Origin of the sequence: Massilia sp. UBA6681, from assembly GCF_002454935.1 — a bacterium.
GTDB lineage: Bacteria > Pseudomonadota > Gammaproteobacteria > Burkholderiales > Burkholderiaceae_D > Telluria > Telluria varians.
In genome coordinates, this window is sequence record NZ_DKJX01000095.1 from 27906 (window position 1) to 139770 (window position 111865).

Below are 111865 nucleotides of genomic sequence, written 5' to 3' on the forward strand. Positions count from 1 at the left end.
CCGACCCCGAGACCAAGGCCATCCTGCGCACCTACGGCATGGCGGTGGTCGAGACGCGCCAGGCCGCCAGCGTGGAAGAGGCGGTGGCCGCCGCCCGGCGCATCGGCTACCCGGTGGCGGTCAAGATCCTGACGCCGGACGTGATGCACAAGTCGGATTTCGGCGGCGTCACCCTCGACCTCGACGGCGACGAAGGCGTGCGCGCGGCCGCCACGCGCATGCGCCGGCGCCTCGCGGAGCTGTTCCCGCAGGCGAAATTCGAGGGCTACTCGGTGCAGGCCATGGTGAGGCGCAGCAACGCGCACGAACTGATCGTCGGGGCGGCGCTGGACGCCGTGTTCGGGCCGGTGATCGTATTCGGGCAGGGCGGGGTGACGGTGGAAGTGGCCGACGACCATGCGGTCGGCCTGCCGCCCCTGAACCTGGTGCTGGCGCGCGACCTGGTCGACCGTACCCGCGTGGCCAGGCTGCTGGCCGGCTACCGCAACCGGCCGGCGGCCAACATGGACGCGGTGCTGGCCACGCTGGTGCAGGTCTCGCGCATGGTCGCGGACATTCCCGAGATCGTCGAGCTGGATCTGAACCCGCTGCTGGCCGACAGCCGCGGCGCAGTGGTGCTGGACGCGCGCATGCGCCTGGCCTTGGCCGACCGTTCCGGCAGCACCCTCGACCGGCTGGCGATCCGGCCCTATCCGCGCGAGCTGGAAGAGACCATAGACTGGCAGGGCGCGCCGCTGCTGCTGCGGCCGATCCGCCCGGAGGACGGTCCGGCCCACCTGGCCTTTTTCGATGCGCTCACGCCGGACGACGTGCGCTACCGGATGTTCGTGCGCGTGCGCGAACTGCAGCCCTCGCAGCTGGCGCGCTTCACCCAGATCGACTACGACCGCGAGATGGCGTTTATTGCCACCCGGCCCAATGCGCAAGGCGTGGCCGAGACCCTGGCGGTGGGGCGGGTGGTGGCCGATCCGGACAACATCACGGCGGAATTCGCGGTGACGGTGCGCTCGGACCTGAAGGGCATGGGGCTGGGCAAGCTCATGATGCAGAAGCTGATCGACTACTGCCGTGCGCGCGGCACGCGCGAGATCGTGGGGGAGGCGCTGCCGCAGAACTCGCGCATCACCGGGCTGGCCAAGCGGATGGGGTTTACGGTGAAGTCGACCGGGCTGGAAGGCATGCGCGAGATGCGGCTGGTGTTGCAGTAAAATTTCAACGCAGCCGCTCCGATGAAATAATATTTCACCTCCGGAAGCGCACGTCCTCCACCACCACCTTCGCATCGCCCTTCGGTTTCTTGGGCTTCTTCGGCTTCTTGACGATCTGCCCGCCCGCGACCGTCTCGGGCACGCGATGCTCCGGCTCGAAGCCGCTTTCTTCCACGCGCTTAATTAGCTGGCGCGTCAGCGCCTCGATCGCGGCCAGGAACTCCACCTCGTCGGCCGCCACCAGCGAGACCGCCTCGCCCGAGGCCCCGGCGCGTCCGGTGCGCCCGGTGCGGTGCACGTAGTCCTCGGCCACGATCGGCAGGTCGACGTTGACCACCACCGGCAGGTCGTCGATGTCGAGGCCGCGCGCGGCGACGTCGGTCGCCACCAGCACCTTCACCTCGCCCGCCTTGAAGCGCTCCAGCGCGCGCAGGCGCGCCGGCTGCGGCTTGTCGCCGTGGATCGCATCGGCCGGGATGCGCTTGGCGTCCAGCAGGCCGACCAGCTCGTCCACCCCCTTGCGGGTCTTGGCGAAGGCCAGCACCTGGGTCCAGTCGTGTTTTTTCAGCAGGTGCAGGAACAGCTCGGGTTTGCGCTTCTTGTCCACCGGCACCAGCCACTGGGTGACCTTGGCCACAGTGGTGTTGCGCGGGCTCGCCTCGATGCGCACCGGCTCGCGCAGCAGGCGGTTGGACATGGCGCGGATCTGGTCGGAGAAGGTGGCCGAGAACAGCAGGGTCTGGCGCTTTTTCGGCAGCGCCGCGAATACCTGGTCGAGTTCCTTCGAGAAGCCGAGATCGAGCATGCGGTCGGCCTCGTCCAGCACCAGCGTGATGACTTCCGTGAACTTCACCGCGTTCTGGCGGTGCAGGTCGAGCAGGCGGCCCGGCGTCGCCACCAGCACGTCCACCCCCTTGCGCAGGTTCATCATCTGCGGATTGATGCTGACCCCGCCATAAGCGACCATGGTGCGCAGGTTCAGCCCGGCGCCGTAGCTGCGGAAGCTCTCGTGCACCTGCTCGGCCAGTTCGCGCGTCGGCACCAGGACCAGGGCGCGCACGGCATTGCTGCCTACCGGCTTGTCGCGCTTGAACAGGCGCTGCAGGACCGGCAGGGCGAAGCCGGCGGTCTTGCCGGTGCCGGTCTGGGCCGCGGCCATGACGTCCTTGCCGGACAGGATGACGGGAATCGCCTGCTGCTGGACGGCGGTGGGGGTGCTGTAGTCGAGCGAAGCGAGGGTCTGGACGATCGGATCGATCAGTCCAAGCGAAGCAAAGGACATGGAAACCTTACGACGAGTAAATGTACAGGCCGTAGTTTAACTTGCCGGAGGCGGCAAGCGAAGGGCACGCCGGCTCAGGCGAGGTCAATCAGGACCGACAGGTCGACGATCGGCTTGACCGGCTCGCGCTGGTCCTTGCAGGCAGTCAGCAACAGGCAGGCAATCGCGAGCGCGGCGGCGGGGAAGAGGCGGCGCGGTGGCATGATGGCTCCTTGTCAAGAAGCCCCATCATACGCCAGTCCGCGCCGAAAATGCATACGCGTTGCGCAGTTAGAAGCTGTACGAGATGCCGGCGCGCAGTACCGGGTAGATCTTGTAGTCCGAGACTTCTTCCTGCAGGCGCAGTTCTTCGACGTTGACGTCGCTCGCCAGCTTGCTGCAGAAGGTGACGTTGGTGCTGCAGCCGTAGGCGATCAGGTTGACGCGAGCCTTGCCCTGGTGGAAGACGCCGATGTCGGCATTGAAGTTCCAGCGCTTGTTCGGGGTGAGGGCGTTGCCCCAGCCGATGCCGAGATACGGCGCGGCGCGGCGGAAGTTGACTTCGCCTTTCAGGGCACCGAAGTCGGCGGCCAGGTAGTTGATGCCGTTGAAGTTGAAGCTGCCGTTCGCGGCCGGGACGCCAAGGGCCTTGAAACGGGTGCCGTTGTACAGGATGCCGCCGGTCAGGCGGAAGCTGCTGTGGGGGATGACATACCAGTCGAACAGCACGTCGAAGGTTGCCAGTTTGCCGTCGAGCTTGTAGTCGACCAGGCCCGAGCGCTTCTCGAAGTCGTGCTTGAAGTAGTTGGCGCCGAAGCGGCCGTTGAGGTTGCTCTCCATCGGGACGACCAGGTGGAAACCGGCGCCGGTGGTGCCGAGGTCGGCGGTGACGGCGGCGCCGACCTGCGCCTGGGCCGACATGCTGGCGGCGAGGGCCGTCAGGGCAAGGAATGCGTGCTTGAGTGCCATGATGGGAAAGCCTTGTGATGTTGAATTAGGGCATCATTGTAGCGGCAGCGCCTGCCGGCGGCAAGAAAAGCCGGCCCGGGTGAGGGCGATGTACAACGCTTTATTTGTGCCTGCCAGGGCCGCTTTCGTCGCCACTATCCCGGCTCCGTCGCATAATGTCACCCGGCAATAGAGACCAGGACTAATCTGGCACAGCCCTGACTACTGAAAGAACATCATGATTTCAAGCACTTTCCACATTGGACGCCTGCTGGCCGCCTGGCTCGGCTGCTACCTGATCTTCGCGATCATCGTTGCCGAGGGGACCCGGGATATCGTCGAGCGCGACGTCGGCGGCTATTTCGCGCTGCTGGCGCTGTTCCTCGGGCTGTGGGTGCTCTCCGGCGTGTTCTCGCACATGCGCCGGGTGCGCCTGATCGCGGGTAGCCTCAACAGCAGCACCCTGTCCAACCGCCAGCGGCGCCAGATCGAGATTCCCTTCGAGGCCGGCGAGGCCTTCGACCTGATCGATGCCGCGATCCGCGAACTGCCCGGCGCCATCCTGGTCGAGAGCGCGCGCGACAGCCTGCAGGTGCGCGCCAAGGTCAAGCGCATCAATCCCTACGCCATGCACCACGACGGCCAACCGCCCGCCGCCAGCTGGGCCTTCATTCCTTTTGGCGAGCGGCGCAACCAGATCCTGGCCACGGTGACGCCGAACGGCGATTCCGCCGGCAGCGTCACCCTGATCTGCGAACCGGAAGACCCGGCCTGGACCGACACCTTCCTGGTCGACCACGGCACCAACCTGGAAAACGCCGAAGCGATCGTGCGGGCGATTACCCGCCGGGTAGCCGAGCGGCGCCGCGGCGAACAGGCGATGGTGGCCCAGACCGCCACCGAGAAGGAGCTCACGGTGGCCAAGCTGAACCTGCTGCACGCCCAGGTCGAGCCGCACTTCCTGTACAACACCCTGGCCAGCGCCCAGGTGCTGACCCGCACCGACCCGGCGCGCGCCGACGAGATGCTGGGCAACCTGATCCAGTACCTGCGCCACTCGCTGCCGCGCACCGAGGACGCGCCCTCGACCATCGGCGAGGAACTGGAACGCGCCCGCGCCTACCTCGACATCCTGAAGATCCGCATGGGGCCGCGCCTGCAGCTGCAGGTCGACGTGCCGGACGTGCTGCGCGCGGTACTGTTCCCGAGCATGATGCTGCAGACCCTGGTCGAGAACGCGATCAAGCACGGCCTCGAGCCCAAGCCGGGCGGCGGCACGGTGTGGATCCTTGCGCGCCAGGTCGACAGTGCGGTGGCGGTGACGGTAGCCGACGACGGCCGCGGCTTCACCGCCGAGGGCGGCGGCACCGGGGTCGGCCTGCGCAACGTGCGCGAGCGCCTGCGCCTGGCCTACGGCAGCGCGGCCGCGTTCTCGATCGTGGCCAACTTCCCGAGCGGCGTGGCCGCCACCATCACCGTTCCCCATACCGTAGGGGCAGGAGCCCATCATGCTTGATTCCCGCATCCGCTGCGTCGTGGCGGAAGACGAAGCCCTGCTGCGCGAATCGCTGGTCCAGCTGCTCGGCCAGGTGTGGCCGGAACTCGAGATCGTGGCCAGCTGCGAGGATGGCGGCAGCGCCCTCGATGCGATCGCCGAGCACCGTCCGGACGTGGTGTTCCTGGACATCCGCATGCCCGGCCTGAGCGGGCTGGAAGTGGCGTCGAACCTGCTGGCCGCCGGTATCAAGACCGAAGTGGTGTTCGTCACCGCCTACGACCAGTACGCGATCGACGCCTTCGAGCGCGGCGCCGTCGACTACCTGCTCAAGCCGGTGGCGCGCGAGCGCCTGGCCGGCGCGGTCGGGCGGGTGCAGGCGCGCCTGCAGCGCGGCGGCCAGGACAGCGGGCAACTGAGACAGCTGCAGGCTTTGCTGCAGCAGCTGCAGGCGGTGGCGCCGCCGCAGCCGAAGGCGCCGCCGCTGGTCTGGCTGACCGCCAGCCGCGGCCAGGAAACGCGCCTGATCCTGGTGGACGACGTGTGCTACTTCCAGGCCGACTCCAAGTACACGGTGGTCATGACCATCGAGGGCGAGACCCTGCTGAGGAAGCCCATCCGCGACCTGCTCGAGGTGCTCGACCCGACCCACTTCAAGCAGGTACACCGCTCGACCATCGTCAACCTGCGCGCAGTCAGCGGCGTCACCCGCGACGAGAGCGGGCGCGGCGTCCTGCGCCTGAAGAACCGGCCCGAGACACTGGCGGTGAGCCAGCCCTTCATGGGCCTGTTCCGCAACATGTAACCAGATGTGAAAGCCGGCACAGAGTGTATCGGGGCAATGGAATCGTGCTTGCCGATGGTAAAGTTATGCCATTAACAAGCCTGGAGGCATCCATGAAAGCCCTGATTCTCTCTGCAGCCCTGGCGGCAGCTTCGTTCCCGGCCCTGGCCCAGACCAATGTCAGCATCAGCATCGGCCAGCCCGGCTTCTACGGTCGCATCGACCTCGGCGACGGCTACCGCAGCTACGGCCCGCCGCCGGTGTACGTGGCCGAACCGATCATCATCGAGCGCCGCCACCGCGTGCGCGCCGAGCCGGTCTACCTGCGCGTCCCGCCGGGCCACCGCAAGAACTGGAGCAAGCATTGCCGCAAGTACGGCGCCTGCGGCCAGCCGGTGCTGTTCGTGCAGGACCGCTGGTACTCGGACGTGTACGCGCCGCGCTACCGCGAAGTGCATTACCGCGAGCGCTACGACGACCGTGGCGGCCGTGGGCATGACCGCCACCACGACCGTGGCCATGGCAGGGATCACGACCGCGGTCACGGTCACGGCAAGGGCCACGGCCGCGGCCACGACTGAGCCGGCGCCGGCTTCACGCCGGTAGCGGCACCCCGTCCGGCAGCAATCCCTCGGCGATCAAGGCCTGCCAGAACGCCGCCGGAATCTTGATGTCCATCAGGTCGGCATTGCGGCGCAGGTGGCGCGTGCTGCTGGCGCCGGGAATGGTGGCCACCACCACCGGATGGGCCGCGCCGAACTGCAGGGCCGCCGCCGGCAGGTCGACGCCATGGCGCGCCGCCACGTGGCGCAGCCGTTCGCGGTGTTCGAAGTGCTTCGGCTTGGCCGGCACGTAGTCGTAGTGGTCGCCGCCCGCCAGGAAACCCGAATTGAACGGGCCGCCCAGCACGATGCCGGCGCCGCGCTCCTCGCACAGCGGGAACAGGGCCTCCAGCGGCGTGGTTTCCATCAGCGTGTAGCGCCCGGCCAGCAGGAAGATGTCCGGGTCGGAGTCGCGCAGCGCGCGCAGGCAGGGTTCGACCGTGTTCACGCCCAGGCCCCAGGCCTTGATCAGCCCTTCCTCGCGCATCCGCACCAGTTCCTCGAAGGCGCCGCCGCGGCCGGCGGCGATCCGGTAATGGTGGTCGAACCCTTCGCCCAGGTGGTCGGGCGAGAGGTCGTGCACGTAGACGATGTCGATGCTGCCGAGGGCCAGGCGCTGCAGGCTGTCCTCGACCGAGCGGCGTGCACCAGTCGCCGTGTAGTCGGTCAGGCGCCGGAAGGGCAGCGACGAGACGAAGGGCGGGGCGATGTCGCCGCTTGGGTCGGGCACCAGCACGCGCCCGACCTTGGTCGACAGCGTGTAGTCCGTGCGCGGCCGGGTGCGCAGGGCCTGGCCGAAGCGGTGCTCGGACAGGCCGGTGCCGTAGTGCGGGGCGGTGTCGAAATAGCGGATGCCCGCTTCCCAGGCCGCGTCGACGGTGGTGCGGGCCGCCTCGTCGCTCGTGGTGTGGTACATGTCGCCCAGGCCGGTGCCGCCAAGGCCCAGGCGCGAGATCGGTCGGTAGCGCTGGTTCATGCTGTCCTTTCGTGTCGATGGTCGCGCCATGCTACACCGGCGCGCGGCGCGCACCGTTGAACCGGGCGGCCGGCGCCGCCGCGGACTCTTCCACAGGAGCCAGGGTGCCGCAGGCTTTGCGCCGACGTAGTAAGATTGCCACATCGCCCATGTACTGGCATTGCCGGACGGGCGCACCATGAAGGAGCTTACTTTGCGTAGCGAAATCGTGATCGTGGGTGGCGGGGCGGGCGGCCTGGAACTGGCCTGCAAACTGGGCCGCAAGCTGGGGCCATCGAAGGTGACGCTGGTGGACAGCCGGCTGTACCACATCTGGAAGCCGTCGCTGCACGAAGTCGCGGCCGGCACCCTGGACATCCACCAGGAAGGTCTGTCCTACCAGATGCTGGCGCATGACAACGGCTTCAGTTTCGTATTCGGGCCGATGACCGCCCTCGACGCCGCGTCGAAGACCATCACCGTGGGCGCAATCGTGGCGGCCACCGACAACGACGAGGTCCTGCCCGAGCGCCGCATCGCCTACGGTTCTCTGGTGCTCGCGGTCGGCAGCACCTCGAACTATTTCGGCGTGCCCGGCGCCATGGAGCACACCATTTCCCTGAACGCCACCGAGGACGCCGAGCGCTTCCGCCTGCGCATGCTGCGCCTGATGCTGGCCGCCGAGCAGGATCACGAAGAAGGCAAGGGAAGCGGCCTGGACGTGGTGATCATCGGCGGCGGCGCCACCGGCGTCGAACTGGCGGCCGAGCTACGCGAGGCCTCCGGCGCCTATGTCACCTACGGTTTCGACCAGCTGGACGTGAAGCGCGACGTGCGCATCACCATCCTGGAAGGCGCCTCGCGCGTGCTGGCGCCGCTGCCGGAAAAGGTGTCGAGCGCGGCAAACGATCTGCTCGCCAAGCGCGGCATCCGCGTGGTCACCGACTGCCGGGTCACGCAGATCGACCGCGACCGCGTCGTCGACAAGGACGGCAACGTGTATCCGTCCAACCTGTGCGTCTGGGCCGCCGGGATCAAGGCGCCCGACCTGCTGGCATCAACGGGCCTGCCGACCGCCAGGGGCGGCCAGGTCGAGGTCGACGCGCACCTGCGCGTGAAGGGCGCGGACGACATCTATGCGCTGGGCGATTGCGCCGCCTGCGTCGACGGCAAGGGCAATGCGGTGCCGCCGCGCGCCCAGGCCGCCCACCAGCAGGCCGACTACCTGGTCACGACTTTCCTGCGCAAGTCCAGGGGCCATGCGCCCCAGGACCGGCCGTATGAATACCGCGACTACGGTTCGCTGGTGTCGGTGGGCCGCTCCACGAGCGTGGGCAGCCTGATGGGCTCATTGCGCGGCGCCAGCTGGTTCGTGCAGGGCACGATGGCGCGCCTGATGTACACCAGCCTGCACCTGATGCACCACCGCGCGGTGCTCGGCACCATGCGCACCGGGGTGCTGGCGCTGGCGCGCTTCCTGGTGCGGCGCGCCACGCCGCTGGTGAAGCTCCATTAAGGTAGGGTGGGCGGCGCCTGCTTCGGCAAAGTCATGCGTAACACCGCGCCGCCGGTCTCGCCGGCGCCGAGCTCCAGCGTGCCGCCCAGGAAGCGCGCGCGCTCGCGCAGCAGGCGCAGGCCGTGGCAGCTGGTCGATTCTAAAACTTTGTCATTCTTCGGCAGGCCGCTGCCGTTGTCGCGGATGGTCAGCATCACCTGCTCGCCGTCGTCGTCCAGGATCACGTCGACCTCGGTCGCGCGCGCATGCGCGGCCACGTTGCGCAGGCCTTCCTCGACGCAGCGCAGCAGCACCACGCCCTGGGTGCGGGTATAGGATCCGTCTTCGTCGGGCAGGCTGGCGCGCGCCTTGATGCCGTGCGCGGCGGCGAAGCCGGGGACCAGCTCGGCCAGCGCGGCCTTCAGGCCGAGGAACTCGAGCTTGTCGTTCCACAGCTCGAGCTGCATCTTGCGGTTGGTCTCGATGATGTTGGCGAGCAGCCCCTTCATCTGGGCGCTGCGGTCGCGCATCGACTGGTTCTCGGCCGGGATGTGCTGGCTGAGCAGGGCAAGGTGCATGGTCAGCGCCGTCATCGACGAGCCCAGGCTGTCGTGGAGCTGGCGTGCCAGCAGGCGGCGTTCCTCGTCCCAGCAGGCGGCGAGGTAGCCCAGCATCTCGGTGAGTTCAGCGGTGCGGTCCGCGCCCGGCGCTGTCGATGCGACTGCGGCGGGCAGGGGCTGCGGATGTGCCGGTTCGGTCATCGTAGGCTCGGTTAAATGTTTCCCAAATCATACAACAGTTGGCCGAGCGACGGCGCGCAAGGCCGGTGCATTGTATCTGGCGGGGTGCCGAAAGCAGCGTGCGCTGCCGTACAGTCGCGTTACCCGTTTCGGGCGAAGCTTGGGGCGTGGCGATACCACTTTATTAATAACCGGGGGTAATACAATGACGACCGCAAGCAAATCGCAGGATGCCATCACTCTGCTCACCGCGCAGCACCGCGAAGTCCACGAGATGTTCGAGAAGTTCGAGAACATGACCGACCGCGCCAAGGTCAGCAAGAAAAAGCTCGCCGACGAGATCTGCCAGGCACTGATCATGCACACCACGATCGAGGAAGAGATCCTGTATCCGGCAGTGCGCGAAGCAACCGAGGAAACCGAGGACATGGTCGACGAGGCTGTCGTCGAACACGCGTCGGCCAAGGACCTGATCGCCCAGATCCAGGAAATGGACCCGGGCGACGACCTGTACGACGCCAAGGTGAAGGTGCTGGGCGAGCTGGTCGACCACCACGTCGAGGAAGAAGAGCAGGAAATGTTCCCGAAGATGAAGGAACTGAAGCTGGACCTGCAGGCGCTGGGCCAGGAAATGGCAGCCCGGGCCGCCGAACTGCAGTAAGCAATACCTGTCCCGGCGCCGCCGGGACTCCCGGCCTTCGCCGGGACAGCCTCAGGCCGCGTCGGCCTGCACCGTGGCCGGCGCGAGCGCCTCCAGCAACTGGTCCATGCCGACCGGCTTGACCAGGTGCTGGTCGAAGCCCGCTTCCATCACGCGCCGCTTGTCTTCGGCCAGTCCATAGCCGGTCAGGGCGATCAGGCGGATATGGGACGTGGCCGGGTCGCCCCGCAGACGGCGCGCGACTTCGTAGCCGTCGATGCCGGGCAGGCCGATGTCGACCAGCGCCGCGGCCGGGCGGCCGGCCAGCGCGGCCGCCACGCCCTGCAGCCCGTCGGCGGCGGTGTCCACCGGGAAGCCGTGGGCGGCCAGCATGGTCGCCATCATCTCGCGGCCGTCCTCATTGTCCTCGATCAGCAGCACCGCGGGCTTGCCGGAGTTGTCGCCGCTCGACTGCTGCGGGCTGACGAACGGCAGCACGGGTTCGGTGCGCGGCAGGCGGATCATGAAGGTACTGCCGCTGCCGCTGCCGTCGCTATGGGCGCTGGCGCTGCCGCCATGCAGTTCCACCAGGCGCCGCACCAGCGACAGGCCGATCCCCAGGCCGCCCTGCGAGCGGTCGATCGAGATCGCGCCCTGGACGAACACATCGAACACGTGCGGCAGCAGTTCCTCCGGGATGCCGACGCCGGTATCGCGTACCGTCAGCACCACGTCCTCGCCCGACTGCGCCACCCCGACGTCGATGCTGCCGCCCGCGGGCGTGTACTTGAGCGCGTTGTCCAGCAGGTTGGTGGTGATCTGTTCGAGGCGGGTCGGGTCGCCGTCGACCCAGTTCGGGGCCAGGTCGACGCTGATACGGTAGCCGGCGGAACGGCCGGTGGCGCGCAGGGTCTCCAGGCAGCCCGATACCAGGTTGGACAGATCGATCGGCTTGCGCGCCAACAGGATCTTGCCCGACATCGCACGCGACAGGTCGAGCAGGTCGTCGACGATGCGCGACAGGTGCTGGCTCTGGCGCTGGATGATCTGCTTGGCGCGGCTCACCGTCTCGGCGTTGGCGCCGGCCATGCCGATCAGCGAGGAAGCGCTGCTGATCGCCGACAGCGGGTTGCGCAGCTCGTGGCCGAGCATGGCGAGGAATTCGTCCTTGGCGTGGCTCTTGCGTTCGGCGTCGCGGCGCTCTTCCATCTCGCGCACCAGGCGGCGGTTGGTCGCGGTCAGCTCGGTGGTGCGCTGCGAGAGCTTTTCGGCCTGGCGCTTGAGCTGCTCGTTCTTCATTGCCAGCGCCACGAACACCGAGACCTTGGCGTGCAGGATCTGCGGGATGACCGGGGTGAACAGGAAGTCGGCGGCGCCGCGCTGGTAAGCCTTGAGGCGGTCGATCTCGTCGGCCAGGAAGGCGGTGACGAAGATGATCGGGATATCCGCCGAGCGCCCGCGCTGGTGGATCGCCTCGGCGGTCTCGAAGCCGTCCATCCCGGGCATGTTCACATCGAGCAGGATCACGGCGAAATCGTGGAGCAGCACCTGGCGCAGGGCTTCCTGGCCGGAACGCGCCGAATGCACCGAATAATTGCTTTCCTCCGCCCACTGGTCGAGCAGGCTCGTCAGCGCTAACAGACTGGCGGCGTCGTCGTTGACGACCAGGATCTTGGGTTTGTCAGTGTGTGCCACGATGGTTCGCTGTGCTTTCCCTCAAAGGGTTTTCCTTTAGGAAAGTTCTTACCAAATCAAAAGTGTAAGGTTTCAAAGAATCACTGTAATAACAAAGAATGATATCACGGGCAATTTAAGTGCAAATAGGCAAAACTCAATCGTGCGCATGGTGACGTGTACGGTGCCGCACATACGTGCCCGGGCGGCTGTGCGATAGTGGAAGCCTCCAGTTCAACCGACTCCATGGGAACGGGGCTGCCTACATGAAAGGACAGATAATGAATATCGACTCTATCGTAAATCAGGATTATCACGGCAAATCGTTCCGTGAGCTCGTCAATTCGCCGCTGACCGCCCTGTGTGGCGTCAGCGAACAACAAGCCAGTGCCTTTGCCGCCGCCGGCGTGCACACGATCGGTGATCTCGCAAACATGCAGATCGTTAACTACGCGCTTGCCATCAAGGCGCTGTCCAGCTGCGAAAACGCCTCGGGCAAGGAGCAGGCCGAGGAAGAACTGCTCGACGACGCCGTCGAGATGACCTTCCCGGCCAGCGACCCGGTATCGGTCCAGTCCAGCATCACCCGCATCGAGGTGGCGCCCGACAAGGTCGACGCTAGCCGCGACCACCAGGCCGCGCAGGCGATCGAGTCGCATAGCGAGGAGATGCTGCGTTCGGCGGAAATCAATACCAGGTATCTGCAGAAGGACGAGGGCGGGAATCGCTGATCGATCAGCGGTTTTGTAGTTCATGACGGGCCACGGGCGGCGGGAGCTACCGGTGGCCTGTCTGTTTTGGCGCGTGGTATCGGTCAAGACGAACCCTGCGCGAAGAAATAGGCCGGAACAATACCAGTGGCATTGTTCCGGCCTATTTTTGCAGTCAGCGATGCGCCGCCGTCTCTACCGAACCCGGATTCGTCGCCGCCGGCGTCTTGGTCGCCGTCTGGCGGTTGGCCGCCGGCGAGCAGAAGCGGTTCTTGCCGGCGCGCTTGGCTTCGTACAGCGCGTAGTCGGCGATGCTGATGAGGGCGTCGACCGATTCGGCGTCGTCCGGATAGATGCTGATGCCGATCGAGGTCGACAGGCGCAGGGTCAGGTCGTTGATGAAATAGGGCTCGGACACGGCTTCGACCAGCTTGGCCGCCGGACCCTGGGCGTCGGCCAGGCTGTGGATCTCGCCCAGCACCACCATGAATTCGTCGCCGCCGAGGCGCGCCACCGTGTCTTCCTTGCGCGAACTGGCCAGCAGGCGCCGACACCATCTTGAGGATGTCGTCGCCATAGGCGTGGCCATAGGTGTCGTTGATCGCCTTGAAGCCGTCCAGGTCGAGGTACATGATCGCGGCCTTGGTATGGCTGCGGTTGGCGTGCTGCAGGGCGGTCTCGATGCGGTCTTCCAGCAGGCGGCGGTTGGGCAGGCCGGTGAGGGCGTCGTGCAGCGCCAGCTCCTGCTGCGCGCGCGAATACTGGGCCAGCTCCTTGTAGAGCAGGCGTACTTCCAGCATGTTGTGGATGCGCTTGTGCACCTCGAGCAGGTCGAAGGGCTTGCTGATGAAGTCGCGGGCGCCGGCTTCCAGCGCGGCGATCTTGAAGCTCGGCTGGGCGGTCAGCGCCAGCACCGGCAGGTAGCCGCCCTGTTCGATCTCCTTCAGGCCCTTCATCACCTGGAAGCCGTTCAGGCCGGGCATCTGCAGGTCGAGCAGGATCAGGTCGTAGTTGTGCTCGCGATGCAGCGGGCATACCTGCTCGGGCAGCATCGTCGAACTGACGCAGGTGTAGCCTTCTTCGCGCAATATCTCTTCCATCAGCTCGATATTGTCGGGCGAATCGTCCACCACCAGGATCTTCGCGTTCAAAATGTCTTGTCTGCTCGGCATGCTCGTTCTCTTCTACTCTGTCGGAAACGTGTTCCATTTCCTTTTGGAATGGACGCCTCCCATATCTTCATAGTCTAGCAAAAGCCTAAAAATTTCTTGTAGGACAGCGCCGCGTATCCGGGTAGGATCATTATCGACCAGGCGCGCGTGCTGCGCCATTCACCATCTGTGCAGTCGGGAGCGCTACGGAAGCGACGGCGGCGATGAGTTCTCCCGGCTCCACCGGCTTCGAAATATGGGTCGAAAAACCGGCTTCCAGCGCCTTTAGCCGGTCTTCGGGCCGGGCAAAGGCGGTCAGGGCGATGGCCGGCAGCTGGCCGCCGGCCTCGCGCGGCAGGGCGCGCACCCAGCCGATCAGTTCGAACCCGTCGACCTCGGGCATGCCCAGGTCGCTCACCAGGACGTCGGGGCGGTCGGCGCGCAGCGCATCGAAGGCTTCGCGCGCGCTGGCGGCGACCCGCACCCGGGCATGGCAGTCGGTGAGGATGCGCGCGATCAGCTCGCGGCCGTCGCGCGCGTCGTCCACCACCAGCACCGTCAAGGCGCCGGCCTTCGCCGCCGGCGCGGGCGCTTGCGGCAGCGGCGCGGGAACGGCCTCGCGCAACAGCGGCAGCGTGATGACGAAGGTGCTGCCCTTGCCCGGTCCCGGGCTCGAACAGCCGACCATCCCGCCATGCAGCTCGACCAGGTTGCGCACCAGCGCCAGGCCGAGACCGAGGCCGCCCTGCGAACGGTCCGACGAGCGCTCGCCCTGCGCAAACAGGTCGAACACCCTGGCGCTCAGCTCGCGGTCCATGCCGATGCCTTCGTCGCGCACGCTGATCACCAGCGCGCTTTTGGCGCCATCCCCGCGCACCTCGGCGCGCAGGTCGATCTCGCGGCCTTCCGGCGTGTACTTGGTGGCGTTGCCGAGCACGTTGGCCACCACCTGCACCAGGCGCGCCTTGTCCCCTTCCACCAGCGCCCATGAGGGCGGCAGGTGCACCGACAAGCGCTGGCGCCTGGCATCGATGGCCGGCCTGACCTGCTCCACCGCTTCCTGCACCACGCCGCGCATGCCGACCTCGGCCCGCTCGAGCGTGATCAGGCCGCGCGTCACCCGCGAGACGTCCAGCAGGTCGTCCACCAGGCGCGTCATGTGGCGCACCTGGCGCCCGATGATGTTGCTGCTCTGGCGCACCCGCTCCTCGCCCAGCGTGCCGATGCGCAGCAGCTCGGCGGCGGCGCTGATCGGCGCCAGCGGGTTGCGCAGCTCGTGCGCCAGCATGGCCAGGAATTCGTCCTTGCGGCGGTCGGCCTCGACCAGCTTTTCCTCGGCCAGCTTGCGGTCGGTGATGTCGCGGAAGAAGGAGGCGATGCTGCCGTCCTGCATCGGGTAGGCGCGCACCTCGGTCCAGATGCGCTCGCCGTCGGGGAAGGTGTGCGAATAGATGGCGGCCGAGGCGACCCGGGTGCGCATCACCTCGCGGTACATGCGGCCAAGCTCCATGTCGACCGTGTGCGGGAACACTTCCCAGTGATTGCGCCCGATGACATCAAGCGCCGTGGCCCGCGACAGGCGCAGGCCCTCGGCGTTCATCTCGACGATGTTCCAGTCGGCGTCGAAGACCGCGAAGCCTTCGGCGATGGTGTCGAAGATGTTGCGGCTGCGGTCGCGTTCGGCGCGCAGCGCGGCCTGGGCGCGCGCGGTCTCGGCCGCCGCCCAGGTACGCTCGGCAACGTCGCGCGCCAGCTGCAGGTCGTCGTCGCTCCAGTGGCGCGCAAGCAGGCAATCGATGCCGAGGCAGGCCGTCAGCCGGCCGGATTTGACCAGCGGCACCACCAGCAGCGCACCGATGCGGTCGGCGATGTAGGCGCTGCGGTAGCCCATGGTGCGCACGTCGCGCGCGCTGTCGTGGATGCGCACCACGTCGCCCGCGCGCAGCGCCGCGCCCACCGCGGGACCGAATTCCTCGAGGCTGAAACTGGGCTGCGTCCATTTGCGGTCGTCGCGCGCCCACCAGCGCGGCACCGAGAAGCGTCCTGTCGCCTCGTTCATCTCGGCGTACACCACCCGGTCCGCATGCAGCTCGCCGCCCAGCAGCGCGCTGGCGGTGGCGATCACTTCCTCGCTCGAGGCGAGCGGGCGCAGCGCGTCCGACACGGTCAGCTCGAAGGCCGCGCGGCGCTCGCTGGCGACGCGGCGCGTGGTTTCCATCACGGTGCAGAACAGGCCCGCCACCTGGCCGTCGTCGCCGATCAGGGGCGCATGCGAGAAGGTGAAGGTGGCGCGCTCCGGATAGCCGCGCCGCATCACCGTCATCGGCATGTCTTCGAAGTAGACCGGCTTGCCCGACAGGGCGCGGTCGATCAGCGGCACCATGTCCTTCCAGACCTCGGCCCACAGGTCGCAGAAGCGTTCGCCGAGCGCGCGCCCGTGCTTCTGCCCGAGCAGCGGCACGTAGGCGTCGTTGTAGAGGAAGATCAGGTCCGGGCCCCAGGCCAGGAACATGGGGAAGGCCGAGTGCAACACCATGTCCACGGCCGTGCGCAGGGCCGGCGGCCATTCCTCGGGCGGACCGAGCGGGGTCTGGCGCCAGTCATGACGGCGGATGCGCATGCGCATGCCGTCGTCCATGGTGTGCGAGGGAGAGGACATGGGCCGATTGTCGCACAGCTTTTCTTGCCTGCGATACATTTCTGCAAAACAGGCAAGGCATGCATCACATGTTGCGCTTACAGCTTGATGAAGTGCTCGCGGTAGTAGCGCAACTCCTCGATCGACTCATTGATGTCGGCCAGCGCGGTATGCTTCTGGTGCTTCTTGAAGCCGGAGGCGAGTTCGGGCTTCCAGCGGCGGCACAGCTCCTTCAGGGTCGACACGTCCAGGTTACGGTAGTGGAAGAAGGCTTCCAGCTTGGGCATGCCGCGCGCCATGAAGCGGCGGTCCTGGCAGATCGAGTTGCCGCACATCGGCGACTTGTTGGCCGGGACGTACTGCTTCAGGAAGGCGATCAGCTCCAGCTCGGCCTGGGCTTCGGTCACGGTCGAGGCCTTGACGCGGTCGATCAGGCCCGAGCGGCCGTGGGTGCCTTTGTTCCAGTTGTCCATCTTGTCCAGGGTTTCGTCCGACTGGTGGATGGCGAACACCGGACCTTCGGCGATGATGTTCAGGTCGGCATCGGTGACGACCACCGCCACCTCGATGATGCGGTCGTTGTCCGGGTCCAGGCCGGTCATTTCCATGTCGAGCCAGACCAGGTTGAATTCGTTCGGGCGCACAGGCGCGGCAGCGCCTTCGGTTTGTGTAGCTTGTGACATAATTCTCTCTTCGATTAGCGATACTGCATTCGTTTTTCGCGCAATCCTGCATTTTCTCACAGGCACAGCATGTCTTCACTCGGGTTTTCGGTTTTGTTCGTCGTTTTCTTTGCGCTGACCTTGGGCGTGCGCTTCTGGCTGGCCAACCGGCACATCCGGCATGTGCTGCGCCACCGCGCCAGCGTACCGGCCGAGTTTGCGCCAAAGGTGCCGCTCGCGGCGCACCAGAAGGCGGCCGACTATACGGTGGCCAGGACCCGGCTCGGCATCGCCTCGATGCTGTGGGGCGGCGTGGTGCTGATCGGCTTCACCCTGCTGGGCGGATTGCAGGCCTTGTCGGTTTCGCTGCTGGGCCTCACCGGCCCCGGCATGACGCACCAGATGGCCCTGGTGGTCGCCTTCGCGATCGCCTCCGGCCTGCTCGACCTGCCCTTCGACTGGTACCGCCAGTTCGTGCTGGAACAGCGCTTCGGCTTCAACAAGATGACGCCCGGCCTGTGGGTCGCCGACATGTTCAAGGGCCTGCTCCTCGGCGCCGTGATCGGCCTGCCGCTGCTGTGGGTGATCCTGGCGCTGATGGAGCGTAGCGGCGACCTGTGGTGGCTGTGGGCCTGGTGCGTGTGGAGCGGCTTCCAGCTCCTGATGATGGTGCTTTATCCGACCGTGATCGCGCCGATGTTCAACAAGTTCACCCCGCTCGAGGACGTGAGCCTGAAGGAGCGCATCGAAGGCCTGATGGCGCGCGTCGGCTTCGCCTCGAAAGGCCTGTTCGTCATGGACGGCAGCAAGCGCAGCGCGCACGGCAACGCCTATTTTTCCGGCTTTGGCAGCAACAAGCGCATCGTCTTCTTCGACACCCTGCTGTCGCGCCTCGAGCCGCACGAGATCGAAGCCGTGCTGGCGCACGAACTGGGCCACTTCAAGCTGCGCCACATCGTCAAGCGCATCGTGGTGATGTTCGCGCTGTCGCTGGCATTCCTGGCGCTGCTGGGCTACCTGAAGAACCAGGCCTGGTTCTACACCGGCCTGGGCGTGCTGCCGATGATGAATGCGTCGAACGACGGCATGGCCCTGATCCTGTTCGCGCTGGTGCTGCCGGTGTTCACCTTCGTGCTCTCGCCGCTCAGCTCCATCACCTCGCGCAAGCACGAGTTCGAGGCGGACGCCTTCGCCGCCAAACATACCGATAGCAGCCACCTGGTGTCGGCCCTGGTCAAGATGTACGAGGACAACGCCTCGACCCTGACGCCGGACCCGCTGTATTCAAGCTTCTACGATTCGCACCCGCCGGCTTCGGTGCGGGTGAAACACCTGACCATGACGGCCGCATGAAGCTCATTGACCAACACTGCACTCACGGCGCGCCGGCGCTGGACCCGGCCACGATTCAGACGCGCCTGCGCGATGTGCCCGAATGGCAGGCCATCGACGGCACGATTGCGCGCACGTTCACGTTTGCGAACTACCGCGCTACCATCGATTTCGTGAACGCGATAGCAGCCATGGCCGAAGCCCAGAACCACCATCCCGAGATGACGGTCGGCTACCGCCGCTGCACGGTGGCGTACACCACCCACTCGGCCGGCGGCGCGCTGAGCGACAACGATTTCATTTGCGCCGCCCGGGCGGACGCGATCTACGTGCAAGGCCCGAGCGCATGAGCGAGTTGACCGGCACCATCATCGCGGCCCACGGCCGCCATTACCTGGCCGATGCGAACGGCGAGAAGCTGCAGTGCGTCACGCGCGGCAAGAAAACCAATGTGGCGGTGGGCGACGTCGTGATTCTCAAGCGCACGTCGAACGACCAGGCCGTGATCGAGAAGATCGCCGACCGCACTACCCTGCTCTACCGCTCGGACCAGTACAAGTCGAAACTGCTGGCGGCGAACATCTCGCGCCTGTTCATCGTCGTCGCCACCGAGCCGAGCTTCGCCGACGACCTGGTCTCGCGCTCGCTGGTGGCGGCCGAGGCGGCCGGGATCGAGGCCCACATCATCCTGAACAAGGTCGACGTGGAGCCGCCGCTGGCCCGCGCCCGCGAGCGCGCCGGCCTGTATGCCTCGCTCGGCTATCCGGTGCACGAATTGTCGGCCCGCGAACGGCCCGAGCACGCGGTCGAGACCCTGATGCCCCTGCTGGCCGGGCAGTCGTCGATCTTCATCGGCCAGTCGGGCATGGGCAAGTCGTCCCTGATCAACCTGCTGGTGCCGGACGCCGACATCGCCGTGCGCGAGATCTCGGAAGCCCTGGACACCGGCAAGCACACTACCACCTTCACGCGCCTGTACTGGCTGCCCGGCGGCGCGTCGATCATCGATTCGCCGGGCTTCCAGGAATTCGGGCTGTACCATCTGACCGAAGGCATGCTGGAACGCGCTTTTGTGGAGTTCAAGCCTTATCTCGGCGGTTGCAAGTACTACAATTGCCGCCACCTGGCCGAGCCGCAATGCGCGGTGCTGGGCGCGGTCGCGGAAGGCAGGATCGCGAAGATGCGCCACGAGCTGTATGCGCAGCTGCTGCACGAATCGTCGCAGACCCTCTATTGACTTTTTCATCCGCTTTCCCTAAGGGAAAGCAAAAACCCTTATAATTCAAGGGATAACACTCAAGCAAAGACGATATGCCAGTCGCAAAGCCCATCAAGCATTTCCTGCAGTTCTCCGACTTCAGCGCGGACGAATTCGAATACGTCATCGAGCGCGCGAAGGTCATCAAGCGCAAGTTCAAGGCCTACGAGGTTTACCACCCGCTGGTCGACCGCACCCTGGTGATGGTGTTCGAGAAGAGCTCGACCCGTACCCGGCTTTCCTTTGAAGCCGGCATGCACCAGCTGGGCGGCGCCGCGATCTACCTGAACACCCGCGACAGCCAGCTGGGCCGCGGCGAGCCGGTGGAAGACGCGGGCCAGGTCATGTCGCGCATGTGCGACATCATCATGGTGCGCACCTTCGGCCAGGAGATCATCGAACGCTTCGCCGCCAATTCGCGCGTCCCGGTCATCAACGGCCTGACCAACGAACACCATCCCTGCCAGGTGCTGGCCGACATCTTCACCTTCTACGAGCACCGCGGCCCGATCGCCGGCAAGACGGTGGCCTGGATCGGCGACGCCAACAACATGCTGTACTCGTGGCTGCAGGCGGCCGAGGTGTTCGGCTTCCACCTGAATGTCTCCACGCCGAAGGGCTACGACCTGGATCCGAAGCTGGTGTCCACCCAGCGCTACACGCTGTTCGACAACCCGTCGGACGCCTGCGAAGGCGCACACCTGGTCAACACCGACGTCTGGACCAGCATGGGCTACGAAAAGGAAAACGCCGAGCGCATGAAGGCCTTCGACGGCTTCATCGTCGACGAAGCCAAGATGGCGCGCGCTGCCTCCGACGCCCTGTTCATGCACTGCCTGCCGGCGCACCGCGGCGAAGAAGTATCGGCCGGCGTCATCGACGGCCCGCAGTCGGTCGTCTGGGACGAGGCGGAAAACCGCCTGCACGTGCAGAAAGCCCTGATCGAGTACCTGCTGCTCGGCCGTATCGAAGACAAGTAATTTCATCATCCACAACCTTTAGTTTGATCGTCGGCCCGCAAGGGCCGGCTGACCATCCCGACCCCACCTCCCCCTCCACACTGGAATCTTCCATGAGCGACATTAAAAAAGTAGTCCTCGCCTACTCCGGCGGCCTCGATACCTCGGTCATCCTGAAATGGCTGCAGGATCACTACAACTGCGAAATCGTCACCTTCACCGCCGACCTCGGCCAGGGCGAAGAACTGGAACCTGCGCGCGCCAAGGCGATCAAGTTCGGCATCAAGCCGGAGAACATCTACATCGACGACGTGCGCGAAGAATTCGTGCGCGACTTCGTGTTCCCGATGTTCCGCGCGAACACCGTGTACGAAGGCGAATACCTGCTGGGCACCTCGATCGCGCGTCCCTTGATCGCCAAGCGCCTGATCGAGATCGCCAACGAGACCGGCGCCGACGCCATCTCGCACGGCGCGACCGGCAAGGGCAACGACCAGGTGCGTTTCGAACTGGGCGCCTACGCGCTGAAACCCGACGTCAAGATCATCGCCCCGTGGCGCGAGTGGGACCTGCTGTCGCGCGAGAAGCTGCTGAAGTACGCGGAAGATGCCGGCATCGAGATCGACATGAAGCACAAGAACGGCGGCGCGCCCTACTCGATGGACGCCAACCTGCTGCACATCAGTTTTGAAGGCCGCCACCTGGAGAACCCGAGTGCGGAAGCCGAGGAATCGATGTGGCGCTGGTCGGTGTCGCCGGAACAGGCGCCGAACGAAGCCGAGTACCTCGACATCGAATACGAAAAGGGCGACATCGTGGCCCTGAACGGCAAGCGCATGAGCGCCGCCGAAGTCCTGACCGAGCTGAACCGCCTGGGCGGCAAGCACGGCATCGGCCGCCTCGACCTGGTGGAAAATCGCTACGTCGGCATGAAGTCGCGCGGCTGCTACGAGACCCCGGGCGGCACCATCATGCTCAAGGCCCACCGTGCGATCGAATCGATCACGCTGGACCGCGAAGTGGCGCACCTGAAGGACGACCTGATGCCGCGCTATGCGTCGCTGATCTATAACGGCTACTGGTGGGCACCGGAGCGCGTCGCGCTGCAGACCCTGATCGACCATACCCAGCAGACCGTGAACGGCTGGGTGCGCGTGAAGCTCTACAAGGGCAACGTGATCGTGGTCTCGCGCGATTCGAAGACCGATTCGCTGTTCGACATGAACATCGCTACGTTTGATGAAGACGGCGGCGCCTACAACCAGGCGGACGCGGGCGGCTTCATCAAGCTGAACGCGCTGCGCATGCGCATCGCCGCCAAGGCACGCGCGGCCCGCGGCAAGTAAGCGTTATTTCCCCCCTCGAAAGCCGCCTCATCAGGCGGCTTTTTTCATGGGTACCGGGCGATATGCACGGGCTGCCAGTGCTAACTTGCTTTACTTAAATGCTTCTGAATTGGGTTCCGGCCTGCGCCGGAACGACGGGCTATAGGTGCTAATTTCGGTGCGATATCTTTAGTGTCGCCCTTGAAACCGTCGTTCCGGCGAAGGCCGGAACCCAAGTTCCTTTGAGTACCCTCAGCATCCCGCCCAGACGCTGGACCGAGGATACGTCGATGGAAAAATCCTCGTACGTCTACATCCTTGCCAGCCGGCCATACGGCACACTTTACATTGGTGTCACCGCCAACCTGGTCCAGCGCGTCTGGCAACACAAGGAAGGGTTCATTGCCGGTTTCACAAAGAAATACAAGGTGAGACAGCTGGTCTGGTATGAAGCCCATTCCGAGATTATCTCGGCCATCACACGCGAAAAACAAATCAAAGAATGGCCGCGCGACTGGAAAATCAACCTCATCCAAACCACCAACCCCGCCTGGCACGATCTCTACCCCACTATTGCCGCCTGAACACCAGAACAGCCCGTTCCTCTCCTTCGCGCTAGAATATCCGGTCCTGCCCACCATCGAGCGCCCATGTCCCCCGACGACGACACCGACAGCTTCCAGGCGCATGTCAGCGGCGGCCCAAGGACAAGCCCGCCCGCCGCGCGGCCGGCCACGCCCCAGGCCGACGCGATCGCCATCATCTACCGCAACATCGAGGACGTCGTCTACCAGTACGCGGTCGAGGGAAGGGATACCTTTCGCTTTACCTACGTCAACCCGGCCTTCTACAAGGCCACCCAGCTCACGCCCGAACAGGTCATCGGCAAGACCGTCGACGAAGTCATCCCCGAACCTTCGCTGTCGATGGTGCTCGAACATTACCGCGCCGCGATCCGCACCGGCCAGACCCAGCGCTGGGAAGAGCACAGCGACTACCCGGCCGGCCGCAAGGTGGGACGGGTCTCGATCACGCCGGTGTTCGACGCGGCGGGCCGCTGCACCGACCTGGTCGGCACCGTGCACGACATTTCCGACGTCATCAATCGCGAGGAAAAGCTGCAGCAGGCCCACCGTGCGCTGGAGGAAGCCTTCGCCACCCAGGGGCGGCTGGCCGAGTCGCTGCGGCGCGAGGAAGAGCGACTGGTGCTGGCCCTGAACGGGACCGGCGAAGGCGTCTGGGACTGGCGGATGGACGAGAATTCGGTCACCTTTTCGGCCAAGTGGAAGGAGATCATGGGCGCCAGCGGCAACCCGGACGGCGCCACGCCGAAGATCTGGACCACCCGCATCCACCCCGACGACAACGCCCACGTACGGCGCTGCATCGAGCGCTACCTGGCCGGCAACGAAGCCCTCTACACCTGCGAATACCGGATCCGCCGCTTCACCGGCGACTGGATCCGGGTGCGCTCGCGCGGCAGCATCGTCGCGCGCGATGCGCAGGGGCAGCCGCTGCGCATGATCGGCACCATCACCGACATCACCGAGGCCTACCGCATGCGGCAGGCGCTGGAGAAGAGCCACGAGCGGCTCGCCCAGCTGGCGCAGCAGGTCCCGGGCGCCCTGTTCGAACTGGAGCACCGCGCCGACGGCAGCTTCGCCTGCCCCTTCATCAGCGACATGGCGCACACGCTGTTCGAACTGGCGCCGAGCGCCATCCAGGCCGACCTCGGCTGCCTGGCGGAGCGCATCGTGCCGCAGCACCGGGTCCGCCTGCGCCGCGCCCTGGAGCGCTCGGCTGCCGGCATGCAGCCGCTGCGGGCCGAGTTCCAGGTCGAGCTGCCCGACGGCGGGCACTGCTGGCGCGAAGTGATCGCGACGCCATCCCCGGGCCTTGACGGCGCCACCATCTGGTATGGCTTCATCGACGACATCAGCAGCCGCAAGCACAGCGAAGAAACCATCCGCCAGTTCACCGAAAAGCTCGAACGGCGCGCCCACTACGATACCTTGACCGGCCTGCCGAACCGGGCCCTGTTCCGCGACCGCCTCGAGCAGGCGATCCGGCGCGCCGAGGACGAGCGCGGCGAAGTCGCCCTGCTGTTCATCGACCTCGACCGCTTCAAGGAGGTCAATGACCTGCTCGGCCACGACGCCGGCGACCTGCTGCTGGTCGAGGCGGCGCAGCGCATCCAGGCCTGCGTGCGCAAGGGCGACACGGTGGCGCGCCTCGGCGGCGACGAATTCACGGTGATCCTGAGCGAAACGCGCGAGCTGGCCCACGTCGAGGCGGTCGCGCAGGCGATCCTGGATGCGCTCGCCCAGCCCTTTCCGATCCAGCAGGAGCTGCTGTACATCGCCGGCAGCATCGGCATCGCCCGCTATCCCGAGGACGCGCGCGACCCGGAAGAATTGATGCGCAATGCCGACCACGCCATGTACCGCTCCAAGTCCGCCGGGCGCAACCAGCTGACCTTCTTTGAAGCGAACATGCAGGCGGCCGCGATCCGGCGCCTCAAGCTGCTCGCCGAACTGCGCAATGCCGTCCCCGGCAAGCAGCTGGAACTGTATTTCCAGCCGATCGTCGACCTGTCGTCGAACCGGATCGTCAAGGCCGAAGCCCTGCTGCGCTGGCGCCATGCTTCCGGCGCCCTGCTGTCGCCGGATACCTTCATCGGCGTCGCCGAGGAATCCGGCCTGATCCACGAGATTGGCGACTGGGTGTTCCGCACCGCGGCCCACTATTCGAAGCGCTGGTCGGACATGCTGGCGCGCGACTTCCAGGTCAGCATCAACAAGTCGCCGGTGCAGTTCCAGTCCCAGCTTGATGCCGCCGACTGGGTGGCCCACCTGGACGAGATCAGCCTCGGTCCGCGCTGCATTAACGTCGAGATCACCGAAGGCCTGCTGCTGAACCTGTCGGACACGGTGCTGGCCAAGCTGGCGGCGCTGCAGTCGAGCGGCATGCAGGTGTCGATCGACGACTTCGGCACCGGCTACTCCTCGATGAGCTACCTGAAGCGGCTCGACATCGACTACCTGAAGATCGACCAGTCTTTTGTGAAGGAACTGGTGCACGACAACTTCAGCCGCACGATCACCGAGACCATCATCGTGATGGCCCACAAGCTGGGACTGAAGGTCATCGCCGAGGGCGTGGAGACGCCGGAGCAGTGCCTCGCCCTGAGCCGCGCCGGCTGCGACTATGCCCAGGGCTATCTGTTTTCGCGGCCGGTGCCGGCCGACCTGTTCGAAACGATGCTAGCCTGGCAGTAACTAAGCGCTGTTGCGCAGATCGTCGACCGGCTCGTGCCCGAAGCGCTTGGACAGCAGGCAATCCACCAGCTTCGCGGCGCAAGCGCCCGGCGAGACCAGTACCCCGCCCTCCTTCATGTCGACGAAGCGCTGCTTGAGCGGGAATTTTTCATCCGGCGTCGCCCGGATCTCGGCCTGCATGTCGGTATCGATCACCCCCGGCGCCAGGCTGACGCAGCGCACCCGCGGGTCGCCGTCGAGCGCCACCGCGCGCGCATGCTGGTCGAGCGCGGCCTTGGTGGCGCAGTAGACGCTCCAGCCTGGATAGGCGCTGCGCCCGGCCCCGCTCGAGATGTGCAGGATGCGCCGCTCGGCCTGCGGCGCGGCCTGCACGAAGGCTGCGGACAAGGCCAGCGGCGCGCCGACGTTCAGGATGGCCGCGCGCAGCGCCGCCGCCGGGTCCTGCTCGGCCAGCGGCCCCACCGGCGTCACCACGCCGGCATTGTTGACCAGCAGCGCCGTGTCGCAGCCGGCCAGGAAGGAGCGCAGCGTGTGCCCGCCCAGCCAGGCGGCCAGCGCCTGGGCGTCGCCCAGGTCGACCACGGCCTGTTCCATGCCCTCGCCGATTTCCGCATGTCCGCGCGCCAACCCCAGTACGGGGATGCCGCGCGCCACCAGTTCCGCCGCCACCGCGGCCCCCAGGCCACGGCTGTGGCCCGTCACGACTGCCTTGATCATGCTGCCTCCGTTCCTTTTGTCCACTATCCGAAAAACCGTCGCACCGGCGAAGGCCGGTGCCCAAGTTTGTTGAGCAGCTGGAACGCGTGCAAAATTGGGTTCCGGCCTCCGCCGGAACGACGGGCTGATGCTGCTGGACTAAGGTGTTGAACTAAAGTGTTGCGGTCACAAAGATCCTAGATAAACACCGGTTCCGGTTCGAGTTCCACGCCGTATTTCGCCTTGACGTCCTCCTGGATCGCGCGCGCCAGCCGCACCACGTCCTCGCCCTGGGCGCCGCCCAGGTTGACCAGCACCAGCGCCTGTTTCGGGTACACGCCCGCCGCGCCCAGCACCCGGCCCTTCCAGCCGCACTGGTCGATCAGCCAGCCGGCCGCCAGCTTTTCGCTGCCGTCCGCCTGCGCATGGTGCACCAGCTGCGGAAATTCGGCCAGCAAGCGCGCGCAATGCTCGCTGCTCACGACCGGGTTCTTGAAGAAGCTGCCCGCATTGCCGATCTCGGCTGGGTCAGGCAGCTTGCGCCGCCGGATCGCCTCGACCATGCGCCCGATGTCCTGCGGCGTCGGCTCGGTCAATCCGGCCTCTTCCACCGCCCTGGCCAACTCGGCATAGCGCAGGTTCGGCGTCCAGGCCGCCGGCAGGGCGAAGGTGACGTCCAGCACCACCAGTTCGCGCCCTTCCGGATGCTTGAAGATGCTGTCGCGGTAGGCGAAGCGGCAGGCGGCCGCGTCCAGCGTGCGCACTTCGCCGCTGGCCATGTCATAGGCGCTCAGGGAATGGAAGACGTCCTTGGTTTCCGTCCCGTACGCCCCCACGTTCTGGATCGGCGCCGCCCCGACCGTGCCGGGGATCAGGGACAGGTTTTCCAGCCCGCCCAGGCCCTGGGCAAGGGTCCACTGGACGAAGGCGTGCCAACCCTCGCCCGCCTGGGCCCGCACCAGGATGCGGCCGTCCTGCTCGCCCAGCAGCTCCTTGCCCTGGCCCGCCATGTGCAGGACGATACCGTCGAAGTCGCGGGTGAACAGCAGGTTGCTGCCGCCACCCAGCACCAGGCGCGGCAAGCCGGCAAGCAGCGGGTCGCGCCGTACGGCCTCGAGCTGCGCCGCGCCGTCAACCCGCAGGTAATGACGGGCGCGCGCCGGGATGCGGAAGGTGTTCAGGGAAGCGAGGGAAAAATCGTCGAGGATGGGCAGGTCGGCTTGCATGGCATCAGGGTGTTTTTTGGACATTATAGGGGCAAGCCTGCCCCGGACCCTTGCCATGCGGGCAAATCTGGTGGCCTGCGGGAGGCGTTGTCCGTTAAAATAGAGGGATTCATCTATTTAGCAATACCAAGAAAAAAGGAAACCGCCATGCCATCGTTTGATGTTGTCTGCGAAGCAGACATGGTCGAAGTGAAGAATGCCGTCGAACAATCGAACAAGGAAATCACCACCCGCTTCGACTTCAAGGGCAGCTCGGCCAATGTCGAGCAAAAGGAAAAGGAACTGACCCTGTTCGCCGATTCCGATTTCCAGCTCGGCCAGGTCAAGGACGTCCTGATCAACAAGATGGCCAAGCGCAAGGTCGACGTGCGCTTCCTCGACGAAGGCAAGGTCGAGAAGATCGGCGGCGACAAGGTCAAGCAGGTCATCAAGGTGCGCAACGGCATCGAGACCGAAGACGCGAAGAAGATTACCAAGCTCATCAAGGAAAGCAAGATGAAGGTGCAGGCCAGCATCCAGGGCGAATCGGTGCGCGTCACCGGCGCCAAGCGCGACGACCTGCAGGCCGCCATGGCGTTGCTGCGCAAGGACGTGCAGGACCTGCCGCTGGCCTTCAACAACTTCCGCGATTGACGCGAGCTTCTCCGCAGCTATATTGGCTGCGCAAACCCCGCCCCGCCTTGGGGTAGAATGACGGCCGCGCACGGGCGCGGCTTGTCGATGCATATGTACGCGTAGGGAACTACGGCGGTTTAAGGATTGCAATGAAACGTGTTGATGATTTCCGCCTGAAGCTGGGCAACAAGGAATATGTGCCCATCATGATCGGCGGGATGGGCGTGGACATCTCGACCTCCGAACTGGCCCTCGAGGCCGCCCGCCTCGGCGGTATCGGTCACATCTCGGATGCGATGGTGCAGGACGTGTCGGACCGCAAGTTCGACACCACCTTCGTCAAGGACAAGACCAAGCTCTACAAGTTCAACATCAACAACATGAACAAGGCGGTGGTCCAGTTCGACCTCGACCGCCTGGCCGAAGCGACCCGCCTGCACGTGGGCTCGACCATGGAAGCGAAAAAAGGCGATGGCCTGATCTTCGTGAACTGCATGGAAAAGCTGACCATGAACGCGCCCAAGGAAACCCTGCGCACCCGCCTGTCGGCTGCGATGGACGCCGGCATCGATGGCATCACCATGTCGGCCGGCCTGCACCTGGGTTCCTTCGAGCTGATCAAGGACCACCCGCGCTTTCGCTCTACCTTCCTGGGCATCATCGTGTCCTCGGTGCGCGCACTGCAGCTGTTCCTGAAAAAGGTGTCGCGCCTGAACCGCCTGCCCGACTACATCATCGTCGAAGGCCCGCTGGCCGGCGGCCACCTCGGCTTCGGCATCGACGACTGGAAGCAGTACGACCTGCACACCATCATGGACGAGATCCATGCCTACATGCGCGAGCAGCAGCTCGACATCCCGGTGATCGCCGCGGGCGGCATCTTCACCGGCTCGGACGCGGTCTCCTTCCTGGAAAAAGGCGCCGGTGGCGTGCAGGTGGCGACCCGCTTCACCGTCACCCACGAGTGCGGCATGCCGGATGCGGTCAAGCAGGAATACTTCCGCGCCAGCGAGGAAGACATCATCGTCAACGGCGTGTCGCCGACCGGCTACCCGATGCGTATGCTCAAGAGCACGCCGGCGATCGGCTCCGGCATCCGCCCCGGCTGCGAGTCCTACGGCTACCTGCTGGACGCCACCGGCAACTGCGCCTACATCAACTCGTACAACCGCGAAGTGCAGGCCAGCCCGGACGGCAAGAACATCACGGTGTTCGACAAGACCTGCCTGTGCACCCACATGCGCAACTTCAACTGCTGGACCTGTGGCCACTTCACCTACCGCCTGAAGGACACCACCCACCGCCTGGCGGACGGCAGCTACCAGATCCTGTCGGCCCAGCACGTCTTCGAGGATTACCAGTTCAGCGTGAACAACGAGATCGCGCTGCCGCCGAAGCAGGAAACCGTCGCGGCCTGATACAGCCTTCGCTTGCCGTTCCATATCTCCAAAGCCACGGTCCGCCGTGGCTTTGTGCTTTATGCGCCGCACATAAGCGAAGGCGTGTAATCTGATCACCCCAAGAGCGTTTTTCGCGAAGGGTCCCCGGCATGTCCACCATCGAAGCGTCCGCGCAGGTCTGTTTCCTGACCGATGACGAGGGCAAGGTCGTGACCTGGAACCCCGCCTGTGCGGCGCTGTTCGGCTGGACCTCGGCGCAGGCGCGGGGACGCGAGATCCTCGAGCTCATCGCCGGCGGCGACGGCAAACCCGGCTGGCCGGCCCTGGCTGCCGCCGGCGGGGCCAAGCTGCGGATGCGCTTCGCAGGCGGACGCGAGGGCCTGGCCACCCTGGGCCTGCTGCGCCAGTACGACGCGCGCGACGAGCCGCAGGGCTGGAGCGCCTCCGTCCTCATCGCCCCTGCCGATGCGCTCTCCGAATCCGAGCGGGTCGGCAATACCCCTCTCTCCGACGTGGTCGACCTGCTGCCCGGTACGTTTTACGCAATCAATCGTGACGGCCGCTTCATCCTCTGGAACGCAAACCTCGAACGCATGACCGAAATGACGCCGGACGAGCTCGCCGCCGCCCATGTGTTCGAGATGTTCGAGCCGCGCGAACGCAAGCAGGCCATGGAAAACTTCCGCCGCGTGTTCGACGAAGGCGCCGAGGTGGCGATGGAGATGAACTACGTGTCGCGCAGCGGGCGCGAGACGCCGGTCATCGTCGGCGGCGCGCGTGTCGGCTGCAACGGCGACCGCTACCTGTTCGGGATGGGCCTCAGCATCGCCAAGCGGCGCGAGAAGGAGCTCCAGCTGCTCCTGCGCGAGCGTGCGCTGCACGCGGCCAGCAACGGCATCGTCATCACCCGCTGCGCCGGGCGCGACAACATCATCGAATACGTCAACCCGGCCTTCGAGCACATCGCCGGCTATCCGGCCATTGAAGCGATCGGGCGCGATGCCCGCTTCATGCAGGCGCCCAAGCTCGATACCAACGAGCGCAGCCAGGTGCGCCTGGCCCTGGCCGAGCGACGCCCGGTCAACGTGGTCTTCCGCAACATGCGCAAGAACGGCGAACTCTTCTGGAACGACCTCTCCATCACCCCGGTGCGCGACGAGCACGGCGAGGTCACCCACTTCATCGGCATCCTGCAGGACGTCACCGCCACCAAGCAGCGCACCGAGCACCTCGAGCACGAGATCAACCACGACCACCTCACCGGACTGGCTAACCGCAACCTGTTGTGGGACCGCCTCGACCACGCGGTGCACCTGGCCCAGCGCCACGGAGCGATGGTGTCGGTGATCCTGGTCGACCTGGACAACTTCAAGATCGTCAACGACACCTTCAGCCACGAGGCCGGCGACATGGTGCTCAAGGTGGTCGGACGCCGCTTGCTGTCGGCGGTGCGCGACAGCGACACGGTGGCGCGCATGTCGGGCGACGAGTTCGTGCTGGTACTGGTCGACCAGCCCTCGGTACGCTTCACGCTGCGCATGGCCGAGCGCCTGCGGCGCGCGATGACGATGCCGGTGGCCTTCGGCGGCAACGAGATCCCGGTCGGCGCCAGCCTGGGCGTGGCGCTGTTCCCGCAGGACGGCGCCACCCCCGCCGAGCTGGTGCACGCGGCCGACATGGCGATGTACCATGCCAAGGGCAACGGCGGCGGCGTGCACTTCTACTCGCCCGAGATGCGTGTGGCAAGCCAGAAGCGCGCCGCGCTGGCCGACAGCATCCGCAGCGCCCTCGAGCACGACGAGCTGTTCCTGCTGTTCCAGCCCCGCATGGACGCGAAGAGCGGCAAGGTGCGCGGCTTCGAGGCGCTGCTGCGCTGGCGCCACCCGAAGCACGGCATCATGCTGCCGGCCGACTTCCTGGCCGAGGCCGAGGAATCGGGCAAGATGATCGAGATCGGCAACTGGGTGCTGGACCAGGCCTGCGCCTTCCTGCAGGAGCTGCGCCAGCTCGGCTATACCGGCCTGCCGGTGTCAGTGAACGTCTCGCACCGCGAGTACAGTCAGCACGGCTTCATCCCCGGCCTGGCCGAACGCATGGGACGCTACGCGCTGCCGCCCGGCAGCCTGGAGATCGAGATCCCCGAGGCCGACCTGATCCGCAATCCGGGCCTGGGGCGCGACCTGTCGGCCCAGCTGCGCGAGGTCGGCGTGGCGCTCTCGCTCGACGAGTTCGGCAAGGGGATTTCCGACCTGTCCTTCCTGCGCCAGCTGTCGGTACGCCAGGTCAAGCTTTCAAAGGCGGCGGTACACGAGATCGCCCGTGAGGGCGACAGCGGCGGCAGCGGCAGCCGGCTGGCCAAGACCCTGATCGACATCGGCCACAACCTCGACCTGGCGGTGGTGGGCGAAGCGGTCGAGACCGAGGCCCAGGTGGAATTCCTGCGCTCGCACGGCTGCGACCAGCTGCAAGGGCAATGGTTCAGCGAGCCATTGCTGCCCGAGGCGGTGCGCGAGATGCTCGGCCAGCGCCACCAGGCCTGAGGCCTACCCTCCCCGCATTTTTGCAACGCAGCCGCATCAAACTTCTTGCAATAGTTCGATATTTAGCTAACAATCGATCATGACTTCCGTTTTCAAAGCCCTGTCCGATCCGACCCGCCGCGCTGTCCTCGAGCACCTCCAGAAGGGGCCGATGGGCGCCGGCGAACTGGCCGACCTGTTCGACGTGTCGAAACCGACGATGTCGGCCCACTTTGCCGTGCTGGTCGCGGCCGGGCTGATCGCGCCGGAAAAACACGGCCGCACCATCACCTACCGCCTCAGGCTGTCGGTGCTGGAAGACGCCCTGCTGGGATTTGCGCAAGCCTTCGGGCTGAACCTCACCCGGCCGGAGCCCCCCGCTGTTCCACCAACGAAGGAGTAAGCATGAAGCCGTCGTCCCGTCTTTCCCACCTGTGCCGCGCCGTGCTGGCGGCTGCCTGCATCCTCGGTGCATCCGCCCTTCTGGCCTGGGCCGCGCCGGCCTACCTCGATCCGGAATGGGCGCGGCGCCTTGCCGGCGTCCTGCTGGGCGCAATCGTGGTGGTGTATGCGAATGCCATTCCGAAAGCGCTGGCGGCGCGCATGCGCTGCGCCTCCCCGGGCGCCGACCAGGCCGCGCGCCGCTTCGCCGGCTGGGCGCTGGTGCTGGGCGGACTCGGCTACATGCTGGCCTGGCTCGCCGCCCCGATCGGCGTAGCCGGGATGGTCGGCGGCCTGGCGCTCGGCGCCGCGGTGACCTGCGCCGCCCTCGGTTGTATCCGAATCGGCGCACGCCGCGCCGGCCATTAAGGGCGCCTGAGCTTTCCGCTCAACCGTCCTTGTTGATGCGGTTGACGAGGGCGCCGAGCACGTCCTCGGCCAGCTCGTTGTCCACCTGGCAGGTACCGGCGTTCTCGTGCCCGCCCCCGCCGTATTCCAGCATCAGGGCGCCGATGTTGGTGTTCGAGGTCCGGTTCAGGATCGACTTGCCGGTGGCAAATACCGTGTTCTGCTGCCTGACGCCCCACAGCACGTGGATCGAGATATTCGTCTCGGGGAACAGGGCGTAGATGATGAAGCGGTTCCCGGCATAGATCACCTCTTCGCTGCGCAAGTCGAGCACCACCAGGTTCTTGTGGACGCGGGCGCAGCGCCGGATCTGCTCCTTGCAACGCTCGCTGTGCTCGAAGTACAGCGTGGTGCGCTCGCGTACGTCGGGCAGTTCCATGATTTTCTCGATCGGATGCTCCGCGCAGTAATCGATCAGGGCCATCATCAGCTGGTAATTGGAGATGCGGAAGTCGTGGAAGCGGCCCAAGCCGGTGCGCGCGTCCATCAGGAAGTTCAGCAGGTTCCAGCCCTGCGGGAACAGCACCTCCTCGCGCGAGAAGCGGGCCGAGTCGCCCTTGTCGACCGCCGCCATCATCTCGTTCCAGGCGGCCGGGAAGGTACGGGCGCCGCCGTAGTGGTCGTAGACCACCCGCGCCGCCGAGGGCGCCTCGGGATGAATGACGTGGTTGTCGCGCCTGCCCGTGTTGCGGATGGTCTCGGACAGGTGGTGGTCGAACACCAGGTGGGCCGCCGGCACATAAGGCAGGTTGGTCGTGATGTCGCGTCCGCTGATCGCGATCTTGCCGTCCTGCATGTCTTTCGGATGCACGAACAGGATGTCGTCGATCAGGTCGAGGTGCTTGAGCAGCACCGCGCACACCAGGCCGTCGAAGTCGCTGCGGGTTACGAGTCGGAATTTTTGCTGGTCGGCTGACATCGGCACTTCCTTTCTGGAGTCGGAAAGCGAAACTGCGGTCCAAAGAATCATACCTTGCAACGTTTCCGCCTGTCAGCATTTGCGATGGCGCATCCTGGCAAAGCTGGACGCAATCCATTCCCCGGATCGTGCAGACTGTCGCACGGCGCTGGCCGCCAGTGGCGGCAAGGCGTAAAGTTGCATCATCCCAACAGTCGTAGATGCCGGCAATATTGTATTTCCGGCACGCGCAGGTGGCGACGAGGTACACTCGCCGCTTGCACCAATAGCGAAGATCGATATGCAAGCCAGGAACACCAATCCGCATTATTTCTCGAGCGTCCTGTCGTGGCTCTACCGCGGCTTCGATGCCGTGGCGACCTGGGTTACCCAGCTGTCGTGGTGGAAGTTTTTCCTGTTTGCGATCCTGACCCTGACCGCCGGCGCCATCCTGCAGGAGGAACTGTTCTCCGGGCCCGCCGAAGAATACGTGTCGCGCGCCGAACGCGAGCGGCGCGGCGGCGACGCCGCCATCCTGATCGACGAGAGCGGCATCCGTTTCCATCCGCGTAACCGGCCGCGCAACGCGACGCCGCCGGAGCCGCCCGCGCCGCCGGATCCCGAAGGCGCACCCGACGCGCCCGATGCGCCATCCGTCCCGTCGGCGCCGCCGGCGCCGAGCGCGCCGCCCGCCGCGGCCGCGGGCAGCAGCGGCGAATCGGTCCACATCGAACTGCCGCCGCAGATCAGCGAAGAACTGTCGAACGCGATCGACGCCGCCGTGGAAGACGCCGCCGAGCAGAAGGTGTCGCGCTACCACAAGCAGGCGTCGACCTGGTTCATGAACTTCGTGCTGCTGTTCGTGCTGGCCCTGTTCGGCACCAAGGCCCTGGTCGGCGGCAAGAAGCGCGCCGAAGCGCAATCCCAGCTGGCCAACGCGGCGGCCGAGCGCGAAGCCATGCAGCGCCAGCTGTCGGAAACCAGGATGCAGATGATGCAGGCCCAGGTCGAGCCGCACTTCCTGTTCAACACCCTGGCCTCGGTCGAGCACCTGATCCAGGTCGACCCGCCGCGCGCCTCGGCCATGCAGCGCAGCCTGATCCAGTACCTGCGCGCGGTGCTGCCGCAGATGCGCGACAACGCCGTCGTCACCGGCCTCGGGCGCGAGGTGGACATGGTCACGGCCTACCTGGCCCTGCTCAAGATGCGCATGGAAGAGCGCCTGACGGTGGTGATGCAGGTGCCGGAGGGCCTGCGCAGCGCGGCCTTCCCGCCGATGATGCTGCAGTCGATGGTCGAGAACGCGATCAAGCACGGCCTCGAATGCAAGCCGGAAGGCGGCACCCTCAAGATCCAGGCCGAAGTGGTCGACAGCAAGCTGCTCGTCACCGTCACCGACGACGGCGTCGGCTTCGGGGTGGTGCCGAGCGACGGCACCGGCCTCGGGCTGCAGACCATCCGCGACCGCCTCAAGCTGCTGCACGGCGACGCCGGCCAGCTGCACATCGCGGCCAACAGCCCGAGCGGCGTGATCGCCATGATCGAGGTGCCTTACCAGCTCGCCAGGGCGGGCTGACCCGCCGTGCATGGCTGCGGGCCGGCGCCTCCCCAGGAGCTTGCCTGCCGCGCTGTTTCATTGAATAATCAATCAATAATCACATAGCTACAGGGACAAGCATGCCTACCGCACCTACCGCGATCATCGCCGATGACGAACGACTCATGCGCGACCAGCTGCGCCTGCGCCTGTCCGAGGCCTGGCCGGAGCTCGACATCATTGGCGAAGCCAAGAACGGCGAGGAAGCGGTGGAACTGGTCGAGCAGCTCAAGCCGGACCTGACCTTCCTCGACATCCGCATGCCGGGCAAGACCGGGATGGAAGCGGCGCGCGACATCGGCGACCGCAGCCAGATCGTGTTCGTCACCGCCTACGACCAGTACGCGGTGGAAGCCTTCGAGCGCGGCGCCATCGACTACGTGCTCAAGCCCACCGAGCCGGAGCGCCTGAAGGTCACCGTCGACCGCCTGAAGCAGCGCCTGGAGCGTCCGAACGAAAAAGCCAGCGTCAACGACAGCGTGCAGGCCATGCTGTCGCAACTGGCCGAGAAGATCGCCGCCCCGAAGCCCAAGCACTTGCAGTGGATCCAGGCCAGCATCGGCCAGGACCTGCGCATGATTCCGGTGGAGGATATCCTGTTCTTCCGCTCGGACGAAAAATACACCTGCGTGCAGACCGCCGGCTTCGAAGCCCTGATCCGCAAGCCGGTGCGCGACCTGGCCGAAGAGCTCGACCCCTCGCTGTTCTGGCAGATCCACCGCGCCACCCTGGTCAACGTCAATGCGATCGAAGGCGTGACGCGCGACATCCGCGGACGGCACCTGGTGCTGGTCAAGGGCCGGCCGGAGAAGCTGGAAGTGAGCCGCAGCTTCCTGCACCTGTTCAAGCAGATGTAATTCCGGCGGCGCCCGTGCGCGCCCGTCCTGTCGAATGTCGTACAGTCAAGTTTTACGAACTCGACAGGATGAACCATGAGGAATTCGCGCAAGGACACCCTGCTGCTGGCCGCCGGCGTGCTCGGCGCCTTCGGCGCCGGACTGGCCGCCGGCCGGCGCATCGCCCGGACCGCTCCCGCTACCCACGCCGATCGCGATGAGGGCTTGCCGCGCGCCAGCCTGCTCGACACGCTCGCCCTTGGGCTCGAGGTCTTTGCCCCAGTGGTGGCGCAGGGCGTGATCATCCGCCGTCCGCCGATGATGGCCCTGGCCGAGCGCTTCGACACCCACCGCCGCGCCATCCGGCGCATGCAGAAGCTGCGCGACAAGTACGGCCCCGGCCCCCTGATGCTGCCGCTGCTGATCCGCAAGCAGGCGGTGGTGCTGGATCCGGCCCACGCCCAGCGCGTGCTGGACGAGTCGCCGGTTCCGTTCTCCGCCGTCAGCACCGAAAAGCGCGCCGCGCTCTCGCACTTCGAACCGAAGGGCGTGCTGCTGTCGACCGGTCCCGAGCGCGCCGACCGGCGCCGCTTCAACGAGGCCGCGCTCGACACCGCGCATCCGATGCATCGGATGGCCGCCAGCTTCCTGCCGATCGTCGAGGAAGAGGCGGCGCGCATGCTGGCGCAGGCTGGCGGCACGCTCGACTGGAAAACCTGGTCCGAAGGCTGGTACCGCCTGATCCGGCGCGTGGTGCTGGGCAACAGCGCCGCCGATGACCAGGAACTGCAGGCCCTGATCGTGCGCCTGCGCGGGGCCGCCAACTGGGCCGGCTTCCACCCGAAGATGCCTGCCAGGCGCGCGCGTTTCCTGGCGCGCATCCAGATGTACCTCGAGCGCGCCGAGCCGGGCAGCCTGGCCGGCTACATGGCCGGGATCGCGCGCAGCGCCACGACCGCGCCGCGCCAGCAGGTGCCGCAATGGCTGTTTGCCTTCGACGCCGCCGTGATGGCGAGTTTCCGCGCCCTTGCCCTGCTGGCCAGCCATCCCGGACAGCTGGCGCGCGCCCGCGAGGAGATCGCGGCGCGCCAGGCCGGGCAGCCCCTGCCCTTCCTGCGCGCCTGCATGCTGGAAGCGCTGCGCCTGTGGCCGACCACGCCCATGGTGCTGCGCCAGAGCACGTCCGAGACGCGCTGGGAGCACGGCAGCATGCCGGCCGACACCGGCGTCCTGATCCACGCGCCCTTCTTCCACCGCGACGATACCCGCCTGGAGCATGCCGACCGCTTCACGCCGGAGCTGTGGCTGGACGGCCGGACCGCCGGCCAGGGCTGGCCGCTGGTCCCCTTCAGCGACGGCCCGGTGATGTGCCCGGGGCGCCACCTGGTGCTGATGCTGAGCAGCGCCATGCTGGCCACCCTGCTCGGCGCTCGCCCGCTGGCGCAGACCGGAGGGCTCGCGCTAGACCCGGACCGGTTGCCGGGGACGCTGGACAATTTTGCGCTGCGCTTCCAGCTAGGCTAGAACGGTCTTGTGTGGCCTCAATCCGCTGTGCGCCGCCGCACCGTAATGTAGAGCTCCCGGCCTCCAGGCCTTTCCTTTCAGCTTCTGCATGAGCATTCAGGGGCCACCACAGCGGCGCCTGCGCCGGCGCGGTCCGGGCACGGCGGTTCTCGTGTTCTTCTTCCTGGGCGGGTACTGCGCCGGCCGGGCGGTCGCGGCGCTGCGCCGTGCGCGCGAGGTGCATCGCCCCATGCGCGCCTTTGACGGCCGCCGCATCGTGCACAGCGCCAGCGACGCCATCCTCTCGATCGACGAAGAGGCCATGATCCTGTTCGCCAACCCGGCCGCGGCCCAGATGTTCGCCAGCAGCGTCGGCGCCATGCAGGGCAGCTCGCTGGCACGCTTCATCCAGGCGCCGGTGCGCAATGCCAGGACCCCCTGCGACTACTTTCCCGCCGGCGGCGGGCGCGCGGGGCGGCGCGCCACCGACTACGCCGTCACCGGCATCCGCGCCAATGGCCAGCTGTTCCCGATCGAGGGCTCGATCTCCACCGTCGAGCACGACGGGCACGAAGTCTGCACCGTGATCCTGCGCGACGTCTCCGAGCGCCACCTGGTGCAGCAGAAGCTGGCGCGCTCGCACGACCAGCTGCGCCAGCTCTCCTCGGCGCTGCAGACCATCCGCGAAGAAGAGCGCACCCACATCGCGCGCGAACTGCACGACGACCTCGGACAACTGCTGGCCTCGCTGCGCATGGACCTGACCCTGCTGCAGGGGAACGCCAGGCTGCCCGAGCCGAGCCAGCGCCTGATCGAGGGCATGGAAACCAACCTGATGATGGCGATCGCCTCGCTGCGCCGCATCGCCACCAACCTGCGCCCGCGCGCGCTCGACGAAGGCGGCCTGTATTTCGCGCTGCAGGGCTTGCGCGACGACTTCGTCGAACGCCACGGGATCGCCTGCGCCCTGCTGGCCGACGAAGCCGAACTGCGCCTGGACGATACCGCCAGCACCGCCGTGTTCCGCATCGTGCAAGAGGCGCTCACCAACATCGCGCGCCACGCGGGGGCAACCCAGGTAGTGCTCAAGCTCGACCGCCTTGATGGCGAGCTGCTGCTGACCATCCGCGACGACGGCCGCGGCATCCGCTCCGAAGACATGGAAAAGAAGGAATCGCTGGGCCTGGTGGGCATGCGCGAACGGGTCTGGGCCATGCACGGCGAGATCACCATCAGCAGCGAAGGCATGTCCGGCACCACCATCGAGATCGCACTGCCGCTGGCCGGCCGCATCATCGGGGAGAACGCCGCCAGCTAGCGCCAGCCGCCTTGCCCCTTTGGCATAACAAGATGTCACATAGCAACATGTCATTAAGTCGACATATTCGTTAGGTAAGATCCGCGTCGATCTGAGTTTATTGAGAACTCGACATCCTGTCCAAACCAAAGGAGCTCTTCATGAAGTTCAAGTACCTGGCAGCTGCGCTGCTGTCTTCCCTGCCGCTGTTCGCCAACGCCCAGACCAACGTCCAGATCTACGGCGTGATGGATGCGGCAATCGGCGTGGAAGACACCGACGCACCGGGTGAAGACAGCCGCACCGTGATCAACTCGGGCAACCAGTCGAGCAGCCGGATCGGCTTCCGTGGCACCGAAGATCTGGGCAATGGCCTGAAAGCACTGTTCAACATCGAAGCGGGCGTTGCCCTGGATACCGGCGCCGCCGATTCGACCATGTTCGGCCGCCGCGCCGTGGTCGGCCTGCAGGGCAGCTTCGGCACCCTGACCGTGGGCCGCGAATACAGTCCGATCGCCGCCGTGGCAGCCGCCACCGACGCCCTGGGCCAGGGCCTGTACGGCAGCAACCTGTCGGCCTTCACCAGCGGCCGCCTGACCCGCCGCCTGGCCAATTCGGTCAACTACAAGAGCAACGCAGCGGGCGGCTTCACCGTCAACGCCGCCTACTCGACCGGCGAAAAAAGCGTCGACCCGTCGGGCGACCTGATGGGCGTGTCGCTGGAATACAAGAACGGCGGCCTGTACCTGGGCGCCGGCTACCACCAGCTCGAGCGCCTGGCGACCGGCGACGACAAGGAATACGCCTTCGGCGCGGGCTACAGCTTCGGCGCTTTCGAAGTGAAGGGCAACTACCTGGTCGCGAACCCGACCGGCGCCAACAACGAGTACAAGAACGCCAACCTGGGCGGCACCTACACCGCCGGCCCGGGCAAGTTCCTCGTCAATTTCCAGCAGCAAAAGCTTGAAAACGGCGCCAAGGGCAATACCGTGTCGGTGGGTTACACCTACGCGCTGTCGAAGCGCACCAACATCTACACGACCTATGCCCAGCTGCGCAACAACGGCCGCGCCGCCTTCGGCATCACCTCGTCGTCGGTGACCGTGGCGCCGCCGGCGACCGCGCTGGGTGCCGACCCGCGCGTGTTCAACGTGGGCATCCGCCACTCGTTCTAAGAAAGGCTTGCGGCGCAGCGCCGCATGCCTCGGGAAGGCCGGCCTTGCCGGCCTTTTTTCATGATTGTCCCGGCCACTGGCCGGAGCGCAGCGCCCTCGTCCCGTGCTTGACCCGCTGACCATACGTGGCGCAAGCGAATCTGGCCTAATTTTCAAGTTTAATACGTTTGCTACATCGATGCGGTGGTTCGCAGGTTGCAGCACGCATATACCTCAAGACCCGTGCGCACAATTGAAAAATTATCGAATTCCCAATATTTCTTCCGGTATGATCGTCGGCAAATTTAGCAATTATTGTTCTGGCTCTCGACGACAAGGGGAAAGCACATGACACGAAAGTCACAGCGGTTCAACGGAGCCATGAACGCCTCCATCAATGGCTTCGCCCTGCCCCCAGGCGCGGAAGCGGATCCGCACGGCCTGCTCGCGCTGCGCGAGCGCGTCGAAAAGCGCATGGCCTTCCTGCTGGCTGACTCGGGCGACCAGGCCGACCTGCTGGGCGCGGCCATGCGCGCTGGCGCCCTGGGCGCGGGCAAGCGCATGCGTCCGCTGCTGGTGATGCTGGTGGCGCGCGACCTTGGCTGCAATTCGCCGGCCCTGACGGACGTCGCCTGCGCCGTCGAAATGGTGCATGCGGCATCGCTGGTGCTCGACGACCTGCCCTGCATGGACAATGCCCAGCTGCGGCGCGGCAAGCCGGCCGTCCATGTGCAGTACGGTGAAGATGTCGCCATCCTGGCGTCGGTCGCCTTGCTGAGCCGTGCCTTCGGCGTGCTGGCGGGCGCCGCCGACATCCCGCCGGTCACGCGTGCCCGCCTGGTCGCCAAGCTGGCCGAGACCGTCGGCACCCAGGGACTGGTGCGCGGCCAGTTCCAGGACCTGCACGGCGGCGCGCGCACCCTCGACGCGATCGCCACCACCAATGAACTCAAGACCGGGGTGCTGCTCGGCGTCGCCGTCGACATGGCGTCCATCATCTGCCAGGCCGACGAGCGCGTGGTGGCCTCGCTGCGCGCCTTCGCGCTGGCGGCGGGCCACGCCTTCCAGATCCGCGACGACCTGATCGACCTGCCGGGCCAGGACCTGGCCCTCACCGGCAAGGAAAGCGGCAAGGACACCGGCAAGGACCTCGGCAAGGCCACCGTGCTGGCCTCGCTCGGCGTCGAGGAAACGCAGCGGCGCCTGGCCAGGCACCTGCACGAGGCGCAGCAGCACCTGGTGGCCGCCCTCGGTCCCAAGGCAACAACCTGCCTGTTCGTCGACAGCCTGTTCGCACCTGGCCGTTCCCGCATGCATTTTGCCGCCGAGACTCCCGCGGCCGGCGTCGATGCCGCACGCAGCCGCGAAGCCGTGGTGAACTGAAAGACGGAAGACATCACATGGCGCACTTCGGGGTCGTCGCACCCGCGTTCTACAGCCATTTCAGCGCCCTGGGCGCTCTCGCCGGCGAGCTGGTGCAACGTGGCCACCGCGTCAGCTTCGTGCACCGCCCGGATGCGCGCGCCTATGTCGCCGATCCGCGCATCGGCTTCCATGCGGTAGGCGCCGCCACCCATCCGCCCGGCTCGCTGGACGCCGTGCTGCGCCGCGCCGCCAACCCCGGCAGTCCCCTCGGCCTGCGCCGCGTCATCCTCGACATGGCGGGCAGCACCGACATGCTGTGCCGCGAACTGCCGCGCGCCATCGACGCGCTCGGGATCGACGCCCTCATCGCCGACCAGATGGAAGCGGCCGGCGCTCTGGTGGCCGAGGGACTCGGCCTGCCCTTCGTCTCGGTGGCCTGCGCGCTGCCGGTCAACCGCGAGCCCGGCATCCCGCTGCCCGTCATGCCCTTCGACTATGCCGAGGACGAGCGCGCCCGCGCCATCTACGAGGGCAGCACCCGCGTCTACGACTGGATGATGACGCCGCACCGCCGCAGCATCGAAGCCAATGCGCGCCGCCTCGGCCTGCCGGCCCGTGATGCCCTGCACGACTGCCTGTCGCCCCTGGCCCAGGTCAGCCAGACGGTGGCCGCCTTCGACTTCCCGCGCCGCGCCTTGCCGCCGCACTTCCACCATGTCGGGCCGCTGCGCCCCACCGGCGCGCATCCCGGCAGCGCGAACCGGCACTTCATGCCCGCGATCGCGGCCGGCAAGCCCTTCGTATTCGCCTCGCTCGGCACCATGCAGGGCGGACGCCTGGCGCTGTTCAAGCGGATTGCGCGGGCCTGCCGCGCGCTCGACGCGCAGCTGCTGGTCGCCCACTGCGGCGGCCTGGATGCGCATCAGGAGCGCGCCCTGGAGGCGGCCGGCGCGACCTGGGTCTGCGGCTTCGCCGACCAGCAGGCGGCCCTCGAGCGCGCCGACGCCGTGGTCTCGCATGCCGGTTCGAACACCATCATGGACGCGATCGCCGCGCGCACCCCGATCCTGGCCCTGCCGATCGCCTTCGACCAGCCCGGCACCGCGGCGCGCGTGGTCCACACGGGCATCGGCCTGAAAGCCTCGGCGCGCCTGACCGGCAGCGCCCGGCTGGCGCGCCTGCTGCGCCGCCTGCTCGACGAGGACGGCTTCCGCACCCGCCTGGACGCCATGGCCGAGAGCGTGGCCAGTGCCGGCGGTACCGTGCGCGCGGCCGACATCATCGAGGCGGCGCTGCAGCGCGGGCGCCGGCCGCTTGCCATGGATGCGGCTACCCTTGGATAAGCCCATGCCCGACTACGACCTGGTGCTGGCCGGCGGCGGACTCGCCAACGGCCTGCTGGCCTGGCGCCTGCGCAGCCTGCGCCCGGAGCTGCGCATCCTGCTGCTGGAAAGCGGCGCGCACATCGGCGGCAACCATACCTGGTCCTTCCACGACAGCGACCTTCAGCCCGCCCAGCGCGCCTGGATCGCCCCGCTCGTCACGCAACGCTGGCCGCGCTACGACGTCGCCTTCCCCGAGCTGGCGCGCACGCTCGAAGGCGGCTACGCCAGCATCGCTTCCAGCGATTTCGCGCGCGTCATCGAGCCGGCGCTCGGCGCCGCCCTGCTCACCCGCGTGCGCATCGCGTCGCTCACGCCCACCAGCGTGCGCCTGGCGGACGGCCAGACCATCCGCGCGCGCGCCGTCATCGACGGGCGCGGCATGCGGCCCAGCGGCCATCTGTCGCTGGGCTACCAGACCTTCCTGGGCCAGGAGCTGCGCCTGGCCGCGCCGCACGGCCTGGCCCATCCGGTCATCATGGATGCGGGGGTCGAGCAGCAAGGCGGCTACCGCTTCGTCTACCTGCTGCCCTTCGGCCCGGACCGGCTGCTGGTCGAGGACACCCACTACGTCGACAGCGCCGCCTGGCAGCCCGAGCGGCTGCGCGCCAACATCGCGGCCTACGTGGCCGCGCGCGGCTGGCAGGTGCTTGACGTGCTGCGCGAGGAACAGGGCTCGCTGCCGATCGTGCTGGCCGGCGACTTCGACGCCTTCTGGGACGAGCTGGCCGGGCAGCCCAGCAGTGGCCTGCGCGCCGGCCTGTTCCATCCGACCACCGGCTATTCGCTGCCGCACGCGGTGCGCCTGGCCGAACACATCGCCGCCCTGCCCGTGCTCGAAGCGCCGCAACTGTTCGCGGCGATCCGCATGGAAGCGCGGCGCGAATGGCAGGGCCAGCGCTTCTTCCGCCTGCTCAACCGCATGCTCTTCCTCGCCGGCCGCCCGGAGCAGCGCTGGCGCGTGATGCAGCGCTTCTACCGGCTGCCGGCGCCGCTGATCGCGCGCTTCTATGCCGGCCGGCCGCGCCTGGCCGACAAGGCGCGGGTCCTCAGCGGCAAACCGCCGGTGCCGGTGGCGCAAGCCCTGGCAGCGGCATGCAAGATTCACCCAGACCAGATCAGGAAACCCGCATGAACCAACGTATTGAACAAGGCAAACAGGCCGTGGTGATCGGCGCCGGCTTCGGCGGCCTCGCCCTCGCCATCCGGCTGCAGGCCAGCGGCATGCAGGTCACGCTGCTGGAAAAGCGCGACAAGCCGGGCGGCCGCGCCTATGTCTACGAGGACGAAGGCTTCGTGTTCGACGCCGGGCCGACCGTGATCACCGACCCTTCCTGCATCGAGGAGCTGTTCACGCTGGCCGGCAAGCGCCTGTCCGACTACGTCGAGCTGTTGCCGGTCGCGCCCTTCTACCGCCTGTGCTGGGAAGACGGCAGCCACTTCGACTACGCCAACGACCAGGAGGCGCTCGACCGCCAGATCCACGCGCGCAACCCGCAGGACGTGGAAGGCTACCGCCGCTTCCTGGCCTATTCGAAGGCCGTGTTCGACGAGGGCTACCTGAAGCTCGGCGCCGTGCCCTTCCTCTCCTTCCGCGACATGATCGCGGCCGGCCCGCAGCTGGCGCGCCTGCAGGCCTGGCGCAGCGTGTACAGCCTGGTGGCGAAATTCATCCAGGACGAGCAGCTGCGCCAGGCCTTCTCCTTCCACTCGCTGCTGGTGGGGGGCAACCCGTTCGCCACGAGTTCGATCTACACGCTGATCCACGCCCTGGAGCGGCAATGGGGCGTGTGGTTCCCGCGCGGCGGCACCGGCGCCCTGGTGCGCGGCATGGTCAGGCTGTTCCAGGACATCGGCGGGCGCATCGAGCTGAACGCGCCGGTGGCGCAGATCGAAGCGTCCGGCAACCGGGTCACCGGGGTGCGGGTCGAAGACGGCCGCCTGTTCGGCGCCGACGCGGTGGCCTCGAACGCCGACGTGGTGCACACCTATGCCAAGCTGCTCGGCCAGCACCCGCGCGGCAAGGCCGAAGGCGCGGCGCTGCAGAAGAAACGCTTCAGCAATTCGCTGTTCGTGCTCTACTTCGGCCTGGACAAGCACCACGAGCAGCTGCAGCACCACACGGTCTGCTTCGGTCCGCGCTACCGCGAGCTGATCAAGGACATTTTCCGGGGACAGGAACTGGCCGAGGATTTCTCGCTCTACCTGCACGCGCCCTGCGTCACCGACCCGTCGCTGGCCCCGCCCGGTTGCGGCAGCCACTACGTGCTGGCGCCGGTGCCGCACCTGGGCAACGCCCCGATCGACTGGTCCGTGGAAGGCCCGCGCTACCGCGACCGCATCTTCGACTACCTCGAACAGCGCTACATGCCGGGCCTGCGCAGCCAGCTCGTCACCAGCCGCTTCTTCACCCCGCTTGACTTCCGCGACCAGCTCAATGCCCATCTGGGCTCGGCCTTCTCGCTCGAGCCGATCCTGACCCAGAGCGCCTGGTTCCGCCCGCACAACCGCGACAGCGAGCTGTCCAATCTCTACCTGGTGGGCGCCGGCACCCATCCGGGCGCCGGCGTGCCGGGCGTGATCGGCTCGGCCAAGGCGACGGCCGGCCTGATGCTCGGCGAAGCCGCGCAATCTCCAGTCGCTGCGCCGCGCGCGCAGGAGCTGCGGGCATGAGCGAAGCGCTGATGGACCACGCCACCCGCAGCATCGAAGTCGGGTCCAAGAGTTTTGCGGCGGCTGCGCGCCTGTTCGATCCGGCGACGCGGCGCAGCGTGCTGATGCTGTATGCCTGGTGCCGCCACTGCGACGACGTCGTCGACGGCCAGGAACTCGGTTTCAACCTGCCGGGCGGCGCGCCGCGCGATGCCGCCGCCAAGCTGGCCGTGCTCGAAGACCAGACCCGGCGCGCTTACCTTGGCGAACCGATGCGCGACCCGGCCTTTGCCGCCTTCCAGGAAGTGGCGCTGCGCCACCGTATCGATCCGCGCTTCGCGCTCGACCACCTGGCCGGCTTCGCGATGGACGTCCAGGAGACGCACTACGAAACCATAGAAGACACCCTGCGCTACTGCTACCACGTGGCAGGCGTGGTCGGCCTGATGATGGCCTCGATCATGGGCGCGCAGGAGCCGCGCGTGCTGGACCGCGCCTGCGACCTGGGCCTCGCCTTCCAGCTGACGAATATTGCGCGCGACATCGTCGAGGACGCCCGCATGGGGCGCTGCTACCTGCCGGCGCAGTGGCTGCGCGAAGCCGGCATTCCGCCCCGCGAGCTGGCCGATCCGCGCTACCGCGCGCAGCTGGCCAAGGTAGCGGCGCGCCTGGTGGACCACGCCGAACCCTACTACCACTCGGCCGGCGCGGGCATCGCCGCCCTGCCCCTGCGCTCGGCCTGGGCCATCGCCAGCGCACGCAATGTCTACCGGCAGATCGGCATCGAGGTCAAGCGGCGCGGCGCGCATGCCTGGGACGAGCGCGCCGGCACGGGCAAGGCGACCAAGCTGTGGCTGCTGGCCAAGGGCGCGGGGAGCGCCCTCGGTTCGCGCTTCAGTGGTCCTGCGGCGCTCCCGCGCGATCCGGCGCTGTGGCAGCGTCCTGGCGCCGCGGTGGACGCCCCCCGTGCTGCGCATGCAAGGCCTGCTTGAGCTTGTGGACCGGGGGCGCGTACAGGAAGCCGAAGGAGACGGCGCCGTCCTTGCCCTCGACCGCATGGTGCATGCGGTGGGCCTGGTACAGGCGCTTGAGGTAGCCGCTTCGCGGCGTGTAGCGGAACGGCCAGCGCTGGTGCACCAGGCCGTCGTGGGCGACGAAGTACAGGGCGCCGTAGGCGGTCATGCCGGCGCCGATCCACTGCAGCGGCCAGGCGCCTTCGGTGCCGAACCAGATCAGGGCGATCGCCACGCCTGCGAACACCACGGCGTACAGGTCGTTCTTCTCGAACCAGCCGTGGCGGGGTTCATGGTGCGAGCGGTGCCAACCCCAGCCGAAGCCATGCATCACATACTTGTGCGCGACGATGGAAAACACTTCCATCGACACGACGGTGAGCACGACGATGAGGGCATTGAGCAACATGGCGAATGAACACGATAAACGGAATACATCGAGCCTACCACAGGCGCCGCGCCGCACAAGTGCCGCACGCACGCCGCTGCGGTTCAGCGACGGTACAAGCATACTTCATCACTGAAAGGACATCCATGCGTCACCTACTGCTTTCCTGCGCCCTGCTGCTGGCGGCGCTCCCCGTTTCCGCCGCCACGGTCGAGGTGCGGGTATCGAACGTTGCGGCCGGCAAGGGCAAGATCAACGTCGCCGTATGCGACCGCGAGCGCTTCCTCAAGCAGTGCGCCCACCACGCCTCGGTGCCGGCCCAGGCCGGCGAGACCGTGGTCGCTTTCCGCGACATCCCACCCGGCACCTGGGCCGTGCTGGCCTACCAGGACGAGAACGAGAACAAGCAGCTCGACCGCAACTTCCTCGGCATTCCCACGGAGAACTACGGCTTCAGCCGCGACGCCGCCGGCCGCTTCGGCCCGCCGGATTTCGACGCCGCCGCCATCGAGGTGCGCGACGGGACCACGACAGCCCCCATCAAGCTGCACTGACGCACCCAAAACGTGCTGCCGCGCCCCTTCCTGATGCAGGTCGGGCGAGGCCAAAAATAACGATAGGAATCGGTTAACTCTTCAGGTATCTTTGCAAACCACGAGAGGCCGGGCAGCGTTTCCGGCCGTGTCCATTACACGAAAGCGGGCCCACAAAGCCCGCATCTCCTTGCTACGGGGAAACAAGCAAATGAATGAGTTGGTCAACACCCTGAACGAATATGTCTGGAGCACGGCGCTGATCGCGCTGTGCCTGGGCGCCGGCCTGTATTTCTCGGTCCGATCCCGCTTCCTGCAGCTGCGCCACGTGCGCGAAATGACGCGCCTGATGATGGAAGGGAAAAGCTCCGACCAGGGCGTCTCGTCCTTCCAGGCCCTCACCATGACGCTGGCCGGCCGCGTCGGCACCGGCAACATCGCCGGTGTCGCCACCGCCATCACCTTCGGCGGTCCGGGCGCGGTGTTCTGGATGTGGATGGTCGCCTTCCTCGGCGCCAGCTCGGCCTTCGTCGAATCCACTCTCGGCCAGGTGTACAAGGAATCGATCAACAAGCAGTACCGCGGCGGCCCCGCCTTCTACATCGAAAAAGGCCTGGGCGTGAAATGGTACGCCCTGCTGTTCGCCTTCGTGACCGTCATCGCCACCGGCCTGCTGCTGCCGGGCGTGCAGGCCAACGCCATCGCCGAAAGCCTGAAGACCGCCGCCGGCGTGAACACCACCGTGACCGGTGCCGTGCTGGCGATCGCGCTGGCCTTCATCATTTTCGGCGGCGTCAAGCGCATCGCGACCTTCGCCGAATACGTGGTGCCCTTCATGGCGCTCGGCTACATCGTGGTGGCCTGCATCGTCGTGGCGCTGCACGTCGACCAGCTGCCGAACGTGCTGGGCCTGATCTTCCGCTCGGCCTTCGCCATGGACGCCGCCTTCGGCGCCATCATCGGCATGGCCATCCAGTGGGGCGTCAAGCGCGGCGTCTATTCGAACGAAGCCGGCCAGGGCACCGGCCCGCACGCCTCGTCGGCGGCGGAAGTGAGCCACCCGGCCAAGCAGGGCCTGGTGCAGGGCTTCTCGGTGTACGTCGACACCCTGTTCGTGTGCTCGGCCACCGCCTTCATGCTCCTGATTACCGGCCAGTACAACGTGCAGGCGCCGGACGGCACCCCGATGTTCACTGGCATCCAGGGCGTGGCGGCCGGCCCGGGCTATGTCCAGACCGCGCTGGAGAACATCATGCCGGGCTTCGGCTCGCTGTTCGTCGCGATCGCCCTGGTATTCTTCGCGTTCACGACGATCGTGGCCTATTACTACATCGCCGAGACCAACATCGCCTACATCAACCGCGCCACCAGCCGTCCCTGGATGGCCTTCGTGCTGAAGCTGTGCATCATCGCCGCCACCTTCTACGGCACCATCCGGACCGCCGACGCGGCCTGGGCGCTGGGCGACCTGGGCGTGGGCCTGATGGCCTGGCTGAACATCATCGCCATCCTCCTGATGCGCAACGTGGCCTTCAAGTGCCTGCGCGACTACGAGGCGCAGAAGGCGCAGGGCAAGGACCCGGTCTTCGATCCGGTGGCGTTGGGCATCAAGAACGCCGATTACTGGGTGCAGCGCAACAGCCAGGCCGCAGCACAGGGCAAGGCCGCCGAAACCGTCCGCTAAGCACGGCAAGCCACGCCCGGCAGCCCGGGCGTGGTATCATGGGCGCGGGTGTTCGTACCATGCGGGTACGGCAGGATGCGCGATGGTCGGGCCGCCACGCGGTTTATTCGCGACCATCCCATGCACAGCATCCATCCCGTTTCCATCCCCACGTCCGTTTCCCGTCATGCCGCCATGGAGGCCGCATGATCCGCATCGAACGCCCCCTCTCGCTGAGCTTCAAGGAATTCTTCAAGTCGAGCAAGGCCGGCGGCATCATCCTGATCCTGTGCACCATCGTCTCGCTGTCGATCGCCAACTCCACGCTCGGCTCTGCCTATCTCGGCTTCTGGCACCAGTACGTCGCCGGCCTGAGCATCGAGCACTGGGTCAACGACGCCTTGATGGCGATCTTCTTCCTGCTGATCGGCCTCGAGCTCAAGCGCGAACTGGTCAACGGCGAATTGTCCGACCTGAAGAACGCCATGCTGCCGATGCTGGCCGCAGCGGGCGGCATCGCGGTACCGGCCCTGATTCACTTCGGCCTGAACGCCGGCAGCGCCACCCAGGCCGGCGTCGGCATCCCGATGGCAACCGACATCGCCTTCGCCCTCGGCGTGCTGGCCCTGCTGGGCAGCCGGGTGCCGGCTTCGCTCAAGATCTTCCTGACGGCCCTGGCCGTGATGGACGACCTGGGGGCGATCATCGTCATCGCCCTGTTCTATACCGCCGAGCTGTCCTTCCTGTACCTGATCGGTGCACTGGCCGTGTTCGCCGGCCTGCTGGCGCTGAACCGCGTGCTGCGCGTGATGGCGCTGCTGCCCTACCTGGCAGGTGGTGCGCTGATGTGGTTCCTGATGCTCAAGTCCGGCGTGCACGCGACCATCGCGGGCGTGCTGCTGGCCTTCACGATTCCGTATTCAAGCAGGGAAGACGACGCGGAGTCGCCCTCGCACCGGCTGGAACACGTCCTGCACAAGCCGGTGACCTTCCTGATCCTGCCGATCTTCGCGCTGGCCAATACCGGCATCATCATCGGGGCCGGCTGGGAAACCGAACTCCTCAGCAGCAACAGCCTCGGCATCATCGCCGGCCTGGTGGTCGGCAAGCCGATCGGCATCTTCCTGTTCAGCTTTGCGGCGGTCGCGCTCGGGTTGTGCCGGCTGCCGCTGGACCTGGCCTGGCGCCACATCCTGGGCGCCGGCCTGCTGGGCGGGATCGGTTTCACGATGTCGATCTTCATCACCAACCTGGCCTTCGTCGGCGCGGGCGACACCATCAACGCATCCAAGATGGCGATCCTGGTCGCTTCGCTGGTGGCGGGCATTGCCGGCTTCACCTGGCTCAAGCTGCTGGGCGGCCCGCTGGCCACGGACCGCGATACCGATACGCTGGATTTCGAGGCGGACGAGCCGCCCCGCTAAAGGCAGCGACGCTCAGCGGGCGTACGCGCGCTGCAGCGGCGTGCGCCCATGCTCGTGCTGCCCGCGGGTCGACAAGGCCACGATCGCGCTGCCGGCGGCAACGATCAGCGCGTCTTCGATCAGGCCGCTGCGGGTCTGGCCGATGCGCGCCATGGCCTGCTTGCGGCCGGCCAGCGTCAGGTAGGCAAGCGGCACGGCGGTGGCAACCGCGACCGCCGCGCCAGCCTTTTCCCTCCCCTTGGGCGCCAGCGCGGCGCCGGCGATGCCGGCGCTCATGACCCGCGCCAGCAGGCCCAGGAACACAGTGCGGTCGGGCGCGGTTTTCATCTTGTCGCCGATCAGTTCACCCGCTCCCATCGCCAGGGCGCCGTACTTGAACAGCGGGCGGTCGAGCAGGAACAGCTCGCCGGGGGTGTCGCGCTTGGCCATGCGGGCGGTGGCGATGGTGGCCATCGGGGTCATCGAGCGTGCGCTGGCGACGGCGCCGATCAGTACGGAGGAAAGCAGGCTGCGAAAGTTCATTGTGACGGACTCCTGTGCAAGTCGTTTGACGGTCACTCAAATGTAGTCAATATTGCAAGATGATGTCGCCGGCCTGGCGCGCCGTCTCGCATGGCTGTCCCGTAGTACTATCGACGACACCGGATTCGCCGCAGCGCGGCCAAGGAGGGAACACCATGTCGACCAGCGGCTCTCGCATGCCCGCCGTGTTCATCGGCCACGGTTCGCCCATGAACACGCTCGAAATCAACGAGTTTACGGAGACCTGGCGCTCGCTCGGGCGCTTGCTGCCGCGGCCGCGCGCCGTGCTGGCCATCTCGGCGCACTGGTTCATCCAGGGGACCGCAGTCACTGCGATGCCGAGCCCCAAGGTGATCCACGACTTCTACGGCTTTCCGAAGGAGCTGTTTGCCTTCGACTATCCCGCGCCCGGCAGTCCCGACGTCGCGCATGAAGTCGCCGAACTGCTGAAACCCACCTATATCGGCATGGACATGGACAGCTGGGGCCTCGACCACGGCACCTGGTCGGTCCTTGCGCATGTCTTCCCCGAGGCGGACATCCCGGTAGTGCAACTGTCGATCCATGCCGCCGCCCCGCTCGCCTATCACCTGGACCTTGGTGCGCGCCTGGCGCCGCTGCGCGATCGCGGCGTCCTGATCCTGGGAAGCGGCAACGTCGTCCACAATCTGCGGCTGGTCGACTGGGCGCGCGCAAGCCAGGGCTTCGACTGGGCAGACCGCTTCGACGCGCGCGTGCGCAAGCTGATGACGACCGCGCCGGGCGACCTGGCCGAGGTCGAGTCCTCGCCGGATTACGCGCTCGCCGTGCCGACACCCGAGCATTTCCTGCCCCTCGCCTACCTTGCCGGCCTGTGCCGGGCCAGCGGCGAGCCGGCCGTCCCGTTTGCCGAGGCAAGGACGCTCGGTTCGCTCAGCATGACGAGCTATGTGGTCGGCATGCGGGCGCCGTCCCAGTTCGGGGACGCAACCGACTCGCAGACGCTGCCGGAGCGGGTGCCGCCCGAACAGACGAACATTTGATCCGGACGCGCGCAGTCAGTCGCGGGCCGCATCGAGCAGCGCCATGAGGGCAGCCTTGTTGCCTTCCGCCGGCCAGCCGCTGCGCAATTCGGCGACCACCTTGCCGTTCTTCAGCAGGTAAAACTGCGGCACGCCGGTGACCTTGATTGCCTTCCATTCGCTCGCGTTGTACAGAATGCGCATCGGCACCGCTGGATTGTCCTTGTTCCACTGGTCGACAAAGTCATAGGAAATTGCCGCGCGCGGCGGCGTGACCAGGGCGAGATTGGCCTCGAGCAGACGCGCCCGGAGCTCGGCATCCTCATGCAGCGCGGCCAGGGCCTTCGCCGAGAAGTGACAGCCGGCATCGACCACCATCACCAGCTCGAGGCCGACTGGATACGGGAAGGCTTCGCGCGTCAGGGTCTTCGTCGCTGCATCGTAGCGGTAGACGCTGCGCCCGACAAAGTCCGGCCCCAGGCGATCATGGACGAGCGGAATGGTCCAGCTTGCAAGATGCGGTTTGTTCGCCGCGAAAACCTTTGCCTGCGAAAAATCTCGTACCGACAGGAGCGCGTTGAGCATGGTCTCGTCGAAACCACGGCGCGTATCGAGACCGCGGTTCTGCATTTCGCGGTAAACCAACTGCTGGTGCGCGACTCCCGCCTGGCCGGAACCGAGCTCGCCGGCAAGCGTCGCGGCATCGAATAGTACCGGCAGGTCAGCTGCCGGCAGCTTGCGCAGCACGCTCTCGCTCATCTGCTCGCCGAACAGGGCAAGATAGCGGCGTTCCACGGGACTCCTGTCGACCACGCTCGATGCCCCGGCCGCATCGCGTCTGCGTTCGCTCTCCTCGTCCACGAAGCGCTCCAGCTGCACGTAGCGCCGCTCGACTTCCGGCGAGGGTTCGGGCAAGCGCAACGGCGGGCTCGAAAGATCCCGGCTGCGCGCCGGTGAATAGGCGCTGCTGTCGATGAAGGCCGCAAGTGCCTCGATCTGCGCGCGGTCGAGTTCACGCAGCATGGCGCGATAACTGAACCCGCCGAGCCCGCGCGTGCCCCACCTCAAGCCGCGGAGAAAGCTGCGCTTGCCGTAGGGGGTGAAAGCGTCGAGCGGCGTTGGCGCGCCAGACGCCAGGATCGCCGTCAGCTCTGCCTCCGTGCGGACCACGACAGGTGGAGTTGCCTGCACCGAAACGGTCGAGCAGGCAAGGCACAGCAGCAGCGCATTGCGGTAAATCCGACGAGCCATGCTTTCTCCTCCGACTGATCTGCGATCGACCGAGTATAGCGATGGCCACGCCGGATATGACGCTTCCGCGGGCCACGTCGGTCCTTTTATGTCGGGCGGGTACACCCGTGCGGCCCCGGCAACATTTGCTTACAGATGAGCAACCGCGCTTAACGCTCAGGCAACAGAGAATGGCTTTCCCTTCCCTTCCCATGCATCCATGAAGCTCGCTACCTTCGCCCTCGCCGCCGCCTTCCTGTGCACCCAGCACCTGGCCTACGCGGTCCCGGTCACCGACTGGCGCACCGACGACCTGCTCATGCAGGCGCCGGACATCAAGAAGGAACTCGGCCTGACCGACAACCAGAACCTGCTGTGGGAACAGAGCATGCGCAAGACGCGCGCCATCCTGCGGCTGCGCAAGGAAAGGCGCGACGAACTCGATGCCGCCGCCAAGAAGCTCGCCAACGAGCCGTCCGCCGAACTGCGCGGCCTGGCCGGCGCGCTCGCCGACGATGCAGCCATGATTCACGACGAGGACAAGGAACTGCGCGACATCTGGTTCACGATGAACGATGCGCTCGACGACCGTCAACGAGGCCTGGTGCTGGCGCGCTTCAGGAGCATGCTGGAGCGCCAGCCGCCGGGACCGGGCGCTGGCGAAGGCCGCAGGGAAGGTGGCGGCAAGCCGGAGGGCGGCGGCCGCGGCGGCCGCGCGCCGGGCGGCGGCAACGTGGGTATCGGGATGGGCCGCGGTTTTTAAGCCGGCAGGGTTTACTTCAGGCGGCAGGTCAGCGCCCAGCAGCTGTCCCAGCGACCGATCTTGATCTCGCGCACCGCCGTGCCGAGGCGCTTGCGCAGCGCGCTGTCGGTCGGGTAGTTCTTGGGCAGCTCGTGGCGCTTGCCGTCGGCATCGACGAACTGGGCCCAGGTATTGCCCTGGGCGTCGGTGCGCGCGACCGTCGGGCTGGCGCCTTCGACGTACTCGTCGTCGATCAGCACCAGCAGCGCATTCGAGCCGATGCGGGCGCGCAGTCCGGCGATGAAGGCGTCCTGCTCCTCCTTCTTGAAATGCGACCACAGGAAGCCGGCGAATACCGCCGTGAACTTGCCGAGGTCGGTGGGCAGGTTCAGTGCGTCGACCACGCGGTACTGCACGTTCTCCAGCCCTTCGCCGTGCTCGCGCGCAACGTTCAGCATCGCTTCGCTGATGTCGGTGGCCAGCACCGATTGCGCCGTTTCGGCGATCACGTCGGTGAAGTAGCCGGTGCCGCAGCCCAGTTCCAGCACGGTGTGGCCGCGCAACAGCTCGCCGACCTGCTCGGCGACGTCGTCGAGGTCGTCCTGGCGGTCTTCGTCGCTCTCGTCGTGGAACTGGGCGTCGTAGTGGTCCGCGATCGCGGTATAGAAGTCGGCGACTGGGTTGGTGCTCATGGTGCTTCCTTGTAATTACAGTTCGTAGTTCTCGCCGCCGCGCATGGCGGACTCGACCATCTTGCGGTTGAGGGTCGGGGCGAGCAGTTCGATGAAGGTATAGATATAGCTGCGCAGGTAGGCGCCCTGCTTGATCGCCACGCGCGAGGTGTTCATGCCGAACAGGTGGCCAACGGGGATCGCGCGCAGGTTGCGGTCGCGTTCCGGGTCGAAGGCCATGCCGGCGATGATGCCCACGCCCATGCCCAGCTCGACGTAGGTCTTGATCACGTCGGCGTCGATCGCTTCCAGCAGCACGTCCGGTTTCAGGTGGCGCAGGCCGAAGGCATGGTCGATCTTGCTGCGGCCGGCAAAGGCGGCATCATAGGTGATGACCGGGTAGCCGGCGATTTCCTCCAGCGACACCGCCTTCGAGCGCAGCAGCGGATGTTCTTGCGGCACCACCAGCACATGCTCCCACTGGTAGCACGGCAGCGTGATCAGGCCGTCGATGGCGGCGATCGACTCGGTGGCGATGGCCAGGTCGGCCTGGTCGTTCTTGACCATGTCGGCGATCTGCTTCGGGTTTCCTTGCAATAATGACAAGCGCACCTTGGGGTACTTCTGCATGAAGCCCTGCACCACCTTGGGCAGCATGTAGCGCGCCTGGGTATGGGTGGTGGCGATGGTGAAGCTGCCGCTGTCGTGGGCTGCGTATTCCTTGCCGATGCGCTTGAGGCTGTCGATCTCCTGCATGATCAGCTCGACCGACTGCAGGACCAGCCGCCCCGGCTCGGTCAGCCCGCGGATGCGCTTGCCGTGGCGGGTGAAGATGTCGACGCCGAGCTCTTCCTCGAGCTCGATGATCGCTTTCGACACCCCCGGCTGGGAGGTGAACAGCGCCTTGGCGGCATCGGTCAGGTTGTAGTTCTGGCGCACGGCTTCGCGCACGAAGCGCAGCTGGTGAAGGTTCATGTGGTGGTCGGTTGTTCTATTGGTCTTGTTAAAGCGTCAGCAGATGACATTTTAAGATGCTTATTCAAGTTACGCATATAAGCAAATGAATTCTCCGTAGTTTGGAATATAAGCACCCATCCGTACACTTGGCCATACATTTAACGGGTGGACAATGTTTGCAAGGTCTACCCTCACTGGACGAGACCATGTACCGCTACGACCACTACGACCATCTCATCGTGCGCGAACGCATCGCGCAGTACCGCAGCCAGGTGGAAAGGCGCCTGAACGGTGAGCTGCTTGAGGAAGAATTCATCCCCCTGCGCCTCCAGAACGGCCTCTATATGCAACGCCACGCCTACATGCTGCGCGTGGCCGTGCCCTATGGCCTGCTGGCGTCGAAGCAGATGCGCATGTTCGCTCATATTGCCCGTAAGTATGACCGCGGTTACGGCCACTTCACCACCCGCCAGAACATCCAGTACAACTGGATCGAGCTGGAGCAGACTCCGCAGATCCTGGAAGACCTGGCCTCGGTCGAGATGCACGCCATCCAGACCTCGGGCAATTGCATCCGCAACATCACCACCGACGAATTCGCCGGCGTCGCCGCCGACGAGATCATCGATCCGCGTCCGTTCGCCGAGATCCTGCGCCAGTGGAGCACCTTCCACCCCGAGTTCATCGCCCTGCCGCGCAAGTTCAAGGTGGCGATCAACGGCGCCGTCGAAGACCGCGCCGCGATCGCCATCCACGACATCGGCCTCACGCTCGTGAAGAACGATGCTGGCGAAGTCGGCTTCAAGTTCATGGCCGGCGGCGGCATGGGCCGTACCCCGATCCTGGGCTCGGTCATCCGCGACTTCCTGCCCTGGCAGCACCTGCTGACCTATACCGAAGCCGTGATGCGCGTGTACAACCAGCACGGCCGCCGCGACAACAAGTACAAGGCCCGCATCAAGATCCTGCTGAAGGCCCTCGGCGTCGAGGAATTCACCCGCCAGGTGGAAGAAGAGTGGAAAGACCTGAAGGACGGTCCGGAAACCCTGACCCAGGAAGAATTCGACCGCGTCGCCCAGTGGTTCCAGCCGCACGGCTACGCCACGCTTGAAGACACCGATCCGACCGCCCAGCATCCGGACAACCGTGCCTTTGCCAACTGGCTGGGCCGCAACGTCAAGCCGCACAAGGTGCCCGGCTATGCCGCCGTGGTGCTGTCGCTCAAGAAAACCGGCGTGCCGCCGGGCGACGCGACCGCCGAGCAGATGGACTTCGTGGCCGACCTGGCCGACAAGTACAGCTTCGGCGAACTGCGCGTGACCCACGAGCAGAACCTGGTGCTGGCCGACGTCGAGCAATCGAAGCTGTTCGAACTGTGGCAGCTGGCCAAGGCCAAGGGCCTGGCGACGCCGAACATCGGCCTGCTGACCGACATCATCGCCTGCCCGGGCGGCGACTTCTGCTCGCTGGCGAATGCCAAGTCGATCCCGATCGCAGCAAGCATTGCCGAGCGTTTCGACAACCTCGACTTCCAGCACGACATCGGCGACATTGAACTGAACATTTCGGGCTGCATCAACGCCTGCGGCCACCACCACGTGGGCGCCATCGGCATCCTCGGCGTCGACAAGGACGGCAGCGAGTGGTACCAGGTGTCGATCGGCGGCTCGCAGGGCAACAACTCGGCGATCGGCAAGATCATCGGCCCGTCCTTCTCGGCGCTGCAGATGCCGGAAGTGGTCGGCCGCCTGCTGGAAGTCTACGTGCGCGAGCGCTATGAAGGCGAACGTTTCGTCGACACCGTGCAGCGTCTCGGCATCGCGCCGTTCAAGGAACATGTCTATGCCACGCCGATCGCGGCGGGCGAACTGGTTGGGGAAGACCACTATGCCTAATTTCGTCCTGCACAAGCAGATCATCAAACACCGCGAAGTGGTCGAGGACGACTGGAGCGTGCTGCGTCTCGCCGAGGGCGAAACCCCGGAATCCGTCGAGGTCCCGGAAGGCAAGTTCATCGTGCCGCTGGGCGTCTGGCAGGCGCAGCGCGCTCTGCTTTCCGGCCGCAGCGAGATCGGCGTCTGGCTGGCGCCGGACGAAGGGGCAGCCGCCATCAAGGACGACCTGTCGCGCTTTGGCGTGATCGCCGTGGACTTCCCGAAGTTCTCGGACGGCCGCGGCTACTCGACCGCCTTCAACCTGCGCAAGCGCCTGGCCTATACCGGCGAGCTGCGCGCGATCGGCGACGTGCTGCGCGACCAGCTGTGGCCCCTGTCGCGCGTCGGCTTCGATGCCTTCGCCACCCGCCAGGACCGCAGCATCCACGACGCACTCAAGGGCCTGACCGTGTTCTCGGAAACCTACCAGGCCTCGGTCGACCAGCCGCTGCCGCTGTTCCGCCGCGCGCCGCGCGGCACGCCGCCGGAACTGACCGACGTCGGCGCCGGCATCTAAGGAAGCATTCAAGGAACCACCATGAGCGACCTCCATCGCCGCGTCGACGAAACGAACGCCATCCTGGCGCGCATCGCCCGCGATTACTCGCCCGCCGTGTTCGCATCGAGCCTGGCGGCCGAGGACATGGTCCTGACCGACCTGATCCTCAAAGCGAAGCTGCCGATCGGAATCTTCTCGCTCGAGACCGGCCGCCTGCATGCCGAGACCCTCGACATGCTCAATCGCGTACGCGAGACCTACGGCATTGATATCGCCCTGTTCAAGCCGCAGCCGGAAGCGGTCGAAGCCTACGTGGCGCAGAACGGCCTGAACGCCTTCTACGACAGCGTCGAGATGCGCAAGGAATGCTGCCGCGTGCGCAAGGTCGAACCGCTCGGTCGTGCGCTTCAAGGAAACAAGGCCTGGATCACCGGCCAGCGCCGCGCCCAGTCGACCACCCGCGCCGAACTGGCGGTGCAAGAAGACGATGCCGCCCACGCCATGCAGAAGTTCAACCCGTTGGCCGACTGGTCCGAGGAAAACGTGTGGGACTACCTGCGTTCCAACGCCGTGCCCTACAACGCCCTGCACGACCGCGGCTACCCGTCGATCGGCTGCGAGCCCTGCACCCGCGCGATCCAGCCGGGCGAGGATGTGCGCGCCGGCCGCTGGTGGTGGGAAAACCCCGAATCGAAGGAATGCGGCCTGCACGTGGTCGACGGCAAACTCATTCGCATCAAATCCGTGGCCGCGTAAAGCAGCTCACCCAAAGGCAAAACAACATGACGACAGTATTCGACAACCCGGGCGTGCTCACCGACGTGAATGCGCGCCACCTCGACGCCCTCGAATCCGAGGCCATCCACATCCTGCGCGAAGTGGCGGCCGAATGCAGCAACCCTGCCCTGCTGTTCTCGGGCGGCAAGGATTCGGTTGTCCTGCTGCGCCTGGCCGAAAAGGCCTTCCGCCCGGGTAAATTCCCCTTCCCGCTGGTGCACATCGACACCGGCCATAACTTCGACGAAGTGATCGCCTTCCGCGATGCCCGTGTGGCGGAACTGGGCGAGCGCCTGATCGTCGGCTCGGTCGAGGAGTCGATCCGGCGCGGCACCGTGCGCCTGCGTAACCCGGCCACCGATTCGCGCAACGCGGCCCAGGCCGTGACCCTGCTGGAGACCATCGCCGAACACGGTTTCGACGCCTGCATCGGCGGCGCCCGCCGCGACGAGGAAAAGGCGCGCGCCAAGGAGCGCATCTTCTCCTTCCGCGACGAGTTCGGCCAGTGGGATCCGAAGGCCCAGCGCCCGGAACTGTGGGACCTGTATAACACCCGCGTCCACCCCGGCGAGAACATGCGCGTGTTCCCGATCTCGAACTGGACCGAGCTGGATGTGTGGCAGTACATCGCCCGCGAAAAGCTGGCCCTGCCCCCGATCTACTTCGCGCACGAGCGCCAGGTCATCCCGCGTAACGGCCTGCTGGTGCCGCTCACCCCGCTGACCCCGGCCCGCGAAGGCGAACAGGTCGAGACCCGTACCGTGCGCTTCCGCACCGTGGGCGATATCTCCTGCACCTGCCCGGTGGCGTCCACCGCCAGCACCGTGGAAAACATCATCGCCGAGACAGCCGTCACCGAAGTGACCGAACGCGGCGCGACCCGGATGGACGACCAGACCTCCGAAGCCTCGATGGAAAAGCGCAAGAAGCAAGGATATTTCTGATGAACGCCATGACCGATAAGCTCAATCAAAGCGGCATGCTCCGCTTCATCACCGCCGGCTCGGTGGACGATGGCAAAAGCACCCTGATCGGCCGCCTGCTGTACGACAGCAAGGGCATCTTCGCCGACCAGCTGGCCGCCGTCTCGCGCTCGAAGCACAAGCGCACCGTGGGCGACACCATCGACCTGTCGCTGCTGACCGACGGTCTGGAAGCCGAGCGCGAACAGGGCATCACCATCGACGTGGCCTACCGCTACTTCGCCACCCCGAAGCGCAAGTTCATCATCGCCGACACCCCGGGCCACGAGCAGTACACCCGCAACATGGTCACCGGCGCCTCGACTGCGGATGCCGTGATCATCCTGGTGGACGTCTCGAAAGTGAAACTGGGCGACGACGGCAGCGTGACCCTGCTCACGCAAACCAAGCGCCACTCGACCATCGCCAAGCTGCTGCAGATCGAGCACGTGATCGTGGCCGTCAACAAGATGGACCTGGTGAACTACGACCAGACCGTGTACGAGCGCATCGTCGCCGCCTACGGCGAGTTCGCCCGGTCGCTGGGCCTGAAGGACGTGACCGCGATCCCGCTGTCGGCACTCAGCGGCGACAACGTGGTGCTCGCCTCGGAGCGCATGCCCTGGTACCGGGGCCCGACCCTGATCGAGCTGCTGGAAGGCCTGTCGGTTTACGACGAATCGCACGCCGCCCCGCTGCGCTTCCCGGTGCAGCTGGTGGCGCGCCACAACGGCCACGAAGCCAATGACTTCCGCGGCTACATGGGCCGCATCGAATCGGGCAAGGTCTCGGTTGGCGACAAGCTGGTGGTGCAGCCTTCGGGCCAGCAGGCGACCGTCAAGGAGATCGTCACCTTCGACGGTTCCCTGCAATCGGCCGTGGCCGGCCAGTCGGTCACCCTGCTGCTGAACGAGTACCTGGACATATCGCGCGGCGACCTGCTCGCCAGCGCCGAGCAGCCGGCAACCCAGCTCAAGCAGGTAGTGGCGGACGTGTGCTGGATGTCGGACGAGCCGCTCGATGCGCGCCGCAAGTACTGGATCAAGCACGGCACCCGCCAGACCGCCGCCAAGGTCAAGCAGGTGGACAGCATCCTGGACGTCAACACCCAGCAACGTCATGCGGCAGAGGGCCTGAAGCTGAACGACATCGCCACCGTGCAGCTCTCGGTCCAGCAGCCGCTGGCGGCCGATGCCTATTGCGACAACCGCGCAACGGGCGCCTTCATCCTGATCGACGAAGTCACCCACCAGACCGTCGCAGCGGGTATGATCCGTCTGGATCAATAAGCGAAGGAAGCGTATGGCGGCACTGGGGAAAGTCTATCTGGTAGGAGCCGGACCCGGTGCCGCCGACCTCATCACCGTACGCGGCGCGCGCCTGCTGGAGCAGGCCGACGTCGTGCTCTACGACGCCCTCGTCACGCCCGAGATGCTGGCCTTGTGCCGCCAGGCGGAGCTGATTTCCGTCGGCAAGCGCTCGGGCCAGCGCTCCACCGCGCAAACCATCATCAACCAGCAGCTGGTCGAATGCGCCGGCAAGTTCAGGCAGGTGGTGCGCTTGAAAGGCGGCGATCCGATGCTGTTCGGGCGCGCCGACGAAGAACTGCGCGCGCTGGAAGCGGCCGGCATCGAGGTCGAAGTCGTCCCCGGCATCACGACGGCGGTTGCCGCCGCGGCCGCGACCAAGCAGCCGCTGACCAAGCGCGGCGTGGCGCGCAGCGTCGCCTTCTTCACGTCGAGCACCGCGCCGGACCAGCCCGACCATCCTGCCCTGCCCGAGACCGACACCCTGGTGCAGTACATGGGCGGACGCGAAGCCGCGGCCACCGCCGAGCGCCTGCTGGCGGAAGGACGGCGGCCGGACCTGCCCGTCGTCGTGGTGGAAAACTGCAGCCGGGCGGATGAGCGTATCCTGCGGCTGACCCTATCCGATCTGGCGCGCGGCCTGGAGCCGGGCCACGGACCGGTGCTGGTGATGCTCGGCGAGGCGCTCGCCAAACGCGAACATCAGACGTAGGGCGTGAACTCGATCCCGTTCTGGATCGCCCCGATCACCTGCGCCTGGTTCTCGGCGCTCTCGCTGAAGAAGGCCAGCACCTGCTCGCGCGGGGTGTGCAGCTCGGTCAGCGCCTTCATCCAGTAATCGTAGCCCGCGCCTTCGGCGCTCCGGTGCAGCACGTTGTTGTACAGGAGTGCGACGAACTGCGCGTCGCTCGCGTTGGCGCCGTACAGGCTCTTGAATTCGTCGCTGCCGGTGAAGCCCGCCGCCACCTGCTCCAGCGTCACGCCCGCATCCATCATCTTGATCCAGTAGCCCACGCCCTCCTTGTCCGGCGCGCGGTCGAAGGCTGCCCGGTACAGGCGGTAGGCCTGGCCGGCGGTGCCCTCGATGTCCAGCGCCACCGAGACGTCGGCGAACTTCAGGCGCTCGACGTTCACCAGCGTGTCGGTGCCGCCGGCGCCGAAGCGATCGACGACGGTCGTGCCGGTCGCGGTGCGCGTGATGTCGAACAGGCTCTTGTAGCTGCCGTACTCGATCGTGTCGATGCCGCCCAGGCCGTCGATTCTCTGGTTGCCCGCCATTGCCTTGATCAGGTTGGCGCCATCGCTGCCGCTCACCGTGGGAGCGATGGAGGAGCCGCTGCCGGTAGTGGTGCCCGTGCTGCCCGAACCCGTGGATGGCGTGGGGGCTGGAACTGGAGCCGGAGCCGGAGCCGGGGCCGGGGCCGGGGCCGGCGCTGGAACTGGAGCCGGGGCTGGAGCCGGGACTGGCTCCGGCGCCGTGCCCGTCGCCGGTGCCGAGACCATCGGCGGCGGCTCGATCCCGGCCAGCACGCGGGCCTCGACCTGCACCTTCCCATCGGCCTGGGTATCGATCCAGGCGGCGGCGAATCCGCCACCCGCGAGTGCGCTCAGGACCGGGTTGGCCTGGTCTCCCTGGCGCATTTCGTTGATCCCGAATTCGCGCGCATCGAGTGCGCTGCCGTCGGCGGCGAAGCGCCGGCCGAAGACGCCGTTGCCGTCGAAGTCGCCGCTCCCGCTCTGCCATGCGACCAGGAAGCCGCCGTCGGCCAGCGCGACCGTGCTGGCTTCGAAGCGGCCGCCGCCGGCATCCAGGTTGGCCTGCGTCATGTCGCCCAGGCGATTGCCGGCGGCGTCGAAGCGCTGGAAAAAGATGTCGCTGCTCGCGAAGCCCCACGGGGAATTCGCATAGCTGTCCCAGGTCACCACGAAGCCGCCCCCGGCCAGCACGGTGACGCTCGGCTGCGGCGCCGCCGTGGCGATGCTGGCGGCCAGCCCGTCGCCGCTCACCAGGATCGTCGCGCCGCCGGCCTGCGCGGCGTAGACGTTGCCGTCGCCCAGCTCGCCCCAGGCGACGACGTAGCCGCCGGCGCCGACGGAGATGCTCGGGCTGAAGGCCGTCCCCAGCGTGCCGTAGACCTGCTCGGCGCCTTGCGGGTTGCCGTTGGCGTCGGCGCTGCGCACGTGCACCTGCCCGCCGCTGCGCCAGGCGATCGCAAAGGAGCCGTCGCGCAATGCGGTCACGTCGGGCATGGCCGTGTCAAGGCCGGCGGCGCCGACGACGACTTCGGCGCCCGGATTGCCGCCGGCGTCGAGAACGCGGTAGGCGATGCGGGTACCGAGGCCGTCGGTGCTGGTGTAGGCCACCACCGAACGGCCGTCCGCCAGCGCGGCCACCGCGGGCGCGCCTTCCACGGCGCCGTCGCCGGTCGAACTAATGGCGATGACCTGCCCTTGTGCGGCGCCGCTGGCGCTGCGCAGCTGCCCGACCACGCTGCCGTTCGGCGCCTGCCAGACGGCGATGAACGCGCCGGTCGACAGTGTCGCCAGTTCGGGGTTGGCGGAAGGCGCCGCCGCACCGAGGGCGAACTCGCTGCCGAACCCGGCCAGGTCGCGCGAGCTGCCGGCTTCGACGCTGTACACCAGCGTCTCGGCGATACCCTTGCCCGGCAGCGGATTGCCGTAGCCATCGATCTGGTAGCGGTCGTAGTAATGCACGGTGACCGCCACGCCGCTGCCGGCGGCCGGCAGCAGCGCCGCGTCGTTGAGGATCAGGCGCGCCGTGGTGTCGGTCGCCGGGTTGTAGGAGATCGAGAACAGGCCAGGCACCGACTGGCCATCGATGACCCAGCGCCCGCCGGTCGGCAGGCCCCAGTCGATCGGGGTCAGCGTGGCGGCGAGTTCGCCGCTGCGCAAGGTGGTGAACAGGACATCGCGGTCGTCGAGGATGCCGACTGGGGCGTAATCGGTGGTATCGGTGCTCATGGGCGGCAGGTTTCTGGAAGCTGGCCGCGCGGGCGTGCGCGGCACTGAACAGAAACGATGATGCCCTACAGAAACCAGTATTTAAATAAGGAAATTAAATTCCATGCGGCAATATGGTGCAAAACCAACGTAATATTGCCGGCTTTGCCAAGCCCGTTAACGCCTTGCCAGCACAAAACTGGACAAGACGATAAAAATGTTTTACCCGAGCGCGCGAATGCAATAGTCGGTCATGGCCGCCTGTACCTGCGGGTCTTCGCCGATCGCACCGGCCACTTCCAGGCGCAGGCCCGGATGCGCGGCGCGGATGCCCTCCGCCAGCTGCGGCAGGTCGCGCAGCAGGTGGCCGCCCTGGCCCAGGAACACCGGCACCACCGCGATCTCGCCGACGCCCTCGGCCACCAGCGCATCGATGGCGGCGGGCAGGCGCGGTTCCATCAGTTCGAGGAAGGCCAGGCGCACCGGCACGCCGGGCAGCCTGCTCTGCGACTGCTCGCGCAGGCGTTCGAAAGGCGCGGCCCAGGATTGGGCACGCGCGCCATGTGCAAACAGGACGAGTGCGCGTTTCATCAGTGTCTTTCCACCCACATCAGGGCGCCGATCGCGAGCAGCAGGAACAGCAGGCTCGGTGCGGCCGCGGTGAAGAAGGCCGGCAGCGCGGTCAGGACGCCCAGGTTCGAGAACAAGGCGTTCAGCAGCAGGAAGCCGACGCCGATCATGATGCCGACAAAGATCTTGAGGCTCACGCCGCCGCTGCGCGTGTGCAGGTAGGCGAAGGGCAGCGCCAGCGCCATCAGCACCAGGATCGACAGCGGATCGATGAGCTTCTTCCAGAACGCCACCTTGAAGCGCCCGGTCTCCTGGCGGTTTTCCGCCAGGTGGCGCGTGTAGACGGCCAGTTCGTTGGCCGACATGCGCTCCGGGTCGGAACGCGACACCGACAGGATCTTCGGGGTGATCTCCGAGGCCAGGTCGAGGGTCTCGAACTTGCGGGTGGCGACGGCTAAGGTGTCCTGGCCGAAGGTGGCGGCAATCGACTGCCCCTGCGGCACCGGCGTGCCCGGCGCGGGCAGCACGCGGCTGTTGGAGAACATGGTCTCGGTGACACCAAGCAGGCGCCAGGTATTGTTGCCGCGGTAGCTGCCGCTGCTGGCAGTGATCAGGGCGCGCATGCGCATGTTGGCGTCGAATTCGTACAGGCGCACGTCGACCAGCTGGCCGTCGGAACGGACCTGGCGCACGTTGAAGAAGCGCGTGCCGATCACCGGGCCCTTGACGCCCTCGGCATGGATGCTGTCCTTGGTCCACATGCCCGAGCGGAACTCGGCCGACATGGTCGAGCCCTTCGCCGCCAGGCGCACGCGCTCGGCCATCGGCGCCGTGCGCGGCGTGATCAGCTCGCCGAAGATGAAGGTGATCAAGACCAGCACGAGGCCGACCTTGAACAGCATCCAGCCCGCCATGCGCGTCGACATCGAGGAGGCGCGCATGATGGTGAACTCGGAGCTCGATGCGAACTGCGCCATCGTGTAGATGGTGCCGATCAGGGCCGCCACCGGCATCACCTGGTAGACGTTGCCCGGCACCAGCAGCAGCACGTACATCACCGCATGCTCGAATTCGTAGCCGCCCTTGCCCACCGAAGGCAGCTCGGCGGTCAGGTCCATGAAGGAGATCAGGGCGAGGAAGGCGACCGCCACAAAGGCGACTGCCTGCAGGATGTTGACCGCGAAATAGCGTTGCAGGATGCTCATTCGGCCTCCGCCTTCGCCAGCGGCTGGGGAGCCGGGGCCTTGCCCTGCCCGCGTCGGCGGCGCTTCCAGGCGCCCAGCAGCGCCAGCGGATGCCAGCGGTGGTTGACGTTCAGGCGCCAGGCGAACAGCACCGCCACCGTGAGCGCGGCGGCCAGGTGCAGCGGCCACCAGGCCATGTCGAATTCGAGCCTGCCGCGCTGGACGCTCTTCTCCATCATCTTGTTCAGGTTTAGGTAAGTGAAGAAAATCAGCAGCGCCAGGATCATGTTGGCCGAACTGCCGGCGCGCGGATTGACGAAGCCGAGCGGGATCGCCAGCAGCATCAGCACCAGGCAGATGACCGGCGCCGAGATGCGCGCCAGCAGCTCGGCGCGGGTGTACTGGTTCTCGACCTGCAGCAGCATCGCGGTGGGCAAGGCGTTGGTGGGCGTGTCGGTGCCGAGCACCGGCACCCGGGTGGCGACGCGCATCTTGTAGCGGTCGAACTCCATCGACTGGAAGTCGGCCTGTCCCGGGGTGCCGGAATAGCGCCGGCCATTGCTCAGCACCAGGTACTGGCCGCCCTTGGAATCCGACTCGATCACGCCTTCCTTGGCGACGACGACCGAGGTATTGCCGTTCTTGTCCTGCGAATTGACGAACACGTTCTGCACCACGGTGGCGCCGGTGGTGGAGCGTTCGACGAAGAACACGCGGTCGGCGGACGAGGATTCGCGGAACTGGCCGGGCGCCACGCGCTTGAGGTCTTCGCGCTTCTGGAAGCGCTCCACGAACTCGGCGCGCTTCAGCGCGGCCCATGGCGCCGCCACCAGCGACAGCGCGGCCACCACGGCCACGATCGGCAGGCCGAAGGTGAGCACGGGGCGGATCCAGCGCATCAGCGAGGTGCCGGACGCGAACCAGACGACCATCTCGGAATCGCGGTAGCTGCGCGTGACCGCCGCCAGCACCGAAATGAAGACGGTGAGGGTCAGGATGGTGGGCAGGTAATTGAGGATGGCGAAACCGATGAGGGCCAGGACATCGCTTGGATCGACCTTGCCGCCGGCGGCCGTGCCGAGGACTTTGATGAGCGTCCAGGTGACAAGGATCGTGAACAGCACCGTAAAGGTGGCGCCGGCCGAACTGGCCAATTCACGTTGCAGGGCGCGTCGAAAGATCATTCAATAATAGCTATAATTGCAGGTTAGGCACATGAGTATGCAAATGCGCCGCGAAATCAAACCGGAGAACCAAAAATGGACTTTAGCATAAAAGCATTCGACACCAAGACCACCCTGGCCGCCGCGAAAGCCGGCGTGGTGGCGGTTGCCGTGTTCGAAAACAAGACCCTGTCGCAGGCTGCCAAGGCCCTGGATGCCGGCGGCGACATCACCGCGGCGCTCAAGTCCGGCGACATCAGCGGCAAGGCCGGTTCGACCCTGCTGCTGCGCGGCGTGAAGGGCGTCGGCGCGGCACGCGTGCTGCTGGTGGGCATGGGCACGGCCGATGCCTTGAGCGAAAAGAACTACAGCACCGCGATCGGCGCGGCCCTGAAGGTGTTCGCCACCCTGGGCAGCCAGGATGCCATTATCGCATTCCCGCTGGCGGATGTGAAAGACCGCGACGTCAACTGGGCGGTGCGTGCACTGGTGATCGCCGCCAATGAGACCGAACACAGAACTGATACCCAGAAGAGCAAGAAGGATCCGGCCCTGGCAGGCGTGCGCAAGATCGTCATCGCCGCCGACGCCGCCAACGCCGCCACCCAGCTCAAGGGCACCCTGGCCCAGGCCGTCGCCATCTCGAACGGCATGGCCCTGACCAAGGAACTGGGCAACCTGTCGCCGAACGTCTGCACTCCAACCTACCTGGCCAATACCGCACGCTCGTTGGCGGACGAGTATGGCTTCGAGATCGAAGTCCTGGAGCGCAAGCAGCTCGAAGCGCTGAAGATGGGCAGCTTCCTGTCGGTGGCCAAGGGCAGCGACGAAGCGCCGAAGTTCATCGTGCTCAAGCACATGGGCGGCAACAAGAAGGATGCACCGACCGTGCTGGTCGGCAAGGGCATCACCTTCGACACCGGCGGCATCTCGCTCAAGCCGGGTCCGGGCATGGACGAGATGAAGTACGACATGTGCGGCGCCGGCTCGGTGCTGGGCACCTTCCGCGCGATCGGCGAGATGAATCTCAAGCTGAACGTGATCGGCATCGTGGCGGCCTGCGAAAACATGCCGTCGGGCCGCGCCAGCAAGCCGGGCGACATCGTGACCTCGATGAACGGCCTCACCATCGAGATCCTGAACACCGACGCCGAAGGCCGCCTGATCCTGTGCGACGCCCTCACCTACGCCGAGCGCTTCAAGCCGGCCGCCGTGGTCGACGTCGCGACGCTGACCGGCGCCTGCATCGTGGCCCTGGGCCACCACACCAGCGGCCTGTTCACCCGCCACGACGACGCGCACGACGCGCTGGCCCAGGAGCTGCTGGACGCCGGCAAGCAGGCCGGCGACGTGGCATGGCGCTTCCCGCTGGGCGAGAACTACAACGAGCAGCTAAAGTCGAACTTCGCCGACCTGGCCAACATCGGCACCCCGGGCGCGGCCTCGATCACCGCGGCCTGCTTCCTGGAGAACTTCACCCGCAAGTACACCTGGGCCCACCTGGACATCGCCGGCACCGCCTGGAAGTCAGGTGCGAACAAGGGCGCGACCGGCCGTCCGGTGCCGCTGCTGACCACCTTCCTGATGAACCGCGTGTAATACGCAGGGGCGCCCCGATGAAATATTCTTTCATCAGGGCGCTGTGGTGAAATATTATTTCACCAAGAAAAGCAGCCCCGCATGCGGGGCTGTTGCATTTCATACCTTAGAAAACGGCGCTCTGGACCCGCTCGGCCGCCGCCAGCTCCTCGGGCGGCTTCGCCGGTGTCATCAACACGGTCAGGTTGGCGGGATACGACCAGCTGGCGCCCGAATATTTGTCCACTGCGAATCCCATGCCGGCACTGATCACCACGTTGCCCATCAGGCTCATTGCATCAGGGCGCGACCCGAATGCTTCCTGCCCCATCCCCAGGCCCGCCTTCTTGCAGCTGACGACCAGGGGTTCTGCGCTGCGTGAGATGGTGACGCGGCCGGGGGCCACCACGAACCAGCGCCCGAGATTATTGCTCAGGAGGCAGCCCACCCCGCCGACTTCCTGGTAATCGAGCACGGCGTGCAGTTCGACCTGCTGCTGCAGGGGCGCATCGGACACGGTGGCACAGCCGCCAAGAAAGAGCGGTCCGAACAGGAGTGGGAGAAAAAACCGGGAAAAACGCGACATGGGGGGCCTGCCAGAAATACTGTATGCCCCATTAACGGCAGGCAAGAGCGTATCCTGAAGGGCAGGACGCTATTCGTCCCCGATGACGGAAAAGCGCGGCACGGCCATGCCCTCGACGCTGACCGTCTCGAAGAAGGCGGCGCGCGGGCGCACCCAGACGGCGCCGTCCTGGCCGCGGTAGACCATCACGGGCGTGTGGTCCGCTTCCATGACGGCTTCGCAGACCAGCTCGTAGATGCCGCCCTTGTAATGGCGGTAGCGCCGTCCCGCCGCCAATTCAGGCCTTGGTCTCTTCCAGCGTCTTCTGCTTTTTCTTGAGGCCCTGGATGACCTTCAGCACGCCTTCCATGCCGGCGGCTTCATCCAGCTCGCTGAAGGCGTCGAGCACTTCGTTGAGCACGCGGTTGCGCACCGCGGCTTCGTCCTGCGTGACCGCAGGCTTTTGCTCGCCTTCCTTGGCGAACTTCGACGGCGCCTCGGCCGCAGCCTTGGCGCCGTGCGTCAGGGCAGCCTGCCAGATCACCCAGCGGCGCTGGGTTTCATAGACGAGGTATTCCTCGGGCTTGTCTTCGCGGCGGCGCGTAATGTGGCCTTCGCGTTGGGCCCACGCTTCGAATGCATTGCGCATTTCAGTCCTTTGTAAATCGGCGTTCGGGTTCATTTGCTATCGAAAAAACAAGGTTTCGAATAGTACCATTTTGCACCTTGCCAACATGCCCGCACGATTGAGCGTGCATGCGGCAACCGAACTTGTTTCCAGGTGTGCAAATAGTACAGCGTTAGTTGCCTTAACGCAATTATTATATTCCACACAGAAACAGTGTTAAATGCTTCGGCGCTAGTTTAATTCTTTTGCGAACGTTTTTACAGCCCGCACAGCATAAATTTGCCAACTTCTTTATTATTCTATTAAGTTATTCTAGCATAGCCCCTTGCACGACACGCAATGTTAGTGGCTCTTTAATAACAATTGCTGTGTGACTAGCATAAATACAACTGTCATATCGTTGGCAATGATTCACCCAGAATAAATCGGGGATTGGATTGCATTGCCGGGATAAAGCCCTTGGCTATCCGCTGATCCTGGAAGCGGTTATCATGCCGCCTTTGCCACCCGTCCCCATGCCCATGAAGATCGCCACCTGGAATGTCAATTCGCTGAAAGTCCGCCTCCAGCACCTGCTCACCTGGCTGGAAGCCAATCCGGTCGACGTCCTGTGCATCCAGGAGACCAAGCTCACCGACGACAAATTCCCGCTGGCCGAGATCAACGGCGCCGGCTACCAGGTCGTTTTTACCGGCCAGAAAACCTATAACGGCGTGGCGATCCTGTCGAAGCATCCGATCGAGGACGTCCAGAAGGGCAATCCCCATTTCGAGGACGAGCAGCAGCGCCTGATCGCCGCGACCATCGCCGGCATGCGCATCATCTGCGCCTATGTGGTGAACGGACAGGAAATCGGCAGCGACAAATTCGCCTACAAGATGGCCTGGCTGGAAGGCCTGCGCACCTGGGTGGCCGAGGAAATGCGCAGCCATTCGCAGCTGGCCGTGCTGGGCGACTACAACATCGCCCCGGAAGCGCGCGACGTGCACGAGCCAAGCGAATGGGAAAACCACATCCACTTCACCCCGCCGGAACGCGCGGCGCTGCAGGAATTCATGGCGCTGGGCCTGACGGATGCCTTCCGCCTGTTCGAACAGCCGGAGAAGCAGTACAGCTGGTGGGACTACCGCAACCTGGCCTTCCGCCGCAACCGCGGGCTGCGCATCGACCATATCCTGCTCACCGAGGCACTGGCGAAACGCTGCACCGCCTGCCACATCGACCGCGAGACGCGCAAGTGGGAGCAGCCGTCGGACCATGCCCCCGTCGTGGCGACCCTAGCCGACTGAACCGTCCAGCAGCCGCGCCGCCTCCAGGGCCGGCAGCGGCCGCGCGAACAGGTAGCCCTGCGCGAACTGGCAGCCGTAGCTGCCCAGCAGCGCGACCTGCCCTTCGGTCTCGACGCCTTCGGCCACCACCGACAGCCCCAGGCTGTTGGCCAGCGCCATCACCGCCGCCACGATGGCGCGGTCTTCCGCACTGGCTTCGAGCTCGCGCACGAAGGCGCGGTCGATCTTGATCTTGCGGACCGGGAAGCGCTTCAGGTAGGCCAGGCTCGAATAGCCGGTGCCGAAATCGTCGATCGACAGGCGCATGCCCATGCCGTTGATCTGGCGGAGGATCTCGAGCGTCTGCCCGCCATGCTGCATCAGCGCGGTCTCCGTCAGTTCGAATTCGACCAGCGCGGGGTCGATGCCGGTCTCGCCGACGATGCGGCGGATCGAGGACACCAGCCCATCGTGCATGAACTGGCGCGCCGACAGGTTGATCGCCAGCGGCGCCGCAAGCAAGCCCTGGCGCTGCCAGGCGATGCACTGCTCGCAGGCGCTCTGAACCACCCACTCCCCCACCGGCACGATCATCCCGTTCTCTTCCAGGATCGGGATGAATTCGTCCGGCCCCACCACATTCTCTCCGTCGCGGCGCCAGCGCAGCAGCACTTCCAGCGCGTGCAGGCGGCGCGTGCCGGTGTCGACGATGGGCTGGTAGTAGAGCTCGAATTCCCCGCGCGCGAGCGCCCCGCGCAGCTGCGATTCCAGCTCGAAGCGGCGCGCCGCCGCCTGGTTCATGCGCTGGTCGAAGAACTGGTAATTGTTGCGGCCGGCCGCCTTGGCGTGGTACATCGCCGCGTCGGCATGGCGCATCAGGGTGTCGACGTCCTTGCCGTCGTCGGGGTACAGACAGATGCCGATCGAAGGCGTGATGTGCAGGCTGCGGCCCTCGAACGGGTACGGGGTGGCCAGCAGGCCGATGATCTTGTCGGCCACCTGGGCGCACTCGCGCGCCCCGCCGACCTCCGGCAGCAGCACCACGAACTCGTCGCCGCCCAGGCGCGCCACGGTGTCGCTGTCGCGCACCGCCGTGCCCAGGCGCCGCGCGACCTCGCGCAGCAGCTGGTCGCCGGTGGCGTGGCCGAGCGAGTCGTTGATGGTCTTGAAGCGGTCGAGGTCGAGGAACATCACGGCCAGCCGCCCTTTGCCATCCTTGGCGTTGCGCTGGGCCGCGCGCAACGCGCACTCGAGCCGGTCGGACAGCAGCGCGCGGTTCGGCAGGCCGGTCAGGCTGTCGTGGTAGGCCATGTGGTGCACCCGCGCCTCGGCCTGGCGCCGTTCGGCGATTTCTTCCTGCAGCAAGGCGTTGGCCCCGGCCAGTTCGGCGGTGCGCTCCGCCACCCGGATCTCGAGCTCGTCGCGCGCGCGCCGGATCGCATCGGCCGCCTCGCGCCGCGCGGTGACGTCGTCGATCAGCCAGACGCTGCGCCCGCTCTTCTGGTCGGCATCGAACAGGCGGCCCGACAGGCGCGCCCAGAACGGCGTGCCGTCGCGCCGCGCCATCCGGTATTCCGCCGTGTGCACCTGCCCTGCGCCGAAACTGCGCGCGGTGTCGAGGCGCGCCAGCTTCCAGCTGGCTTCGTCCGGGTACAGGGCGCGCACCGGGGTGCCGTCCATGCCGCCGGCGGGGCTGCCGAACAGCTCCTCCATCTTGCTGTTGCAATGCAGGGTGACGCCGTCCTCGACCACCGCGATGCCCAGCACCGCGTTGTCGAGGATGGCGCGGTTCTCCATCAGCGCGTTGCGCAGCTGGACTTCGTCCTCTTTCTCGCGTGTGCGATCTTCGTACATCCACACCGTGCCGAGGTCCGGGTCATCCGGATTGAACAGGTAGCCGTTGACCTGCACCCAGATCGGCTCGCCGTCCTTGCGCACCAGTTCCAGTTCGGCGCGGTACGGCAGGCCGCGCGCCAGCTGCGGATAGGAACGCTCGCCGCCCGCGACGAAACTGTCGTCGTCCGGGTACATGATGCGGGTCGAGCGCCCCAGCGCCTCGCCGTCGCGCCAGCCGAACATGGCGGCGAAGGCCGGGTTGTAGCGCTGGATCACGCGGTTGCGAGAGAACATGATCCCGACCGTGGCATTGGTCATGATGGCCTGGACCTCGATCATGGCCTGGCGCGTTTGCGTCACGTCCTCGACGATCCAGATGGTGCCGGCCTCGCGCGCATTGGGGTCGACCGCGCGGCCGCGCAGGCGCGCCCACATGATCGAACCGTCGCGCAGGCGGAAGGGGTGCTCGCCCTTTTCGTACAGGCCGCCGGCGGCCAGCACCGGATAGGCTTCCGACACCAGCGTCTGATAGGCCTCTTGTGAAGTGAACAGGTCGGCCGGACGCAGGCGGCTCAGCTCGGAGTAGGAATAGTCGAGCATCTCGCAGATGCGCGGATTGCAGGACTTGAACTGGCCGGGCAGCGTGAAGACGATGCCGACCGGCGCGTTTTCCAGGATGGCGTGCTGGTCGCGCAGGGCGATGCGCAGCATCTCGTGTTCGAGATCGCGGGCGTCAGGCGGCAGGGCCTGGTCGGCAGAGGCGTCGCCTGCTGCGAGCTGGAGCTCGCCGGAGTGTCGGTCCATGGTTCGTGATTGTCTCTCGGCTAACTTGCCATTTAGAAATCATAAACCACAAAGCCTTCTTGTTCCAAAACTAAGAGGCACAAAAGATGGGCCGTGTTGTTACGGCCCATCAATCATGCAGGCGAGTTACTTCAAGCTTCTTCGAAATAATCGCCCGGAACACGCACCCAGCCTTCAATCAGCACGCGCGCGCTGCGGCTCATGATCGCTTTGGCGACGCTCCATTCGCCCTTCGATTGCACCGCCTCCGCCCCCACCCGCAGGGTCCCGGACGGATGGCCGAAGCGCACCGCGCTGCGCTCGCCGCCGCCGGCCGCCAGGTTGACCAGGGTGCCGGGGATCGCGGCGGCGGTGCCGATGGCCACCGCGGCCGTGCCCATCATCGCGTGGTGCAGCTTGCCCATCGAGAGCGCGCGCACCAGGAGGTCGACGTCGGCCGCGTTCACTTGCTTACCGCTCGAGGAGACGTAGTTCGCCGGTTTCGCCACGAAGGCCACCTTGGGCGTGTGCTGGCGCTTGGCCGCTTCCTCGATGCTGTTGATCAGACCCATGCGCAGGGCACCGTGGGCACGGATGGTCTCGAACATGGCCAGCGCGCGCGGGTCGCCGTTGATGGCGTCCTGCAGCTCGGTGCCGGTGTAGCCGATCGCTTCGGCATTGACGAAGATGGTCGGGATGCCGGCGTTGATCATGGTCGCCTGCAGCCGTCCGACACCCGGGACGTCCAGCTCGTCGACCAGGTTCCCGGTCGGGAACATCGACCCGCCGGCGCCCTCCTCCTCGGCCGCCGGGTCGAGGAACTCCAGTTGCACCTCGGCCGCCGGGAAGGTCACGCCGTCGAGTTCGAAGTCGCCGGTTTCCTGCACCTCGCCCTTGCTTACAGGGACGTGGGCGATGATGGTCTTGCCGATGTTGGCCTGCCAGATGCGCACAGTCGCCATGCCGTCCTGCGGCACGCGTTCCGGGTCGACCAGGCCGCTGGCGATGGCGAACGAGCCGACCGCCGAGGACAGGTTGCCGCAGTTGCCGCTCCAGTCCACAAAAGGCTTGTCGATCGAGACCTGGCCGAACAGGTAGTCGACGTCATGGTCGGCCTTGTCGCTCTTGGCGACGATCACGGCCTTGCTGGTGCTGGAGGTAGCGCCGCCCATGCCGTCGATCTGCTTGCCGTAGGGGTCGGGGCTGCCGATCACACGCAACAGCAGCGCGTCGCGCGCCGGGCCGGGCACGCGCGCGGCTTCGGGAAGGTCTTGCAGGCGGAAGAACACGCCTTTGCTGGTGCCGCCACGCATGTAGGTGGCGGGGATTTTGATTTGGGGAGTGTGGGCCATATCGCTAACGTTCGTTTCATTGTTGGCCTAAAAACCGTCATTCCCGCGAAGGCGGGAATCCAAGTTTGCGCGAGCAGCCTGCGAACAAGATTGGATCCCCGCCTTCGCGGGGATGACGTGCATGAGGCGCGTCAAATAATGTACGCCGTGTCCTGCTTACGCAGCCGCTTTCGGAACCGACGACTCGAGGAAATCCTGCGCAAAGCGCTGCAGCACCCCGCCCGCCTCGTAGATCGCCACTTCCTCGGCGGTGTCGAGGCGGCAGGTCACCGGGACCTCGACGCGCTCGCCGTTCTTGCGGTGGATCACCAAGGTCAGGTCGGTGCGCGGCGTACGCTCGCCGATCACGTCGAAGGTCTCGGTGCCGTCGATGCCGAGGCTCAAGCGGTTCACGCCCGGCTTGAACTCGAGCGGCAGCACGCCCATGCCGACCAGGTTGGTGCGGTGGATGCGCTCGAAGCCTTCGGCCACGATCGCTTCCACGCCCGCCAGGCGCACGCCCTTGGCCGCCCAGTCGCGCGACGAGCCCTGGCCGTAGTCGGCGCCGGCGATCACGATCAGGGGCTGCTTGCGCTCCATGTAGGTCTCGATCGCTTCCCACATACGCGTCACGGTGCCTTCCGGCTCGATGCGCGCCAGCGAGCCGGCTTTCACACGGCCCTCGGCGTCAAGCACCATCTCGTTCTTGAGGGTCGGGTTGGCGAAGGTGGCGCGCTGCGCGGTCAGGTGGTCGCCGCGGTGGGTGGCGTAGGAATTGAAGTCTTCTTCCGGCAGGCCCATCTTCGCCAGGTATTCGCCGGCGGCCGAATCCAGCAGGATCGCGTTCGACGGCGACAGGTGGTCGGTGGTGATGTTGTCGCCCAGGACCGCCAGCGGACGCATGCCGGCCAAAGTGCGCTCGCCGGCCAGCGCGCCTTCCCAGTACGGCGGACGGCGGATGTAGGTGCTCTGCGGGCGCCAGTCGTACAGCGGGCTGACCTTCTCGCCATCGTCCACGACGCGCGCGAACATCGGCGTGTAGACCTTGCGGAACTGCTCCGGCTTGACGGCGCTCGAAACGACGGCATCGATCTCGTCGTCCGACGGCCACAAATCGGCCAGGCGGATTTCCTTGCCGGAAGCGTCCGTGCCCAGCACGTCCTTCTCGATGTCGAAGCGGATGCTGCCGGCGATCGCATAGGCCACCACCAGCGCCGGCGAGGCCAGGAAGGCCTGCTTGGCGTAGGGGTGGATGCGGCCGTCGAAGTTGCGGTTGCCCGACAGGACGGCGGTCGCATACAAGTCGCGTTCGATGATCTCCTGCTGGATGGTCGGATCCAGCGCGCCGCTCATGCCGTTGCAGGTGGTGCAGGCAAAGGCGACCACGCCGAAGCCCAGCTTTTCCAGCTCCGGCATCAGGCCGGCTTCTTCCAGGTACAGGGCCACGGCCTTGGAACCCGGCGCCAGCGAACTCTTGACCCAAGGCTTTCGGGTAAGACCTGCGCGGTTGGCGTTGCGGGCGATCAGGCCGGCCGCGATCATGTTGCGCGGGTTGTTGGTGTTGGTGCAGCTGGTGATCGCCGCGATGATTACGGCGCCGTCCGGCATCAGGCCCGGCTCGTTCTCGACCTTGGCGGCGATGCCGCGCTCGGCCAGTTCCGAGGTCGGCACGCGCTTGTGCGGGTTCGACGGACCGGCGATATTGCGCACCACGGACGACAGGTCGAAGGACAGCACGCGCTCGTACTGGGCGGTCTTGAGGCTGTCGGCCCACAGGCCGGCTTCCTTGGCATAGGCCTCGACCAGCTGCACGGTCTCTTCCTCGCGGCCGGTCAGGCGCAGGTACTTGATGGTCTGCTCGTCGATGTAGAACATCGCGGCGGTGGCGCCGAATTCCGGCGCCATGTTCGAGATGGTGGCGCGGTCGCCCAGGGTCAGGCTGGACGCGCCTTCGCCGTAGAACTCGAGGTAGGCCGAAACCACTTTCGACTTGCGCAGGAACTCGGTCAGCGCCAGCACGATGTCGGTGGCGGTGATGCCGGGCTGCGGCTTGCCGGTCAGCTCGACGCCGACGATGTCGGGCAGGCGCATGTACGAGGCGCGGCCCAGCATGACGCTTTCGGCTTCCAGGCCGCCCACGCCGATCGCGATCACGCCCAGGGCGTCGACCATCGGGGTGTGCGAATCGGTGCCGACCAGGGTGTCCGGATAGGCCACGCCCTGCTCGGACTGGATGACGGGCGACATGCGCTCGAGGTTGATCTGGTGCAGGATGCCGTTACCCGGCGGGATCACGTCGACGTTCTGGAAGGCCTTCTTGGTCCACTCGATGAAGTGGAAGCGGTCTTCGTTGCGGCGGTCCTCGATGGCGCGGTTCTTGGCGAAGGCGTCCGGGTCGAAGCCGCCGCACTCGACGGCCAGCGAGTGGTCGACCACCAGCTGGGTCGGGACCACCGGATTGACCATGGCGGGGTCGCCGCCCTGCTCCGCGATGGCGTCGCGCAGGCCGGCCAGGTCGACCAGCGCGGTCTGGCCCAGGATGTCGTGGCAGACCACGCGCGCCGGGAACCACGGGAAGTCGAGGTCGCGCTTGCGTTCGATGATCTGCTTGAGGGCATCTAGCATGCTGGCCGGGTCGCAGCGGCGGACCAGGTTCTCGGCCAGCACGCGCGAGGTGTAGGGCAGCGTGTCGTAGGCGCCGGGCTGGATGGCCTCGACCGCGGCGCGCGTGTCGAAGTAGTCCAGGCCCGTGCCGGGAAGGGGTTTGCGGTGGTTGGTGTTCATCATGATGAAGCTCGATAGCGCCTGATTGTTTAGCTAGCCTTCGAGCCGTCATTCCGGCGCAGGCCGGAATCCAATTTTGTGTGCAGGCTATTCAAGCAAAACTTGGATACCGGCCTTCGCCGGTATGACGGTCTTGGGGGCGCGGGTCAAAACTGATGAGCCGCGTGGATGCTTCTGTTATTTACGGTCCGCGATCGGCACGAACTGCAGGTCTTCCGGACCCACATAATTCGCGCTCGGGCGGATGATCTTGTTGTCGATGCGCTGCTCGATGATGTGCGCGGCCCAGCCGGAGGTGCGCGAGATGACGAACAGCGGCGTGAACATGGCGGTCGGCACGCCCATCATGTGGTACGAGACGGCCGAGAACCAGTCCAGGTTCGGGAACATCTTCTTGACTTCCCACATCACCGATTCCAGGCGCTCGGCGATGTCGAACATCTTCATCGAGCCGGCTTCCTGCGACAGGGTGCGCGCCACTTCCTTGATCACCACGTTGCGCGGATCGCTGATGGTGTAGACCGGGTGGCCGAAGCCGATCACGACTTCCTTGTTGGCCACGCGGTTGCGGATGTCGGCTTCGGCCTCGTCGGCGTTCTCGTAGCGCTTCTGGATTTCCAGCGCGACTTCGTTGGCGCCGCCGTGCTTCGGGCCGCGCAGGGCGCCGATCGCGCCGGTGATGGCCGAGTGGATGTCGGAACCGGTGCCGGCGATCACGCGCGAGGTGAAGGTCGAGGCGTTGAATTCGTGCTCGGCGTACAGGATCAGCGAGGTGTGCATCGCGCGCACCCAGGAGTCGCGCGGCTTTTCGCCGTGCAGCAGGTGCAGGAAGTGGCCGCCGATCGAATCGTCGTCGGTCTCGACGTCGATGCGGCGGCCAGCATGGCTGAAGTGGTACCAGTACAGCAGCATCGAGCCGAAGGAGGCCATCAGGCGGTCGGCGATGTCGCGCGCGCCCGGGACGTTGTGGTCGTCCTTTTCCGGCAGGGTGCAGCCCAGCACCGACACGCCGGTACGCATCACGTCCATCGGATGGGCGCCGGCCGGCAGCGCTTCCAGCGCGCTCTTGACCGCCTGCGGCAGGCCGCGCAGCGATTTCAGCTTGGCCTTGTAGCCCTTCAGTTCCGCCTGGGTCGGCAGCTTGCCGTGCACCAGCAGGTAGGCGATCTCTTCGAATTCGCAGGTGGTGGCGACGTCCAGGATGTCGTAGCCGCGGTAATGAAGGTCGTTGCCGGTCTTGCCGACCGAGCACAGCGCGGTATTGCCGGCAGCGACGCCGGACAGGGCCACCGATTTCTTCGGCTTGAACGTTGGGGTCTCGTTGTTCTGGGTGCTCATGCGTGGAATCTCCTGAGGCTGAATTATTTGGTCTTCTTCTGGGCGAACAGCGCGTCCAGTTTCTGTTCGTAGCTGTGGTAGTCGATGCGGTCGTACAGTTCGGCGCGGGTCTGCATCGTGTCGAGCACGTTCTGCTGGGTGCCGTCGCGGCGGATCGCGTTGTAGACGTTCTCGGCCGCCTTGTTCATGGCGCGGAAAGCCGACAGCGGGTACAGGGCGATGCTCACGTTCGCGCTGCGCAGTTCGTCCAGCGTGAACAGCGGGGTCGCGCCGAACTCGGTGATGTTGGCCAGCACCGGCACCTTCACGGCATCGGCGAACTGTTTATACATCTCCAGGCTGGTCATGGCTTCGGGGAAGATCATATCGGCCCCGGCTTCCACGCAGGCAATAGCGCGCTCGATGGCGGCGTCCAGGCCTTCCACGGCCAGCGCATCGGTGCGCGCCATGATCACGAAGTCCTCATCGGTACGCGCGTCGGCCGCGGCCTTCACGCGGTCGACCATCTCGTCCTTGCTGACGATTTCCTTGCCCGGACGGTGACCGCAGCGCTTGGCGCCGACCTGGTCCTCGATGTGGCAGGCGGCGGCGCCGGCCTTGATGAGCGAGCGCACGGTGCGCGCGACGTTGAAGGCCGAGGCGCCGAAACCGGTGTCGATGTCGACCAGCAGCGGCAGGTCGCACACGTCGGTGATGCGGCGCACGTCGATCAGGACGTCTTCCAGGCCAGAAATGCCGAGGTCCGGCAGGCCCAGGGAGCCGGCAGCGACGCCGCCGCCCGACAGGTAGATGGCGCGGTAGCCGGCGCGCTTGGCCAGCAGCGCGTGGTTGGCATTGATGGCGCCGATGACCTGCAGCGGGGATTCTTCCTGGACGGCCTTGCGGAACGCGGCGCCGGCGGAGTAGTGGCTCATGCTTAAGCTTTCGAATGATGGGTTGATCGAATATAGGTTGTTAATGCAAACAGCGTGCCAGCAATGGCCAATCGCTAATTCCCCTTATTTTCAAAGACTTGCAGTTCAACGTCGTGCCGGCTTCTACATTTTCCGACCGATCTGTTTCAAGTCTGTGAAACGTGAAACGCAAATGAAACATGATATCGGTTGCAGTAAGAAGCATCAAGATGCGGATCCGTCCTCTCGGCACTTTTGGCGCCCTCGGCACCGAGCACCGCTTTTGCGTGGGTTTGATGCCTGCTAACTGGTGTGCTCGATAGCTGTGCTCAACTGCGGTATTACTTACAACTGGAGCATTACTATGGCTGTCGACGTCTACCTGCAAATTGATGGAATTAAAGGCGAGTCGCAGGATGCAGGCCATTCGGGCTGGATAGAAATCGGTTCGGCTTCAATGGGTGTCAAGCAGCCCAAGAGTGCCACGGCATCTACAGCTGGCGGGCATACTGCTGAGCGGTGCGAGCACAAGACCATTGCTCTTACCAAACTTGCCGATCTCGCCTCCCCTATCCTCATGCAATATTGCTCCATGGGGAAGACCATCCCCAAAGCCAAGCTTGAATTCATGCGGGCGGATGGCGACGGCAAGCCCATAAAATACTATGAGGTCGAGCTCGAGAATGTGCTGATTGCGAACATGGATCAGGTCGTGCATGAAGGGAGCATTCTGCATGACTCGATCGGGCTTCGCTTTTCAAAGGTGAAGTGGAAATACACACAGCAAAAGATCGGCGGAGGCATCTCGGGCAATACGTCCGGCGGATGGGATCTGGCATGCAACAGGTGTGCGTGAGGTAGCTCTATGGCTAACGGAGTCCCTATCCAGCCGACCGACCCCCGCAGCTACTTCATGTTGCTGCAGGCCCCAGAAGAAGCGGGATACTATATTTATGGTACTCCAGCGGGAGGTGCCTATCAGTACGCCCATCCATCAATGATGACCGTTCTACTCTGGGTTGAACGCGAATGGGCTGCTACGGAAAAGCGAAAGTTTGGTGTCGGGAACATCAGTCTTTACAATGGTCAGAAGAGAACTGAAGAGCATCGTTCGCATATCAATGGACTTCAAGTCGATGTCAGGCCGGTGAGAAAAGATGGTCTTCATCTTCCTGTCACCTGGGAGCAATCCGAATACGATCCAGAAGCTACTGCGAAACTTATCGGCATCTTCTTCTCGCATCCGCTTGTCAAACAAATCTTGTTCAACGACACCCGTACTGCCGGAGTGCGGCGTTGGGTCAAGCATGATGACCACTTTCACGTTGCAATTAAGCTGGGGGGAGCGTAGATGAAGAATTTTCTCGCTATGGTCTTCTTGCTGGCGTCGACGGCAAATGCAGAGGATAGGAACAAGTGGACTGGTGCGAACAAGCCGCTGAAGGAAGCGAGCTATCTGATCTACGCAGGTGAGTCGGGGGACAGGAGGCCACCTACAAACACCGACAGGAAGCTTGCGATTGCTATCCGGGGGCAAGCTGCCAAAGAAATTTTCGACTCCATCGGACCAGACGCAAAAGGAGTAAGTTGCAGCGCTGAAGATGGCGAGCGGATGAGAAGTAAAGGCGAACTATGGTGTTCCTACATGCCGAGCGATGGCTACATGTGCTTCCTTGGTTTCGATTTGAGGACAGGGAAACCGCACTCGGGCGGAAGCTGCTGACAAATACCTTCATATAGGACGCAAAACCCCCGCCGCAGCGGGGTCTCGTCCAATCGTTGACCGTTCAGTGTGCGCTTGCCGCGGCCGCGCCGATGCCGGTTTCCGAACGCACTTCCTGCGCCTCGAAGCCAGCCTTGTCGATCGCGGCGCGCGGGCTCTTGTCGGTCACCGAGAAGAACCAGATGCCGAAGAAGCCCACCGCCATCGAGAAGATCGCCGGCGAGGTATAGGGGAAGATCGCGGTGGCGTTGCCGAGCACGTCGACCCACACCGACTTCGACACCACGGTCAGCACGACCGCGGTGGCCAGGCCCAGGAAGCCGCCCACGGTGGCGCCGCGGGTAGTGCAATCCTTCCACAGCACCGACATGAACAGCACCGGGAAGTTGGCCGAGGCCGCGATCGCGAAGGCCAGCGACACCATGAAGGCGACGTTCTGCTTCTCGAAGGCGATCCCGAGCAGCACCGCGATCACGCCCAGCGCAATGGTGGTGATCTTCGAGACCTTCAGTTCGTCGGCGCTGTTGGCCTTGCCCTTCTTGAACACGGTGGCGTACAAGTCATGCGACACCGCCGAGGCGCCCGACAGGGTCAGGCCGGCCACCACCGCCAGGATGGTCGCGAAGGCCACCGCCGAGATGAAACCCAGGAAGATGTCGCCGCCCACGGCATTGGCCAGGTGCACTGCCGCCATGTTGTTGCCGCCCAGGAGCTTGCCGGCCGCATCCTTGAAGGCCGGGTTGGTGCCGACCAGCACGATCGCGCCGAAGCCGATGATGAAGGTGAGGATGTAGAAGTAGCCGATCCAGGTGGTGGCCCACAGCACCGACTTGCGCGCCTCTTTCGCGCTCGGGACGGTGAAGAAGCGCATCAGGATGTGCGGCAGGCCGGCGGTGCCGAACATCAGCGCCATGCCGAAGGAGATCGCCGAGATCGGGTCTTTCAGGAAGGTGCCCGGGCCCATGATCGAATCGCCCTTGGCGTGCACCTCGGTGGCGGCCGAGAACAGCTGTTCCGGGCTGAAGTTGTACTGCGCCAGCACCGCGAAGGCCATGTAGGACGCGCCCGACAGCAGCAGCACGGCCTTGATGATCTGCACCCAGGTGGTCGCGGTCATGCCGCCGAACAGCACGTAGACCATCATCAGGATGCCGACGATGACGACGGCGATCCAGTACTCGAGGCCGAACAGCAGCTTGATCAGCTGGCCGGCGCCGACCATCTGCGCGATCAGATAGAAGGCCACCACCACCAGGGTGCCGGAGGCCGCGAACACGCGGATCGGCTTCTGGTGGAAGCGGTAGGCGGCCACGTCGGCGAAGGTGTAGCGGCCCAGGTTGCGCAGGCGCTCGGCCATCAGGAAGGTGATGACCGGCCAGCCGACCAGGAAGCCGATCGCGTAGATCAAGCCGTCGAAGCCGTCCAGGAACACGGCGGCCGAGATGCCGAGGAAACTTGCCGCCGACATGAAGTCGCCGGCGATCGCCAGGCCGTTCTGGAAGCCGGAAATGCCGCCGCCGGCGGTGTAGAAGTCGGAGGCCGAGCGGGTCTTGGCGGCGGCCCACTTGGTGATGAACAAGGTTGCCACCACGAACAGCGCGAACATGCTGATCGCGGTCCAGTTGGTGGCCTGCTTGGTGGCCTGGCCGAGGTCGGGCGCGGCCAGGACGGCGCCGCTGGCGAGCAGCAGCGCCGCTGCGACGGAAGAACGGTTCAGGGCCTTCATGCTGCCACCTTCTTTCCGCTGCCGCTGCCGTTGCCGCCGGCAACATTGGCCTTGATGGCCTCGGTCAGCTGGTCGTATTCGCTGTTGGCGCGGCGTACGTAGACGGCAGTCACCACGACCGTGAACAGGATCACGAACAGGCCCAGGGGAATGCCCCAGGTCATGACGCCGTCGCCGATGCGGCTGCCCATGAATTCCTTGTCGAAGGCGCAGAGCAGGGTGAAGCCGTAGTACACGACCATCATGCTCCAGGTGAGGATCCAGCCGAAGCGCGAACGCTTCGTGACCAGCTTGCGATAGTTGGGGTCGGCTTTGACCCGCCGAACGATGTCTTGATCCACTTGTGTCTCCTGTTATCTATTCTGGTGATGCCTGGTATTCAGGGCTGGATCCAATCCTACGGGTGCGCCCTTACCTCATTCTTACGCTGGCTTACGCGTAACTGACAGCAGCCGGCCCTGCAAGTTCAAGGCAGGCGCATGGAATCGGCTACACTTGCCGCATGAGTTCATCCACACGCAGCCACGGCGACGGCGGCGACAAGCCGGTCATCTGGACCGTGTCGGTGTCGCGCCTGTCCGACCTGTTCCGCGACATCACCCTCGAGTACGACCACCTGGCGACGATCGAACCGGTCCACCTCGGTTTCGACGAAGCCGCGCGCACGCTACGCGAGCGCCTCGCGACCGAGCGTTGCGACGTGGTAATCGCCGCCGGATCGAACGCCGCCTACCTCAAGGGCCGGATTTCGGTGCCGGTGGTGGTGGCCAAGGCCAGCGGCTTCGACGTGATGCAGGCGCTGGCGCGCGCCCGCCGCGTCTCGAACCGCATCGGCGTCATCACCTACCAGGCGCCGCTGCGCGAACTGGCCGAGTTCGCCGACACCTTCGGCATCGCAATCGCGCAGCGCACCTACGTGACCGAGGAAGACGCACGCGCCTCCCTCAACGAACTCAAGGCGCTTGGGGTCGAGGTGATCGTCGGCGCCGGTTTGATCACCGACCTGGCCGAGGAGGCGGGCCTGACCGGGGTGTTCCTGTACTCGGCCGCCTCGATCCGCCAGGCTTTCGACGACGCGCTGGAGATGGCGCGCCTGACCCACCTGGAAGCGAGCCGCGGCCGCAGGATAGCCGGCAGCGCGGGCGCGGATGCGCGCCGTGCGCGGCGCGGCCTGCACGACCTGCGCGGCGAATCGAACGCGATGGAGCGCCTGCGCCAGACTGTGGTGCTGTACGCGCGCTCGCCGGCCACGGTCCTGATCCAGGGCGAGACCGGCAGCGGCAAGGAACTGGTGGCGCAGGCCATCCACCGCGAAGGCCCGGCGCGCGCCGCCAACCGTCCTTTCGTGGCGGTGAACTGCGGCGCGATCGCGGAATCGCTGCTGGAATCCGAACTGTTCGGCCACGAGGAAGGCGCTTTTACCGGCGCGCGCCGCGGCGGCCACGCCGGCCTGTTCGAGGCGGCCAACGGCGGCACCCTCTTCCTCGACGAGATCGGCGAAATGCCGCTTGGCCTGCAGACCCGCCTGCTGCGCGTGCTGGAAGAGCGCGAAGTGATGCGCGTGGGCGGCACGCGGCCGGTGCCGATCGAGGTGCGCGTGATCAGCGCGACCCACTGCGACCTGGATGCGCGCGTGCGCGAGGGGCGCTTCCGCGCCGACCTGTTCTACCGGCTGGCGGTGCTGCGACTTAGCCTGCCGCCGCTGCGCGAACGGGTCGCGGATATCGTGCCCCTGGGGGAATGGTCGCTCAAGAATGCGCTGGCAGCGCTGGGCGCCAGACCGCACCCGAACCTGCACGCCGAGATGCGGGCCTGCGCGTCCGTGCTGGAAGCCTACGGCTGGCCCGGCAACGTGCGCGAGCTGCGCAACCTGATGGAGCGGCTGGCGCTGTTCCTGGCGGCGGAGCCGCTGCAGGCCTTGACGCCGAGTTTCTTGGTGTCGATTGCTCCTGAACTAAACAAGGCGGCGACGGTGCCTGCGTCCACGCCGGAGGCCGATACCGAGAGCATTGCGGCGGTGCTGGCGCGCTTCAACGGCCAGCGCGATGCGGCGGCGAAGCATCTGGGCATCAGCCGTACGACCCTGTGGCGGCGCTTGCGGAGCGAGAATACGTAGGGTGGGCAAGTTTCTTGCCCACGCGGTGATAGTTGACAGCGAGATCATCCGGCACGAAAGCAGCGCCACTACCTATCACCGCGTGGGCGGACAAGCCGCCCACCCTACAAATTCCCCACCCCGCGCTGGATCAACACCGTGTTAAATTATCGCCGTATCATGACTTTTTTACATGGCCTGGCGCCCATTGATACGAGCAAGCGCCAGCTCTTCGACTAGCGTCCGCCCATGAAGCGGCGCACCGCCCGGGCCCCTGCCCGGCCTGACGGAGGCACTATGCAACATGCGTCGCAAGCGGCTTTGTTTTCCCTGATCGGTGATACCCCCCTGATCGAAGTGACCCGGATCGATACCGGTCCCTGCCAGCTGTTCCTGAAACTCGAATCCCAGAATCCCGGCGGCTCCATCAAGGACCGCATCGGCCGCGCCATGATCGAGCAGGCCGAGCACGACGGGCTGCTGGAGCCGGGCGGCACCGTGGTCGAGGCCACCGCCGGCAATACCGGCCTGGGGCTGGCCCTGGTGGCGCGCATCAAGGGCTACCGCGTGGTGCTGGTCGTCCCCGACAAGATGGCGGCCGAGAAGATCCTGCACCTGAAGGCGCTCGGCGCCGAGATCCACCTGACCCGCTCCGACGTCGGCAAGGGCCATCCCGAGTACTACCAGGATGTTGCGGCGCGCCTGGCCAGGGAGATCCCCGGCGCCTGGTTCGCCGACCAGTTCAACAACCCGGCCAACCCGCGCGCCCACGAAACCACGACCGGTCCCGAGATCTGGGACCAGGTCAACCACAAGCTCGATGCCATCGTGGTCGGGGTCGGCTCCTCCGGCACCCTCACCGGCCTGTCGCGCTATTTCAAGAAGACCCAGCCGAACCTCGAATTCGTGCTGGCCGACCCGCAGGGCTCGATCCTGGCCGACTACGTCAACACGGGCGTGCTGCGCACTGATGCCGGTTCCTGGGCGGTCGAGGGCATCGGCGAAGACTTCATCCCCGGCATCGCCGACCTGTCGCGGGTGAAGAAGGCCTACACTATCCCCGACGAGGAAAGCTTCAGCACCGCGCGCCTGCTGCTGCAGCAGGAAGGCATCCTGGCCGGCTCCTCGACCGGCACCCTGCTGGCCACCGCCCTGCGCTACTGCCGCGAGCAGACCCGTCCGAAACGCGTCGTCACATTCGTGTGCGACACCGGCACCCGCTACCTGAGCAAGGTGTACAGCGACGGCTGGATGGTCGACCAGGGCTTGATCACGCGCCCCAGGACGGGCGACCTGCGCGACCTGATCGGCCGCCGCTACGACGAGGGCGAAGTGGTCACGGTATCGCCCTCCGACACCCTGCTCACCGCCTTCAACCGCATGCGCAACGCCGACCTGCAGCAGCTGCCCGTGATCGACGACAAGGGCCGGCTGGCCGGCCTGATCGACGAGTCCGACCTGCTGCTGCACGTCAGCGCCGAACCCAAGCACTTCAGCGCGCCGGTGTCGAGCACGATGACTTCCTCGCTCCAGACCCTGCTGCCCACAGCCAGCATGGGCCACCTGCGCGAGATCCTCGACCGCGGGCTGACCGCCGTGATCCATGACGGCGAACGCTTCTACGGCCTGGTCACGCGCTACGACTTGCTCAACCACCTTCGCAGGACTCTTTCATGACGGACCAGAAAAAACACCTTGCCACCCGCGTGATCCACGGCGGCCAGGCGCCGGAACCAAGCACCGGCGCCGTGATGCCGCCGATCTTCGCCACCTCGACCTTCCGCCAGGAGAGCCCGGGCGTGCACAAGGGCCTGGACTACGGCCGCTCGCACAACCCGACGCGCTGGGCCCTGGAGCGCTGCGTGGCCGACATCGAAAGCGGCAGCGCGGCCTTCGCCTTCGCCTCCGGCCTGGCCGCGATCGCGGCGGTGCTGGAACTGCTGCCGGCGAACTCGCACATCGTGGCCGGCGACGACATGTACGGCGGCACCTTCCGCCTGTTCGAGCGCGTGCGCAGGAAGAGCGCCGGCCACAGCTTCGCCTACGCCGACCTGACCGATCCGGACGCGCTCGGCAAGGCGCTCACGCCCGAAACCAGGCTGGTGTGGGTGGAGACGCCGACCAACCCGATGCTCAAGCTGGCCGACCTGGCGGCCATCGCGGCCCAGTGCCGCGCGCGCGGCATCATCACCGTGTGCGACAACACCTTCGCCAGCCCGATTGTCCAGCGTCCGCTGGAACTCGGCTTCGACATCGTGGTGCACTCGACCACCAAGTACATGAACGGCCACTCCGACGTGATCGGCGGCGTGGCGGTGGTCGGCAGGGAGGAGCGCCATGCGGCCCTGGCCGAGGGGCTCGGCTTCATCCAGAACGCCGTGGGCGCCATCCAGGGTCCGTTCGATAGCTTCCTGGTGCTGCGCGGGATCAAGACCCTGGCCCTGCGGGTGGAGCGCAGCAGCGCCAACGCGCTGGCGCTGGCCCAGTGGCTCGAGCACGAGCCGAAGGTACGCAAGGTGTTCTATCCGGGCCTGGAATCGCACCCGCAGCACGCGCTGGCGCGGCGCCAGATGAACGGCTTCGGGGGCATCGTGTCGATCGACCTGGCCACCGACCTGGCCGGCAGCAGGCGCTTCCTGGAAGCCTGCGAGGTGTTCACCCTGGCCGAGAGCCTGGGCGGCGTCGAGAGCCTGATCGAGCACCCTGCCCTGATGACCCACGCCAGCATCCCGGCCGAGCAGCGCGCCGAGCTGGGCATCGGCGACGGCTTGATCCGCCTGTCGGTCGGCATCGAGCACCTGGAAGACCAGCGCGAGGACCTGCGCCGGGCGCTGGCCGCGATCTGACGCGGTTCGGACTCGCTACAGGCGGCACAGGCGCCCGCCGTCCACCAGCAGCGAGGCGCCCTGGATGAAGGCGGCGTCGCTGGAGGCCAGGAAGGCGATCGCCGCGGCAATGTCGGCGGGCTTGCCCACCTCGGCCGCATCGATGTGTTCGACCCCGGACTGGACCTCCGGGTTATTCCACAGCATCGGCGTGTCGACCGCCCCGGGGAGCACGGCATTGACCCGGATGCCCCTGGGGCCGCCTTCCAGCGCCGCCGAGCGCGTCAGCGACAGCAAGGCGGCCTTGGCGGCCGCGTAGGGCGCCACCTTGACTTCGGTCTCCAGGGCATGCACGCTCGCGACATTGACGACCGCACCGCCCTGCCCCATGTGCAGGAAGGCCTGCTTGATGAAGAAGAAGGCCCCGAGCAGGTCGACCTGCAGCACCTTCGTCCAGTCGGCCGCGCCGAGTTCCACGATGGGTTTGAAGACCATCAGGCCGGCGTTGTTGACCACCACGTCGAGCCGCCCGAAGCGCTGCATCACCTGCCCGACGGCGGCGCCGACTTCCTGCTCCGCGCCCACGTCGCACACCACCTCGATGACGTCGCCGGGGCCGCACTCGCCCACCGCGGCCGCCGCCGCCGGCAGGGCGTGCGCGTCGCGGTCGACCAGCGCCAGGCCGGCGCCTTCGGCGGCAAAGCGCTTGGCCGCCGCGAGGCCGATGCCGCCGGCGGCGCCGGTGACGAGAACGAGCTTGCCGTCGAAGCGCACACGCCCTCCTATTCCGTGTTCCTGGGTGCCCCGGTCGCCGCCCCGGCCGGCGCCGTATGGGGCGCTGCGAAGTCGAATCCGGGGTAGTCGCTGTCCAGCGCCAGCGGCACCTGCAGGCACACGCTCTGGGTGGGCAGCACTTCGGTCCAGTCGCGGATCAGGTCGCGGTAGGCCATCCCGACCGGGCGCAGCTGGCGGTCGAGGTCGGCGAGGCCGAGGGCATTCACGTGGCCGTTGTTCTCGCGCAGGCCGGTGTCCCAGTCGACCTGGTCGGTCAGGGAGTACCAGGTGAAGCCGACCAGGGGCACGCCGTTGTTACGTACCCGCAGCACGTTGGCCCATTCCTTGCGCAGCCACTTCACGGCCTCGTCGCCGCACGCTCCCTGGCACAGATTGGTCTCGGTATGCATCACCGGCAGGCGGTAGCGGTTGTAGTACTGGTGCGTGATCACCGCGTAGCTGAAGATCTCCCCCGACGCCATGGTCGAGCCGTCCGCCGACACATGGTGCTCGTTGGTCTGGTAGTAATCGTTCCCCATGATGCAGTGATGCTTGAGGTTGTTGTTCAGGAAGAAGTGGTACTCGTCGCGCGTCATGCCGTTGTCGAGCAGGTACTCGTACATGGTGGAGTCGACGCGGCGGCCGTAGTTCAGGTCCAGCGACAGGAAGCGGCGCGCGTTCCTGGTCTCGGCCGGGCCGATCGCGGCGGGCGAGCGGGCGTGGAAGTACTCGGTCGATTCGCTCTGGACGAACAGCGCATCCGGGCGCACCTCGAGGATGGCGCGCATGGCCAGCAGGTTGGCCTTCACGATGTGCTTGAGCGCGGTGACGAAGGCCCGGTCGTCGCGCATCTGCTCGTTCCACCAGCCGTACAGGGCGGAGAACAGCGCGCAGATCGACATCTCGTTGACCGGCGTGTACAGCTGGGCCCAGGGATAGCGCTGGGCAAAGGCGCGCGCATAGTCGGCGAAGACCGCGGGGAAGTCCGGGTTCTGGAAGTCGCCCAGAAAATCGGGCAGGCCGAAATGGCACAGGTCGACGATCGGCACCAGGCCGCGGCGCCGCAGGTCGGGGAACACCTCGTCGGCGAACGACCAGTCATGACGGCGCGCACCGAGCAGCGTCGTATGCAAGGGAGGGCCATAGCGCAGGAAGCGGATGCCGATTTCCTGCACCAGGTCGAAGTCGCGCCGCCAATGGCGGTAGTGCCCGCATTTGTCCATCTCGTCCATGCGGACCCGGCCGCCATCGATGGTCGGGATGCTGTTCTCGATGCCGGTGGCAAAGAGGAATCCGGGTTGGTTCGATACCATATGCGGTCCGTACGTGGGCCACGCCGTGTCAATCGGATCGGCGCGCTGCACGGCGCCTCTTCAAACTGTAGACCATGAAAGCGACAATGGCCAGGTTAACGGCCAGCAGGCCGGCGCTCAGCAGGCCGGGACGGCGCGCCAGTTCGTCCAGCTCGAACGGCAGGTAGATGGCGCCGCTGGCCGCCGCCAGGCCTTCCGCCCATGCACGGCCATGCCACAGGCCGTAGGCCTCGATCATGCGCAGGCATGAATACGCGAGGGCCGCCGCCGCAAGCTGCAGCAGGCGCGCATCGCCCAGGCGCCCTGCCAGCTCGACGAACACCCGGGGCGTGTGGGATGCGGGGTGCAGGTGCGCGTGCGCCACCAGCAGCTCGGCAAGGCGCTGGACGTCGCGGTGCAGCAGTGCGAACAGGCCGAAGCCGGTCAACAGCACCACCATGCCCTTGGCCGCTTCGAGCGCGGCCACCGCGCGAAGTCCCTGCGACAGGCGCATGCGTTCTCCCGTGGGGCGATCGCATGTATACTGCCGCTGCCTTCGCCCTTGTCCCTTTTACGAAAGAATACCTTGAAACAGCTGATCTCCTACTGCATCCTTGGCTTGAGCATGACGCTGGCCGTCACCGGCTGCAAGCGCGCAGAAACCCCTCCCGCGGCAGCCGCCGACAGCGTGGCGCTGCAAAAGATCGACACCGTGGCCGGTACCGGCAAGGAAGCGACCGACGGTGCGACCGTGGTCGTCCACTACACCGGCTGGCTGTACGAGCCGAATACCGAATCGAAGCGCGGCGCCCAGTTCGACTCCTCGAGCGGACGCGAGCCGTTCAGCTTCCACCTCGGCGGCGGCCAGGTCATTCCCGGCTGGGATGCCGGCGTGGCCGGCATGAAGGTCGGCGGCAAGCGCACCCTCATCATCCCCGCCAGCATGGGTTACGGAAGCTCGGGCGCAGGTCCGATCCCGCCGAATGCCAACCTGATCTTCGACGTCGAACTGCTCGACGTGCGCTGAGCGCTGTCCTCATGGCGCCGGCAACGCCGCCGGCGCCTGTTCCTTTCCAATCTTCCCGGCTGTCCCCGCGTAGCACGCCCTCCCCTCTGAAGTCCTGCCTGCAGGCAACGCCCCTCTCCCATATTGCCGCGTCCTAGTGCAGGACCGCGCGCCCGTCAATACCACATTTCGGCCTGGTGTGCCTTGCGCACAAAAAACGACGCGCGATAAAGCTGTATTTACATCAGCCTTTTGAGAGAGAAAACCGAATTTTGTATGCATATGGAGTGAAACAAAGATATAAAATTTTTATTGGAATTGTTCAGGTTCGTTATTTCCAAAGCTATAGTTGTTGACAACCGCCTCTAGAGGCGGGGAAAGAAAAGTTGTACCGAATGACGTATATTTTTCTGAAAGAAGAGACAACATGCAAATCCGTGTATCCATGCTGCGTAGCGCTGTCGCCATCGCGGCGCTGGCGTTCGCCGGATCGGCGCTCGCTGCCGGACAGGAAGGCCAGACCGTTGCCAAGGACCAGCGCACCGGCAAGCTGCGCAATGCGACTGCCGCTGAGGTACAGAAACTGAACGAGCTGCGCAAAGCGGAGCGCGAAGCCCAGAAGGCCGCCCGCGCAGCTTCCGGCGCCCCGGTCGCCGGCGTCGCCAGCCTGCAGCAGAACGGCGTACTCGCCGCCCACGTCGACGAGGAGTCGATGATGCACACGGTGGTGCGCCGCACCGCGGACGGCAAGCTCGAAGCCGAGTGCGCCCACGGCTCGCATGCAGCCCACTCCGCCCTGTCCACCCCAGTGTCCACGCACGCCAAGGAGCACCAGAATGAAGTCGAATAAGCGTCCAAGCCTCACTCTGGTAGCCGCGGCCCTGGCCCTGGCCTGCGGCAGCATGGGCACTGCCCAGGCAGCAGCAAAGATCGTCATCAACAACCTGAACGCGCCCGGCGTCGGCTTCAACGAGACGACCCCGGCGACGCCCGTCGGCGGCAACACCGGCACCACCATCGGCCAGCAGCGCCTGATCGCGTTCACGCACGCGGCCAATATCTGGGGCAAGACCCTGACCAGCGACGTCCCGATCGTCATCAACGCGACCTTCGAGCCGCTGTCGTGCACCGCGACCAGCGCGGTGCTGGGCAGCGCCGGCGCCACCCAGGTGTTCGCCAACTTCCCGGGCGCGCCGAAGACCGACGTCTGGTATTCGTATGCCCTGGCCAACAAGCTGTACGGCAGCGAGATCTCGACCTCGCCGGGCGGCCAGATCACGGCTCGCTTCAATTCCAATCTCGGCAAGTCGAACTGCCTGGCCGGCAGCGCGTTCTACCTGGGCCTGGATGCGAACGAAGGCAATGACATCGACTTCGTCGCCACCCTGCTGCACGAGATGGGCCACGGCCTGGGCTTCCAGACCTTCACCAGCGGCGCGACCGGTGCTCCGTTTGCCGGACGCGCGTCGGTCTGGGATACCTTCCTGCTCGATAACACGACCGGCAAGCTGTGGATCGACATGAGCAACGCCGAGCGTGCCGCATCGGCGCTCAAGCCGGGCGGCCTGTCCTGGACCGGCGCCCGCGTCACCGCGGCCGCACCGTCGGTCCTGACCCCGACCGCCCAGCTGCGCGTGATCGGCGTCGGCGCCAACTCGCCGTCCGGCGACCTGTACGCGGTCGGCGAAGCCGATTTCGGTCCGAAGATCGACAAGTCGCCGCTGACCGGCCAGATCGCCGCGGTGGCCCTGCAGCCTGACAGCCCGGGTTCGGCCTGCACGCCGTTCAACGCCGCCAACGCCGAAGCGGTGCGCCGCAAGATCGCCCTGGTCAGCCGCGGCACCTGCGGCTTCACGGTCAAGGTCAAGAACGCCCAGGACGCCGGCGCGATCGGCGTGATCGTGGCCGACAACGCACCGGGCGCAGTCACCGGCCTGGGCGGCGCCGATCCGTCGATCACCATCCCGGCCGTGCGCGTGTCGCAGGCCGACGGCGCGACGATCCTGGCCAGCCTGACCAAGCCGAACGGCAACGCCAACGGCACCGTGGGCAAGCTCGAACGTTCCAAGACCCAGCTCTCGGGCGCCGATGCACAGGGCCGCGTCACGATGTTCACGCCGAATCCGTTCCAGCAGGGCTCGTCGGTGTCGCACTACAACACCGCGACCACCCGCAACCAGCTGATGGAACCGTCGATCAATGCCGACCTGACCCACTCGGTGACGGCGCCGACCGACCTGACGATGGAACTGTTCAAGGACATCGGCTGGTAATCACCCCGCCGTTTCCAGCGAAAGCCGCCTGCTTGCAGGCGGCTTTTTTTCGTCCGCATGCGCGCCCTGGCGCAGCTTGAAGGTCGCCACCAGTTCCGACAGCTCGGCTGCCTGCCGGCGCATCGCCCCGGCCGCGCTGGCTGCCTGCTCGACCATCGCGGCATTCTGCCGGGTCGACTCGTCCATCTCGGCGATCGCCTGGCTGGCCTGGGCCACGCCGCTGGCCTGCTCGCCGCTTGCGGTGGAGATGGTATCGAGCAGGCCGGCCACGTCGTGCACGTGGGCCAGCACGGCGCGCATGGTCTCGCCCGCGGCGCCGGCGATGCCGGTGCCGGCGGCGATCTCCGCGCTTGAATCCTTGATGAGCTTCTTGATTTCCTTCGCCGCCGACGCAGAATGCTGGGCCAGGCTGCGCACCTCGGCCGCCACCACGGCGAAGCCGCGTCCCTCGGCGCCGGCGCGCGCCGCTTCCACCGCCGCGTTCAGCGCCAGGATATTGGTCTGGAAGGCGATGCTGTCGATCATGCCGGTGATGTCGGTGATCCTGTCGGCCGAGGCCTTGATCGCGCCCATGCGCGCCACCACCTCCTCGACCGCCTGGGCGCTGCGGGTGGCGACGTTCGAGGCCGACTGGGCCAGCGCGTTCGCCGAGCGGGCGCTGGCATTGTTGCGGTCGATGGCTTCGCGCAGTTCTTCCATCGCGCCGACGGTCTGGCGCAGGCTCGCTGCCTGGCGCTCGGTGCGGCGCGACAGGTCCTGGTTGCCGTCCGCGATCTCGCCCGAGGCCGCATCGATCGCCCGGGCGCCGGCCAGCACCTGGGACACGGTGGCCGCGACGCCGCCGGTCATGCCGTTGAGGGCGTCGAACAGGCGGCCGATTTCGTCCGCACGCGCGTGGCGGATGACCGGACGCAGGTCGCCCTTCGCCACCTGCTCGGCCAGGCTGACGGCCTGCTGCAGCGGGCCGACGATGTTCCGGGTCAGCATCCAGGCCAGCAGCGCGCCGATCCCGAGGGCGCCGAGGCCGAGCGCCAGCACCAGCGATTTCCCGAACAGCGAGGCCGAGGCCGATTCGCTGGCGAGGCGGTGCGCCGCGTCGGTTTCGTGGGCCAGCAAGGCTTCCAGCGCACCCGTGTAGGCCTGGTAGCCTTTCTCCCAGTCGCCACCGACGAGCTGCTCGACGACGCCGGTCTGGCCGAGCTCCTTGGCCTGGAACAGCGCGGTCTGCACCTTGTCCAGCGCTGCCTTGTGGCCGCCGGCTTGCGCCATCAGCGCGGCTTCAGCCTGCGTGCGCGGCAGCTTGCCGAGTTTTGCTTCGAGCTCGGCGGCCGCCTTCCTGCCCTGGGCCAGCTGGGCGCCGAAGTAGTCCGCCAGCTCCAGGCTGTCGCTGCGCGCGATGGCGACCGTGCGCGAGCCGTTCAGGCGTTCGACGCCGAGCAGGTCGGAGGCCAGCTGCTGCCTGGCCAGCTTGTCGTAGACCAGGTCGGTGGTGAGGGCATCGTTGGACTGCATGCGCCACAGCGCCACGGCCGAGATGATCAGGAGGAGGAAGGAGACGATGCCGAAGGCGCCGAGGATCTTGGTGCCGGTCTGGAGCTTCGCGAGGTGCATGGCAGGTATCGAGTTGATCGGATACCTGCAGTCTAAAAATGCAATGTGACAGGGCGATGAAAATCCGTGACATCCGCGCCTGCGAATGTCACGGGAGGGAGGCGCTTACTTGTTGGTCGGCGGCGCCTTGCCGGCGGCCTCGCCGGCTTCCCACTGGCGCTTGAGCGCCGGGATCGCGGCCGGCTTCCAGGGCATGACCGGCTGCTCCTTCATCTTCTTCTCGAGCAGTCCGATCGCCACTTCCAGCTGGCGGTCGCGGCCTTCGAAGGTCTCGTGCGGCAGGTTGTCGACCTCGACGTCGGGCGACACGCCCACGCCTTCGATCAGCCATTCGCCGTCCGCGGCGAACTGGCCGAACTCGGCCACGCGCGCCCTGCCGTTATCAAGCAGGCTGTTGCCGTCGCTGAGCCAGACGCCGGCGCCGGCGGTGCGCTTGCCCACCAGCGGGCCCAGTTTCAGGGCCTTGACGCCGGCGGCGAAGGTCTCGCCATCCGAATAGGTCAGCTCGTCCATCAGCACCACCAGGTGGCCGCGGAAGGTGTTCTGCATGTTCGACTGCGGCAGGGTGCCGTTCGAGGTCCAGAATGCCCACGAGCGGCGCAGCAGCTTCTCGATGATCCAGCTGTCGATGTTGCCGCCGTTGTTGCGGCGCACGTCGATGATCAGGCCTTCCTTGTTGATGTTGGCGTAGAAGTCGCGGGCGAAGGCGTTGATGTCGCGCGCGACCATCGCGCGCAGGTGCAGGTAGCCGATCCTGCCTTTCGAGGCCTGGTCGACCTGCTGCGCCCTGCCCTGTTCCCAGTCGGCGTAGCGCAGGCTGGCGTGCTGCGCCATCGACACCGGCGTCACGATCACGGGACGCGGCTTGCCTGCCCCGCTCTTCACGTGCAGCAGCACCTGCTTGTCGGCCTGGTCGAGCAGCAGGTCGGCGATGTCCCGGCTTTCCGCCAGCGACTTGCCGTTCACGGCGGTGATGATGTCGCCTTCCTTGACGCCGACGTCCGGCGCCGCCAGCGGCCCGGCTTCAAGCGGCAGCTCGGGTTCGCTGCGGTAGACGCGGTCGACGCGGAAGCCTTCAAGCGTGCGCGACAGCACGGCGCCCAGGCTCGAGGGAACGCCCTCGCCGGCGGCGCGGCGCACGTCGCCGGGGATGATCTGCGAGTGCAGCGCACCGAGCTCGCCCACCATCATGCCCAGCACGTCATTGAGCTCGGCGCGGTCGGTCACTCGCTCGACCAGCGGCGCGTAGCGCTTGCGCACGGCTGCCCAGTCGATGCCGCGCATGTTGGCGTCGTACAGGAAGTCGCGGTGCATGCGCCAGGCATCGTTGAACATCTGCTTCCACTCCAGGCGCGGGTTGGTGCTCACCGCCCAGTCGTCGATCTTGATGCGCGCCTTCGACACGTCGGCCGGGGCCTTGGCGCCGGCGGCGACGATCAGCATCTCGCCCGGTCCGCTGGCATGGAAGGTGCGGTAGAAGACGTGCTTGCGGTCGGTGCTCAGGCCGAACTCGCGCACGTTGTTCACGAAGGTTTCCAGCTGCGGGCTGCTGCGCGAAATCTCGAGGGTCTTGAGCGCGCCGCTGCGGCCGTTGTCCGATTCGAGGATGTACAGGCGCTTTTCGTCGATGGCCAGGGCGCGGTAGTTGCCTGGCGCAACCGGCACTTCGTACAGGCGCTCGCGCAGGCCGGCGTAGTCGATCGCCGGGGTCGGCGCCGCCTTGGCCTTCGCGCCTGTGGCAGCATCCGCGGCATTCGCCGCCGCGGTGGCTGCCGCGGCCGCGGCGACGGCGGCGGTCTTGTCGGCCTCTTCCTTGCCTGGGGTCTGGACCGCGGCGCGCGCGGCGGCCTCGGGCGATGCCACTTCCGGCGTGGTCAGCTCGTCCTCGGGCTTGAAGGGGAAGCGTACGCCCGGCTGCAATGCCAGCGCATAGATGCCGACGCGGCGGTCGAACACCGGGCCCATGTTGCGGTCGCCCCAGGGACCGGCGTTACCCACATTGAAGTGGCGCGCAGACAGGAAGTACAGCCACTTCCCGTCCGGCGAGAACACCGGCGAGTTGGCCGTGTAGCGGTCGGTGGTGACGAAGGCCATGCTCTTGCCGGCGAGGTTGTACATGCCGATCTGGTTGCGCTGCTCGCTGCTGCCGACCCGGACAAAGGCCAGGTTGCGGCTGTCCGGCGACCACACCACCTGGTCCGGACGCTCGGCGCCGACCTGGTTGGCATCGTCGATGATGACGTTGGTTCTGGCCTGCAGGTCGAGCAGCCAGGTGCGGCCCTTCTTGTCGGTGTGGGCCAGGTACCTGCCGTCCGGCGACGGATAGATGCCGGAACGGTGGCTAGCGCCGTCGATGGTCAGGCGCTCGCCCTTGCCGGAGCCGTCGGCGGCGTAGCGCCAGATCTCGTTCTCGCCGGTGGTGTCCACGAATGCATAGACCCACTTGTCGTCGTGGCTGAACACGGCGCCGCGGGCGCGCGCCCCGTCCGGCACCGCGATCTCGACGCGGCGGTAGCTGCCGGTGCCGGCGATGGTCACCTTGCCGCGCGCCGTCAGCACGATGCGCTGGGCCTTGTTGGCGACATCGATGCTGGTCAGCGCGTCGAGCGGCGAGCGCACGCGGCGGGTGCGCTGCTGGTCGAAGTCCGAGACCAGGCTGGCCTCTACCCGCGTGTCGGTGCCGGCGGCGATGTCGAACACGCGCAGGTCGGCGCCCAGCTGGTAGGCGATGCGACCGTCGCCCAGCGAGGCGGTGCGCACGTCCCATTCGGTGTGCCCCGTGTGCTGCTTGCGGTCGCTGCCGTCGGGCAGCGCGGACCAGATGTTGTCGGCGCCGCCCGTGTCGCTGATGAAGTAGATGCGGCCCTGCCACCACATGGCGCGGCGGTTGTTGGCGTCGTCGTCCTTGAACAGGCGCGTGGCCTCGCCCTTGGCGCCGAGTTCGTAGCGCCACAGCTGGGCATGGGCGCCGCCGCGGTAGGCCTTGACGTTATCGTTGGTCATCGACAGGCCCATGCGCGTGAAGAACACGGTGCGGCCGTCGTCGCTCAGCACGGCGTCGTTGGCGTCGGCCAGGGGCAGCACGCGGCGCGTCATCTTGACGGGGTCGAGGGCGGCGACGATACGGTGTTTCGACGGTCCCACCGAATTTTCGGTACTGACCAGGACTTCGCCCTGTGCGGTCCAGCCCAGCACGTTCACGCCGCCGTTTTCGAAGGTGATGCGCTTGGGCAGGCCGCCCTCGATCGGCATCACATAGGCTTCCTGGGCGCCTTCATACGAGGCGGCGAAGGCGACCAGCTTGCCGTCGTGCGAGATCGCGGCCTGGGTTTCGCTGGAAGGATGCGTGGTCAGGCGGGTGGCCTTGCCGCCCTGGGTCGTCGTGCGCCACAGGTCACCCTCGGCGGTGAAGACGATGCTGTCACCGCGGATCGCGGGAAAACGGAAGTAGGGATCGGCGGCGGCGGCCTGGCTGCCGATCAGGGCCAGCGACAGGGCGAGGATGGTGCGGGACAGTTGCATGTTCACAATGGCAAGGGTTACTCAAGCGGAAGAGTTTGCCACATGCCGATGGGCGCGCGATGTGCATACGTGCAAAAAAAAACCGCGCTCGATGCGCGGTTTTCATTGCGAGACCGGGGATTACTCGATCTCGACCGTCTCGGCCGGAGCCGGCGGCGGCAGTGCGTCGCCTTCCGGGAACTCGAGGACGACGTCGTCCTTCTCGTTCAGGTCCACCGTCACGCGGCCACCGTTGACCAGGCGGCCGAACAGCAGCTCGTCGGCCAGCGCCTTGCGGATCATGTCCTGGATCAGGCGCGACATCGGACGGGCGCCCATCAGCGGGTCGAAGCCCTTCTTGCCGAGGAACTTGCGCAGCTTCTCGGTGAAGACGGCTTCCACCTTCTTCTCGTGCAGCTGCTCTTCCAGCTGCATCAGGAACTTGTCCACGACGCGCAGGATGATGTCCTCGTCCAGCGCGCGGAAGCTGATGATCGCATCCAGGCGGTTGCGGAACTCCGGCGTGAACATGCGCTTGATGTCGGCCATCTCGTCGCCTGCCGCCTTCGAATCCACGAAGCCCACCGAGCGCTTGGTCAGGCTCTCGGCGCCCGCGTTGGTGGTCATGATGATGATCACGTTGCGGAAGTCGGCCTTGCGTCCGTTGTTGTCGGTCAGCGTGCCGTGGTCCATCACCTGCAGCAGGATGTTGAAGATGTCCGGATGGGCCTTCTCGATCTCGTCCAGCAGCAGCACGGTGTGCGGCTTCTTGGTGATGGCCTCGGTCAGCAGGCCGCCCTGGTCGAAGCCGACGTAGCCCGGCGGCGCGCCGATCAGGCGCGACACCGCGTGGCGCTCCATGTACTCGGACATATCGAAGCGCACCAGGTCGATGCCCAGGATGAAGGCCAGCTGCTTGGCGACCTCGGTCTTGCCGACGCCGGTCGGGCCCGAGAACAGGAAGGAGCCGATCGGCTTGTCGGTCTTGCCCAGGCCGGCACGCGCCATCTTGATCGCCGCCGACAGGGCTTCGATCGCCGGGTCCTGGCCGAACACCACGTTGCGCAGGTCGCGGTCGATGGTCTGCAGCTTGCTGCGGTCGTCCTGGTTGACGGTCTGCGGAGGGATCCGCGCGATCTTCGCGATGATGTCCTCGATCTCGGTCTTGCCGATGGTCTTCTTCTGCTTCGACTTCGGCAGGATGCGCTGGGCCGCGCCCGCTTCGTCGATCACGTCGATGGCCTTGTCCGGCAGGTGGCGGTCGTTGATGAAGCGCGCCGCCAGCTCGGCCGCGGTCGACAGCGCCGAGGCCGAATACTTCACGCCGTGGTGCTCTTCGAAGCGCGACTTCAGGCCGCGCAGGATCGCCACGGTCTGCTCGACCGACGGTTCGTTGACGTCGACCTTCTGGAAGCGGCGGCTCAGGGCATGGTCCTTCTCGAACACGCCGCGGAACTCCGTGAACGTGGTCGCGCCGATGCACTTGAGCTGGCCGTTGGCCAGGGCCGGCTTGAGCAGGTTGGACGCGTCGAGCGTGCCGCCCGAAGCGGAACCCGCGCCGATGATGGTGTGGATCTCGTCGATGAACAGGATGCCGTTCGGGGTATCCTTGAGCTGCTTGAGCACGGCCTTCAGGCGCTGCTCGAAGTCGCCGCGGTACTTGGTGCCGGCCAGCAGCGCGCCCATGTCGAGCGAATACACGACGGCGTTCTGCAGGATCTCGGGCACGTCCTCCTGGACGATGCGCCATGCCAGGCCTTCCGCGATGGCGGTCTTGCCGACACCGGCCTCGCCCACCAGCAGCGGATTGTTCTTGCGGCGGCGGCACAGGATCTGGATCACGCGGTCGACTTCTTCCTCGCGGCCGATCAGCGGATCGATCTTGCCGTCGGCGGCCGACTTGTTCAGGTTCTGGGTGAACTGGTCGAGCGGGCTTTCCTTGGCCTGGCCTTCGACCTGCGCTTCTTCCACGCCTTCCGACGCCTTGCTGGTGTCGAGCTGCTGGTCCTTGCGCACGCCGTGCGAGATGAAGTTGACCACGTCGAGACGGGTCACGCCCTGCTGGTGCAGGTAGTAGACGGCGTGCGAGTCCTTCTCGCCGAAGATCGCCACCAGCACATTGGCGCCGGTGACTTCCTTCTTGCCGTTCGAGGCCGACTGGACGTGCATGATCGCGCGCTGGATCACGCGCTGGAATCCGAGCGTCGGCTGGGTGTCGACCTCGCCCGTGCCGGGCACGGTCGGGGTGTTATCACCGATAAAATTAGTCAAGGTCTTGCGCAGGTCTTCGATATTGACCGCGCACGCACGCAGGACTTCGGCGGCTGATGGGTTGTCGAGCAGGGCCAGCAGCAGGTGTTCCACGGTAATGAACTCGTGGCGGGCCTGACGGGCTTCGACAAAGGCCATGTGTAGGGATACTTCAAGTTCCTGCGCAATCATACTTCCTCCATCACGCACTGCAGGGGGTGCCCTGCCTTACGCGCATGCGTTAAGACAAACTCCACTTTGGTACACGCTATATCTTTGGAAAACACCCCACAGACGCCCTTGCCGTGCCGATGCACGGAAAGCATGATCTGGGTCGCCGTTTCGCGATCCTTGTTGAAATACTCCTGGATGATCGCAACCACGAATTCCATCGGCGTGTAGTCGTCGTTCAGCAACGCCACCTGATATAAGGGTGGCGGTTTTACAGTTTGCCGCTCCAGCAGCTGTTCGGTGTCATGCTTCGTAGCCATGGGCGTATTTTAATGCTTTCAATGTCTGTGCCAAGCGTAAACATCAGCTCGTTCTCATGTGCTTCCATGTTACTGGTTTTCCGATGAATGCGCAGATGGCGATCCAATTGACGAAATCAAGAGTCGTGTTACCTCTGCCGTGAAAAATTTGGCAACAGCCCCCCAAAACCGCTTGACTTCAGTGATTATTCCACCAACAATGCAGTCATTGACATTGTACTTATGTACTTGTTGATAAGAAGTGAGCAGGCTGAGGAGGGGGCAAGAAGCTTCTTGCTTTTATGGCTCGTGTGATTAGTTAAAATTTGAAAGTTCTTTTATGGCAACTGGTACTGTTAAGTGGTTCAATGATTCCAAAGGCTTTGGCTTCATCACTCCTGATGACGGCGGCGAGGATCTGTTCGCACACTTCTCCGCGATCAATATGAACGGTTTTAAGACCCTCAAAGAAGGTCAAAAAGTCCAATTCGAAGTCACGCAAGGCCCGAAAGGCAAGCAAGCTTCCAACATCCAGGGCATGTAATCATTCCCCTCCCGGAAGCGAAGAACCCCGCCACGGCGGGGTTTTTTTCGCCCCTGGCATTTCCCCTCGCCTGCCGTTCCGCATTTCATGCACCCTGGGTACGAGCATAAGCCAGTTCCGCCGAGAAGTCGCGGGTGTCTTTCAACAGTGCGGCGATGCGCTCGTCGCTGACGGAGTCGCCGCGTTCGAGTCGGGCGTCCTCCTGCCAGTCGGCCAGCACGGCATCGAAGCGCTCTGCCAGCGCGGCGCCGCGGTCGGCCAGCTCCGCCGGGAGCCTGCATCCATCCTGCAGCGCGCGCAGTTCCTCGGGCGAGACAATGCGGTGGAAACCGTAGATGAAGCGGCCGATCCGTTCGTAATGTGCCTGGGACGCCATTGCTCCTCCTATTAATAAGGAAAGACCCGGCCGCTGCCGAGATCGAAGCTTTCATCTTAGCCGAACCAGAGGTGAGTCGCGGTACGCACGCATCCATTGATCAGCACTCCCTGGAACGGAGCCCGAAAGACGCGAGTGCGTCGACCATGCACATTGTGCATCTATTCAAAACGGCGGGACTGCCTTAAATTTTCCGTGTTGCCAACAGGAGAACGACATGCATATCCAGCCACTACATCTGAAACAAACGCGGGAACGCCTTGGTCTGACGATCGCAGAAGCAGCGCAGTCGATCCACGTCGATCGCCGTACCTGGGCTGCCTATGAAGCGCCGCGGGACCGGAAGTCGACGCGCGGAATCAGCGCCGGGGCACTTGCCCTGTTTTGCATCAAGCACCGTTTGCCGTTCCCGCCCGTTCGCCTGGACGGCACCCCGACTTCCGGTGATACACACATCATCAGCATTGTCAGCGCAACCGGTGGATGCGGGAAGAGCTATATTTCCCTCGAGCTTGGCCGCCTGTTGGCGCAAGACGGTTATCGCAGCGCGGTTGTCACGGACGCCGATTATCTCAGCCAAGACGACTTCCAGTTCGATAACCCGCGTGTGCTGCGGCGATCGCACGTCATACTGAATCCTTCCGAACTGACGGATCTGCGGCATCGCCTCCAAGCCATGGGCGCGCTAGCGGACGACGGAACGCTGCGTCCCGAACGGGCGTTTGATTGCTATTTCGAGGCCAAGGAGTGGCAAGCCAAAAACAAGCCGGATGCGACGCTTGCCGAGTTAAGGACCAGCACGGACTTCGTCTTCCTGGATCTCGGCCGCGATATCGAAACCGCGCTGCTGCTGAGCGACCTGGTCATCTTCGTCTTCGACCTCGAACGCTGGGACGCCCCGAACTCGATACGGAATGTGTTTTCGCGCCGCCTCGCCAAGCATGCCGAACCAGGCGCGAGCCCCAAGTTGTTCACTTTGTTCACGAACAAGAAACCAGGGAGATGGCAGACGGAGTCGGGCGGCTATGCTGCCGCGCATGCATTCGGATCGCCGCTGATGCATACGACACTCAGCACTGCATATGTCGTAGAACGCAAGAAAATTGAAAAGCGGTTCTGGCGTGATGCGCGGCTTGAAGAACCGTGCGGAAAATCCGAGCTCATTGCCGATACCGCGCCCAGTTCGGTCGCGGCCCTGGAGTACCGTTCCCTGGCGACGGAGATCATTCACATCCTCAACGCTCAGGGGGCACGCGCACGGTAGCGGCGCTGCACGCGATGTGCCGACATCGTCCCATGAAAGGACGATGTCGGGGCGATACCTGCTTACATCTGCTCGATCATCACCTCGCCGAAGCCCGAGCAGGACACCTGGGTGGCGCCTTCCATCAGGCGCGCGAAGTCGTACGTGACCTTTTTCGAGGTGATCGCGCGTTCCATCGCGCTGATGATGAGATCGGCCGCCTCAAGCCATCCCATATGGCGGAGCATCATCTCCGCCGACAGGATGAGCGAGCCCGGATTCACATAATCCTTGCCGGCGTACTTCGGCGCGGTGCCGTGGGTGGCCTCGAACATCGCCACCGAGTCCGACATGTTGGCGCCCGGCGCGATGCCGATGCCGCCCACCTGGGCCGCCAGCGCGTCGGAGATGTAGTCGCCGTTCAGGTTCAGGGTGGCGATCACGCTGTACTCGGCCGGGCGCAGCAGGATCTGCTGCAGGAAGGCGTCGGCGATCGAATCCTTGATGGTGATCTCGCGGCCGCTCTTCGGGTTCTTGAACTTGCACCATGGGCCGCCGTCGATCAGCTCGGCGCCGAACTCGCGCTGCGCCAGCGCATAGCCCCAGTCGCGGAAACCGCCTTCGGTGTACTTCATGATATTGCCCTTGTGGACCAGGGTCACCGAGGGCTTGTCGTTGTCGATGGCGTACTGGATCGCCTTGCGCACCAGGCGTTCGGTGCCTTCGCGCGAGACCGGCTTGATGCCCAGGCCGGAGGTTTCGGGGAAGCGAATCTTCTTGACACCCATCTCTTCGGTCAGGAACTTGATGACCTTCTTGACGCCTTCGGAGCCTTCGGCCCATTCGATGCCCGCGTAGATGTCTTCCGAGTTCTCGCGGAAGATCACCATGTCGGTCTTTTCCGGCTGCTTCAGCGGCGAGGGCACGCCGGCAAAATAGCGCACCGGGCGCAGGCAGACGTAGAGGTCGAGTTCCTGGCGCAGCGCGACGTTGAGCGAACGGATGCCGCCGCCGACCGGGGTGGTCAGCGGGCCCTTGATCGAGACCACGTAGTCCTTCACCACGTCCAGGGTTTCGGTGGGCAGCCACACGTCGGGACCATAGACCTGGGTCGACTTTTCGCCGGCGTAGATTTCCATCCAGCTGATCTTGCGCGCGCCGCCATAGGCCTTGGCCACGGCCGCGTCGACCACCTTGAGCATGACCGGGGTGATGTCGACGCCGGTGCCGTCACCCTCGATGTATGGAATGACCGGATTGTCCGGCACGTTCAGCGAGAAGTCGGCGTTGACGGTGATTTTCTGGCCGTCGGCCGGGACCTTGATATGTTGGTACATCATGCTCTCCCATGTGGTCGCGTGGCAGGCCGCGTCGCGGCGTCGGGCCCGGCCCGCATTTCATCTACAATGTGGAATACGGCTGCAAGTCTTGTATAAGACACCTTCCCAGCATCTTGCATTATGCACCAGTATTTTCCGAGGCGCTACGCAGCACCTTTTATGTACCGATTCGCACTCCATGCCTCTGATCCTCTTCAATAAACCTTTCCAGGTCCTGTGCCAGTTCTCCAGCCAGGACGGCCGCGAGACCCTCGCCAGCTACCTGGACATCCCGAACATCTACCCTGCCGGCCGCCTGGACGCCGACAGCGAAGGCCTGATGCTGCTGACCGACGACGGCAAGCTGCAGCACAAGATCGCCCATCCGGACCACAAGGAAGCCAAGACCTACCTGGTGCAGGTGGACGGGGTGGCGGACAGTGCCGCCCTGGCGCGGCTGCAGGCGCCGCTGGACCTGGGCGACTTCGTCACCAAGCCGTGCAAGGCGGTGCGCATCGCGGAGCCGGCCTGGCTGTGGCCGCGCAATCCGCCGATCCGCGCGCGCCAGGACAAGCCGACCAGCTGGATCGCGATCACGCTGGAAGAAGGGAAGAACCGGCAGGTGCGCAGGATGACCGCGGCGGTGGGATTGCCGACCCTGCGGCTGGTGCGCTCGAGTATCGGGCCGTTTTCGCTGGCGACGCATCCCTTGATGCCTGGCGAATTCATCGAAGTGCGCTACGCCTAAAAAAAACGCCGACCCGCAGGTCGGCGTTTTCATTGACGCAGGAGCGTATTACACCGCGAACGACTCCAGCGCAGCGTTGAAGGTCGCGCTCGGACGCATCACGGCTTTCACCTTGGCGTCGTCGGCCTTGTAGTAGCCGCCGATGTCGGCCGGCTTGCCCTGCACCGCCAAGAGTTCCTGGACGATCTTGGCTTCGTTCTCCGCCAGCTGCTTGGCCAGCGGCGCGAACTTGGCAGCCAGTTCGGCGTCCTCGGTCTGCGCGGCCAGTTCCTGGGCCCAGTACATCGACAGGTAGAACTGGCTGCCGCGGTTGTCGAGTTCACCGGTCTTCGGCGACGGCGACTTGCGGTTGTCCAGCAGCTTGCCGGTGGCGGCGTCGAGGGTCTTGGCCAGCACCTTCGCCTTGTTGTTGCCGGTCTTGATACCCAGGTCTTCCAGCGACACGGCCAGGGCCAGGAACTCGCCCAGCGAATCCCAGCGCAGGTGGTTCTCTTCGGTCAGCTGCTGCACGTGCTTTGGCGCCGAGCCGCCTGCGCCGGTTTCGTACATGCCGCCGCCGGCCATCAGCGGGACGATCGACAGCATCTTGGCCGAGGTGCCCAGTTCCAGGATCGGGAACAGGTCGGTCAGGTAGTCGCGCAGGATGTTGCCGGTCACCGAGATGGTGTCCAGGCCGCGCGAGACGCGCTCCAGGGTGTAGCGCATCGCACGGACCTGCGACATGATCTGGATGTCCAGGCCGGTGGTGTCGTGATCCTTCAGGTAGGTCTTGACCTTCTTGATCAGTTCATTCTCGTGCGGACGGTACGGGTCCAGCCAGAACACGGCCGGCATGCCCGAGTTGCGCGCGCGGGTGACCGCCAGCTTGACCCAGTCGCGGATCGGGGCGTCCTTGGTCTGGCACATGCGCCAGATGTCGCCGGTTTCCACGTTCTGGCTCATCAGGACTTCGCCGGTAGCCAGGTCGGTGATGTTGGCCACGCCGTCTTCCGGGATCTCGAAGGTCTTGTCGTGCGAGCCGTATTCCTCGGCTTGCTGCGCCATCAGGCCCACGTTCGGGACGGTGCCCATGGTCTTCGGATCGAAGGCGCCGTGCCATTTGCAGAAGTTGATGATCTCCTGGTAGATGCGGGCAAAGGTCGATTCCGGGATCACCGCCTTGACTTCCTTCAGGGAGCCGGTGGCGTCATACATCTTGCCGCCGGCGCGGATCATGGCCGGCATCGACGCATCGACGATCACGTCGTTCGGCGAGTGGAAGTTGGTGATGCCCTTGGTCGAGTCGACCATGGCCAGCGCCGGACGGTTTTCCTGGCAGGCGTGCAGGTCGCGCTCGACCTCTTCGCGCTGCGAGGCCGGCAGCGCGGCGATCTTGTTGTACAGGTCGGCCATGCCGTTGTTGACGTTGATGCCGAGGCTGTCGAACAGGGCGCCATGCTTCTCGAAGGCTTCCTTGTAGAACATGCGCACGCAGTGGCCGAACACGATCGGGTGCGAGACCTTCATCATGGTCGCCTTGACGTGCAGCGAGAACAGCACGCCGGTGTCCTTGGCATCGTTGATCTGCTGCTCGTAGAAGGCCAGCAGGGCCTTGCGGCTCATGAACATCGAATCGATGATTTCGCCGGCCTGCAGCGCGACCTTCGGCTTGAGCACGATGGTCTGGCCCGACTTGGTGACCAGTTCCATCTTGACGTCGCGGGCGGCGTCCAGGGTCATCGATTTTTCGCCGTGGTAGAAGTCGCCATGGGTCATGTGCGACACGTGGGTGCGCGATGCCTGCGACCACGGAGCCATCGAGTGCGGGTTCTTGCGGGCGTATTCCTTGACGGCCTTCGGTGCGCGGCGGTCGGAGTTACCTTCGCGCAGGACCGGGTTCACCGACGAGCCGATGCACTTGCCGTACTTGGCCTTGATGGCCTTCTCTTCGTCGGTCTTCGGATCGGCTGGGTAGTCGGGAAGATTGTAGCCCTTGGCCTGCAGTTCCTTGATAGCGGCGGTCAGCTGGCCCACCGAGGCCGAGATGTTCGGCAGCTTGATGATGTTCGCGTCCGGTTCCAGGGTTTTCTTGCCCAGTTCGGTCAGCACGTCCGGGACACGCTGTTCCGGAGTCAGGTTTTCCGGGAACTGCGCCAGGATACGGGCGGCAACCGAGATGTCGGCCTGCTCGACCTTGATGCCGGCCGGCTTGGTGAAGGTGCTGACGACTGGCAGGAAGGCGTGGGTCGCCAGCAGCGGGGCCTCGTCGGTCAGGGTGTAGATGATGGTCGGATCACTGCTCATACGCTTTTTCCTCGATGATCATGCGGGTCGCACGATGTCAAAAAACAGGTGGTAACGCTCAGGTCTTGAAGGCGGGACTTCGCGAAGTCTTCTATAAGACATAAGACGGCGTTTCACATTATGCACCAGTATTTTACTGTGCGCCATGGGTTTTAAATTTTTGACCGCCGGCCGGACCCCGTGGATTTCAAAGCGAGCCCAGGCATATGCAGCAAACGACAAAACCCGCCAGGACCGAAGTCGGGCGGGTCTTGCTCTGCACAGAACTGCCTGCGCGGCCTAGGCCGCACGCACCTCGCTAATTAAGCGGACAGTGCCTTCAGGGCAGCAGCCAGGCGGCTCTTGTGGCGGGCTGCCTTGTTCTTGTGGATGATCTTCTTGTCAGCGATGCTGTCGATGGTCGACACGGACTGCTGGAAGATGGTGGTCGCAGCGGCCTTGTCGCCAGCCTGGATGGCCTTGCGAACTGCCTTGATTGCGGTACGCAGGGTCGAACGCTGTGCCGAGTTGTGTGCGTTTTGCTTAACTGCTTGACGAGCGCGTTTGCGCGCTTGTGCGGTATTTGCCATGAAATTTCCTAAATCGGGGTCAAGTTGCGTTTGCAAACATTCGCGAGTGAAACTGGCGCCTCATTTATGTCCGACGAGTGCCTGCCCAACGATTCGTGTCTGCTAACAGAATTCAGTACAGCCCACGATTATAGCGAACGAAAGCACTTAGGGCAATTCATAATTCAATAATTGTCGCCTTGGAGCACGTGCGCCGTCACTTACGGGACTATTGCCCAAGTATAATCCCGGGCCATGAACCTGCTCCGTACCCTCGCCGCTATTTCCAGCATGACCATGGTGTCCCGCGTCACCGGTCTGCTGCGCGACAGCCTGTTTGCCGCCACCTTCGGCGCCTCGAATTTCACCGACGCCTTCAACATCGCCTTCCGCCTGCCCAACCTGCTGCGGCGGCTGTTCGCGGAAGGCGCGTTCTCGCAGGCTTTCGTGCCGATCCTGACCGAGTACAAGACCAAACACGGGCAGGAAGCCACGAAAACCCTGGTCGACCACGTGGCCACCGTGCTGGTCTGGGCGACGGTGCTGACCAGCATCGTCGGTATCCTCGCCGCGCCGGTGCTGATCTACCTGATCGGCGGCGGCCTGCAGCGCGAACCGGAAGCCTTCGACGCCGCCGTGCTCATGACGCGCATGATGTTCCCCTACATCGCCTGCATGGCCTTCGTGGCCCTCGCCAGCGGCGTGCTCAATACCTGGCGCCACTTCAAGATCCCGGCCATCACGCCGGTGCTGCTGAACATCTCCTTCATCGTTTCCGCGCTGGTGCTGGCCGACTGGTTCGAGCAGCCGATCTACGCGATGGCGGTGGGCGTGTGCGTGGGCGGCCTGGCCCAGGTGGCGATCCAGATTCCTTCGCTGGTGAAGCTCGGCATGCTGCCGCGCCTCTCGCTCAATCCCATGACCGGACTGCGCGACAGCGGCGTGCGCCGCATGCTCGGCAAGATGGGGCCGGCCGTGTTCGCGGTGTCGGCGGCCCAGATCAGCCTCCTGATCAACACCACCATCGCCGCCAGCCTGGCCGCGGGCGCGGTGACGGCCCTGCAGTACGCCGACCGCCTGATGGAATTCCCCACCGCCCTGCTGGGCGTGGCGCTGGGCACCATCCTGCTGCCCAGCCTGGCCAAGGCGAACACCGAAGGCGACACCCAGGAATACTCCTCGCTGCTGGACTGGGGCCTGCGCCTGACCTTCCTGCTGGCCGTGCCGTCCTCGGTCGGCATGGCGACGCTGGCGGTGCCGATGATCGCCACCCTGTTCCACTATGGCGTGTTCACCGCCCAGGACGTGGCCCACTCCTCGCTGCCGCTGATGGCCTACAGCGCCGGCCTGCTCGGCTTCATCCTGGTCAAGACCCTGGCGCCGGCCTTCTATGCGCGCCAGGAAGTGCGCACCCCGGTCAAGATCGCGGTCGGCGTGATGGTGGCGACCCAGCTCCTCAACCTCGTGTTCGTGCCGCTATTCGGCGTGGCCGGCCTGGCGCTGTCGATCGGCGTGGGCGCCTGCATCAACGCGGCCTTCCTGTACACCGGCCTGCGCCGGCGCCACATCTACGTGCCGCAGCCGGGCTGGGGCAAGTTCTTCCTCAAGCTCCTGGTCGCGGTGAGCGTGATGGGCGCCGTATCCTGGTTCGGCCAGGCGCAGTTCGACTGGATCGCGCTGCGCGCTTCGCCGCTGCTGCGTGCCGGCGCGCTGGCGGCGATCATCGCGGTGGCCGCCAGTGCCTATTTCGCGGTGCTGCTGGCGCTGGGCTTCCGCCCGCGCGACTTCAAGCGCCGCGCCAAGTAGAGACAAGCGCTCCCTAGCGCCCGGAGTCCGTGGCCGGGGGCGGCGGCTCCCTGGGGCCGTCCTTGTCCTTGCCCTCGTCCTTGTCCTTGTCTTGTTCCTGGTCGTCGTCGGCAGCCGGCTCCGGCGCTTCCTCGCGCGGCGCCTCGGGCTCCGGCTCGTTGCGCGGGGGCGGGGCCACCTCGCGCATCGGCGCCTGCGCCTCCACCGGTGCGGCGACCGGCCCGGCCGGCTGCTCCGGCNNGCGGCGCCATCGTGATCGGCGGCTCCGCGGAGGCGCCCGGCACGCGGCGCGGCGGCGGGGCAGCGCCCTGCCCGAGCGCCATGAACTTCCAGTCCGCGTGGTGCTCACGGTTCTCGAAATTGGGGAAGCGTTCGTCGAAGCCGGCGAGCTTGAGCGGCTTCGCCTGCGACAGGCTGTACACCCCCAGGATGCGGCCGCCCTGGGCCGCCGACACGATCCCCCACTCCGGCCGGCCGGTGATGGGGTCGACGAATATCTTGCGCAGGTGCCGGCGCGGGGTCGGGAAGCGGGTATCGCGCAGCAGCTCCTGCAGCGTCAGGGGCTGGGTCGGCTGGCCGCGCGGGGTGGCGTCGGCATAACTCTTGAGCGCGGCGCTGAACTGGGCGCCGGTCTCCAGCAGTTCGGTTTCCAGCTGGGCGCGCTGCAGCAGCGCGCCGACCTTCAGCGTGGCGGCGCCGACCAGGCCGACGATGAAGACGAGGATGATCAGCCCCAGGTAGGTGAAGCCGGCCTGGCGTCGGGCACGCATGCTACCACTCCGCGTAGGGCTTGCCCTTGCGGCCGTTGCCCGGCGCGCCGCTCTTGATGTTGCCGACCTCGCCCTGTTCCTCTTCCTGCGGCGGCTCCACGATCCAGGTCTCGCGGCTCTCGGTGATCGGGTCCATCGGCAGCTCGCGCAGGTACTTCTTCTCCACCAGCTGCTCGAGCGAATCCGGATAGCGCCCGGTGTCGGCCTTGTACTGGTCGATGATCGCACGCGTATTGCGCAGGTTCTCCTCGAGGATGGTTTCGCGGGTAGCGTCGATGCTCGGGAAGAAGCGCGGCACCGCCAGCGTCAACAGCAGGGCCACGATGCCCAGCACCACCAGCAGTTCGATCAGGGTGAAGGCGCGCAGGCGCGTGAGCTTGGACATCGGGTTCACCACTTGTTGTAGGGGATGCCGTTCAGCCCCGGCTTCTCGGACATGGAATACACGTCGTAGACGTCGTCGCCCTCCCTGGGCTCGTCCGGTTCGCTGGCATAGCTGCGCTTGCCCCAGGTCTCGGCATCCGAGGAATCGGGATTGGCATGGAAAGGATCGCGCGGCAACCGGCGCATGAAATAGACCTGCGCCTGCTTCGGACTCTTCTGGTCGCGCACGCCCTCGACCAGCATCTCCAGGCGCGGCGGATAACCAGTGGCGCCCGCAGCCTTGGCCACCCGGCCTTCGTCGCTCGCCTTCTTGTAGGCATCGATGCCGGCGCGGATCTCGCGCAAGGCGCGGCGCAGCTCGGCTTCATCGCGGCGCTGCGCCGTCACCTGGGCCACCGGCACTGCGAGCGTTCCCAGCAGGGCCAGGATCGCCAGCGTGACCAGGAGCTCGATGAGCGTGAAGCCGCGTGTGGACATCAGCGTTGCGTGGCCGGGTTCGCGGGTGGCGGCGGCGCGACCGGGACCACCTGCAGGTTGGTAGCGGGGCTCGATGGCGGCTGGCCGGATTGCGGCGAGCCGGTCTGCGGCGTCACGGGCAGTTGCGACGGAGGTACGGAAATCGGACGCTCCGGCGATCCGGCGGCCGGGGCGCCGACCGGCGCCGTGCCCTGCGCCGTGCCTGCCGCACG

General features: G+C 65.8%; 98 protein-coding genes and 2 pseudogenes. 55 read left to right on the top strand and 45 right to left on the bottom strand.

The annotated features are described in order from the left end of the window. Positions 1 to 1208 (top strand): GNAT family N-acetyltransferase (locus B2R83_RS16845; RefSeq protein ID WP_292043707.1); only part of this gene is annotated, 1208 nt, incomplete at its 5' end. 34 nt (positions 1209 to 1242) lie between these two features. Here B2R83_RS16845 and B2R83_RS16850 read toward each other — a convergent pair. From B2R83_RS16850 to B2R83_RS16860, 3 genes are all read right to left on the bottom strand, one after another. Then, positions 1243 to 2490, bottom strand: a complete 1248-nt coding sequence (locus B2R83_RS16850) for a DEAD/DEAH box helicase (RefSeq protein ID WP_292043709.1) — start codon at positions 2488 to 2490, stop codon at positions 1243 to 1245. 74 nt (positions 2491 to 2564) lie between these two features. Beyond that, a complete protein-coding gene (locus B2R83_RS16855) occupies positions 2565 to 2693 on the bottom strand; it encodes a hypothetical protein (protein ID WP_267872328.1) in 129 nt (42 codons plus the stop codon). A 67-nt stretch (positions 2694 to 2760) separates the two neighbouring features. After that, a complete protein-coding gene (locus tag B2R83_RS16860; RefSeq protein WP_292043714.1) occupies positions 2761 to 3438 on the bottom strand; it encodes a hypothetical protein in 678 nt (225 codons plus the stop codon). Between the two features lie 217 nt (positions 3439 to 3655). Here B2R83_RS16860 and B2R83_RS16865 point away from each other — a divergent pair, with 217 nt between their 5' ends. The 3 genes from B2R83_RS16865 (at position 3656) to B2R83_RS16875 (ending at position 6277) form a co-directional block, all read left to right on the top strand. Continuing rightward, positions 3656 to 4933, top strand: a complete 1278-nt coding sequence (locus B2R83_RS16865; RefSeq protein ID WP_292043716.1) for a sensor histidine kinase — start codon at positions 3656 to 3658, stop codon at positions 4931 to 4933. After that, the gene (locus B2R83_RS16870; RefSeq protein ID WP_292043720.1) at positions 4926 to 5717 is read left to right on the top strand and encodes a LytR/AlgR family response regulator transcription factor; all 792 of its coding nucleotides are present in this window, start codon (positions 4926 to 4928) and stop codon (positions 5715 to 5717) included. Before B2R83_RS16865 ends, B2R83_RS16870 begins: the two co-directional genes overlap by 8 nt. Before the next feature lie 92 nt (positions 5718 to 5809). Beyond that, positions 5810 to 6277 (top strand): hypothetical protein, encoded by a 468-nt coding sequence (locus tag B2R83_RS16875; RefSeq protein ID WP_292043723.1) that lies wholly within the window; start codon positions 5810 to 5812, stop codon positions 6275 to 6277. Between the two features lie 13 nt (positions 6278 to 6290). On the opposite strand, the gene B2R83_RS16880 is transcribed toward B2R83_RS16875, so the two are convergent. Next, positions 6291 to 7274, bottom strand: a complete 984-nt coding sequence (locus tag B2R83_RS16880) for an aldo/keto reductase (protein WP_292043725.1) — start codon at positions 7272 to 7274, stop codon at positions 6291 to 6293. 178 nt (positions 7275 to 7452) lie between these two features. Between B2R83_RS16880 and B2R83_RS16885 the strand changes: the two genes are divergently transcribed. Then, positions 7453 to 8769, top strand: coding sequence for an NAD(P)/FAD-dependent oxidoreductase (locus tag B2R83_RS16885; RefSeq protein ID WP_292043728.1), 1317 nt, complete (start codon positions 7453 to 7455; stop codon positions 8767 to 8769). Here B2R83_RS16885 and B2R83_RS16890 read toward each other — a convergent pair. Then, entirely contained in the window at positions 8766 to 9509 is a 744-nt protein-coding gene (locus B2R83_RS16890) for a sensor histidine kinase (protein WP_292043732.1), read from the bottom strand. The genes B2R83_RS16885 and B2R83_RS16890 overlap by 4 nt on opposite strands. Before the next feature lie 184 nt (positions 9510 to 9693). Here B2R83_RS16890 and B2R83_RS16895 point away from each other — a divergent pair, with 184 nt between their 5' ends. Further along, positions 9694 to 10149 carry a hemerythrin domain-containing protein gene (locus tag B2R83_RS16895; protein ID WP_292043734.1) on the top strand — a complete coding sequence of 152 codons (456 nt, stop codon included), beginning with the start codon at positions 9694 to 9696 and terminating at the stop codon, positions 10147 to 10149. A gap of 51 nt (positions 10150 to 10200) precedes the next feature. On the opposite strand, the gene B2R83_RS16900 is transcribed toward B2R83_RS16895, so the two are convergent. After that, entirely contained in the window at positions 10201 to 11823 is a 1623-nt protein-coding gene (locus B2R83_RS16900; protein WP_292043742.1) for a response regulator, read from the bottom strand. 260 nt (positions 11824 to 12083) lie between these two features. On the opposite strand from B2R83_RS16900, the gene B2R83_RS16905 reads away from it, so the two are divergent. Beyond that, entirely contained in the window at positions 12084 to 12533 is a 450-nt protein-coding gene (locus B2R83_RS16905) for a hypothetical protein (RefSeq protein ID WP_292043745.1), read from the top strand. 154 nt (positions 12534 to 12687) lie between these two features. Here the strand turns inward: B2R83_RS16905 and B2R83_RS16910 are convergent. The 3 genes and pseudogenes from B2R83_RS16910 to orn form a co-directional block, all read right to left on the bottom strand. Beyond that, a pseudogene (locus tag B2R83_RS16910) lies at positions 12688 to 13684 on the bottom strand (diguanylate cyclase domain-containing protein). A 130-nt stretch (positions 13685 to 13814) separates the two neighbouring features. Next, positions 13815 to 16322, bottom strand: coding sequence for a hybrid sensor histidine kinase/response regulator (locus B2R83_RS16915; protein ID WP_292043747.1), 2508 nt, complete (start codon positions 16320 to 16322; stop codon positions 13815 to 13817). Positions 16323 to 16399: 77 nt separating this feature from the next. Beyond that, positions 16400 to 16984 (bottom strand): oligoribonuclease, encoded by a 585-nt coding sequence (gene orn, locus B2R83_RS16920; RefSeq protein ID WP_209588697.1) that lies wholly within the window; start codon positions 16982 to 16984, stop codon positions 16400 to 16402. 69 nt (positions 16985 to 17053) lie between these two features. Between orn and B2R83_RS16925 the strand changes: the two genes are divergently transcribed. From B2R83_RS16925 to B2R83_RS16955, 7 genes are all read left to right on the top strand, one after another. Next, positions 17054 to 18316, top strand: coding sequence for a M48 family metallopeptidase (locus tag B2R83_RS16925; protein WP_292043750.1), 1263 nt, complete (start codon positions 17054 to 17056; stop codon positions 18314 to 18316). Continuing rightward, on the top strand, positions 18313 to 18645 hold the full coding sequence (locus tag B2R83_RS16930; RefSeq protein ID WP_292043752.1) for a 4a-hydroxytetrahydrobiopterin dehydratase: 333 nt from the start codon (positions 18313 to 18315) through the stop codon (positions 18643 to 18645). The genes B2R83_RS16925 and B2R83_RS16930 overlap by 4 nt, the downstream gene beginning before the upstream one ends. After that, positions 18642 to 19532 (top strand): ribosome small subunit-dependent GTPase A, encoded by an 891-nt coding sequence (gene rsgA, locus B2R83_RS16935; protein ID WP_292043754.1) that lies wholly within the window; start codon positions 18642 to 18644, stop codon positions 19530 to 19532. Before B2R83_RS16930 ends, rsgA begins: the two co-directional genes overlap by 4 nt. A 74-nt stretch (positions 19533 to 19606) precedes the next feature. After that, a complete protein-coding gene (gene argF, locus B2R83_RS16940; RefSeq protein ID WP_027866211.1) occupies positions 19607 to 20533 on the top strand; it encodes an ornithine carbamoyltransferase in 927 nt (308 codons plus the stop codon). A gap of 92 nt (positions 20534 to 20625) precedes the next feature. Next, positions 20626 to 21858 (top strand): argininosuccinate synthase, encoded by a 1233-nt coding sequence (locus tag B2R83_RS16945; protein WP_027866212.1) that lies wholly within the window; start codon positions 20626 to 20628, stop codon positions 21856 to 21858. Between the two features lie 269 nt (positions 21859 to 22127). Further along, positions 22128 to 22421 (top strand): GIY-YIG nuclease family protein, encoded by a 294-nt coding sequence (locus B2R83_RS16950; protein ID WP_292043759.1) that lies wholly within the window; start codon positions 22128 to 22130, stop codon positions 22419 to 22421. Positions 22422 to 22487: 66 nt separating this feature from the next. Then, positions 22488 to 25115 (top strand): sensor domain-containing protein, encoded by a 2628-nt coding sequence (locus B2R83_RS16955; RefSeq protein ID WP_292043762.1) that lies wholly within the window; start codon positions 22488 to 22490, stop codon positions 25113 to 25115. On the opposite strand, the gene B2R83_RS16960 is transcribed toward B2R83_RS16955, so the two are convergent. Both B2R83_RS16960 and murB read right to left on the bottom strand, forming a co-directional pair. Further along, the gene (locus tag B2R83_RS16960) at positions 25116 to 25832 is read right to left on the bottom strand and encodes an SDR family oxidoreductase (protein ID WP_292043765.1); all 717 of its coding nucleotides are present in this window, start codon (positions 25830 to 25832) and stop codon (positions 25116 to 25118) included. A gap of 176 nt (positions 25833 to 26008) precedes the next feature. Then, positions 26009 to 27037, bottom strand: a complete 1029-nt coding sequence (gene murB, locus B2R83_RS16965; RefSeq protein ID WP_292043766.1) for a UDP-N-acetylmuramate dehydrogenase — start codon at positions 27035 to 27037, stop codon at positions 26009 to 26011. Between the two features lie 147 nt (positions 27038 to 27184). Between murB and B2R83_RS16970 the strand changes: the two genes are divergently transcribed. The 5 genes from B2R83_RS16970 to B2R83_RS16990 all read left to right on the top strand — a co-directional run bounded on the left by B2R83_RS16970 (position 27185) and on the right by B2R83_RS16990 (position 32381). Beyond that, complete coding sequence (locus tag B2R83_RS16970; RefSeq protein ID WP_036216406.1) at positions 27185 to 27670, top strand: YajQ family cyclic di-GMP-binding protein; 486 nt, start codon at positions 27185 to 27187, stop codon at positions 27668 to 27670. A gap of 131 nt (positions 27671 to 27801) precedes the next feature. Next, positions 27802 to 29070, top strand: a complete 1269-nt coding sequence (locus B2R83_RS16975) for a nitronate monooxygenase (protein WP_292043769.1) — start codon at positions 27802 to 27804, stop codon at positions 29068 to 29070. 131 nt (positions 29071 to 29201) lie between these two features. Beyond that, positions 29202 to 31592, top strand: a complete 2391-nt coding sequence (locus B2R83_RS16980; RefSeq protein WP_292043772.1) for a sensor domain-containing protein — start codon at positions 29202 to 29204, stop codon at positions 31590 to 31592. A gap of 79 nt (positions 31593 to 31671) precedes the next feature. Then, the gene (locus tag B2R83_RS16985; protein ID WP_036216399.1) at positions 31672 to 31974 is read left to right on the top strand and encodes a metalloregulator ArsR/SmtB family transcription factor; all 303 of its coding nucleotides are present in this window, start codon (positions 31672 to 31674) and stop codon (positions 31972 to 31974) included. A 2-nt stretch (positions 31975 to 31976) separates the two neighbouring features. Then, the gene (locus tag B2R83_RS16990; protein ID WP_051997010.1) at positions 31977 to 32381 is read left to right on the top strand and encodes a hypothetical protein; all 405 of its coding nucleotides are present in this window, start codon (positions 31977 to 31979) and stop codon (positions 32379 to 32381) included. A 19-nt stretch (positions 32382 to 32400) separates the two neighbouring features. On the opposite strand, the gene B2R83_RS16995 is transcribed toward B2R83_RS16990, so the two are convergent. Then, positions 32401 to 33339 carry an exopolyphosphatase gene (locus B2R83_RS16995; protein WP_292043775.1) on the bottom strand — a complete coding sequence of 313 codons (939 nt, stop codon included), beginning with the start codon at positions 33337 to 33339 and terminating at the stop codon, positions 32401 to 32403. A gap of 280 nt (positions 33340 to 33619) precedes the next feature. Here B2R83_RS16995 and B2R83_RS17000 point away from each other — a divergent pair, with 280 nt between their 5' ends. The 10 genes from B2R83_RS17000 (at position 33620) to crtB (ending at position 46096) form a co-directional block, all read left to right on the top strand. Further along, positions 33620 to 34894, top strand: coding sequence for a sensor histidine kinase (locus B2R83_RS17000; RefSeq protein ID WP_292043777.1), 1275 nt, complete (start codon positions 33620 to 33622; stop codon positions 34892 to 34894). 101 nt (positions 34895 to 34995) lie between these two features. Continuing rightward, the gene (locus B2R83_RS17005; RefSeq protein WP_209588709.1) at positions 34996 to 35772 is read left to right on the top strand and encodes a LytR/AlgR family response regulator transcription factor; all 777 of its coding nucleotides are present in this window, start codon (positions 34996 to 34998) and stop codon (positions 35770 to 35772) included. A gap of 75 nt (positions 35773 to 35847) precedes the next feature. Next, positions 35848 to 37275, top strand: coding sequence for a cytochrome P450 (locus B2R83_RS17010; protein ID WP_292043781.1), 1428 nt, complete (start codon positions 35848 to 35850; stop codon positions 37273 to 37275). An 88-nt stretch (positions 37276 to 37363) separates the two neighbouring features. Further along, positions 37364 to 38572, top strand: a complete 1209-nt coding sequence (locus B2R83_RS17015) for a PAS domain-containing sensor histidine kinase (RefSeq protein ID WP_292043783.1) — start codon at positions 37364 to 37366, stop codon at positions 38570 to 38572. A gap of 140 nt (positions 38573 to 38712) precedes the next feature. Continuing rightward, on the top strand, positions 38713 to 39726 hold the full coding sequence (locus B2R83_RS17020; RefSeq protein WP_036216390.1) for a porin: 1014 nt from the start codon (positions 38713 to 38715) through the stop codon (positions 39724 to 39726). A gap of 360 nt (positions 39727 to 40086) precedes the next feature. Beyond that, positions 40087 to 41088, top strand: a complete 1002-nt coding sequence (locus tag B2R83_RS17025; protein ID WP_292043785.1) for a polyprenyl synthetase family protein — start codon at positions 40087 to 40089, stop codon at positions 41086 to 41088. Between the two features lie 17 nt (positions 41089 to 41105). Then, entirely contained in the window at positions 41106 to 42413 is a 1308-nt protein-coding gene (locus B2R83_RS17030) for a glycosyltransferase (RefSeq protein ID WP_292043792.1), read from the top strand. A 4-nt stretch (positions 42414 to 42417) separates the two neighbouring features. Beyond that, positions 42418 to 43587 (top strand): lycopene beta-cyclase CrtY, encoded by a 1170-nt coding sequence (gene crtY, locus B2R83_RS17035; RefSeq protein WP_292043794.1) that lies wholly within the window; start codon positions 42418 to 42420, stop codon positions 43585 to 43587. Beyond that, positions 43584 to 45125 (top strand): phytoene desaturase, encoded by a 1542-nt coding sequence (locus B2R83_RS17040; RefSeq protein ID WP_292043799.1) that lies wholly within the window; start codon positions 43584 to 43586, stop codon positions 45123 to 45125. Before crtY ends, B2R83_RS17040 begins: the two co-directional genes overlap by 4 nt. Beyond that, positions 45122 to 46096: a 15-cis-phytoene synthase CrtB gene (gene crtB, locus B2R83_RS17045; protein WP_292043801.1), complete on the top strand. Its 975-nt coding sequence runs from the start codon at positions 45122 to 45124 to the stop codon at positions 46094 to 46096. The genes B2R83_RS17040 and crtB overlap by 4 nt, the downstream gene beginning before the upstream one ends. Here crtB and B2R83_RS17050 read toward each other — a convergent pair. After that, complete coding sequence (locus B2R83_RS17050; protein WP_292043804.1) at positions 45999 to 46526, bottom strand: sterol desaturase family protein; 528 nt, start codon at positions 46524 to 46526, stop codon at positions 45999 to 46001. The two genes, crtB and B2R83_RS17050, sit on opposite strands and share 98 nt — an antisense overlap. Before the next feature lie 125 nt (positions 46527 to 46651). Here B2R83_RS17050 and B2R83_RS17055 point away from each other — a divergent pair, with 125 nt between their 5' ends. From B2R83_RS17055 to nhaA, 3 genes are all read left to right on the top strand, one after another. Further along, complete coding sequence (locus B2R83_RS17055) at positions 46652 to 47059, top strand: DUF2141 domain-containing protein (protein ID WP_292043807.1); 408 nt, start codon at positions 46652 to 46654, stop codon at positions 47057 to 47059. Positions 47060 to 47249: 190 nt separating this feature from the next. Further along, entirely contained in the window at positions 47250 to 48722 is a 1473-nt protein-coding gene (locus B2R83_RS17060; RefSeq protein ID WP_292043810.1) for an alanine/glycine:cation symporter family protein, read from the top strand. A gap of 185 nt (positions 48723 to 48907) precedes the next feature. Continuing rightward, on the top strand, positions 48908 to 50125 hold the full coding sequence (nhaA, locus tag B2R83_RS17065; RefSeq protein ID WP_292043811.1) for a Na+/H+ antiporter NhaA: 1218 nt from the start codon (positions 48908 to 48910) through the stop codon (positions 50123 to 50125). 12 nt (positions 50126 to 50137) lie between these two features. Here the strand turns inward: nhaA and B2R83_RS17070 are convergent, their stop codons facing one another. Further along, a complete protein-coding gene (locus B2R83_RS17070; RefSeq protein ID WP_036214544.1) occupies positions 50138 to 50647 on the bottom strand; it encodes a hypothetical protein in 510 nt (169 codons plus the stop codon). 155 nt (positions 50648 to 50802) lie between these two features. Here B2R83_RS17070 and ygiD point away from each other — a divergent pair, with 155 nt between their 5' ends. Further along, positions 50803 to 51669 (top strand): 4,5-DOPA dioxygenase extradiol, encoded by an 867-nt coding sequence (ygiD, locus tag B2R83_RS17075; protein ID WP_292043816.1) that lies wholly within the window; start codon positions 50803 to 50805, stop codon positions 51667 to 51669. 15 nt (positions 51670 to 51684) lie between these two features. Here the strand turns inward: ygiD and B2R83_RS17080 are convergent, their stop codons facing one another. Continuing rightward, positions 51685 to 52899 carry a hypothetical protein gene (locus B2R83_RS17080; RefSeq protein WP_292043818.1) on the bottom strand — a complete coding sequence of 405 codons (1215 nt, stop codon included), beginning with the start codon at positions 52897 to 52899 and terminating at the stop codon, positions 51685 to 51687. 199 nt (positions 52900 to 53098) lie between these two features. Between B2R83_RS17080 and B2R83_RS17085 the strand changes: the two genes are divergently transcribed. Next, the gene (locus B2R83_RS17085) at positions 53099 to 53641 is read left to right on the top strand and encodes a hypothetical protein (RefSeq protein WP_292043820.1); all 543 of its coding nucleotides are present in this window, start codon (positions 53099 to 53101) and stop codon (positions 53639 to 53641) included. Between the two features lie 11 nt (positions 53642 to 53652). On the opposite strand, the gene B2R83_RS17090 is transcribed toward B2R83_RS17085, so the two are convergent. After that, on the bottom strand, positions 53653 to 54312 hold the full coding sequence (locus tag B2R83_RS17090) for a class I SAM-dependent methyltransferase (protein ID WP_209588724.1): 660 nt from the start codon (positions 54310 to 54312) through the stop codon (positions 53653 to 53655). A gap of 15 nt (positions 54313 to 54327) precedes the next feature. Then, positions 54328 to 55266, bottom strand: coding sequence for a CysB family HTH-type transcriptional regulator (locus tag B2R83_RS17095; RefSeq protein ID WP_036216366.1), 939 nt, complete (start codon positions 55264 to 55266; stop codon positions 54328 to 54330). A 188-nt stretch (positions 55267 to 55454) separates the two neighbouring features. Here B2R83_RS17095 and B2R83_RS17100 point away from each other — a divergent pair, with 188 nt between their 5' ends. From B2R83_RS17100 to cobA, 6 genes are read left to right on the top strand one after another with little or no spacing between them, the layout of a single operon-like run. Beyond that, positions 55455 to 57143, top strand: a complete 1689-nt coding sequence (locus tag B2R83_RS17100) for a nitrite/sulfite reductase (protein WP_292043924.1) — start codon at positions 55455 to 55457, stop codon at positions 57141 to 57143. After that, on the top strand, positions 57136 to 57699 hold the full coding sequence (locus B2R83_RS17105) for a DUF934 domain-containing protein (RefSeq protein ID WP_292043828.1): 564 nt from the start codon (positions 57136 to 57138) through the stop codon (positions 57697 to 57699). The genes B2R83_RS17100 and B2R83_RS17105 overlap by 8 nt, the downstream gene beginning before the upstream one ends. Before the next feature lie 21 nt (positions 57700 to 57720). After that, the gene (locus B2R83_RS17110; RefSeq protein ID WP_292043831.1) at positions 57721 to 58437 is read left to right on the top strand and encodes a phosphoadenylyl-sulfate reductase; all 717 of its coding nucleotides are present in this window, start codon (positions 57721 to 57723) and stop codon (positions 58435 to 58437) included. Between the two features lie 26 nt (positions 58438 to 58463). Then, positions 58464 to 59402 (top strand): sulfate adenylyltransferase subunit CysD, encoded by a 939-nt coding sequence (gene cysD, locus B2R83_RS17115; RefSeq protein WP_027866240.1) that lies wholly within the window; start codon positions 58464 to 58466, stop codon positions 59400 to 59402. After that, on the top strand, positions 59402 to 60709 hold the full coding sequence (locus B2R83_RS17120) for a sulfate adenylyltransferase subunit 1 (RefSeq protein ID WP_292043836.1): 1308 nt from the start codon (positions 59402 to 59404) through the stop codon (positions 60707 to 60709). The genes cysD and B2R83_RS17120 overlap by 1 nt, the downstream gene beginning before the upstream one ends. Before the next feature lie 13 nt (positions 60710 to 60722). After that, on the top strand, positions 60723 to 61439 hold the full coding sequence (gene cobA / locus B2R83_RS17125) for a uroporphyrinogen-III C-methyltransferase (RefSeq protein WP_292043839.1): 717 nt from the start codon (positions 60723 to 60725) through the stop codon (positions 61437 to 61439). On the opposite strand, the gene B2R83_RS17130 is transcribed toward cobA, so the two are convergent. From B2R83_RS17130 to lptF, 4 genes are all read right to left on the bottom strand, one after another. Beyond that, positions 61430 to 63709 (bottom strand): DUF4214 domain-containing protein, encoded by a 2280-nt coding sequence (locus B2R83_RS17130; RefSeq protein ID WP_292043842.1) that lies wholly within the window; start codon positions 63707 to 63709, stop codon positions 61430 to 61432. The genes cobA and B2R83_RS17130 overlap by 10 nt on opposite strands. Positions 63710 to 63910: 201 nt before the next feature. Further along, entirely contained in the window at positions 63911 to 64279 is a 369-nt protein-coding gene (locus tag B2R83_RS17135; protein WP_292043844.1) for a sirohydrochlorin chelatase, read from the bottom strand. Then, entirely contained in the window at positions 64279 to 65463 is a 1185-nt protein-coding gene (gene lptG, locus B2R83_RS17140) for an LPS export ABC transporter permease LptG (RefSeq protein ID WP_292043846.1), read from the bottom strand. The genes B2R83_RS17135 and lptG overlap by 1 nt, the downstream gene beginning before the upstream one ends. After that, complete coding sequence (lptF, locus tag B2R83_RS17145; protein WP_292043848.1) at positions 65460 to 66626, bottom strand: LPS export ABC transporter permease LptF; 1167 nt, start codon at positions 66624 to 66626, stop codon at positions 65460 to 65462. The genes lptG and lptF overlap by 4 nt, the downstream gene beginning before the upstream one ends. Positions 66627 to 66701: 75 nt before the next feature. Between lptF and B2R83_RS17150 the strand changes: the two genes are divergently transcribed. Next, positions 66702 to 68204, top strand: a complete 1503-nt coding sequence (locus B2R83_RS17150) for a leucyl aminopeptidase (protein ID WP_292043850.1) — start codon at positions 66702 to 66704, stop codon at positions 68202 to 68204. Between the two features lie 106 nt (positions 68205 to 68310). Here B2R83_RS17150 and B2R83_RS17155 read toward each other — a convergent pair whose 3' ends face one another. From B2R83_RS17155 to B2R83_RS17165, 3 genes are all read right to left on the bottom strand, one after another. After that, complete coding sequence (locus tag B2R83_RS17155; RefSeq protein ID WP_292043851.1) at positions 68311 to 68769, bottom strand: hypothetical protein; 459 nt, start codon at positions 68767 to 68769, stop codon at positions 68311 to 68313. A gap of 69 nt (positions 68770 to 68838) precedes the next feature. Next, complete coding sequence (locus B2R83_RS17160; protein WP_292043853.1) at positions 68839 to 69045, bottom strand: DUF1653 domain-containing protein; 207 nt, start codon at positions 69043 to 69045, stop codon at positions 68839 to 68841. Between the two features lies 1 nt (position 69046). Next, positions 69047 to 69397 (bottom strand): hypothetical protein, encoded by a 351-nt coding sequence (locus B2R83_RS17165; protein ID WP_027866250.1) that lies wholly within the window; start codon positions 69395 to 69397, stop codon positions 69047 to 69049. Between the two features lie 500 nt (positions 69398 to 69897). Here B2R83_RS17165 and xth point away from each other — a divergent pair, with 500 nt between their 5' ends. Further along, complete coding sequence (gene xth, locus B2R83_RS17170; RefSeq protein ID WP_292043925.1) at positions 69898 to 70665, top strand: exodeoxyribonuclease III; 768 nt, start codon at positions 69898 to 69900, stop codon at positions 70663 to 70665. Here xth and B2R83_RS17175 read toward each other — a convergent pair. From B2R83_RS17175 to prpB, 5 genes are all read right to left on the bottom strand, one after another. Beyond that, complete coding sequence (locus B2R83_RS17175; RefSeq protein WP_292043856.1) at positions 70654 to 73284, bottom strand: bifunctional diguanylate cyclase/phosphodiesterase; 2631 nt, start codon at positions 73282 to 73284, stop codon at positions 70654 to 70656. The genes xth and B2R83_RS17175 overlap by 12 nt on opposite strands. Before the next feature lie 131 nt (positions 73285 to 73415). Next, positions 73416 to 74615 (bottom strand): 2-methylaconitate cis-trans isomerase PrpF, encoded by a 1200-nt coding sequence (gene prpF, locus B2R83_RS17180; RefSeq protein WP_292043858.1) that lies wholly within the window; start codon positions 74613 to 74615, stop codon positions 73416 to 73418. A gap of 156 nt (positions 74616 to 74771) precedes the next feature. Next, complete coding sequence (acnD, locus tag B2R83_RS17185; RefSeq protein WP_292043926.1) at positions 74772 to 77378, bottom strand: Fe/S-dependent 2-methylisocitrate dehydratase AcnD; 2607 nt, start codon at positions 77376 to 77378, stop codon at positions 74772 to 74774. A 177-nt stretch (positions 77379 to 77555) separates the two neighbouring features. Next, positions 77556 to 78716: a bifunctional 2-methylcitrate synthase/citrate synthase gene (prpC, locus tag B2R83_RS17190; RefSeq protein WP_292043860.1), complete on the bottom strand. Its 1161-nt coding sequence runs from the start codon at positions 78714 to 78716 to the stop codon at positions 77556 to 77558. Between the two features lie 23 nt (positions 78717 to 78739). Then, the gene (gene prpB / locus B2R83_RS17195) at positions 78740 to 79630 is read right to left on the bottom strand and encodes a methylisocitrate lyase (RefSeq protein ID WP_292043862.1); all 891 of its coding nucleotides are present in this window, start codon (positions 79628 to 79630) and stop codon (positions 78740 to 78742) included. Between the two features lie 343 nt (positions 79631 to 79973). Here prpB and B2R83_RS17200 point away from each other — a divergent pair, with 343 nt between their 5' ends. The 3 genes from B2R83_RS17200 to B2R83_RS17210 are packed head-to-tail and all read left to right on the top strand — an operon-like array spanning position 79974 to position 81332. Beyond that, a complete protein-coding gene (locus tag B2R83_RS17200; protein ID WP_292043863.1) occupies positions 79974 to 80465 on the top strand; it encodes an Hcp family type VI secretion system effector in 492 nt (163 codons plus the stop codon). Positions 80466 to 80522: 57 nt separating this feature from the next. Beyond that, the gene (locus tag B2R83_RS17205; protein WP_292043866.1) at positions 80523 to 80960 is read left to right on the top strand and encodes a penicillin-insensitive murein endopeptidase; all 438 of its coding nucleotides are present in this window, start codon (positions 80523 to 80525) and stop codon (positions 80958 to 80960) included. Beyond that, a complete protein-coding gene (locus B2R83_RS17210; protein WP_292043873.1) occupies positions 80961 to 81332 on the top strand; it encodes a hypothetical protein in 372 nt (123 codons plus the stop codon). A gap of 64 nt (positions 81333 to 81396) precedes the next feature. Here B2R83_RS17210 and B2R83_RS17215 read toward each other — a convergent pair whose 3' ends face one another. Continuing rightward, complete coding sequence (locus tag B2R83_RS17215; RefSeq protein WP_292043875.1) at positions 81397 to 83058, bottom strand: cation acetate symporter; 1662 nt, start codon at positions 83056 to 83058, stop codon at positions 81397 to 81399. Continuing rightward, on the bottom strand, positions 83055 to 83399 hold the full coding sequence (locus tag B2R83_RS17220; RefSeq protein WP_051306790.1) for a DUF485 domain-containing protein: 345 nt from the start codon (positions 83397 to 83399) through the stop codon (positions 83055 to 83057). Before B2R83_RS17220 ends, B2R83_RS17215 begins: the two co-directional genes overlap by 4 nt. A gap of 161 nt (positions 83400 to 83560) precedes the next feature. On the opposite strand from B2R83_RS17220, the gene prpR reads away from it, so the two are divergent. The 3 genes from prpR (at position 83561) to B2R83_RS17235 (ending at position 87999) form a co-directional block, all read left to right on the top strand. Further along, positions 83561 to 85174, top strand: coding sequence for a propionate catabolism operon regulatory protein PrpR (gene prpR / locus B2R83_RS17225; RefSeq protein WP_292043882.1), 1614 nt, complete (start codon positions 83561 to 83563; stop codon positions 85172 to 85174). 276 nt (positions 85175 to 85450) lie between these two features. Beyond that, positions 85451 to 86830, top strand: coding sequence for a cystathionine beta-synthase (locus B2R83_RS17230; protein WP_292043884.1), 1380 nt, complete (start codon positions 85451 to 85453; stop codon positions 86828 to 86830). Further along, on the top strand, positions 86827 to 87999 hold the full coding sequence (locus B2R83_RS17235; RefSeq protein WP_292043886.1) for a trans-sulfuration enzyme family protein: 1173 nt from the start codon (positions 86827 to 86829) through the stop codon (positions 87997 to 87999). Before B2R83_RS17230 ends, B2R83_RS17235 begins: the two co-directional genes overlap by 4 nt. Before the next feature lie 15 nt (positions 88000 to 88014). Here the strand turns inward: B2R83_RS17235 and B2R83_RS17240 are convergent, their stop codons facing one another. The 3 genes from B2R83_RS17240 to B2R83_RS17250 are packed head-to-tail and all read right to left on the bottom strand — an operon-like array spanning position 88015 to position 90558. Continuing rightward, positions 88015 to 88752: an SDR family NAD(P)-dependent oxidoreductase gene (locus B2R83_RS17240; protein ID WP_292043887.1), complete on the bottom strand. Its 738-nt coding sequence runs from the start codon at positions 88750 to 88752 to the stop codon at positions 88015 to 88017. An 8-nt stretch (positions 88753 to 88760) separates the two neighbouring features. Continuing rightward, positions 88761 to 90065 (bottom strand): family 1 glycosylhydrolase, encoded by a 1305-nt coding sequence (locus B2R83_RS17245; RefSeq protein WP_292043889.1) that lies wholly within the window; start codon positions 90063 to 90065, stop codon positions 88761 to 88763. Positions 90066 to 90093: 28 nt separating this feature from the next. Beyond that, a complete protein-coding gene (locus tag B2R83_RS17250) occupies positions 90094 to 90558 on the bottom strand; it encodes a DUF2127 domain-containing protein (protein WP_292043891.1) in 465 nt (154 codons plus the stop codon). A 72-nt stretch (positions 90559 to 90630) separates the two neighbouring features. Between B2R83_RS17250 and B2R83_RS17255 the strand changes: the two genes are divergently transcribed. From B2R83_RS17255 to B2R83_RS17265, 3 genes are all read left to right on the top strand, one after another. Next, on the top strand, positions 90631 to 91071 hold the full coding sequence (locus tag B2R83_RS17255) for an FKBP-type peptidyl-prolyl cis-trans isomerase (RefSeq protein ID WP_027864717.1): 441 nt from the start codon (positions 90631 to 90633) through the stop codon (positions 91069 to 91071). Positions 91072 to 91477: 406 nt separating this feature from the next. Continuing rightward, on the top strand, positions 91478 to 91900 hold the full coding sequence (locus B2R83_RS17260) for a post-PEP-CTERM-1 domain-containing protein (protein WP_156923546.1): 423 nt from the start codon (positions 91478 to 91480) through the stop codon (positions 91898 to 91900). Beyond that, positions 91887 to 93323, top strand: coding sequence for a PA domain-containing protein (locus tag B2R83_RS17265; RefSeq protein WP_292043896.1), 1437 nt, complete (start codon positions 91887 to 91889; stop codon positions 93321 to 93323). The genes B2R83_RS17260 and B2R83_RS17265 overlap by 14 nt, the downstream gene beginning before the upstream one ends. Here the strand turns inward: B2R83_RS17265 and B2R83_RS17270 are convergent, their stop codons facing one another. From B2R83_RS17270 to clpS, 4 genes are all read right to left on the bottom strand, one after another. Beyond that, positions 93324 to 94934, bottom strand: a complete 1611-nt coding sequence (locus B2R83_RS17270) for a methyl-accepting chemotaxis protein (protein ID WP_292043898.1) — start codon at positions 94932 to 94934, stop codon at positions 93324 to 93326. 105 nt (positions 94935 to 95039) lie between these two features. Next, entirely contained in the window at positions 95040 to 98456 is a 3417-nt protein-coding gene (locus B2R83_RS17275) for a S41 family peptidase (RefSeq protein WP_292043900.1), read from the bottom strand. A gap of 120 nt (positions 98457 to 98576) precedes the next feature. Continuing rightward, entirely contained in the window at positions 98577 to 100877 is a 2301-nt protein-coding gene (clpA, locus tag B2R83_RS17280; RefSeq protein WP_209588756.1) for an ATP-dependent Clp protease ATP-binding subunit ClpA, read from the bottom strand. Further along, positions 100874 to 101176: an ATP-dependent Clp protease adapter ClpS gene (clpS, locus tag B2R83_RS17285; protein ID WP_027864722.1), complete on the bottom strand. Its 303-nt coding sequence runs from the start codon at positions 101174 to 101176 to the stop codon at positions 100874 to 100876. Before clpS ends, clpA begins: the two co-directional genes overlap by 4 nt. A 319-nt stretch (positions 101177 to 101495) precedes the next feature. Between clpS and cspE the strand changes: the two genes are divergently transcribed. Beyond that, positions 101496 to 101699 (top strand): transcription antiterminator/RNA stability regulator CspE, encoded by a 204-nt coding sequence (cspE, locus tag B2R83_RS17290; RefSeq protein ID WP_020653506.1) that lies wholly within the window; start codon positions 101496 to 101498, stop codon positions 101697 to 101699. A gap of 85 nt (positions 101700 to 101784) precedes the next feature. Here the strand turns inward: cspE and B2R83_RS17295 are convergent, their stop codons facing one another. Beyond that, entirely contained in the window at positions 101785 to 102075 is a 291-nt protein-coding gene (locus B2R83_RS17295) for a hypothetical protein (RefSeq protein ID WP_292043915.1), read from the bottom strand. A gap of 217 nt (positions 102076 to 102292) precedes the next feature. Here B2R83_RS17295 and B2R83_RS17300 point away from each other — a divergent pair, with 217 nt between their 5' ends. Next, positions 102293 to 103339 carry a hypothetical protein gene (locus B2R83_RS17300; RefSeq protein WP_292043917.1) on the top strand — a complete coding sequence of 349 codons (1047 nt, stop codon included), beginning with the start codon at positions 102293 to 102295 and terminating at the stop codon, positions 103337 to 103339. A 62-nt stretch (positions 103340 to 103401) separates the two neighbouring features. Here B2R83_RS17300 and icd read toward each other — a convergent pair whose 3' ends face one another. Next, complete coding sequence (gene icd / locus B2R83_RS17305; protein ID WP_292043919.1) at positions 103402 to 104655, bottom strand: NADP-dependent isocitrate dehydrogenase; 1254 nt, start codon at positions 104653 to 104655, stop codon at positions 103402 to 103404. A 181-nt stretch (positions 104656 to 104836) separates the two neighbouring features. Between icd and B2R83_RS17310 the strand changes: the two genes are divergently transcribed. Further along, positions 104837 to 105385, top strand: a complete 549-nt coding sequence (locus B2R83_RS17310; RefSeq protein WP_292043920.1) for a pseudouridine synthase — start codon at positions 104837 to 104839, stop codon at positions 105383 to 105385. 48 nt (positions 105386 to 105433) lie between these two features. On the opposite strand, the gene B2R83_RS17315 is transcribed toward B2R83_RS17310, so the two are convergent. After that, the gene (locus B2R83_RS17315; protein WP_292043921.1) at positions 105434 to 107668 is read right to left on the bottom strand and encodes an NADP-dependent isocitrate dehydrogenase; all 2235 of its coding nucleotides are present in this window, start codon (positions 107666 to 107668) and stop codon (positions 105434 to 105436) included. 302 nt (positions 107669 to 107970) lie between these two features. Beyond that, positions 107971 to 108237 carry a 30S ribosomal protein S20 gene (gene rpsT, locus B2R83_RS17320; RefSeq protein ID WP_036216299.1) on the bottom strand — a complete coding sequence of 89 codons (267 nt, stop codon included), beginning with the start codon at positions 108235 to 108237 and terminating at the stop codon, positions 107971 to 107973. Between the two features lie 234 nt (positions 108238 to 108471). On the opposite strand from rpsT, the gene murJ reads away from it, so the two are divergent. Continuing rightward, positions 108472 to 110022, top strand: a complete 1551-nt coding sequence (gene murJ / locus B2R83_RS17325; protein ID WP_292043922.1) for a murein biosynthesis integral membrane protein MurJ — start codon at positions 108472 to 108474, stop codon at positions 110020 to 110022. A gap of 771 nt (positions 110023 to 110793) precedes the next feature. Here the strand turns inward: murJ and B2R83_RS17335 are convergent. The 3 genes and pseudogenes from B2R83_RS17335 to B2R83_RS17345 form a co-directional block, all read right to left on the bottom strand. Continuing rightward, positions 110794 to 111177 carry a type II secretion system protein gene (locus B2R83_RS17335; RefSeq protein WP_036216580.1) on the bottom strand — a complete coding sequence of 128 codons (384 nt, stop codon included), beginning with the start codon at positions 111175 to 111177 and terminating at the stop codon, positions 110794 to 110796. 5 nt (positions 111178 to 111182) lie between these two features. After that, on the bottom strand, positions 111183 to 111653 hold the full coding sequence (locus tag B2R83_RS17340) for a type II secretion system protein (RefSeq protein ID WP_036216292.1): 471 nt from the start codon (positions 111651 to 111653) through the stop codon (positions 111183 to 111185). After that, a pseudogene (locus B2R83_RS17345) lies at positions 111653 to 111865 on the bottom strand (hypothetical protein); the annotation flags it as partial. The pseudogene B2R83_RS17345 and the gene B2R83_RS17340, both read right to left, overlap by 1 nt.

Excerpts from the sequence above, each read along its gene's own strand:
- B2R83_RS16850 (WP_292043709.1), bottom strand. The coding sequence starts at position 2,490 with ATGTCCTTTGCTTCGCTTGGACTGATCGATCCGATCGTCCAGACCCTC.
- B2R83_RS16855 (WP_267872328.1), bottom strand. The coding sequence starts at position 2,693 with ATGCCACCGCGCCGCCTCTTCCCCGCCGCCGCGCTCGCGATTGCCTGC.
- B2R83_RS16860 (WP_292043714.1), bottom strand. The coding sequence starts at position 3,438 with ATGGCACTCAAGCACGCATTCCTTGCCCTGACGGCCCTCGCCGCCAGC.
- B2R83_RS16865 (WP_292043716.1), top strand. The coding sequence starts at position 3,656 with ATGATTTCAAGCACTTTCCACATTGGACGCCTGCTGGCCGCCTGGCTC.
- B2R83_RS16870 (WP_292043720.1), top strand. The coding sequence starts at position 4,926 with ATGCTTGATTCCCGCATCCGCTGCGTCGTGGCGGAAGACGAAGCCCTG.
- B2R83_RS16875 (WP_292043723.1), top strand. The coding sequence starts at position 5,810 with ATGAAAGCCCTGATTCTCTCTGCAGCCCTGGCGGCAGCTTCGTTCCCG.
- B2R83_RS16880 (WP_292043725.1), bottom strand. The coding sequence starts at position 7,274 with ATGAACCAGCGCTACCGACCGATCTCGCGCCTGGGCCTTGGCGGCACC.
- B2R83_RS16885 (WP_292043728.1), top strand. The coding sequence starts at position 7,453 with ATGAAGGAGCTTACTTTGCGTAGCGAAATCGTGATCGTGGGTGGCGGG.
- B2R83_RS16890 (WP_292043732.1), bottom strand. The coding sequence starts at position 9,509 with ATGACCGAACCGGCACATCCGCAGCCCCTGCCCGCCGCAGTCGCATCG.
- B2R83_RS16895 (WP_292043734.1), top strand. The coding sequence starts at position 9,694 with ATGACGACCGCAAGCAAATCGCAGGATGCCATCACTCTGCTCACCGCG.
- B2R83_RS16905 (WP_292043745.1), top strand. The coding sequence starts at position 12,084 with ATGAATATCGACTCTATCGTAAATCAGGATTATCACGGCAAATCGTTC.
- B2R83_RS16915 (WP_292043747.1), bottom strand. The coding sequence starts at position 16,322 with ATGTCCTCTCCCTCGCACACCATGGACGACGGCATGCGCATGCGCATC.
- orn (WP_209588697.1), bottom strand. The coding sequence starts at position 16,984 with ATGTCACAAGCTACACAAACCGAAGGCGCTGCCGCGCCTGTGCGCCCG.
- B2R83_RS16925 (WP_292043750.1), top strand. The coding sequence starts at position 17,054 with ATGTCTTCACTCGGGTTTTCGGTTTTGTTCGTCGTTTTCTTTGCGCTG.
- B2R83_RS16930 (WP_292043752.1), top strand. The coding sequence starts at position 18,313 with ATGAAGCTCATTGACCAACACTGCACTCACGGCGCGCCGGCGCTGGAC.
- rsgA (WP_292043754.1), top strand. The coding sequence starts at position 18,642 with ATGAGCGAGTTGACCGGCACCATCATCGCGGCCCACGGCCGCCATTAC.
- argF (WP_027866211.1), top strand. The coding sequence starts at position 19,607 with ATGCCAGTCGCAAAGCCCATCAAGCATTTCCTGCAGTTCTCCGACTTC.
- B2R83_RS16945 (WP_027866212.1), top strand. The coding sequence starts at position 20,626 with ATGAGCGACATTAAAAAAGTAGTCCTCGCCTACTCCGGCGGCCTCGAT.
- B2R83_RS16950 (WP_292043759.1), top strand. The coding sequence starts at position 22,128 with ATGGAAAAATCCTCGTACGTCTACATCCTTGCCAGCCGGCCATACGGC.
- B2R83_RS16955 (WP_292043762.1), top strand. The coding sequence starts at position 22,488 with ATGTCCCCCGACGACGACACCGACAGCTTCCAGGCGCATGTCAGCGGC.
- B2R83_RS16960 (WP_292043765.1), bottom strand. The coding sequence starts at position 25,832 with ATGATCAAGGCAGTCGTGACGGGCCACAGCCGTGGCCTGGGGGCCGCG.
- murB (WP_292043766.1), bottom strand. The coding sequence starts at position 27,037 with ATGCAAGCCGACCTGCCCATCCTCGACGATTTTTCCCTCGCTTCCCTG.
- B2R83_RS16970 (WP_036216406.1), top strand. The coding sequence starts at position 27,185 with ATGCCATCGTTTGATGTTGTCTGCGAAGCAGACATGGTCGAAGTGAAG.
- B2R83_RS16975 (WP_292043769.1), top strand. The coding sequence starts at position 27,802 with ATGAAACGTGTTGATGATTTCCGCCTGAAGCTGGGCAACAAGGAATAT.
- B2R83_RS16980 (WP_292043772.1), top strand. The coding sequence starts at position 29,202 with ATGTCCACCATCGAAGCGTCCGCGCAGGTCTGTTTCCTGACCGATGAC.
- B2R83_RS16985 (WP_036216399.1), top strand. The coding sequence starts at position 31,672 with ATGACTTCCGTTTTCAAAGCCCTGTCCGATCCGACCCGCCGCGCTGTC.
- B2R83_RS16990 (WP_051997010.1), top strand. The coding sequence starts at position 31,977 with ATGAAGCCGTCGTCCCGTCTTTCCCACCTGTGCCGCGCCGTGCTGGCG.
- B2R83_RS16995 (WP_292043775.1), bottom strand. The coding sequence starts at position 33,339 with ATGTCAGCCGACCAGCAAAAATTCCGACTCGTAACCCGCAGCGACTTC.
- B2R83_RS17000 (WP_292043777.1), top strand. The coding sequence starts at position 33,620 with ATGCAAGCCAGGAACACCAATCCGCATTATTTCTCGAGCGTCCTGTCG.
- B2R83_RS17005 (WP_209588709.1), top strand. The coding sequence starts at position 34,996 with ATGCCTACCGCACCTACCGCGATCATCGCCGATGACGAACGACTCATG.
- B2R83_RS17010 (WP_292043781.1), top strand. The coding sequence starts at position 35,848 with ATGAGGAATTCGCGCAAGGACACCCTGCTGCTGGCCGCCGGCGTGCTC.
- B2R83_RS17015 (WP_292043783.1), top strand. The coding sequence starts at position 37,364 with ATGAGCATTCAGGGGCCACCACAGCGGCGCCTGCGCCGGCGCGGTCCG.
- B2R83_RS17020 (WP_036216390.1), top strand. The coding sequence starts at position 38,713 with ATGAAGTTCAAGTACCTGGCAGCTGCGCTGCTGTCTTCCCTGCCGCTG.
- B2R83_RS17025 (WP_292043785.1), top strand. The coding sequence starts at position 40,087 with ATGAACGCCTCCATCAATGGCTTCGCCCTGCCCCCAGGCGCGGAAGCG.
- B2R83_RS17030 (WP_292043792.1), top strand. The coding sequence starts at position 41,106 with ATGGCGCACTTCGGGGTCGTCGCACCCGCGTTCTACAGCCATTTCAGC.
- crtY (WP_292043794.1), top strand. The coding sequence starts at position 42,418 with ATGCCCGACTACGACCTGGTGCTGGCCGGCGGCGGACTCGCCAACGGC.
- B2R83_RS17040 (WP_292043799.1), top strand. The coding sequence starts at position 43,584 with ATGAACCAACGTATTGAACAAGGCAAACAGGCCGTGGTGATCGGCGCC.
- crtB (WP_292043801.1), top strand. The coding sequence starts at position 45,122 with ATGAGCGAAGCGCTGATGGACCACGCCACCCGCAGCATCGAAGTCGGG.
- B2R83_RS17050 (WP_292043804.1), bottom strand. The coding sequence starts at position 46,526 with ATGTTGCTCAATGCCCTCATCGTCGTGCTCACCGTCGTGTCGATGGAA.
- B2R83_RS17055 (WP_292043807.1), top strand. The coding sequence starts at position 46,652 with ATGCGTCACCTACTGCTTTCCTGCGCCCTGCTGCTGGCGGCGCTCCCC.
- B2R83_RS17060 (WP_292043810.1), top strand. The coding sequence starts at position 47,250 with ATGAATGAGTTGGTCAACACCCTGAACGAATATGTCTGGAGCACGGCG.
- nhaA (WP_292043811.1), top strand. The coding sequence starts at position 48,908 with ATGATCCGCATCGAACGCCCCCTCTCGCTGAGCTTCAAGGAATTCTTC.
- B2R83_RS17070 (WP_036214544.1), bottom strand. The coding sequence starts at position 50,647 with ATGAACTTTCGCAGCCTGCTTTCCTCCGTACTGATCGGCGCCGTCGCC.
- ygiD (WP_292043816.1), top strand. The coding sequence starts at position 50,803 with ATGTCGACCAGCGGCTCTCGCATGCCCGCCGTGTTCATCGGCCACGGT.
- B2R83_RS17080 (WP_292043818.1), bottom strand. The coding sequence starts at position 52,899 with ATGGCTCGTCGGATTTACCGCAATGCGCTGCTGCTGTGCCTTGCCTGC.
- B2R83_RS17085 (WP_292043820.1), top strand. The coding sequence starts at position 53,099 with ATGAAGCTCGCTACCTTCGCCCTCGCCGCCGCCTTCCTGTGCACCCAG.
- B2R83_RS17090 (WP_209588724.1), bottom strand. The coding sequence starts at position 54,312 with ATGAGCACCAACCCAGTCGCCGACTTCTATACCGCGATCGCGGACCAC.
- B2R83_RS17095 (WP_036216366.1), bottom strand. The coding sequence starts at position 55,266 with ATGAACCTTCACCAGCTGCGCTTCGTGCGCGAAGCCGTGCGCCAGAAC.
- B2R83_RS17100 (WP_292043924.1), top strand. The coding sequence starts at position 55,455 with ATGTACCGCTACGACCACTACGACCATCTCATCGTGCGCGAACGCATC.
- B2R83_RS17105 (WP_292043828.1), top strand. The coding sequence starts at position 57,136 with ATGCCTAATTTCGTCCTGCACAAGCAGATCATCAAACACCGCGAAGTG.
- B2R83_RS17110 (WP_292043831.1), top strand. The coding sequence starts at position 57,721 with ATGAGCGACCTCCATCGCCGCGTCGACGAAACGAACGCCATCCTGGCG.
- cysD (WP_027866240.1), top strand. The coding sequence starts at position 58,464 with ATGACGACAGTATTCGACAACCCGGGCGTGCTCACCGACGTGAATGCG.
- B2R83_RS17120 (WP_292043836.1), top strand. The coding sequence starts at position 59,402 with ATGAACGCCATGACCGATAAGCTCAATCAAAGCGGCATGCTCCGCTTC.
- cobA (WP_292043839.1), top strand. The coding sequence starts at position 60,723 with ATGGCGGCACTGGGGAAAGTCTATCTGGTAGGAGCCGGACCCGGTGCC.
- B2R83_RS17130 (WP_292043842.1), bottom strand. The coding sequence starts at position 63,709 with ATGAGCACCGATACCACCGATTACGCCCCAGTCGGCATCCTCGACGAC.
- B2R83_RS17135 (WP_292043844.1), bottom strand. The coding sequence starts at position 64,279 with ATGAAACGCGCACTCGTCCTGTTTGCACATGGCGCGCGTGCCCAATCC.
- lptG (WP_292043846.1), bottom strand. The coding sequence starts at position 65,463 with ATGAGCATCCTGCAACGCTATTTCGCGGTCAACATCCTGCAGGCAGTC.
- lptF (WP_292043848.1), bottom strand. The coding sequence starts at position 66,626 with ATGATCTTTCGACGCGCCCTGCAACGTGAATTGGCCAGTTCGGCCGGC.
- B2R83_RS17150 (WP_292043850.1), top strand. The coding sequence starts at position 66,702 with ATGGACTTTAGCATAAAAGCATTCGACACCAAGACCACCCTGGCCGCC.
- B2R83_RS17155 (WP_292043851.1), bottom strand. The coding sequence starts at position 68,769 with ATGTCGCGTTTTTCCCGGTTTTTTCTCCCACTCCTGTTCGGACCGCTC.
- B2R83_RS17165 (WP_027866250.1), bottom strand. The coding sequence starts at position 69,397 with ATGCGCAATGCATTCGAAGCGTGGGCCCAACGCGAAGGCCACATTACG.
- xth (WP_292043925.1), top strand. The coding sequence starts at position 69,898 with ATGAAGATCGCCACCTGGAATGTCAATTCGCTGAAAGTCCGCCTCCAG.
- B2R83_RS17175 (WP_292043856.1), bottom strand. The coding sequence starts at position 73,284 with ATGGACCGACACTCCGGCGAGCTCCAGCTCGCAGCAGGCGACGCCTCT.
- prpF (WP_292043858.1), bottom strand. The coding sequence starts at position 74,615 with ATGGCCCACACTCCCCAAATCAAAATCCCCGCCACCTACATGCGTGGC.
- acnD (WP_292043926.1), bottom strand. The coding sequence starts at position 77,378 with ATGAACACCAACCACCGCAAACCCCTTCCCGGCACGGGCCTGGACTAC.
- prpC (WP_292043860.1), bottom strand. The coding sequence starts at position 78,716 with ATGAGCACCCAGAACAACGAGACCCCAACGTTCAAGCCGAAGAAATCG.
- prpB (WP_292043862.1), bottom strand. The coding sequence starts at position 79,630 with ATGAGCCACTACTCCGCCGGCGCCGCGTTCCGCAAGGCCGTCCAGGAA.
- B2R83_RS17200 (WP_292043863.1), top strand. The coding sequence starts at position 79,974 with ATGGCTGTCGACGTCTACCTGCAAATTGATGGAATTAAAGGCGAGTCG.
- B2R83_RS17205 (WP_292043866.1), top strand. The coding sequence starts at position 80,523 with ATGTTGCTGCAGGCCCCAGAAGAAGCGGGATACTATATTTATGGTACT.
- B2R83_RS17210 (WP_292043873.1), top strand. The coding sequence starts at position 80,961 with ATGAAGAATTTTCTCGCTATGGTCTTCTTGCTGGCGTCGACGGCAAAT.
- B2R83_RS17215 (WP_292043875.1), bottom strand. The coding sequence starts at position 83,058 with ATGAAGGCCCTGAACCGTTCTTCCGTCGCAGCGGCGCTGCTGCTCGCC.
- prpR (WP_292043882.1), top strand. The coding sequence starts at position 83,561 with ATGAGTTCATCCACACGCAGCCACGGCGACGGCGGCGACAAGCCGGTC.
- B2R83_RS17230 (WP_292043884.1), top strand. The coding sequence starts at position 85,451 with ATGCAACATGCGTCGCAAGCGGCTTTGTTTTCCCTGATCGGTGATACC.
- B2R83_RS17235 (WP_292043886.1), top strand. The coding sequence starts at position 86,827 with ATGACGGACCAGAAAAAACACCTTGCCACCCGCGTGATCCACGGCGGC.
- B2R83_RS17245 (WP_292043889.1), bottom strand. The coding sequence starts at position 90,065 with ATGGTATCGAACCAACCCGGATTCCTCTTTGCCACCGGCATCGAGAAC.
- B2R83_RS17250 (WP_292043891.1), bottom strand. The coding sequence starts at position 90,558 with ATGCGCCTGTCGCAGGGACTTCGCGCGGTGGCCGCGCTCGAAGCGGCC.
- B2R83_RS17260 (WP_156923546.1), top strand. The coding sequence starts at position 91,478 with ATGCAAATCCGTGTATCCATGCTGCGTAGCGCTGTCGCCATCGCGGCG.
- B2R83_RS17265 (WP_292043896.1), top strand. The coding sequence starts at position 91,887 with ATGAAGTCGAATAAGCGTCCAAGCCTCACTCTGGTAGCCGCGGCCCTG.
- B2R83_RS17270 (WP_292043898.1), bottom strand. The coding sequence starts at position 94,934 with ATGCACCTCGCGAAGCTCCAGACCGGCACCAAGATCCTCGGCGCCTTC.
- B2R83_RS17275 (WP_292043900.1), bottom strand. The coding sequence starts at position 98,456 with ATGCAACTGTCCCGCACCATCCTCGCCCTGTCGCTGGCCCTGATCGGC.
- clpA (WP_209588756.1), bottom strand. The coding sequence starts at position 100,877 with ATGATTGCGCAGGAACTTGAAGTATCCCTACACATGGCCTTTGTCGAA.
- clpS (WP_027864722.1), bottom strand. The coding sequence starts at position 101,176 with ATGGCTACGAAGCATGACACCGAACAGCTGCTGGAGCGGCAAACTGTA.
- cspE (WP_020653506.1), top strand. The coding sequence starts at position 101,496 with ATGGCAACTGGTACTGTTAAGTGGTTCAATGATTCCAAAGGCTTTGGC.
- B2R83_RS17295 (WP_292043915.1), bottom strand. The coding sequence starts at position 102,075 with ATGGCGTCCCAGGCACATTACGAACGGATCGGCCGCTTCATCTACGGT.
- B2R83_RS17300 (WP_292043917.1), top strand. The coding sequence starts at position 102,293 with ATGCATATCCAGCCACTACATCTGAAACAAACGCGGGAACGCCTTGGT.
- icd (WP_292043919.1), bottom strand. The coding sequence starts at position 104,655 with ATGTACCAACATATCAAGGTCCCGGCCGACGGCCAGAAAATCACCGTC.
- B2R83_RS17310 (WP_292043920.1), top strand. The coding sequence starts at position 104,837 with ATGCCTCTGATCCTCTTCAATAAACCTTTCCAGGTCCTGTGCCAGTTC.
- B2R83_RS17315 (WP_292043921.1), bottom strand. The coding sequence starts at position 107,668 with ATGAGCAGTGATCCGACCATCATCTACACCCTGACCGACGAGGCCCCG.
- rpsT (WP_036216299.1), bottom strand. The coding sequence starts at position 108,237 with ATGGCAAATACCGCACAAGCGCGCAAACGCGCTCGTCAAGCAGTTAAG.
- murJ (WP_292043922.1), top strand. The coding sequence starts at position 108,472 with ATGAACCTGCTCCGTACCCTCGCCGCTATTTCCAGCATGACCATGGTG.
- B2R83_RS17335 (WP_036216580.1), bottom strand. The coding sequence starts at position 111,177 with ATGTCCAAGCTCACGCGCCTGCGCGCCTTCACCCTGATCGAACTGCTG.
- B2R83_RS17340 (WP_036216292.1), bottom strand. The coding sequence starts at position 111,653 with ATGTCCACACGCGGCTTCACGCTCATCGAGCTCCTGGTCACGCTGGCG.